This is a genomic window from Paenibacillus sp. VT-400 (assembly GCF_001029205.1).
GTDB lineage: Bacteria > Bacillota > Bacilli > Paenibacillales > Paenibacillaceae > Paenibacillus > Paenibacillus amylolyticus.
Window position 1 is genome coordinate 1,326,441 of the sequence record NZ_LELF01000067.1, and the last position, 115,343, is coordinate 1,441,783.

Here is a 115,343-nt window from a genome sequence, read left to right on the forward strand (position 1 = left end):
GTACCTGACTCAGCCTTCTATTGATGCATTGATTCCGGGTGCCAAGCGACCAGAGCAGGTCATTAACAATCTGCAAACATTAAATGTGGAATTAACTGCTGAGGAAATTGCAGTCGTGGATCAGATCTTTCGTTAATGAGTTCGGGTGAATCGGGAAATGCTAACAGGGAGTTTACGTATGAAGACAAAGTGAGGACACCACATGAACCTGAAGGCAGCCCGAGTCATCGGAATGTTCACGCTAATTATTTTGCTAGGTAGCAGTTCTGCCTATGCAAAGCCTGTACAGAAGAACCGTCAGTATTATGAGGAACGAGGAGAAATCGTGTGGGAGGTTCCCACGCAGGATAAACTCATCGCCCTTACCTTTGATGATGGACCAGATCCGATTCAGACTCCGCAGATACTGGCTTTGTTACAGCAGTATCATGCTAAAGGAACTTTTTTTGTACTTGGCAAATGGGCAGATAAATTTCCTAAACTGATTAAGCAGGAACAGCTCGAAGGGCATGAAATCGCCAACCATACGTATGCGCACACGTATGCAGTTCGATCAACACGTGCGGACAAGTACATGAAGGATATGAACGAAGCAGAAAGTTCCATTATTAAAGCTGGCGCGGAGCGTCCCCTGTTATTCAGACCACCGGGCGGCTATTACAATGACATGGTCATCCAGGCTGCCAAACAAAAAGGGTATACCATTGTACTCTGGTCTTGGCATCAGGATACACGGGACTGGGCTTCTCCAGGTGTATCGGCTATCGTTAACAAAGTGTTGAAGAACGCACGTAATGGGGATATTGTACTTTTTCACGATAAGGTGGAAGGCAAGTCGCATACGGTAGCAGCACTCAAAACGATCCTGCCGAAATTACAGCAGCAGGGGTACCAATTCGTTACGGTGTCTGAGCTGCTTGCTGTAAAGGCACGCGAAGCCGCGAAGGATGGAACTTCGCCTTCATCTATTTTGAAGCATGTGCAGCCCTGAACATGGCTAATCCAATTAGAAACCGCAGGTCTCAGATGAAGAGACCTGCGGTTTCTTTATCTTGGTCTTCATATCAACCATGGAACCATCCTTAGGAGGTTATTGCCGTGTCCCTTTTGTTTTGAAACCAAAACGTCTACAATAGATGGAGCTTTGTGTTTAAGGGTTATATAGTATACAAGATATGAATTATGACATAGAGGAGAGTGAACATAATGAATGGACAACAACGTGTAAATATTAAGCCAGGTCTGGAAGTGGACATTGTGCTGAAGCAGGATCAAGCTACAGGTAAGCTGACACGTGGCATTGTGAAGGATCTGTTAACCAAGTCACCTACACATCCACACGGAATCAAAGTACGACTGACGAGTGGTCAAGTAGGACGTGTGAAACAGGTCATTACAGGAGGCTCGAACTAACTGTGGTCCAAGGCGGGGAGATGAGTACTACCGCAGAAGTAATGGCACATCTGGCTTCAGGTAATGCACGTCAGCAGGACGCATATCATATGTTACAGAGCAGTGGATTGCTCGATATATTAGCTGACTATCACCCCTATCCAGCAGGAACGGTACCAATTGATATTGATATTCCGGGCAGTGATCTGGATCTGCTGTGTTATGCAGAGGATCTGGGTGTGTTTGAAGCCGAGATACACAATCGAATCGGAGCCGTTGCTGAGTTTCAATGTGTACGTGGTGGGGATCTTCCAGACCAACGTCCTTATGTGACTTGTAATTTGCAAGTGGGACATTGGCCTGTGGAGATTTTTGCCCAATCCGTGCCAGTTTACAGGCAGAATGCATACCTACATATGATCGTAGAGTGGAGATTGTTGCAACTGTGGGGAGACGCGGGACACCGTGAGATCCGCAGACTGAAACAGGCAGGGTGGAAGACGGAGCCTGCTTTTGCTTCTGTACTTGGATTACAGGGAGATCCATATGTGGACATGCTGCATCTGGCCAAGATGAAACGTAAAGATCTCTGGAACTGGGCGCGTTCGCGCACGTCTTTTTGAACGGTTTAGCATAACCCTTTGGTCAGATTAGAAAGATGGCTACAATTGTTGTTACCGTTAGTCCCAGCAGTACAGGCTTCAGGTTGCGTCTTGCAAGTTCAAAAGGATTGACTCCGCAGATTGCAGCAGCAGGAATCAATGCCCATGGAATCAAGGTTCCACCACCTACCCATATGGCTGCAACCTGACCTAATGCTGTCAGTACAGGTGCGGAATCTGCCGAACCTGCAAACATGGATGCAATCGAGCCAACCAGGGATATCCCCGAGAACCCCGAACCATCCATTCCGGTCACTGCTCCGGTTACCGTCATTGTAATCGCGCCCACCGTATCATTTAATGGCACCAGCCCAGCAAGTGCGACCCCGAGATCATTCACAATCCCGTGTGAACCTTCAGGAAGAGGGTTGATGAACAACTCCGTAATCGCAGCATCTCCCAGATAAAAAAATGCGGCTATGGGAATAACCGGTCCAAACACCTTGAAACCAAACTGAAATCCTTCTATTAAATAGTTGGTCGTTTCCTCTGGTCCGGCATGTCGATGGGCGGCAAGGGTGACAGCAATCAGTATAACCACAGCGGTTCCGCCAATCAGAGCTGTTGCGTCGCCGCCTTGCAATTTCAATACAAACATCAGAATCACATCAACTGCGAATAACAGAGGGATAAGCAGAGCGAATGCTTTTTGCAAACGGAGTGACATGGCTTGACGTTGAACAGGCTGATTAGTGGGTAGGGAGGTGGACACAGCCTCTGATGAAGAAGAAGGTTCCGTGCTCACGGTACCTGATGTAACGTTTGGGGAATGAACAGGCGAGCCTGATTTCATCTCTTTGCGCAGCATCCAGAAGGCTGTAAGTGTAGATACGGTGCCCATGACAATGACCAGAGGTATGCTGGCCGTCATGACGGAAGTAACCGGTATACCCGCCGCATCAGCTGTAAGTTTGGGAGCCCCCTGAATAATGTAATCTCCCGACAGTGCAATCCCATGTCCGAACAGGTTCATGGCAATAGCAGCTCCAATCGGAGGAAGACCTACACGCACGGCTACAGGAAGCAGTACTGCACCAACGAGTGCTACGGCCGGGGATGGCCAGAAAAATAGTGATACTACCATCATGATCAATCCGATACCCCAATACGCGACCTGAGGAGAACGGATAAACCGGGTGACGGGTGTTACCATGACCTCATTAATGCCTGTTCTGATCAGAACACGGCTCATCGCCACAATAATCGAGATGATAAAGATCGTACTTAGCAATTCTTTTGTTGCATAGATAAAACTGCTGAAGATCCCGGCAACTGACCCGCTTAAGGTTTCGGTTGCCAGAAGTCCAATGGTCATAATACCCGCAACACAAATGATGGTGGTGTCCCTGCGCCGGATCATAACTGCGATGATCAAGACGATAAATGCCAGATAGACATAGTGTAACGCAGTGAGTTGAATATTCATCGAACAGGCCTCCCTACATCCTGGTGACTAACCCGAGGAGTGATATATCGTATGCATGTCAAGATCGGGCGTTCGTGGAGTCCGGGGCTTGCCGCAGCATTTATTTTTAGGGAGAAGCTTCTGAGTAATAATGAAGGATTTTTTTTACAACTGGAGAATTTATTACTACATGAAGCTTGTTACTCTTGAAATTGGAGCGGATGGAAGTCACCAGAATTGATATGTGAAGGTCACGGGACCCCATAGACAGTGGCAAGCAGGGGTGATTACAATAAACATGCCATCATAAGGAAGAAAATAGAAAAAAACTATGTTGAAATAAAGTGTGTGTTCAATAAGTCTGGTTTCAGTACAGCGGACTTTTTGAACTACCTCTAAAAGGGCGGGAATCCATAATCCATGAGCTTTATCCGTTCACTTCGTTTTAAATTTATAGTGGGTCTTACATTGATCATGCTGCCATTATTCATGCTGCTTTATTACAACAACGTCTACGCCATGAAAGTTGTACGTGACAAAGTATCCCTCACCAATATGAATCATCTCGCCAAGAGTGTGGAGCAGAATGAACGTGTGTTACAGGAGACGAATCGGTATTTATATAGTCTGGGCGAGCGGGACCCGGATATTATCTCTCTGTTTTTTCTGAAATACGGCAGCGGCGATTATATCATTGCAAAGCAACGGATTATGAACAAATTCATGACAGATATCGGTTTTTATAATCTAATCGATTCTTTTTTTCTATATGATGCCGTGAATGATGATCTGCTGCTCGCCACTTCAGGCAATTATGATGTCAAAAAGTCGGTTGTGCAGGAGAGTATGCCAGTCCAGATGCAGCAATTGGAAGGGGATATCCAGAAGCCGGAATGGAGCATCGTGCGTGGCGGGACGTGGAATGCGCTGGTGAAAACGGTGCGAATCAACCAGCAGTTCTATGCAGGTGCACTTGTTGATATGAATGCACTGAATCATACACAACAATTCACTGAATCCGGAGATCGGGGAGGTGCAGTCATTGTTGGAACAGACGGTGGGGCACTCTCGGATTCCACATTGAATACTGCACAGATTCAGCTGGCTGCAGCGCATCTTCCCGGCCTGAAGAATCCGTATCAGGTGATCTCTGAAGTTGTGAACAAGGGAGAGGCACGTCAATATTTGATGTTGGGTATTGCCTCGGCCATGTCCGAGATGAATTATATCGTGCTGCTGCCTGAGGAAGACATGATGCGTAACCTCCCGTTTTTCCAGCAGATCATTCGTCTGCTTCCTATTGGTGCGGCAGTAATTCTGGTTACTGCACTGATCTTTTTGCGGCATCTGTTATTCCGCCCGATGAATGCGTTAATCCGAGGCATGAGAAGGGTGAGCCGTGGAGATCTCGATGTGAAGCTGGACCCGCCATCTTCTTCGGAGCTTGAATTTATGACACGAAGTTTCAATCAAATGACCAGTGAGATCAGGCATCTGAAGATTGATGTGTATGAGGAACAACTCCGGACGCGGGAGGCAGAGTTCAAACAACTGCAGATGCAGATCAATCCTCACTTTTACCTGAATTCACTCAATATTATTCATAGTCTGGCTTCCTTGCAAAAACATGAGTTGGTGCAGCAGATGGCTGGTCATCTGGCCGATTATTTTCGATTCAGTCTGCGTGCAGGCAAACGTGTTATTCGTCTGGATGAAGAGCTCGAGCACATTCGTCATTACTTGGAAATTCAAAAGCTGAGGTTTCCAAGCAGATTCGATTTTGAACTGGATATCGAACCGAATCTGGGACATTATGTGATTCCGCCATTAACCATTCAGCCTTTTGTGGAGAATGCCATTATTCATGGATTTCAGCGCCGGACACAAGCATTTGTCATTCGGATCGTGGCGCGCCTCGGTCAGAAGTCGTCCGGTCAGGTCGATGGGACGGTGCTTCAACTGATGATTGTGGACAATGGTGTTGGATTTGAAGAGGAATTGTTGGGGCGTCTGCAACATGGACAATACGCTGAAGACCCGAGTGGACAGCATATCGGTATATGGAACGTGGCCCATCGGCTTTTAGTGAAGTATGGTGATCAAGCCAGTTTGCAGTTTGGCAATGAGGTGGATCATGGCGCCAAAGTCATCATTGATTTACCCGCTCAGACCGAAGAGGAAGAAGGGGGAGCCTATGCGTAACCTGTTGATCGTGGATGATGAAGTGTATGCATTACAAGCAATGGTGGAAGGAGTCGATTGGCAAGCAGCAGGCATTGACCAGGTATACAGTGCTGGTGATGCCGAAGAGGCAAGAAAGATTTTAAAGGCTAATGCTATTGATATCATGATCTGTGATATCGAGATGCCTGGTGAAACAGGGCTTGACCTGCAAAGCTGGGTGTTAAAACATGATCCAGGCATACTGACCATTTTCCTGACAGGGCATGCTTTATTCGATTATGCTCAGACAGCCATTAAGCTAAGCAGCTTTGATTATGTGTTGAAGCCGGCTCCAGCGGATCAATTGATTAAGGTAGTAACCCAGGCGGTGGAGAAGATCAAGGATGGAGAGCAGCGTACCCGTACCAACGAAGTTTATGAGACCGTATACAAACGCTGGAAAACCCATAAACCGCTGCTGACGGAACGCTTCTGGAAAGATGCCATCTCTCAGCGTATCACGTTAACCGAACAACGGTTGCAAGAGCTCGCAGAACTGTATGGTGCTGAGATTGATCCGCAGGCTCGTGTGTTACCCATTGTGATCTCGGTAGAGGAATGGGTGCGTGATTTTGATTTGCGTGACGAAGAGGTATTGGAATATGCCCTTCGTAATGCAGCCAAAGAGATGCTGCTTGGCGACAAGCCCGGTGAGGTGTTTCAGGATCAAAGTGGATTAAATATTGTGCTTGCTTATGAGCAAGATGGCATCATTCCGAGTGCGAGCGAAGTGGCACAACGTTGTCAGGGGTATATTCAGGAATGTGGTACGTATTTCTATTGTCGGTTGTCCTGTTATGTTGGTGCCCCGGTTGCTGTGACTGAACTGCAAGGCATGTTAAATGAACTGATGGATATGGAGCGGCGCAATATTAAGGAGCTTGAAGAAGTATTTGTCTATGATGAGAGGGGAAGAGATCAGGAAGATCGCTTTTTGCCTATTCCATGGTTTTCGGAATTATCCATTCTTTTTGAGACAGGTAAAGTAGGGGATTTGCGAGAACGTGTGGATGAGATTTTTGAGTTGCTTGCTGCACAGGAGGGTTTGTCTCCTGAAATGCTGCATCTCTACTATCATGCCATGCTGCATGTGGTCTATCCGCTGCTTCATCAGAAAAACGTGTCAATACGCAGTCTTTATCCGGGTGAACGGGAGCCGGAAGAGAGTATGGTGACAAGGTCGTTGCCGCAGTTGAAGCAGTGGACGGCTGATCTGATTGATCGTGTTATCCCGGTGTTGTACCCGGACGATCATAGCCCCATGACTATTGTGGATCAGTTGTGCGTTTATATTGAAACTCATATTGGTGAAGAACTTATGCGAGAGGAGCTTGCAGCTTTTGCCGGATTCAATCCCGCTTATCTATCACGTCTGTTTCGGAAAGAGAAGGGGATGTCCCTATCTGAGTTTATTCTGCAGGGCAGAGTAGCCAAAGCGAAGACATTGTTGTCCCAGTCCACAGTCAAAGTGACGGATATCGCTGGCAAGGTGGGGTACTACAATTACTCGCATTTCACCAAAATGTTCAAAAAGTGCACGGGTATAACGCCACAGGAGTTTCGAAAACAGTCACGTACCGTATAGTTCAGGGCGCAGCATGCTGCGTCTTTTGTTTTTTCTGGATCTAAAGTCATAATTTGATAAGTCAACAGGTCACCACAGCAGATAGAGGTCTTACTCGCCCCGCCGTATACTTGAACCACAGGAGCCGCAACGGAGCTTCATCCTGAGGAAGAATTCAAGAGGAGTGAGGGAGAACAAGTTATGAAGACACAACCCCAGGCGGGTAAGGGAGTACGGATATCGGAAATACCGGGAGAAACAGTCCGAAAGCGCAAGTCTGTGTGGCACAATCTTGGCAAATTCAAGGTGCTGTATCTCATGTTCTTGCCAGGTGTCCTGTTTCTGCTGGTGAACAACTATATGCCGATGTTCGGCGTTCTGATCGCATTCAAAAATGTAAACTATGCTGATGGTATTTGGGGTAGCCCATGGAGTGGATGGGACAATTTTAAATATTTGTTCTCAACCAGTGATGCATGGGAAATTACCCGAAATACACTCGCGTATAACACGGTGTTTATTGCACTAAATCTCTTAGTAGGTGTCGGGCTTGCTATTCTGCTCAATGAAGTGAAGAACAAGGCAATGTCCAAGTTATATCAATCACTTATGTTATTACCGTATTTCCTGTCCATGATTGTGGTCAGTTATCTGGTACTGGCTTTCCTGGGCAAGGATTCAGGCTTCATGAACTCAACGGTCCTGCAGATGTTCGGCGGTCAGCCGATCGACTGGTATTCAGAGCCGAAGTATTGGCCGTATATTTTGCCATTGGTGAACACATGGAAGAATATTGGATATTATGCGGTCATTTATCTGGCAGCTGTCGTGGGTATCGATGAAGAATATTATGAAGCAGCTGTGCTCGATGGCGCAACCAAATGGCATCAGATACGTTTCATCACCATTCCGTTTCTCGTCCCATTAATCGTCATTATGACGTTATTGCAAATTGGTCGTATTTTCTATGCAGACTTCAGTCTGTTCTATCAGGTTCCATTGGAATCGGGAGCGCTGTTCCCTGTAACGAATGTACTGGATACCTACGTATATCGTACGTTCCTTATCGGTGGAGATATCGGGATGTCATCAGCAGCTGGTCTATACCAAGCAATCGTTGGATTTGTGCTGGTTCTTGTATCCAATACCATCGTAAGGCGAATAGATAAAGATAATGCATTATTTTGAGAGGAGGCAAGTCAGCTGTGAAATCACGTGATCCACTAGCCGTATCGAAGCGTTCCGCATCCGTTATTCATGCGATGTTTCTATTCTATGCCATTGCCTGTATCGTGCCGATCCTGCTTGTCTTCGCCATCTCATTTTCGGACGAGACAACAGTAATTGCCAATGGATATAAGCTTATTCCAGAGAAATTCAGCCTGACGGCTTATGAGTTTCTGTTCAGAGATATGGATCAGATCATTCACTCGTATGGTATATCCTTTATCGTTACCGTTGTAGGTACCATCACAAGTGTTGCGCTGACCGCATTGTATGCGTATCCGCTCTCACGGAGAGATCTGCCTTACCGGGGCTGGTTCGCCTTTTTCATCTTCTTCACAATGTTGTTCAATGGGGGTCTGGTACCTTGGTACTTGGTCTATGTCAACGTATTGGATCTGAAAAACTCCCTACTGGCACTCATTATGCCGCTACTGCTATCCCCATTCTTTGTACTGGTCATGCGTACATTTTTCGCGAACTCCATTCCGGTGTCTATTCTGGAATCGGCTCGGATTGATGGTGCGGGAGAATTGAGAACGTTTGCACGTATCGTGCTTCCGCTCTCTCTTCCCGTAATGGCAACCGTTGCGTTGTTCAGTACATTGAATTACTGGAATGACTGGTACCTTAGCATGATTTTTATATCAGATAACCGGACGATCAGCCTTCAGTACCTTATGTACCGGACGCTGCTCGATATTCAATATTTAACAACCAACTCCAACGTCTCTTCACAGATTTCGTCGCAGGGTGGATTGCTGAATCTGCCTAACAAAACTCTGCAAATGGCGATGGCTGTGGTCGGTATTGGTCCAATTGTACTGGCATATCCGTTCTTCCAGCGTTATTTCATCAAAGGTCTTACGGTTGGCGCTGTGAAGGGATAACTCTGAACCGGTTAGCGGAGTGGGCAAGGTAAATGAAGATGGACTGAAAGGGCATATACAGAAGTAGTTATCGGTTTAATTGTGAATTGGGGAATTCGGTTGTATGGTTCAACACATGACAGGAGGGGTTCAATTGGTTAGATCATTAAAGGTATGGTCACGCATGATGGCAACGGTTATGGCGCTGAGCCTGGTGCTGGCTGCTTGCTCATCAGACAAGGGTGGAACAACAACACCTTCCGCAGAAGGCGGAGGAGCAAGTGAAGGTGGGGGCAAACCCTATGAAGTGACACTGTTCTACCCAGGGACACCACAGAAGGATGTCGCTCTGGTGGAAGCCGAGATTAACAAAAAAATGGAACCAAAGATCGGAGCCACGCTTAAGATCAATGCAATTGACTGGGGACAGTGGGATAACAAGCTGAATCTCATGATTTCCTCAGGTGAAAAATCAGACATTATCTTCACAGCGGCTTGGCAGAACTACACGGTGAATGTAGCTAAAGGCGCATTCTTGCCCTTGAATGATCTGCTTGATGCACATGGTCAGGATATTAAGAAAAACCTGGACCCTGCCTTTCTGGAAGGTTCCCAGGTAGACGGCGTGAATTACGGCGTTCCTACGAATAAGGAACTTGCTGCCACACGTGGTGTGTTGGTACGTAAAGATCTGGCTGACAAGTATAAACTGGACCTGACAGCTGTAAAGACATGGGCTGATCTGGAGCCACTTCTCAAAACAATCAAGGAAAACGAGCCAGCCATCACACCATTCTATATGTCCAATACCAATGGTAACGGGCTGTTAGAGAATCTGGATTGGGATTATCTCGGTGATGCTTCCGTACCTGGAGTTATCTCCAAAACAGCAGGCGGAACAACGGTGCTGAATGAAGTGGAGACCCCAGAATTCAAAGAAGCGGCTGAACTCGCTCGCAAGTGGTATCAAGCGGGATATATCAACAGTGATGCTGCTACGTCCAATGTGTTCCCGAAAGACCAGGCGAAGGCTGGAAAAGCGTTTCTCTGGACGGATGGCATGAAGCCAGGCAAGGATAAAGAAGAAGAAGGGTATGTGGGTTTCCCACTGACTCAGATTGAGATGACACAGCCGACAATCACGACGGGTGATGCGTCTGGAGCGATGCTTGCAATCTCCCGTTCTTCCGAGCAACCGGAGAAAGCGATGCAGGTCATTAACCTGCTGCATTCCGACAAGGAAATTAACAACTTGTTGAACTTCGGAATTGAAGGTACACATTATGTGAAAAAAGACGGACAGGATAATATCATTGCTCTCCCTGATGGCGTAGATGCCAACAGTCGTACCTACAATCCAGGTGCACAATGGCAACTTGGTAACCAATTCCTGAACTTCCTCTGGGATAATGAAGATCCACAGAAATGGGAGAAGTTCAAAGAGTTTAACGCCAAAGGTGTGAAGTCGCCAGCACTGGGCTTTACATTCAACAGCCAATCTGTCAAAAATGAAATTGCTGCGGTCAACAACGTGAACAAACAGTTCAAGCCGGGTATGACATCGGGCGCAGTTGATCCAAATGAGATGATTCCGAAATATCTGGAGAAATTGAAAGCAGCGGGAATTGATAAAATTATTGCAGCCAAACAGGAACAACTCGATGCATTCTTGGCTAAGCAATAAATGATCGTCAGCCATGACAGAGAGACCTGTGTTATTACAAGCTCTTGTCAGCGGTGAAAATGGAGGACGTTTTCGGTGAACAACCGAAGACGTTCTTTTTATTGTTGTTTTTTTGATTTGGATTGTTAATCATAAATAGGAAAAATATGATATAATAAGGTGGTTGATTAGGGGGTGTTCGTGTGTCGAGAACCAGACTTGTGTTCTCAGGGGCTTTATTGCTATTTGCTATTATCTTTACATGTAACCATCATCTTGGTTTTTCTGTTGGAGATACCATGCTGTCAGCAATAGGTATATCACCGTATACTACATCTTACTTGAGTGGAGTTCATATCACACTTTTCCTCGGATTGGGGATATTCGCGTGTGGATTCTACCTTACTCGCAAAGAGATTGGAAAATCATTCCCCGGTCTTGCAAAGGGGTTATGGATCGTAGTTATCGCTATCGTTCTCAGTTATTCGTACATGACAGATAAATTCATGTATGTTGCCAAGTGGGGAGCTACAGGCATTAATGCGGTATCCTATGTACAGAATGCAAGTTCTTGTACCTTTAACGTGCTGAAAACGGGTGAGACCCGAGCAACCTGTGATCTGACACTCAAAAATTACGGCAGAGATTCCGTATCCGCCGTGTTATTGCCTGATCTCGCGCGCAGTTATAAGTTTAAGGACGATCCACTATTGGAAGCTTTGCAGTCTGTCCAATTAAGGCCCGTACATGTTGAGATTGAACGCCGAGGAACTTTTACAGGTAAGTTGGAGTTTTACGGGAAAGCGGAATCCCCTCTGTTCGTCAATGGGAAACTTATGGATATTGTGCTGGATGTAGGCGTGGATGGAGCGAATACGGTATTTGATTATGATATTCCATAGTTGATATTTTTATAGAAAAAAAGAATAATTACATAAACAGAAGTGGAATAAGGTTTGAGTTGAATAGAACGATTAAAGATATATACTGAAATTAGATAGAGAGCTGGCTAATCGCTGGCTCTTTTTGTGCGTGGAAGTTGCATTTAGTGCAGAAATATTGGTTTTATCTCCTTTCCCCTTGAATTGGTAACGCTTACGCTAGATAATGAATCGGTTTGTCTCAAAAAAATAGTTTGTCTTTAGCGCTTACATCATTACAATTAATGTCACGACAAATTAAGACAAGGTGAGATGAAAAGATGTCATATCGGACAAACCTGTTTTCCAAAATGGTCATTCTTATTCTGATTATGCTGATTCCTGTAGTGCTTTTATACTGGTACTCCAATCACAAAACAACAGCAGTTCTCAGAGATGAGTTGAATCGATCGAATAGTAACCAGCTTGAATTTTTCCAAAATCAAGTGAACACACACATCGAACTGTTATCCTCTTGGCCGAATCTGCTCATACATGATCCTGATATTGGCAGCTTCCGGCGAATCTATGCGGACAGTAACTACTTTGATCTGGATGCGATCAACCTGGTCAAACGTATTCAGAATAAGCTGAGTATTCAGGAAAGCTCATCCAATTGGGCCACGAAATTATATCTGTATTCTCCTTCGCTGGGCAGGGTGGTTTCCGAAAGGGACGCACGTTCTTACGATAAAGAAGCGCTAAGGGAAAATATCATTTCCGGCTGGGATGTACGCAAAATTCAGGATGGGGAAGATGATCGGTTCATGTTTAGCTGGATTACGGTATCTCCATACGGTATTAAAGACCCGGCTAATAATGCAGAAACGATTATTAAACTGGAGTTTGATAGTGACAACATCCGGGATATGCTCGACAAATTCAAAGACGATGGCAGGCATGACCCCTTCTATTTCCGTGAAGAATCGGGTGTTATCTATAACCGGACTTCAGATCGTTCATTAACGAATCAGTTGATGGAAGAACTGTCCATCCATAAACTTCAGGACGTTGATAATCGTACAGTAGTGATCGGGAACGAGCCATATATGGTCAACACTGTGAAATCCAGTACAACAGGCTGGTATTTGGTGGACTATATGCCGCTATCAGATATTCTGAAGCCCATTCATCAATCCAATATGCTGTTCTATTCTTCCATGATTTGTTTGTTGTTAATGAGTTTTGGTGTGGCGTATTTGTTCTATGTTCAGGTGCAGGTGCCAGTGAAACAACTCATTCGCGGGTTCCAGCGGTTGAAGCAGGAAGATTATTCTGTGAGGATTAAGCCAAAGGGCCGCAATGAATTCAGTTTCCTGTCCGAACGTTTCAACTTGATGGTGGAGCAGATCCAGCAGTTATTTGAGCACGTTTACCTGGAACAGATTCATGTACGTGAAGCTCGGTTGAAGCAGCTGCAATCGCAGATTAACCCGCACTTTTTCTATAATTGTTTCTCCTTCATTACAAGTATGGCGAAACTCAAGCGTATGGACGCTGTTGTAGCGATGTCGCATAATCTATCGCGATATTATCGGTATACAACAAGACAGGAGCGGGACGTGGTACCGTTGACAGAAGAGATTGAATTTGTCAGCTGTTATCTGGAGATCCAACGGATGCGTATGGACCGCATTCATTACAAGATTGATCTGTCTGATGAGATGTTAAGACAGGAGGTACCGCCACTCATCGTGCAACCCCTAGTGGAGAATGCGGTGATTCACGGTATCGAAGCGGACGCGGAGGCCGGAGAAATAAGAGTATCCGGGGAAAAACAGGGCGGTGTCATGGTTCTTGTGGTTGAAGATGATGGGCAAGGCATGACACAGGAGGCACGTGAGGCGCTTCTGAATAAGCTCAGGGGAACGATGGATCAGGAGATGGGCTGTGGCCTGTGGAATGTGAATCAGAGACTCCAGCTTCGATATGGGGAGCAGGCAGGGCTGGATGTAACGGAATCGGAAGTTGGTGGATTACGCGTTACGCTGTCATGGCCTGCCGAACAGGAGTTTCTTCTGGAGAATGAAGGATAAGCACTTGGAATGTGTAGCGATGGAATCCATTTGCAGAATGAACGAAATAGGGAGTGAATCATTTGATTGATATATTACTGGTAGATGATGAGACATATGTAACAGAAAGTCTGGAACTTACGATCCCCTGGGGAGAGCTTGGAGTAACGACCGTGCTACGTGCCGCATCTGGTAAAGAAGCGTTGGAGATTATGGAGGAAAATGCAGTAGATATCGTAGTTACCGATATTCGCATGCCTGGCATGTCAGGACTGGATCTCATTGCAGAGGTAAGCAAGCGCTGGTCTCATATCCGCTGTATTTTACTAACGGGTCACAGCGATTTTGATTATGCTAAAAAAGCCATTCAATTGCAGGCAGCAGATTATATCCTGAAACCCGTAAACGATGATGAGTTTATGGGATCGGTGTCGGCAGCCATTACGTCTCTTCGCGATGAGTGGGATGAATTCGATAAATATCACCGGCTTTTATACAGTCGGAAGTCTGACTATAAAATTTTACGGGAAAATCTCATGCATGATCTGCTGCTGGGACGTGAGATCACGGCGCGGGCACTTCGGGAACAACTGCAACAATATGAGATTCATATTGACCCGGAACAACCGGCTGTAATGATGCTGATTCGCCTTACAGGACGCTTCTCATCAATGGACCAGCAGTCTTTGGATCTGATGGATTTTGCGGTAGGTAATATTGCAGAGGAAGTACTCGGAGAGCAATTTAACGTGTGGTTTGGTCGCGGACCCCATGAGTGTCTGGTAATGTTTTTGCAGAATCAAGAACAGATCGAAGCTCCGCAGATGAACTTGGAGACGTTGAGAATCTCAGCTGAAACTTTCCGTGAACATGTCATTCGATATTTGCAGGGAGATCTGTCCATGGTAGTTACACCGTCATTTCCCTTTAATGAGTTGACAGCAGCTTATCGGAAAAGTCTGGGTTCGCTTGTCCTTTCAGGACCGGAAGAACACAAGATTATATATATGGACATGGATCAGGCACTCAGCAAAAGACCGGAGAATGATGCAACGCAGGCGCTCGAAGAGCTTTACAAACCACCTGTACTTCCGCAATTGCTTGAGACCAAGCAATGGGAAGCGGCAGCGCGTAAGCTGAACACGGTCTTTGACGCGGCAGAACAGGTACGATTGTCCAGAGAACATGTGTATGAGATGTATCTGTCGGTAACTAATGCATTTATGTATATCGCCCATAAACAGGGGCATCTGGTGCATGAGATTGATCATGCGGGATTCGATCTGCTCCTTGCTCATCAGTTGATTCAATCCCCCGAGAAGCTGCGGCGTTGGGCTACCGAGATGCTGGCGAAGCTTCAGGAAGAGTTGTCCGATCAGGAAGGTGTGCAGAGCCGCAGGCATGTAATCAAGCAGGTTCAGGAGCTGGTGACAAGAGATACAGGACAGGATCTGTCGGTGAAGATGATTGCGGACAAGGTATATTTACACCCCGTATATCTATCGAAAATTTACAAGGCAGAGACTGGGGAAGGTCTTGGGGACTACATGATTCGTATGCGCATGGAACGTGCTCTATATCTGCTTAAGAATAGCAACAAAAAAATATACGAGATTACGAGTGAACTTGGCTATCAAAATCCGCAATATTTCAGCAAAATGTTCAGAAAACATTATGGTATGACACCAAATGAATTTCGGGATCAGGCATAATTTCAACAACATTCCAGAATATAGGTTGGCAAAGGTGCAGAAATCTTGATTTCGTATCATAGGCTCAAAGGCCTGGTCAGCCTATAATGAAAGGGTAACCAAAACGATTTAAGGGGGAACAACATGAGAGCGCAATCAACAAAAAAGAGATTCTTGACGCTTCTCGCTACAACGCTGAGTCTAACTGTCGTTCTTGCAGGATGTTCAGGAGGCAGTGGGGGCGGAGATAGTGCAACACCAAGTACATCTGGAACCCAAAACGAATACAAAGAGAAATATGATCCGGCAGTTACTATTACTACAGCATGGGGAATCGATCCAGAGCTGAAATTTAAAAATGGCGAATCCATGGAAAATAACGTGGCAACCAAGTGGGCCAAAGATCAATTCGGGATTGAAATCAAATCGTTGTGGTCAGTAACAGACACAAATGGAGCATTTGCAACCAAGCTTCGTCTTGCGATGTCATCAGGACAGGAAATGCCTGATATTGTAAACGTAGGTGATAATCTGCTTGCTCAGGATCTGATTGATTCTGGAATGTATCAAGAAGTAGGTCCACTGTTCGATAAATATGCTTCGGACACATGGAAAAAAGCAATTGAACAAGATCCAAACGTATGGAACCAGTATAGTCGTGATGGAAAAAGAATGGGTATCCCTGTTCTGGACTATGCCTACAACAATGATTACTTGCTCTGGATTCGTCAGGATTGGCTGGATAAGCTGAACATGAAGGCGCCAAAAACCATCGACGAACTAGAAGCTGTTATGGAAGCATTCAAAAACAATAACCCTGACGGATTGGCTCCTGATAAAGTCACTCCGCTCAGCATTGGTTTCAAAACTTCCATGAATACATGGATGGGAGACCCATCTTGGATCTTCGGAGCATATGGAACATTGCCGTTCCAATGGAATCTGGGGGAAGACGGCAAGCTGGAGTATGGCTCCATCAATCCGGGTATGAAGCAAGGTCTGACCAAATTGAGCGAATGGCTCAAAAAAGGATATATCCCGCAGGAAGCAGCTCTATGGGATGAGAACAAAACAGCAGAGCCAGCAGTTGCAGGAACTGCGGGTATTATTCCAGGACCTTACTGGATGAGTGGATGGCCACTTCTCGATACAGTGAAAAATGTACCGAGTGCCGTGTGGAAACCGATTGAAATTCCTACCGGTCCTGAAGGCAAAGCGATGCGTCACGGGACACAGTTCGTTAATGGTGTTACGTTGATCAAAAAAGATATGGCGCACCCAGAAGCATTCTTTACGTATCAGAACTACCTGTTCGACAATTATGCTGACCCGGCTCCGGGTAGCCAGTATGACAACGGTCTGTTTGCAGGCTATGACTATCAATTGGATGCAGATGGGAAACAAATGCCGATTGACGAGATCGAAGGCGGATACGTGAACGTTGTACGTTATTTGCTTGTTCGTGACGGTGCTCGTATTCCAGATGCACAGATGAAAGCTCTGATGAATTTGGCCAATGGCAAAGAGCCGGAAACCAAGCTTGAAAAAGATGTTGCTGTCAACTACGGTAAAGAGACTCCAGCAGCAGCGAAAGTGTTGCTGAGCCAAGAAGAAATTTCCTTCAAGAACATGTTCACAGGTCCGACAACAAAGACGATGAAATCCAAGCTTGACTATTTGAACAAAATCGAAAATCAAGCATTTAACGAAATTATCTATGGCAAAAATCCGGTTGATGCGTTTGATACCTTTGTACAAACGTGGAAATCCGGTGGCGGTGACCAAATTACGCAAGAGGTTAACGAATGGTATGACAGTGTGAAAAAATAATTACAAGGAGCGCCCAGACGACTAACGTCTGGGCTCTTTTTTTGTTTATTAAAGCTGAGGCAAAGTGGTTGAATTTGTGCCATTTATATTGCTTTTATGTGCTGTTTGGACCCCGTAAAAGGTTGATATAATCGCATTATAAGCCACTCAGGGAGTACTTGAGTAGGAAGAAATACAGGGGGAGCAATCATGAGAACTTTGAAACGCACTTGGCCATTCCACGTTATGCTGTTGCCAGCCATTATCTTTCTGATTATCTTCAGTTATGTGCCTATGGGCGGAATCATTATGGCGTTCCAGAACTACAAGCCATGGCTTGGGATTAGCGGTTCTGAATGGGTTGGGCTGGACAACTTTAGATATTTGTTTGAACGTGAAGACAGCTTACAGGTCATCTGGAACACATTAATTATTGCTGTACTTAAACTGATTTTCAATTTATTTGTTCCATTTGTTTTTGCCATTCTTTTGAATGAGGTTCGCAAGATGGCTGTACAGCGAACGATTCAAACACTCGTATATTTACCTCACTTCTTGTCCTGGGTCATTCTGGGCGGGATTTTGATAGATCTGTTGTCAACAGGCGGCTTGGTTAACCGGGTTCTGGGAACCTTTGGACTTGGGCCATATTTCTTCCTGGGAGACAACAGTTGGTTCCGATCTACGGTCATTCTGACAGATGTGTGGAAAGAATTTGGCTATAACATGATTGTCTTTCTGGCTGCCCTTGCCGGAATTAATCCAGCGTTGTACGAAGCAGCGGAAATTGACGGAGCAGGACGCTGGAAACAGACACTGCACATTACAATCCCTTCGCTTGTGCCGATGTTGATGGTTGTAGGAACACTGGCGCTTGGTAACGTACTGAATGCCGGATTTGACCAGATATTCAACTTGTATAACCCGCTCGTATATCAAACGGGTGACATCATTGATACATTCGTATATCGTTCCGCAATGCAGAATGGTGAGATGGGCTTTGCAACCGCGATCGGATTATTCAAATCGGTTATTAGTATGATCTTGATTCTTGTATCGTACAGCTTAGCCAAAAAATACGCTGGATATCGCATATTCTAAACGAATGAACAGAGAAAGAAGGGACCACGATGTATCATAAATCATTGCCTTATCGCGTGTTTAATATAGTCAATACCTGCTTTCTGATTTTGGTCGCCATTATGTGTATCGTACCAATGATTCATGTACTGGCAGTATCCTTTAGTACAAAGGCTGCTGCCGATGCCAATCTGGTCAATCTCTGGCCCGTAGGTTTTTCACTTGAGGCTTACAAAAAAACGATGAACAATCCAATTTTCTTGAACTCGCTCTGGATTTCACTTCTACGTACAGTGATTGGTACAGCTATTACCTTGCTGATTACGTTCCTGGCGGCGTATCCGTTGTCCAAAGAGAATAGTGAATTCAAAGGCAGAACGATCTACTCCTGGATTTTTGTATTCAGTATGATTTTCAACGGGGGACTGGTGCCGTTCTACATGGTTATCCAGAAGATCGGGTTGATGGATTCCTTCTGGGTACTGGTACTCCCAGGAGCAGTTAACACATTCCTTGTCATTCTGATGCTGAACTTCTTCCGCGGTATTCCAAAAGAGCTGGAGGAAGCGGCGCTCATGGATGGAGCTAACCATTTCAGAACATTGTTCAGGATCTTCCTTCCCATTTCGATGCCGTCCATTGCAACAATTGCATTGTTCAGTATGGTGTTCCACTGGAATTCCTGGTTTGATGGATTGCTCTACATGAATAACGCTAAGGATTACCCACTTGCTACATTTATGCAAACGGTCATTATTGGACGTGATATGAGTAGCATGAGCATGAATCCAAAAGAAATGGAAGCTCTCTCTCAAACTACGGTAAGGGCAGCTCAGATTTTCATCGGAAGTGCACCAATCTTGATTGTGTATCCTTTCCTGCAACGTTTCTTTGTTAAAGGTATGACGTTGGGCTCAGTTAAAGGCTGAGCCTGTACCCCAAATTAATGGAGGTTGATACAGTGAGCAACTTGACGGAAAAGACATTCATTCTGGGAATGGATGTGTCCTTTATGGATGAAATCGAACAGCATGGCGGGAGTTATAGTGATGTGGATGGCAAGGAACAAGACTTGCTGTCCATCCTGAAGATTAATGACGCTAACGCGATACGACTTCGAATCTGGAATGATCCTGTTGGTGGATTCTGCAATCTGGAGCGGACGGTGGAGGTAGCCAAACGGATCAAGGAACAGGGATTGAAATTTTTGCTTGATTTCCATTATTCTGATCGCTGGGCTGATCCAGCCAATCAATGGAAGCCGAAAGCATGGGAGAATCTGTCCTATGAAGAGCTTCAACGTGCGGTATGCATGTATACGGCTGACGTTCTGAGAACGTTGAAGGAACACGATGCGCTTCCGGACATGGTGCAGGTGGGCAACGAGATTACACCAGGCATGTTATGGAATGAGGGACGTGTCGGTGGAGAAGAGCATGATACGGATGAACAGTGGGAGCGTTTTGCAGGCCTTGTGAAGTATGGAATTGCTGCGGTCAAATCCGTTGACGCGGATATTCAGATTATGATACATATTGATCGTGGTGGAGATAACGCCGAGAGCCGCAAGTTTTACGATCGCTTTGAAGCACTGGGTGTGGAGTTTGATATCATTGGTCTCTCGTATTACCCTTGGTGGCATGGAACACTCGATGCGTTACGTGACAATCTTCATGATCTGGCTGAGCGTTATGGCAAACCTATCAATGTAGTTGAAACCGCTTATCCCTGGACGCTGGAGCAGCCGGAAGGCATTGAATGGATTTTGAATCAGGAAGATATGTTGTTACCAGGATACCCTGCAAGTGTAGAGGGACAGACCAAATATCTGAAGGATCTATTGCAGATTATTCGCGAAGTTCCTGGTGGTTTGGGGCACGGATTCTATTATTGGGAACCTGCCTGGATACCAAGTAAAGAAGAATGGTCCGTCGGACATCCGAATAACTGGGGCAACCTCACCATGTTTGATTTTAAAGGTCGCAAGTTGGAATCGTTTACAGCACTTGCTACTGTTGAAGAATCAGATGTCGTGACATACGTGTAATCTAGCGTAATACGTATCGTCTGTGAAGTCGTTGTTATCGTTATCGTTATCGTTATCGTATATAAACTAAAAAAACAGTAATTAAAGCAAGGGAGTTGTCCTTATGACATACAAATTTCCACCTGTAAGTTCCAAAGCCCCGCACATGTTGCATGGCGCAGACTATAACCCGGAGCAATGGCTCCGCTATCCTGAAGTTCTGGAAGAAGATATTCGCTTGATGAAGCTTGCCAAGTGTAACGTGATGTCCATTGGTATCTTCTCGTGGGTATCCCTTGAGCCGGAAGAGGGTGTATACACGTTTGAATGGTTGGATCAGGTGTTGGATCGTTTTGCAGCAAACGGTATCTATGCATTCCTCGCTACACCAAGTGGTGCTAGACCTGCTTGGATGTCCGCGAAGTACCCGGAAGTGCTCCGCGTATCCGAGAAGCGTGTCCGCAATCTGCATGGTTTCCGTCACAACCATTGTTATACTTCCCCGGTATACCGTGAGAAGGTTACTGCGATTAACACAAAACTGGCAGAACGTTATTCGGATCATCCGGCTGTAATCGGCTGGCATATCTCGAACGAGTTCGGCGGAGACTGTCATTGTGATTATTGTCAGGAAGCATTCCGTGGTTGGGTTCAGAAGAAGTATAAAACACTCGATGAACTGAATCATTCGTGGTGGACCACATTCTGGAGCCATACGGTTACAGACTGGAGTCAAGTGGAATCTCCGGCTCCACACGGTGAGACACAGGTACACGCAATGAATCTGGACTGGCGCCGTTTCGTTACGGATCAGACAGCTGATTTTATCGTGCATGAAACGAAACCATTAAAAGCTCAGAATCCTGATCTGCCAGTCACAACCAACCTGATGGAATTCTATGGCGGTCTGAACTATTGGAAGTTCGCTGATATTCTGGATTTCCTCTCTTGGGACAGTTATCCGACTTGGCATGATGCAGATGACGACGCGAAACAGGCATCCCGGATCGCGATGATGCATGATATCGTTCGTTCCATCAAAGGCGGTCAGCCGTTCTTGCTGATGGAGAGTACTCCAAGTTCGACGAATTGGCAAGATGTCAGCAAACTGAAGAAACCTGGCATGCATCTGCTCTCTTCTCTCCAGGCTGTGGCACACGGCTCCGATAGTGTTCAGTACTTCCAGTGGAGAAAAAGCCGTGGGTCCAGTGAGAAACTTCATGGTGCGGTGGTAGACCACGTAGGAACGGAACACACTCGAGTGTTCCAAGATGTCACCGACGTAGGAACGGCTCTTGAAGGCATGGAAGCTATTGTAGGAACAGCGGTTCCGGCAGAAGTTGCAATCATATTTGATTGGGAAAACCGCTGGGCCGTTAATGATTCCCAGGGTCCGCGTAATATCGGTGTGAAGTATGAGCAGACGGTGGAAGAGCATTACGAAGCGTTTTGGAAAAAGGGAGTCGCTGTAGACGTAATTGATATGGATGCAGATCTGTCCAAGTATAAGTTGCTGATTGCTCCAATGCTCTATCTGGTACGTGAAGGTGTCGGGGAACGTATTGAGAAGTTTGTAGAACAAGGTGGTACGTTTGTAGCAACTTACTGGTCTGGTATTGTTAACGAAAACGATCTGTGTTTCCTGGGTGGATTCCCAGGCCCGCTGCGTAAGACACTTGGCATCTGGTCCGAGGAAATTGACGGACTGCATGATCGTGATCTGAACGGAATTATCCCTGAGAAGGGCAATGAGCTTCAGCTCAATACAGCGTATGATGCAATTGAACTGTGTGATCTGATTCATCTCGAAGGCGCGAAGTCCCTGGCTACGTACCGTTCTGACTTTTATGCCGGACGTCCGGCATTGACGGTTAACCAGTTGGGTTCAGGAAAAGCATATTATGTAGCGACACGTCTGAAAGCACCATTCTATGATGATTTCTATGCGAAGCTTATCGCTGACCTGAACATTGAGCGTGGACTTGAAACCGAGCTGCCTGCCGGAACAACGGCACATACGCGTACAGATGGTACAGCAGATTATGTGTTTGTACAGAACTACACGCCAGATGAGAAGCTGGTTAAACTAGATGGACAGTCCTATACCGATCTGCTCAGTGGTGATGCTGTGGAAGCAAGTCTCAGCTTGAAGCCATATGACATTTGTGTTCTGCGCAGACCGACTGCTCGAAAATAATATAGGTTCATCCTTACTTTATAAACGGAGTTAGGATAGACAAAGAGTGCCCTGAACGCCTGCATTGGTGTTCAGGGCATCTTTTTTAATTTTATGCATTTGGCTGTTGAACCACTTTTTCTGGACAAGATAAAGGATAAACGTGTCCGCGTAGCGAAGACAAACACGTAACATGTAACTCAAGACTTTCAGTCTGGGAGGAATGGAAATGAATCAAAGAAATCTGGATGGTAACAGCATTATTATTCGACTGGAAATGACAACTAAGGATATCAAGTTTGGCGAAGTGGCTTCGGTCATCTCGGAAGCTGGGGGAGACATCATTGCCATCGACGTGATTTCCACCAATCAGGATGTAAGCGTGCGCGACTTGACGGTCGCAGTTACAGATGCACAAGATAACAGTAAAATTATAGAAGGGGTGCGCCAGCTTAAAGGTGTATCCATTATTAATGTATCGGATCGGACGTTCCTGCTTCATCTGGGCGGTAAGATCGAAGTAACACCAAAGACCCCGATTCAAAACCGGGAAGATCTGTCACGTGTGTACACTCCGGATGTGGCTCGTGTGTGTTCAGCCATTTCAGAAGAACCCGGCAAAGCCTTCTCATTGACAATTAAACGGAATACAGTAGCCGTCGTATCTGATGGCAGTGCGGTACTTGGACTGGGCAACATTGGTCCCCGTGCAGCGATGCCTGTCATGGAAGGTAAAGCGATGTTATTCAAACAGTTTGCTGGTGTGGATGCTTTCCCAATCTGCCTGGACACACAGGATACCGAGGAAATCATACGTACTGTGAAAGCGATATCACCTGGTTTTGGCGGCATTAATCTGGAGGATATCTCGTCACCGCGTTGTTTCGAAATTGAACGTCGTCTGAATGAGGAATTGGACATTCCTGTATTTCATGATGACCAGCATGGCACAGCGGTTGTGTTATATGCCGGTCTGATCAATGCACTCAAACTGGTGGGCAAGTCCATTGAAGATGTGAAGATTGTGGTCTGTGGCATCGGTGCAGCAGGTGTAGCGTGCAGCAATATATTATTGTCAGCGGGAGCCAGCCGGCTTATAGGTGTCGATCGTGAGGGTGCGATTGTACGGACACAAACCTATGAGAATGAAGTCTGGAGTGATTATGCAGCTCGTACTAATCCCGAACTGGAGACTGGATCGCTGCGTGATGTCATTCGTGGAGCCGATGTGTTCATTGGCCTGTCCCGCGGGAATCTGTTAACTCGCGAAGATGTGCAGACCATGGCAGAAGATCCAATCGTGTTTGCAATGGCAAACCCGGTACCTGAGATTATGCCTGCCTTGGTGGAAGACATTGTGGCTGTAATGGCAACAGGACGATCCGATTATCCGAATCAGATCAACAACGTGTTATGTTTCCCGGGTATGTTCAGGGCAGTTTTGGATTGCCGAGCCACCGAAATTAATGAAGAAATGAAGCTGGCAGCCGCGCAAGCGATTGCTTCGGCCATTACCGACGAAGAGCGTACACGTTATTACATTATTCCGAGTGTGTTCAATGATAAAGTAGTCAAATCGATGCGCAGTCGCGTAATTGAAGCAGCTGTTAAGACGGGTGTAGCTCGACGTATTCCTCGTGAACAGGCCCGTGAAGGCGGGGAATCGTAAGATGTCAGAGAACCCTCTTCAACCTGGTGGGAATCTGCAAGAATTAGGGCACATGCATAATATAGATGGAATAACGGCAGGAGAGGCTGTTCTGCGCGCCGCCCGATCCTTTGTTCAAGGGGACTCATCCAAGCATAGTGATGGTCATGACTGGCCGCACATTGAACGGGTAACCGCACTTGCGGTTGAACTCGCTCACCGTATAGGTGCAGATCCATTTGTCTGCGAACTGGCTGCATTATTACATGATGTACCGGATGAGAAGCTGAATGAGAGCTTGGAAGCCGGGATGGCCAAACTGAATGACTGGCTGGATACCCAGCCTCTTGACCCGGATATACGTAATAAGGTTGTGGGTATTATTAGCACCATCTCATATGCGGGAGGACAGCGTCCTGCGGTCAGCTCGCTTGAAGCACAGGTTGTACAGGATGCGGATCGACTGGATGCATTGGGTGCGATTGGGATCGCGCGAACCTTTGCCTTTTCAGGCGCCAGAGGGCGCGAGATGTACGATCCTTCCCTTCCCCCACGGGAGCAGATGACCCGTGAGGAATATCGCAATGGGCGCAGCACAACGATAAATCACTTTTACGAGAAGTTGTTCAAGCTCAAGGATCTGATGAATACCTCCTATGGCAAGGAGCTGGCGGAACAGCGTCATGATTATATGGTGCAGTTTGTGGACCAGTTCAAAAGGGAATGGGAGGGCACGGACCGTTAGGCAGGCATAATAAGCATGAGCATTCCACAGAGGTATCATAAGTAACAGAGGCGAATCTTTAAAGTGGTGAAATCCATTTTGAAGATTTGCTTCTTTTTGGGTTAATAATGTGTATTAACATACATAAAGAAATTAATTTCACAGTGCCTCTGACTTATGACATGGCAACGGAAGACCTTACATGGTACAATAAATCGTTCTCCTGAATGAATTCAGGCAAAAAAAGAAATATGGGGTAATAATGAACATGATTATCAAATGTAAAATTTCAGGTTCGGTAAAGAGGAGGGGTCACCACCATGTCGTTTGGTGCGCGTGTACTTAAGACGGGGATCGCGGTCACGCTTGCCTTGTACCTAAGCAGCCTGTTCTTGAACCCGCAATCTCCCGTGCCTGCCGCAATCGCGGCTATATTCGCCATGCAGCCTTCCATCTATCGTTCCTGGAAATACTTCCTGGATCAATTGCAAACGACCACGCTGGGAGCTATTGTCGCCCTGGTGGGGGGCATGGTGTTGTCCAATGAGCCAATCGCCGTTGGATTAATTATTGTACTTGTCATCATGATCTGTCTTAAATTGAATATGGGTGAGACGGTTGGCCTTACACTGGTCACGGTTGTATCCATTATGGAAGCCTCGGGTGACTGGCATTTTGCACTCAATCGTTTTCTGTTGACACTGGTTGGTATTGTATCGGCGTTTCTCATCAACATTACGGTATTTCCTCCGAAACCGAAGGTTCAGTTCGTGAAGCAGATCCATAGTGTATTCAGCGGTATGTCGTTGCTTCTGCGAACTTCGATCTCGGATGAGATCAAGGAAGTTGTATTCCGGGAGGAGAAAAGTAACCTGGGCGGTTCCATTAAGTCTTTGTCCGACAAGTATAACTTGTTCGAAGAGGAACAGAAAAAGATGAAACGTTCGAAATTCAGCGAAACTCGTCAGATGGTGGTCTACAAACAAATGCTGCTGAGTTTGCAAAAAGGGTACGAGGTGCTGGATTCGGTGGAACGCCACTATTTCCAGGCACCGCGGACAACGGCCATGGATCAGTTTTTTGACTCACATCTTGAACTGGTTATCAAATTCCATGAGCATGCACTGCTCAAGTTCGAGGATAAGCTGAAACCTAATGGGGAAGAGGCCGCACAGTTTGTATTGGATAATGACCGTTTCATGGAGCAGGCGATCACCCAGTTTGATATCGACAAGGAAGGGATGTTACGATTGTCTATCGTGGCTGCTGCCATTTATGATTATGGATATCAGTTGGAACGTCTGAATCGACTTGCCGAACATGTGCATAGCGCCAGTGAAGACAAAGAATCACAGGACAAAATTTTGAATTGGCTTAAGTGGCCTTAAATTTAAGTTCAAAAAGTCTGGTTTTCAGTACCAAGAAGATGGAATGAAGATAGAAATGGAGTAGCGGAGCGTAGGAAAACTACGTGAGCAACGGACATTTCGGCTGAATTTCATATTCGATGCTGATGATGCCGTTAGGCATGATTCGTAATCAAAATTAGACTTTTTGAACAACCTCTAAGTGCGAATTGCACACCTGCTTGGCGATCATATACAATGTAGTTACAACATAGCCCGGACCATCGTGTCCGGGTTGTTTTGTCATACATAGGGCTGAAGGGCATGAATGAATATTAACGAACTGAGGGATAGAGACATGATTATAGAGGAATTGGACGCTGAACTAATGGAATGGTTGAGTGGGACAAATCTGGAGCATAAACAGCATGAAGCCATGCAACTGCTGACCGTATCTGAGGATCAATGGCCGCATCAGGCGATGATCAGTATGGGGGAAGTGATTGCGATAAATCCGCATCAGCTTAGATTGGCTTTATGGCAAGGTACACAGACCAGTATGAACATGAGCAAAACAGGCAAGGCTACCTTGATTGCGGTTCAAGGACATCGATTGCTGCATATTCGTATAGAAGTAGAACGGCTGCCTGAGATGAAGGGGGCTGTTCATCCGAGGGATCGTTTTGAAGCACAAGTGCTTCAGGTACGTGTGGATCACGCGCCATATGCGGAGATCACTTCAGGAATAACCTTTCAATTGAAGGATGAACTTGGAGCAATTACACGCTGGAAAGAGACAATTGAAGAATTACGAAAGTAGGCAGGAGTAGCTAGGTCAGTTGAGGACCCGGTGATTGGGTAATAATGAAGAAGAAAACAACAAAAAACGCCTCCGCTTGCATCGGGACGTTGTCACTGGTACAATAAAAAATGGTTTTCAGAAAATTAGAACTAATTAACATATAATTAAAATGTTTACTTTCTAATAATTATACCATTGCCTTTTCGGGCTTGTCAAATGGGATTTTGAGGACACAATCCGGGGAAAGAGGGGCTATTAACATATGAGTACAGATCAGCAATGGAATGAGGAACAACAACGGGTCAACACCGTGACCGATCAGATTGAACGCAAGATCACAACGCTGGAAGATGAAGTTGGTTCCTTCCGTGACGAAGTGGTTGGCATGAGAAAAGACTTCTGGGACGAAGTCACGATGAACTTTAGCGAAGCGGATGATGTTGGGGAGACTTCAACCAGCATGCGGCAGCAGTCACAGGTATTGTCCGATCGGGAGCGCAGCCATCTAAATACAGCAGCTGCGTTGGATAAAATGAAACGACTGCATCATTCACCGTATTTTGGGCGCATTGATTTTAAGGAAGATGGATATCCAAATGCAGAACGCATTTATCTCGGCATTGCATCGTTACTGGATGAGAAGGAAGAATCTTTTCTGGTCTACGACTGGCGTGCGCCAATCTCCAATCTGTATTATGACGGAGCACCGGGTCCAATCACGTATCATACACCCAGTGGGGAGATCAGCGGTGATATAGAGATGAAGCGACAGTTTGTCATTCGGGATGGTCGTATCCGGTTTATGTTTGACACAGGGGTCACGATTGGTGATGAGTTGTTGCAGGCCGTGCTCAGTCGAACTTCGGATGCACAGATGAAGAGTATTGTAGCGACCATTCAGAAGGAGCAAAACCGGATTATCCGTAATGACCGGACACGTATGCTCATTGTGCAAGGCGCAGCCGGCAGTGGCAAAACATCCGCGGCGCTCCAGCGTGTGGCATATCTTCTTTATAAATACCGCGAGCATCTGCAAGCGGATCAGATGGTTCTTTTTTCACCAAATCCAATGTTCAACAGTTATGTCTCCACGGTACTGCCTGAGCTTGGGGAGGAAAACATGTTGCAAACGACCTTCCAGGAGTATCTGGAGCGCCGTTTGGGTCGTGAATATCAACTGGAAGATCCGTTTATTCAGCTTGAATATGTACTTACGGGGACGGAAGATCCCGATTACGATGTTCGCATGTCCAGCATTCGCTTCAAGTCGTCCGAAACGTTCCTCAAGGTTATTACACGTTATAAGGAAAGTATGTTGTCAGGTGGCATGAAATTCAAGCCGGTTCGCTTCCAGGGCCGAGCGATTGTCACGTCAGAGGCTATGGCTGAGAAATTCTACAGCTTCGAGTCATCCGTTAAGCTGGTGAGTCGACTGGAGATGTTACGGGACTGGATGCTGAAAGAACTGTCTGCCTTTGGTAAAGGTGAACTGGATGCGCCTTGGGTTGATCAGCAGCTTGATCTGATGGAGCCGGAGGATCTGCAACGTGCGTATCAACGGTTGAAGCGCAAGCAAAAAGGAAAGACCCATACGTTTAATGACTTCGAGCAGGAAAGAGGGATTCTGGCACGTATGGTGGTCAGTGACCGACTCAAACCGTTGCGAAAATGGATTAAGTCCTTACGATTCGTTGATATAAGACAATTATATGCACATCTATTCAACGATCAGGCTCAGATGGAGCGATTGCTGGGTGACGAAGTGCTACCTGCTCAATGGGATGAAATCTGTAAGATGACTTTACGCAGATTGAAGCTTCAGGAGTTGGCATATGAAGATATTACGCCATACTTGTACTTGCGTGAGCTTATGCTTGGATTCCATATTAACTCGAATATTCGTCATGTCATTATTGATGAAGCCCAGGATTATTCCGCGTTTCAGTTGGCATTTATGAAGAGATTGTTCCCACGGGCGAAAATAACAGCACTTGGTGACTTTAATCAGGCAATCTATGCCCACTCTTCAGTACTTAGTGGAACAGGACCTTTGACTAACCTGTACGGACCAGACAACACGGAAGTCATTGAGCTGACCAGAAGTTATCGATCTACCCGGGAGATCGTGGAGTTTACACGTGGCATGGTGCCTGGTGGGGAAGAGATTATTCCATTTAACCGCAGCGGTGAGAAACCTAAAGTGATCGTTTCTTCTGATTCAGAGCGTCATATGAATGTCATCACGACAGACCTCAAGCACTTGATTAAGGAAGGGTACGAATCGGTTGCAGTTATCTGCAAAACCGCCGAAGAGAGCAGAGACGTACATGCTACATTGAGTAAGGCGCTGCCCACAGCACCGAAGTTAATCAAAAAAACGACGCTGGCTTTTGAGCAGGGTGTTCATGTCATCCCAGCGTATCTGGCCAAAGGTGTGGAATTCGATGCAGTCCTGATCTATGACGGCTCTGCGGAGCAGTATGCTCAGGAGCATGAACGCAAGTTGTTCTATACGGCTTGCACACGAGCGATGCATCTGCTGCACGTTTACTGCGTGGGCACACCAAGTCCGTTCATTACCGCCCAGTCGGAAGAACAGTATGATCTTGGCAAGGTGTCTACTGCGCAAGTGGACTGACATAACACTTCATATGCATGAGGAAGGCTTCCGTTCAATGGAACGGGAGTTTTTCTGTATATGATACATATATCGGGAAGAAGCTAGCTTAGCGAGGGAATTATACGTGATGAGGTTACAGCCATATAAGTGATCGTATTGATAAAAATACCTAACGTGAATTCGTAAGGATTGGGTCCCATGGATAAAAATGACTTGATAATTTGTATTCAAGGACAATGGATGTGATTTTTCTTTACACATGAGGTCCGGACTCATATAATCGTAACAATATATTTTTTTGGATCGTTTATTAAAGGAGGCAACAAAATGAACAAATCATCTTTTGAACGGCCATTTATGGCCGATTGTGTACCTGATCTGGTCGCTACAGCACGGGGAGATTTGCCGGCGACTTTGGTCATTCGGGGTGGTACGCTGGTAAACGTGATATCGGGTGAGATTTTGCCTGAGATGTCCATAGCTGTACAGGGAGCTCGAATCGCTTATGTCGGTAAAGATGTAAGCCACACCATCGGAGAACATACCCGGATTATTGAAGCAAACGGTAAGTATATCGCTCCTGGTCTGCTGGATGGACACTGCCATATCGAAAGTACACAGATGAAAGTAACCGAGTTTGCGAGAGCGGTATTGCCTTCAGGCACGACCGGAGGTTTCTTTGACCCACATGAGATCTCCAACGTACTTGGACTCAAAGGTCTGAGACTAATGCTGGATGAAGCGCGGACCACACCGATGGCAGCTTATATGCAGGTGGCTTCCTGTGTGCCTTCCACGCATCCAGGATTGGAGACAACAGGTGCTTATATCGGGCCTGAAGAGGTAGCTGAGGCTCTTTCCTGGGGTCCGGACATGATTGGTCTTGGTGAAGTGATGAACTTCCCTGGGGTGGTCTATGGGGATGAGACGATGATAGGTGAGATACAGGCGACCCTCCGGGCAGGTAAAGTGGCAGACGGTCATTTCACCTGGGCTGCAGATGACTGGCGTCTGCCAGCCTACGCAGCGAGTGGTGTTACAGGGGATCATGAATGTGTGACCAAGGAAGATGTGGTTGAACGTCTGCGACTCGGAATGTACGCGAAGATGCGCCAAGGTTCGGCATGGCATGATGTGGCTGAGACGATCAAAGCCTGCACTGAGCTTGGACTGGATACACGCCGGATGATGCTGGTGACCGATGACCGAAGTTCTGAATCGCTGCTCAAAGAAGGACATATGGATTTTGTTGTTCGTCTCGCAATCTCTCAAGGGGTGAAGCCGGTTACGGCTTTCCAGATGGCAACCATTAACACGGCTGAGCGCTTTGGTGTTGCGCGCGACATTGGTGCGATTATTCCGGGCAATATAGCCGATATTATTCTGCTGGACGGTCGGTTGGCGGATGTACGTGTAGGCATGACGATTGCTGCCGGGCAAGTTGTAGCGGAGAATGGGAAAATGACGGCGGTCTGGGACAGCTTCACGTACCCGGAGGAAGCGCTGAACACGGTGAAGTTAGAAGCTAATATTCAGCCAGAAGATCTGGAATTGGCTGCACCGATTGCAGAGGGAACGATTGGTGCCAAAATCATTCATGTGACAGAGAATCATGTGGATACGAAGGAAAAACACCTGCCTGTTACCGTAGAGAACGGCAAGGTTGTGGTTTCAACTTCAGGGGAAGTATGCAAAATTGCGGTATTGGAACGTCACAAACAAACCGGGAATCGAGCGGTAGCTCTTGTTGGAGGCATCGGCTTCACATCACCTGCAGCGATTGCGATGACGGTTGCTCATGATAGTCACAACCTGTTGATTATCGGTAATGATGATGCGCTAATGGCTGAAGCCGGTAATCGCGTCATTCGTATGCAGGGCGGGGTGGCCGTGGTAACGGCAGCAGGTGTAACCGAATTCCCGCTGCGGATTGCAGGTTTGATGTCAACTGAATCTTTTGAAGTCGTTGCAGCCCAATCGGCAGCAGTCAGTGAAGCTTTACAGTCCGCGGGATGTACATTGAATAATGCGTTCATGACGCTTTCGTTGCTCGCGCTGGTTGTGATTCCAGAATTACGTTTGTCCGACAAGGGTCTTGTGCGGATCTCGGCAGAAGGTATTGAACTCGTGTCCCTTTTCGATGAAGTGGTTGACAATACACCGGTAGCTCCATCGGGAAATGAATGAACGGAAATGTCGACTAGACATCATTAAATAGGGTTCCATATAAAGCCGCCTTAGGGCGGTTTTTTGGTGTATTTTGAGAGAAAACGCTTTCTAGGTCTTCTGGAGCTTGGTGTACATATGGCAATAATGACTGAAGTCATGCTGGAATAAGGATTGAATTTGAAAATAATAAATAATTGTGACTTTTGAACTATACATACAGAACTACGAATTCCCGAAATATAGTTATATGATTCTTTCGTCGTAAGTCTTAAAGATGATATTGCATATAAAAGCAATACAAATTCGTCGTACCTAATAAGTATCCATTAAATGAATATGAAACGACACAATTTCATCCAGATTTGCACGTCAGAGCTGATAACTTCAGAGGGAGTGTACAAATATGAAAAGCAAAAGGGGTTACCGTTTTATCTTATTACTGAGTTGTTTGATCCTGTGTGCGAGTACAGCCTGTTCTTCCAAAGCCATTGCGGATGGTTCGGTCGACAGTTATGCAACGATTCATGGAGAGCTTGATGTGCCGGTGAGAGCGACTTGGGTGTGGGATACCACCCAGATCCGAAGTAATCCTCAAGAGGTGTTAAATTACGCTACAGCGAACAAGATCAATACGATCTATCTGCAGATGAACCGGGATATAAAGATTCCTGAGTATAAAAGTTTTATCCGCCAGGCGAGAGCCAAGAACATTGCGGTTGACGTTATGGATGGAAGATCAGCGTGGGGATTGACGGAAAGTCGGGAACAGATTACATCTTTCCTGGACTGGATCGAGGCATATCAGGCGCAGGCGTTGCCTAATGAGAAGTTTGCTGGTATTCATCTGGATATTGAGCCACATGTGCACCCGCAATGGAAAATCAATCAAGCCAGTGTAATTACCCAGTGGCAAGGCAATGTGGAGTACATTGTTGAGCGAGCATCACGGATGAAGATGCCGGTTGCGGCTGATCTGCCTTTCTGGCTGGATAACTACAAAATTCCGGGTTCAACGATGGCGGTTAGCAGCTGGATGATCCGCAAGTTTGATTCGATCACCATTATGGCTTACCGCGATACAGCTGCTGCAATCTATAGTGTAGCGAAGGATGAACTTGCGGAAGCAGCTCTGCTTGGCAAGACGATCTCAATCGCCGTGGAAACAAAGCAAAGCAAGGAAGGTGACTTCATTACTTTTTATGAAGAGGGATCTGCTTATATGGAAGCACAATTAAAATTGGTCGAAAAAATGGCTTCAGTACATGCGTCCTTTAACGGTTTCTCCGTACATGAGTACACTTCATGGAAGACACTGAAAAAGTGAGACACTGTTAGGTTCAAAGCATAAGGCTGATAGCAGCGAGTGAGATGAGTTCTAACTGCGCCAGTGTGGCTTAGATCGTTACCTCACTCGTTCCCAGGAAAGTTGATAAAGTAGATAAAGAAGGTGTTTGCAGCTGAATAGCTGTGAGCACCTTCTTCTTTTACACCCTTTTACACCTGTACCAGGGCAGACTCCACTCCTACGTTCTCATAGAACATTTTGCGATACTGTGAAGGTGTAGTGGCTTTATGCTTTTTAAATGTAGTGATGAAGTAGCTTAGATGCTCAAAACCCACATCCATGGCGATATCAACAATTTTGTGATCCGTATTCTCAAGCTGAACGCAGGCCTGTTGAACGCGGTAATAGTTAATGTAATCAACCGGGGTTTTCTGCACCATCTGTTTGAAGAAACGGCAGAAGTGTCCTTCGCTCATATTGGCTTCATCGGCCAGTTCTTTCAGCTTTAATGGTTCAGGATAACGTTTGTGGATGTACCCGAGCACGGATTTCAGGCGCTCTACCTTGTCATGACTCCCAGTAGCCACAGTGCCTTTGAGCGGAGCAGGTCTCATATGTTCGAACATTCGGGCAAATATGAGGTACAGGTACGCTTTTGTTGACATTTCACACGTTTCGGTTCGGGTGGCATGGTCTGCAAATATACGTTTCAGGAGATCCAAAATTTCTTGTCCCCAATTCTCATCTGCCTTGATATGACTGGGGGGAATCACCGTTTTGCGTATCAGTGGACCGATGAATTTCTCTTGGACCGTATCGAAGGTACGGCTGCCAAGCAGCTCGGGATTAAATACAATGGAAGAGAATACGCAGGGCACATCGCCCTTCAGATACCCCGCATGAATCTCACCTCGATTGATGAAAATGGCTTCTCCAGCTTGAACTTCAACGGTGTTCATATCAATCTGAAAGACGGCGCAGCCCTGGGTCACCATGGTGAACTCCATCTCATCATGCCAGTGGCAATCGAGAATGCTATCCCCGTTCAGTTGTTGAATATCCGGGTACACACTGACGGGATACATGGCATTGCCGTGAATCCGGTCTTCCCGTAATCGTTCACGTTCCATATCAGATTCTCCTTTTGTATCATTATTAATGTAATCGTTTCCATAGATTGGTGATGATGTTCAAGAATCGGATGTTTATTATCAAAATAGTGATATATTTAGTCAAAATAAGAGAAGAAATTCGTTATTAATATCAATATTATTATAATATAACCAAAGGGGGAAAGAAAACATGAAATTTACTGATGGATTCTGGATGACTCGTGAAGGGTACCAGATTCAAAACCCGACTGACATTCGTGATATTGTGCAAAAAGAGAATTCTGTGACCGTATATGCGGCAACTAAATATATTCGTTCCAAAGGCGACACGTTGAACGGTACATTGCTGAAAGCAACGTACAGCTCACCAATGCCTAACGTTATTCGTGTAACTCTGAATCACCATAAAGGCGGAGTGAAAAAAGGGCCTGAATTTGAGCTTAACACACAAGAAGCCAACGTTGAGATCTCAAAAAATGAACAAGGTGCTGTTTTGAAAAGCGGCAATTTGGAAGTTCAAATCGACAAAACAAACGGTTGGGACATTAGCTTCCTGTATGGAGGAAAACGGATTACAGGTAGCGGTCAAAGAGCTGCTGGTTATATTACAGGTCCAAGCAAGGAAGCATACTTCCGCGAGCAGCTTGATCTCGGTATTGGTGAATACGTTTACGGACTCGGTGAGCGCTTCACGCCGTTTGTTAAGAATGGCCAAATCGTAGATACCTGGAATGAGGACGGCGGTACAAGCAGTGAGCAGTCATATAAAAACATTCCGTTCTATCTGTCCAATAAAGGATATGGCGTATTTGTAAACCATCCTGAACGCGTATCATACGAGATTGCATCCGAGAATGTATCCAAAGTTCAGTTCAGCGTAGAGGGCGAGACGTTGGAGTACTTCATTATCGGCGGTGACAATCCAAAGGATGTACTTGATAATTATACGAAATTAACAGGTAAACCGGCGCTTCCACCGGCATGGACTTTTGGTCTGTGGCTGACAACATCATTCACAACGGATTATGATGAAGCAACGGTTAATCATTTCGTAGATGGCATGGCTGAACGTGATCTTCCGCTGTCTGTATTCCATTTTGACTGCTTCTGGATGAAGGAATACCAATGGTCTGATTTTGTATGGGATGAAGCGATGTTCCCGGATCCGGAAGGCATGCTTGCACGTCTGAAAGAAAAGGGTCTTAAAATCTGTGCTTGGATCAATCCATATATTGCAGAAAAATCATACTTGTTCGATGAAGGTATGGAGAACGGTTATCTGGTGAAAACAGCGGATGGCAGCGTATGGCAATGGGATATGTGGCAAGCAGGTATGGCTCTGGTTGATTTCACAAATCCGGATGCTGTGAACTGGTATAAGAGCAAGCTGGAAGTCCTGCTGGATCAAGGTGTAGATTCCTTCAAGACCGACTTCGGCGAAAGAATTCCGACAGATGTTGTGTACTTCGATGGTTCTGATCCCGTTAAAATGCACAACTATTATACACAGCTCTATAACAAAGCTGTATTTGAATTGCTTGAAGAGAAGATTGGCAAAAACGAAGCTGCCCTGTTTGCACGCTCTGCAACAGCAGGTGGTCAACAGTTCCCGGTTCACTGGGGCGGTGACTGTTCTTCCACGTATGAATCCATGGCTGAATCACTTCGTGGTGGCCTCTCACTGGGGCTTTCCGGTTTCGGATTCTGGAGCCATGATATCAGTGGTTTTGAAAGCACAGCGAGCCCTGATGTCTACAAACGTTGGGTACAATTCGGACTGTTATCTTCACACAGTCGCCTGCACGGAAGCACTTCGTATCGTGTGCCTTGGCTGTTTGACGAGGAATCCGTGGACGTTGTTCGTGACTTTACCAAACTCAAAATCAGCCTGATGCCGTACCTGTACAATTCTGCGGTGGAGTCGACGGTAAAAGGTATTCCGATGATGCGCGCTATGCTGCTGGACTTCCCAGAGGACCCAACAACATACAGCCTGGATACGCAATATATGTTTGGTGATTCAATTCTGGTGGCTCCAATCTTCAATAAGGAAGGCGATGTGCGCTACTACCTGCCTGAAGGAACTTGGACGAACTATCTGACAGGAGCGAAAGTACAAGGTGGACGCTGGATCAGTGAAAACCATGACTTCAAAACACTGCCAATGATGATTAAGCCAAACAGTCTGATCGCTGTGGGTGCTGTGGATAGTAAACCGGATTACGACTTTGCAAATGATGTGTCCCTGCACTTGTTCGAACTGGCTGATGGTCAAACGGCTCAAGCTGTCGTTGTGAACCAAGCTGCTGAACAGGAGCTGACAGTTAACGTTACACGTAATGGATCAGTGCTGGATGTTCGTGCTGAAGGTGCAGGTAAACCTTGGAACATCGTGCTTCGCGGTATTGAAAGTGTATCCAGCGTTGAAGGTGGTTCCCAAGTGTCTGGTGCAAATGGTGTTGTTGTTACAGCAGCAACAGGCGCAAACGCGCTTACAATCCAACTGTAAAATGATATAGTAAAAGAAAAGGACGGTGCCGAAAGGTGCCGTCTGTTTGTCTACGATGATAGGAGATTGAATGAAATGAGTACAATGAATTCTGGTTTGCACTGCACGATATCAGCAGAGATGCTGCATCATCTGGTAGAAATTAATTTTGGAAGCGATACCAAAGTGAAGGAGTTTGGTCTCCTGCAAGGTGGACTTTTTAATACAACCTATCGGATTCACCTTGAACATACATCCTATACGGATGTGATTTTACGTTTGGCTCCAGAGCGGGGTGAGATGGCGGCTGGTTCTGCGAGTGATCCCCTATTTTCGTTTGAACGTACGATGATGGCGGCTGAACCGATTGTGTATGAATATTACCGTAACGCAGGCATTCCTGCTCCCAACATTATCGCTTGTGATGACAGCGGATCGATCATTCCAAGAACGTACATGTTTATGGAGTTTATCCCGAGTAAGCAGCTGGATCACGCATCGATTTCAGATATAAACAAAGAGCGATTGTACCATCAGCTTGGCGCCTATACCGCCATCATGCATCAGATCGAGGGTACATCGTTTGGCTGGCCGCAGGGGGATGGGACGATTAAAGGATCGGATCAATGGTCCGAGGTGCTGCACTCTTTTGCAGAAGAAACGGCACTTAAAGCGGCACAAGTCAATTATATGTCAGGTGTGGGAGAAGAGATCGTTGCTATTTTCATCAAAAATAAAGACTTATTTGATCAAGTGACCCGTCCGGTACTCGTTCATAATGACCTGTGGGAAGCAAATGTACTTGTTCATCAGGTAAATGGTGAGCTAAACATTGCGGCCATCATCGACGGAGATCGTTCCATGTTTGCCGACAGGGAGTTTGAAGCCATATTGTCGTCAGAATCAGCGGCTTTTCATGAAGGATATGATCGTCCACTGGACTCATCCGCTGAAGGACAGGCACGCAGGCTTACCTATCGAATACTGTCTTCGTATTTTAATGCCTACGTTCATGAACATCAGGTTAATCAACCTGAAGATGGTCAGAAGTATCGCCAGCGCACGCTGGATTTACTGCAGCAATGGAAGCAACTTGGACTTAACTAATTCGCAGGGGGAATGAAGGATGAAGGAGTATCATCAATACCCGATGTGGGACGCGTCACTTTCACTTGAGGAAAGGTTGGATGACCTGATTGCACGATTGACAACGGAGGAGAAGATCCGACTAATTCCTACACGCGAAGCAGCTGTACCAAGACTGGGCATTCCAGCCTACAACGTTGGGGGCGAAGCTGCCCACGGGGTTGCATGGAAAGGGGAGGCAACGGTATTTCCACAACCGCTCGGTCTATCAAGTACCTGGAATACAAGTCTCATGCGGGAGATTGGTTCAGTCATTGGCGATGAAGCGAGGGCATATCATCACCGTAATCCTGAAGTTCACGGGTTAACATTATGGGCACCAACGGTTGATCTGGAACGTGACCCACGCTGGGGCAGAACGGAAGAGGGATATGGCGAGGATCCGGTCCTCACGGGAGAAATGTCGGCGGCTCTCGTCAAAGGCATGCAGGGGAATGATCCTTTTTATCTAAAAATGGTTGCGACATTGAAACACTTTTTTGCCAATAATAATGAGAAAGATCGGCTGAATTGTTCATCCAGCATTGATCCGCGCAATCTGCGGGAATATTATTTAAAAGCATTTGAGACACCATTTGTGGAAGGTGGAGCCTTGTCCATGATGACAGCTTACAATTCCATCAATGGTACACCAGCTATTGAAAGTCCATATGTGAATGATGTGGTTAAGGGTGAGTGGGCGATGCCAGGTTTCATTGTATGTGATGGTGGAGACCTGTCACAGACTGTGAATTATCATGGTTATCATACCAGTCATGCCGAATCAGCAGCAGGTGCGTTGAAGGCAGGAGTGGATTGTCTTACAGATGAAGTTGATCTTGTTGTATCTGCTCTGGAGGAGGCTCTTGACCATAATCTGTTGGAAATAGTTGATTTGGACAGAGCCATCCGCAACATCTTTGGTGTGCGGATGCGACTTGGACAACTGGATCAGTCGGGGCAAAATCCATATGCGTCTATTCCCGAGTCGGTATTATGTGCACCGGAGCACGCCAAACTCAGTTATCGTGCCGCTGCTGAATCGATTGTTTTGCTCCAAAATGATGGATTACTTCCCTTGCAGGCAGAAGCGTTGCAGAAAATCAGTGTGATTGGGCCACTTGCGGATGTTGTCTATACCGATTGGTACAGTGGCACATTGCCTTATCGTGTATCCGTCCTAGATGGATTGCGCAATCGCCTACCTGAAGCAGACGTGACCTATGTGGATGGGAATGACCGTATTCAGCTGAAGACAACAAACGGTCAGGTTATAACCTTGGGTGTGGAAGGTACACTCGTCGCTGTACCGGAGGGCAGTGCATACACAGCCGCCGAATTTGAACATCAGGATTGGGGTTGGGGAAGTCATACGCTGAGAAGTGTAAACAATAATCGATACGTTAGTTTAACCGAGCAAGGCATATATCAGGCAAACGCACCGGAGATTGGTGGCTGGTTTGTGAAGGAAGTTGTTCGTATAGATCCTCTAACGGATGGAAGTAACACCTTGCGGACGTGGAACGGTATCCCTGTTGGACTGAGCGAATATCAGGGACAATCTGCTGTATCACCACCACGGCCACAAGGAGAAAAATCTACAGCTACAGGTATAAATCCGAATGATATTGGTGATTCTGGACACGCAAGTCAATCATCAGGCAATACCCAGAGACCTTTTGCATTCAAAATTGATATTGTGACCAGCGGAATACAACAAGCTGTAGAAGCTGCACGTAGCAGTCAGGCATCTGTCGTTGTTGTTGGCAACAGCCCATACATCAACGGCAAAGAAGAAATTGACCGCCCAAGTCTGCTGCTTCCGCCGAGTCAGGTCGAGCTTGTCAAAGCTGTGTGTGAAGCCAATCCCAATACAGTGGTTGTCATTATGGGCAGTTATCCATTTGCCTTGCAGGAGTTGAAAGGTATTGCCCGCGCAATCGTTTATATGACACATGCAGGTCAGGAATTGGGGAACGCGCTTGCAGATGTGCTGTTAGGTCATTATGCCCCTGCAGGCAGATTAAACATGACATGGTATGAAGACGAATCACAGCTTCCTGACATGATGGATTATGACATCATTCAGAATGGCATGACTTATATGTATCATGAAGGACCGGTTCAATATGCATTTGGTCATGGCCTGACGTATTCGGAATTCGAATACAAAGCGATTCGTGTAAGTCGAAGTGCTTCGGCGGAAGCCGCCACCACAGATCAATTGAAGATTGAGGTGGAGGTACACAATAAGGGTGAACGTAACAGTGATGAAGTCGTTCAGATTTATGGATATTCACATACCTCGCGTGTGAAACGCGCTCAGAAGCAACTGCTTGCTTTCCGTCGTGTTCATGTCAAAGCAGGGACGCGCGTTACGATAAGTTTCGAGGTTCCTGTTCAGAAGCTGGCGCTATGGGATGTTACCCGAGATCGATACTGCCTGGAGACAGCAACCTGGGCCATCCTGGCAGGGCGTTCTTCCACAGATATACGTCAGTCGGCTGATATTGAAATTGAAGGTGAGACGATTCCCGATCGTTCGCTGCACTTGCTTACCTTTGCCGAGAATTACGATGCTTGTGCAGGTGTTCTACTGGATGAATGTCTGGAAGGACGTTCGGCAGTTCGGGCAATCACTCCAGAGGAACCCTTATATCGAGAGGGTCAGTCGTCTTGGATCTCTTTCAACCATAATGCTGTTCAAGAAGTACAAGGATTTGAAGCCAGAGTGGCAGCTTTTGGGGAAGAGGGCAGACTGGAGATTCGTTCCGGAGGAGCGGAGGGCGAACTACTCGGTGTGTGTGAAGTTTCTGGACCTGGAGGCAGTGTGAATGGAAAAGATATCAAGTGGACAACAGTTCAGTGTACGCTCGAGGCGCCGCATAAGGTGAATGAGCTATATATTGTCTTCAAAGGTGGAGCAGCGTTACGGCACTTTAGATTGTTGTAGTTGTAGCGTGTCCTGAATAATCAACCTCCGAAACAAGCACAATAATGCTGTTGTGTGTAGAATCTGTAAAGGTGGTTGTGGTATGAACGATAAAAAGTGGGACCTCGTCGCACTTGCTTCCATCCCTTTAATTATGACCTTGGGTAATTCCATGCTAATACCGATCCTGCCACAGATTGAACGTGAGTTGAAGGTATCTGCATTTAAGGTCAGTATGCTCATTACAGTCTACGCTGTAGTTGCCATCCTGCTTATTCCTCTTGCAGGGTACTTGTCGGATCGTTTTGGCAGAAAAGCAGTTATCATTCCCAGCCTCGTTATTGCAGCCGTCGGAGGTGCTGTCGCTGGTGTGGCAGCATGGATGCTGAACGGAAACATAGCCTACTGGACCATTCTGGGTGGCAGGTTATTGCAGGGAATAGGTGCTGCTGGCGCATTTCCTATTGTTATCCCGTTGGTTGGGGACATGTTTAATGATGAGAATGAAGTAAGCAAAAGTCTGGGTATCATTGAGACCTCAAATACGTTTGGTAAAGTCATAAGTCCGATTCTGGGTGCAGCGCTGGCAGTCTGGTTCTGGTATGCGCCATTCATGGCTATTCCCATCCTTTGTGTGCTTTCGCTGGTTCTTGTTATTTTCCTGGTGAAGACTCCTAGGAAAAAAGAAAAGCCTCCCACCTTTACGGAATTTGTGGCTTCCATTCGTGACGTATTAAAAGAAAAGGGACGCTGGTTGTATGCGTTGTTTGCAATCGGCGGTATTTGCATGTTTGTCATCTTTGGTGTGTTATATTATCTATCCGAGACGCTGGAGAGCGAATTTGCCCTGAAAGGTGTACTTAAAGGACTTGTCCTTGCGATTCCGCTGGCAGCGTTATGTCTTTCTTCTTTCCTGGCAGGGAAGTGGATTGGGAAGAACAAAACGCGAATGAAATGGCTTGGCTTCACAGGACTTGCGCTTCTGACGGTATCCCTTGGCGTTATAGGTTTATTCGATAATATCTATGTTGTAGTAGGTCTTTTCACATTGGGAAGTGCCGGAATAGGTGCAACGTTACCATGTCTGGATGCATTGATTACAGAAGGCGTGGATAAAAAACAGCGGGGCACAATCACGGCTCTGTTCAGCAGCATGCGATTCATTGGGGTATCTCTCGGTCCGCCTGTCGTTTCTTTGCTGATCGGTTCTCATCATTTCCTGCTTTTTGGTGTGCTCGCTGCGTCTGGCGCAGTGGGCGGATTGCTAACCTTATTTGCAGTTAAACCGGATAAGGGAGATCAACCTACTTCAGGAAGCAAGCAGAAACAGGATGAAACATTTAATGATGTGATTGAGACGAGTAGAGGGTATGCTCCCATAGGTCGCAAGAAAAGTCCATTTTAGATAGACGGTGCTGAATGCTGCGTTCATATCCATGCTGTCTTAAGTTTAACATTCAGAGCTGTTCCAATAAAAAACGCGTTTACGCCTAAGAAAGCGGATAGATTTGCTTTCTCGGTGTAAACGCGTTTCTCGTTTCTATGAGCAGAATGACTTTAAGCAATCATTCGTGTTTGCTCTTATTCGACTGGTTAGTTTCGGTGTTGCCGGCTCCAGATTCTGAATTCTTGGATTGATCTTGAGGTGATTCCGTTGCAGTAATATGCGTATGAGCGAGCAGAGCATGAGGTTCAATGGAGAAGCTGCCGCTTCGTTTTCCCTGAATCAGATATATAAGCAAGAACAGAATCATAAACATCACGGAATATCGATACATATCGGTATAACTGGTTATGGCCGCAATGGCGCCAAGTAGAAGGGCACCGGTCGCAATACCCAGATCCAGCGAGTTCAAAAACATACCATTAGCCATACCCCGTTGAGTAGGAGATACAACTTGAATCATCCAGGTCTGCAGAGACGACTGCATGGAACCATAACCGATTCCGTAGATAAAGGCAGCAATGAACAGGAGGGACATGGAGGTTGCATACGAGAGCAGAATGAGGCCGACAGCAACGAATATTGCCCCTGGAATGAGCAGTGCTTTTGGACCTTTATTGTCATAGATCCGTCCTGCAAATGGTCTAACCAATAACACGGCGAGTGCATTGAACAAAAAGAACAGCGCAGGATTGGCCAGATTGGCTTCCTTACCATACAAAACGATGAATCCGACAAGCCCACCATAGGTGATGGATAATAGGCAATTCAGCACACTGGGCAGAATCAACTTGCGGTTGAAAGGTGTCTTCTGTTTTGGGTTGGACCCTGAAGCACTTGTTGTGGCTTGTGGCATGATGGTTGTACTGTTATCGGTTCTGACTGCTTTTTTGCGTGTCAGCGAATAACTCAGTGGATAGATCACAACAAGCACACCCGCAGTACATAACATCAGGGTTACAAAACCTGCACCCTGGAGCAGAGTAACCCCAATGATTGGCCCCATAGACATAGCCAGGCTAGTTGATAGACCAAAGTAACCCATACCTTCACCCATTCGTTTGACGGGCACAATGTCCGAGGCCATCGTTGGAAAAGCGGTACTGCTCATACCAAACCCGATACCAAACAACATTCTGAGCAACAAGAGCACAGCTATACCGGCAGCAAAATAATAGCCGAGCGTTGCCAGCAGGGCTACGGACAGGCCTATATAAATCATGGCGTTACGAAGACCCTTCTCCAGTGCTTTCGCGGAATAGAGACGGGCTGCTATGGCACTTAGTGCAAACAGACAGGTGAATAAACTTACTTCAAATGCATTGGCGTGAAATCGCTCCTGAACGTAGGACGGAAGCGGAGAGACAATCATGTGCAGTTGCAAGAACAACAAGAAGTTGCACAGCATCAGCAGTATAAAATCGGTGGTCCATAGTCTAACTTGTTGTGTAGATTGTTCTTTCATGATGATGTATTCCCCCTGAGTTGTGATTCATTACAAGTTGCGGTTAATGAGGGAAAGAGTATGTTTAAATGCTTCCATCTGGTCTTCGGATATACCTTCAGCAAGTTCTTTATTCATTTCTCTTTCAATCGGAACGAGGATATCAATTAACGCTTTGCCTTCCGTGGTGAGATATAACAGATAGGCTCTGCGATCCTGTTCGCTGGTCCGGCGTTCTACCCAGCCTTTTTTCTCAAGCAGATCAATAATCCGCGCAGTGGTGGGTTGGTCTTTGAAGACACGTGCAGCGAGCTCCTTCTGATTAACACCTTCACCGCGGTCAACATTAAAGAGAACAGAAAATTGCTCTGTCGTAATATCATAAGGTTTGAATCGTGTCGCAAGTAAAGCTACTGCTTTACGGTGTGTGAAACCCAGCATGAATCCAATAGATTGTTCCAGTGTATAGTCCATGTGATTGCTAGACCTCGCTTCCATAATAAAATGTCCCAATTAATTAGTTGTTACAACAACTATATGTCAAACAAGTATTTTTGTCAAAATGAAATATTCTCATATCGAACGTACGTGTGCGCTGTGCAATGATCCAAAAATACTGTTAGAATAGTGATGAAACCGCTTTTATAGAATCGATGTCCAGCGTGCTTGAAGAATGGAGAAAACCAATTTGCTCTAACTGATGTTGGAGATGACCAAGGAGAGCTGTGTATGCTAAAGAATATACCCGCAATAATACCTCCAGAGTTACTCAAAATCATGTCCGAAATGGGTCATGGAGACGAGTTGGTTCTGGCGGATGGCAATTTCCCCGCAGCCAGTCATGCCAAGCGACTAGTACGTTGTGATGCACTGGGAGTCGTTGAACTGCTGGATGCCATCCTGCAATTATATCCACTGGATACCTATGCTGAGCGTCCCGCTGCTGTCATGCAGGTTGTGAAAGGGGATCAGGTGATCCCGATCATATGGGAAGACTACCGCCGGTTGATTGAAGAATATGAAGGCATCACGGATGCGTTTGATCATGAAGAGCGATTTGATTTTTATAAACGCGCTTCGAATGCCTATGTGATTGTTGCAACTGGTGAGCGAGCGCAATATGCCAATCTGATTTTGAAGAAAGGTGTCATTTTCCCTGATGCTGATCCTGGTCAGGAACAGCAGAATGCTGAATCGAACTGAATAATTACGGCGACGGAGCAGTGGATGCTCTGGTCGCCTTTTTATTTTTGCCAATACGGAGTCAATATAACAAAACGTACAGAATGGGCATGGACTAGATAAGCACGATGCAATCTGGAAGCACGCATGAACGAACGTCATCTCACTGCTCAAGATACTACAAACTTTGATGCAGATGATGAATGGGGAAAAAGAAAGAACTGTTTTACAATTGAAAGAAATACAAACGAGGAGACGATGGTCTCCATACCAGAGGAGTTGAGTAAAATGCAGCACCGAATCAGACAAGCGGGTCTTCTTGATAGTAACGAAGTGGGACGTTTGTTCAATGAGTACAGGATGTTCTACAACCAAAATGCTGATATTGAGGCAGCACGTCAGTATATTAGAGAACGAGTGGAAGGCCATGAATCGGTGATTTTGGTAGCAGAAAAGCCACTCTCGAATGGCTTAATTTGTACTGGATTCGTTCAGCTATATCCCAGTTTTAGTTCGGTATCGATGGGGCCTATCTGGGTGCTTAATGATCTATATGTGCATCCGGATTATCGTCAGCAAGGCATTGCCAGGAAGCTCTTGCAAGCAGCCAAGCAATTGGCATCTGAGCGAGGAGTTCTTCGTATATCACTCTCAACTGAGTTAAGTAACAAACAAGCGCAAGCTTTATATGAATCCGAAGGATATGCACAGGATACCAAATTCATGTATTATGAACTTAATGTATAAGAGGTTGCTCAAAAAGATGGACTATATGAATGAATGGCACACTCGTGTCGTTGGCAACAAGGGAGGGGGAGTCGCAACATGATGCAGTGGATTGCCATGATCACGATGTTAATTGATCATATAGGGGCTGTCTTTTTTCCACATATTATAGAGTTGAGGATCATAGGTCGTATCGCTTTTCCAATCTATGCTTTTGCAGTGTATATCGGTTATAAACATACACGAGACGTACAAAAATACATATGGCGGCTGTTCTGGATTGCAATCATATCACAGGTGCCGTTCATGGCTGCGTTTAATCATTATTCTCTGAACGTGGTGTGGACATTGTGGTCAGCCCTGTTGGTATTATTCGTTATCGATAAATTGCCATCCAAACTACTGGGGATTCCGATTGTAATTGGAGCAGGTTGGTTCATGGAAATTAGCCAAATGGATTACGGGATGTACGGGTTATTATTGGTTCTGTTATTCCGTTATTTCCAGGGTCCTGTACTTGTCGTAGCACATGTCGTGTTAAATGCACTATATCTTCTGCTGCATAACAGCTCTGTGCAAATGTATAGTGTGCTCGCAACCGCCGGCATTGCTATTGCTCAGTATTACCAGGCGGGATTCCGTATGAAGGGGCCACGTTGGGTCTGGCGTTATTTCTATCCAGCGCATCTTGCCATCATTGCAATTATCCGATGGGTCTAAAAGAATGATCCAAAAATGCGAAGTAAAGAAGCCATCTTATCGTCAGTGAATGACGATAGATGGCTTCTCTTTGTGTGACCTTATTTATTAATTAAATGTTAATGATAAAGTGAACTTACTCCATCGCTGTAGAAGTGCCGTTATGGCGCCGGATTGCAGATGGGAAATATCCAATCTGAACGGCGTAGTCTAACATGGCGGAGATGAAGCGATCATCTGTTCTGGCACATGAGATTCCGGCAGGTTCCACATAAGCCGTTGTGACAGGGCAAGCATAGACATATGCTGAATCCTTCGCACCGTCGCCTTCAAGCTGTGCAATAGCCAACTGAAGAGCTTCCGGCTCTTTGCTGATGCTGGCATCGAACAACCAACGTGTGTAATCAGCGAAAGGTAGCGTTTCGACTTCGTAACCAGCCTGATTCACAGAACGGATCAGCTCATCATAACGGATGGGCTCCGGATTACAGATGTGGAATACACGACCGGCGGTATCCTGACGTAAGGCCAGATGAACGATAGCTTCACTTGCATAGTTTATCGGTGTGAAATCAACCATCCAGTCAGCTGCAGGAGCCTTGCCGAGCAATAACATTGCTTTAATCATACGATAAAAGGCGTTGCTATCAATATTGGACTGGAAGCGTCCAGTTTCGGAGTGGCAAGTGAGATTACCTGCACGATAGATGCTGACAGGTACACCTTCCTCTGCCGCAATCATGAGCACTTTCTCGGCTTCAAGCTTGCTGTCCGAATACAGGTTGTCCACATGCAAGTCAGCCGGGAACCGATCATATTGCAGGGAAGATTCCCATTGTCCGCTGAGTGCCAGATCTTCCGGAATACCCATCGTGGATACATGGTGGAAGGAAGCACCTGGTTTGCTACGAATCAAGTCTAGCAATGCGACCGTTCCTTCCACGTTTGTTTTGGCGAACTGATCGGCATCGCCGAAATGACGTACGTCTGCAGCGCAGTGGATGACACGGTCAATTCGATCCTGAACATAAGCCCTTTGTTCATCGGACAGACCGAGATTAAGTTGTTCGAGATCCCCTTCAATAATCTCCACGCGAGTGGAGAGTTGGTCAGTCAGTTGTTTGCCGAAATATCCTTCCAGCACGTTAGTCAAACGTTCCATTGCAGTTATTCCATTGGAAGGTCGACGAACAAGGGTGTAGATTCGTGTGCTGGAATTCAGAATTAACTGTTGCAGCACATGAGAGCCCAGATAACCAGTCGCTCCGGTCAGTAACACATGCTCAGGTTCACGAATGAGCGGATAACCCAACTGGGATGTTAGCTCCACAGGGTGTTCGGATAGTTGTGTAATCATACCTTCGGTCACCACTGAATCCGTAACTACTGCTGCACTGAGAGACAATACTTCCACACGACGAGCGAGAGCGCGGACTGTTTTCTCGGCAAAGAAGTCGGCGATTTTCAGCTGTGGATAATGTGGCTTCAGAATGACCAGTACATGAATGACCCGGAGTGAATCACCACCGATATTGAAGAAGCTGTCTTCGACACCGAAGTCATCGTGCTGAAGGATTTCTTTCCATGCGTCCAGGATAATGGATTCCGTCTCCGTCTCAGGCATGACCCGGTCAGGGCGATCTTCATGTCGTTCCACATGAGGCAGAGATATCATCGCTTTGCGATTGATTTTTCCAGTTGGTGCAATCGGCATTTCATCCAGCTGACAGATCCACTTTGGTACAAAATAAGATGGAAGTTTCTCCGTCAGTTCTGCCTTGATGTCCGAAACAGAGAGGGTACTGCCATCTTTCGATGTAAAGTAACCAACCAGCATATTTTGTCCGTCGGATTCTTTCTTCGGAATGACGGCAACGTTCTGGATCTGATCAAGCCGTGCAAAGTGATCTTCAATCTCCCCGATCTCAATCCGGTGACCGCGAATTTTTAGCTGTGAGTCACTGCGACCAACATATTCGAGCAACCCGGTATCCAGCAATTTGGCAATATCGCCAGACTTGTAGATTTTCTCACCTATCGCAAACGGGTTCTCAATGAATGCTTGCTCTGTACGTTCTGGCTGATTCAGATAACCTTTGGCCAATGCAGGGGTAGAAATATATACCTCACCAGGTACACCTGCCGGACAGAGCTGTTGTTCTTCATTTACAATGTATACTTTGTAGTTATGAATCGGTTTACCGATAGGGATGTTCACCACATGTTCGGGAACCTGCTCACTGATGCGGTGAGTAGTTGTGGCTACTGTACATTCGGTAGGTCCGTACACATTAACAATATCAATCTGGTTTCCAAATTTGCGCTGGAAGGCACGAACCTGTTCACCATATAACGCTTCTCCGGCTACAGTAATGATTCTGACTTTGGCCAGCTTGTGGAAACCTTCATCGGATAAGTAGGAAGCAAGCTGATTGAAGAAAATCGTAGGCAGTATCGTAATGATGGTTGTTCCTGTCCGTTCAATTGCACTTGCGAATTCTTCAACGGATACACGTTCTTCCGCAGACAACAGATATAATTCTGCTCCATAGAACAAGGCGCCAATGGTATCCCACACGGATGCATCAAAGCTGTATGTAGCAAACTGGGTTAATACATCACCTGGTTGAATGTCACAATCACGCTGAACCACACTGCCAAGATTGGTTACACCCCGGTGGGCAATCAGTGCTCCTTTGGGTTTACCGGTCGACCCTGACGTGTAGATAATATACGCAAGATCATCCGGTTGAATATCCAGATTGGGGTTACTTGCTGCAAATCCGGCTAAACGACCATCCACAGCGAGAATCTGACGGACCGTAGCTATACTGGAGAACAAGCTGGAAGCTTGGGCATAAGAAGCCTCCGTTGTCAGCACGAAGGAGGACGCCGTATCTTCCACGATATAACTGTTACGTTCTTGTGGATGCTCAGGGTCGATCGGAACATATGCACCACCTGCCTTCAGAATACCAAGCAGGGAGATGATCGTCTCCAGACTTCGATCCATAAAGATACTGACGAATTCACCTTTCTGCAATCCATTGGATAACAGAACACGTGCAACCTGATTAGCTCGTTCATTCAATTCCCTGTACGTATAACTTTTGGATGGCGATGTTATCGCCGGTGAATCCGGATATGCCGCTGCCGTTGCTTCGAACCAGCCATGAACCGTTTGATTCTCTGGTTCGAGAACAGAAGTATCATTCATTTCACGGTAAAGCAATCGATCTGAGGCGGAAAGAATATCTACCGTACCGATTGCTTTCTCACCGTCACGCACAAATGCGAGTAGAAGAGTCTGATAATATTCTGCATATCTCAGCACGGTAGACTCTTTTAACAGTGAACTATCATAGAACAGATCGAGGATGAGCATGTTCTGATCATCTCGAACGTTCCAGTTTAATATTTGAGGAGCTTGAGGCAACTGTACACTATTCAGCATAAAAAACGATTCAGGGTATCCACCGTTTTGCAACGTGTATTCAATCTTGAGCTGCTCTGAAACTTGATGACATAGTTGGCTGAAGGTCAATTTCCCCTGAATCTGTAATGAAAGATAGGAAGCTGCCTGATCGGGGGAAAGTATACCTATGGCAAGTTCCTGTTCAGCTGACAATCGGAATAACAAGGCTGCATAAGCTGAGAGTAGTACCGGGTACACCATCTGTTCTCCATACTTCTGTTTAAGTTCACGGCTCAGAGAAGCATGTAATGTGATTTGAGCAGACTGATAAGAGAATGATTGTTGACGTCGCCCAAAATCCAGTGGAATCTGCAGAACTGGCAAGCTAGATTCCATGGAATGGGAAGAAGATGGTTGGTTTTCAATCACTTCAGTTATTCCTCCTTGGTTCAAACCGAATGTTTGTGGATTTGAATTATTGTTTGCTTACATTGAAATGAGAGATCAATTCTTGGAGTTCCTCAGACATACTGTTAAGGCGTGTGGAGGAGTCTACCAGTGTTATCAAAGATGCTTTTTGCTCATCAACAGATGAGGAAATTTGTTCACTGCTGTTTGCTGTCTTGCTTACGCTTGAAGACAAGTCGTCCGCTGTAGCGGTCATTTCCTCCGTACCCGCAGAGATTTCTTCTGTCGCGCTTGATACTTCCTGAATCTGATTAGATACTTTTTTCGCTGCTTCTAAAATATCTTCGAACAATTGTCCTGTTTGATCGGCTACGCTGAGCCCTGTATCTACTTCTGACGTACCTTGTTCCATAGCACGTACAGCTTGTTTAATTCCAGCTTGAATCTCTTGGATCAATACGCCAACCTGGCTGGTTGCTTGTTCAGACTGCTCGGCAAGTTTGCGTACTTCACCTGCAACAACTGCAAATCCTCTTCCTTCTTCACCAACACGAGCTGCTTCAATGGAAGCATTAAGAGCAAGCAAGTTAGTCTGGCTGGAGATTCCCGAGATGATATTGAGAATATCGCCAATTTCCTGTGAACGACTCTCCAGAACCTCAATGGCAGAAGCGGTATTCTTAACCGATTCCGTAATCAGATTCATCTGTTCAGATACCTGACGGACAACACTGTTACCTTGTTGCGAACGACGTTCCATCTCATAGGCTTCATCCGCTACACTTGCCGAGCTGCTGGCAATCGTCTGGATTACGGTAGCCATCTCGGACATGGCACGTGCACTATCCCGGGTTGCCTGTTCCTGTGAACGAATGTTGGAAGTGATTTGAGTAACATTATTATTGATAGAATCTGCATTCTCACTGTTGCGCTCGGAAACTTCATATAGCTCTTTGGCAGACTGATTTACTTCTTGTGAGGTGATTTGCACTTTAACGATAGTATCGTTGATTTTGCGAACCATGGTGTTGAACTTCTCGTTAACGAGTCCCAGATCGTCTTTGCCTGTCGGAATGTTGACATTCAAATTACCCCGACTTACGTCATCAATTCCTTTGATCAAGTGACGGATAGGGGAAAGTGTGTTTTTAACTACAAGGTATTGGATAATCAGGAATAACAGCAAGAAGGCCACAAGGATGATAATTCCGTTTTTGAGCAAGGAATTTAGTCCCGCAGGTACAGCTGATGCATCTGCATCAACGGCAAAATATGAGAAAATCTTTCCGTTGCTGTCTTTGATTGGATATGCAATGGTTGTCCATGTTCCGAAATCATCGGAATAAAATGTTGTGAATGTTGGGCGATCCGTATTAAGCATTTCTTTCAGTGCATTGGCTACAACGACCGGCTGCTCATACATGTCACCAATATTTACGTTCTCACTTTGAAAAGCCTCTCTTAAATTGGTCGGCATCGCTACAAGGGAAGTTAATCTCTTGTTATCGCCACCGAGCTCAACACCGAAGATGTAGGCTTGTGCAATGTTAGGATAATATTCTTGCATCTCATCGAAATACGCTCGTAATTTCGTTTGTGTTGCTCCATCATAGCTACCTTCCGCAATAGCAGCTTGTACCTCGGTAGGATTGATATCTTCAGCCCACTTTTTGGTAATTTGTTCCACCTGTCCATGCAGCTGATCAACAAGAACTGTTTTTTGAAAGTAGTAACTGCTTGCGATAAGTGCTACCCCGATGATGATGATATTAGTAAATGAGAGTAACAAATTTTTGGAGAAAAACGACATGCTTTTCCAACTTAATGATTTCACTAAATTCCACTCCTGATCTTCTTTAAATTAAGAAACTTTAGGGTTGCTTTGGTACAGTGAACTAGATCATTCCGTGATCCCCTCCAAAGGAAATTTATGCGACCATGGTCTTGGTTTATCAGTCGCTTTCGTAGAGACTTATGTACCGTATGAACCATAGGTGTCTAATTATTAAAACACATCTATAATTAATATGTCGTATAAAATGTCGTTAAATTGAATAGTATCGTTAAATTTTTTTTAATATTTTACGTATTTATGGACATATCAGATGGTTTATAGGTATTTAGAACTGTTTATTTTAAAATTTCCCATTTTTTAGCTTCATTCTGTATTCTATAACATGGTGGGTAAAAATACATCCTTCAACAAAACAAAAATATGATGGCAGAGATGCAACAGAAGGCACGGATATACATCGGAAGCGGTTTTATCTATAATAACTACATATGCATTTCTCAAATTATGAGCAGCGGGGGTTTATAGATGAATCTTAAACAGATAGCAGCAGAGCGTGCGGCAGAATATGTTGAAGATGGAATGAAGGTTGGATTGGGTACAGGTTCAACAGCTTATTATGCCATCTGCCGGATCGGTGAGCGGGTACGTGATGGATTGAACATTCAAGCGGTTGCCACTTCAGAGGCTTCAGACAAGCTTGCCCGTGAATGGGGGATTCCCATCGTCCCATTTGACCAGATTGGACGTCTGGATCTGACCATTGATGGTGCTGATGAAGTTGATCCCGAATTTAACCTGATTAAAGGGGGGGGCGGGGCTCTTTTGCGTGAGAAAATCGTGGCGGCCAATAGTGACAAATTGATTATTGTAGCGGATGGCAGCAAAGCCGTGCAAAAGTTGGGGAAATTCCCGCTTCCAGTTGAGGTGGTTCCATTTGCTTCTGAGTGGACCTTCCAGGCGCTCGAAAAATTGGGGTGTCAACCACAGTGGCGGATGGATGGACAGCAACGTTATCTGACAGACAACGGAAACCTGATAGCAGATTGCCACTTGGAGGCGATTGATCACGCTGCGGACCTTAATGTTCAATTGAACATGTTACCAGGTGTTGTTGATAACGGACTATTTGTGGATATGGCTAGTACAGTCATTCTTGCCAATGCGGATGGAAGTATCGAAGAGCTTCATCGTTCTTAATATGGAAGAGGGTGCTTTTCATCGTATGAAAGAACTGCCAATCGTTGATGGTGAACTTGTACTCAGGTGTGTGGAGAAACAGGATCTGAAAGAACTCTATGAATTGATCTACAGTGATGACGTACCTGAATGGAAGCAATGGGATGCACCCTATTACCCACTTAAACACGAAAGTTATGAAATTTTTGAACAAGGTATGCTCAAACGTATGGACGTAGATCCAGGCGATTCCAGACCCGTATCAATCCGTATTATTGAATCCGACAGACAAATTGTGGGTACAATCAGCTATTACATAGAAGATGAGTTATCCATGTGGCTGGAAATGGGGATTGTAATATACAGATCTGTCCAGTGGGGACGCGGGGTTGGCACACGCTCACTTGTCATGTGGTCAAGTCATTTGTTCGAACAGATGCCTTTGGTTCGGGTTGGATTGACTACTTGGTCTGGTAATGAACGTATGATGCGTGCGGCTGTGAAAGCCGGATTACAGGTGGAGGGGCGAATGCGGAAGTGTCGTATCGTTCGCGGGCAGTACTATGATTCAATTCGTATGGGGATGCTCCGTGAGGAGTGGGAGCAGAAGCTTGCCCCTCATACGAGCCGAAATGTAAACAACTGATGGAGGATTATTGAAATGCTGAACACGGAGGACAACCGGGAACTGTCTTTACAATTATTCGTGGTTCTTGTTCGGGCCTACAATTCTGTGACCTCACGTTCCAATCGGGACATCCAGAGTCACGGACTGAATACGACAGAATTTGGTGTGCTTGATTTGTTATATCATAAGGGACCGCAGGCATTGCAAAAGATTGGTGAAAAGGTCTTAATGTCCAGTGGTAATATTACGTACGTTGTAGATAAGTTGCAAAATAAAAATCTGCTGTTTCGTCGACCATCCAAGGAAGATCGGCGTGTCATTTACGCTGAGTTAACCGAAGAAGGAAGAGAATTGTTCACACAGATATTTCCTCAACACCATCAGGTCATCATTGATGCTTTGGAAGGACTTGACCCTTCCGAGAAAGTGGATGCGATTAAGATGTTGAAGAAGCTGGGACTGGCGGCAGAAGGGAAAACTGACTTGCGTTCATAACGCAGGTCAGTTTTTTTTGTGGATCTCGAAAAGTACAGGTATATACTGGCTGACTGACTTGCAAGGCCCTCCATAATATAGGAAGATTGTTCTATACATTCATGGTGTGTAAAACATGATCATCGAAAGTTCATGTATAATGGAACAGAACGATTAAGAGCGGAATGGATGGATTGGATCAAGTAGAAGAACCTATCCCGATTGCAAGTTAACTAACATCGATCTCATTCTGGATTAGTCACGAATGAAGATTGAGTGTGATGCGGGTATGAGGAGGGTGGCATCTATGAGTCATCAAGAAGCAGGAGAACGTTTGCTCCAGGAATCTGCGAACTTAGCTGATAAAATAACGGAGAAACAGTATCTCAGACAGCCCGATTTACTTGACCGATTTGGCGAGAATGGAAAAATGCGAACCAAACAGGATTCGGAGTATAGCTTGAACTATTTGGCAGAAAGTGCGCTCGTACAGAGTCCAGGTCTGTTTACTCATTATATTGCCTGGCTGAAAGTTTTACTTGAGGGTTATAAGGTATCACCAGAAGACCTGGTGATTAATCTCAATCTGATCAAAGAGACATTGGAAGAAGAATTTGAGCATCCGTCAAAGGCGCTTCTGCTCGAGTATCTGGAGATGGGAATATATAGAACAACACATATGGAGTCACAGGCGGGTTACATCAACGAATCCATGCCATATGGAGATGCCGCGCAATCGTACTTACAGTGTTTGCTTGAGAATAAACGGAAAGAAGCCTTTGAGATCATTGAAGCCCAGTTAGAAGCCGGGGTGACGATTCGTGATATTTATCGATATATCTTTCAGCCTGCCCAATATGAAATTGGACGATTGTGGCAATGCCATCGTATTAGTGTGGGGCAGGAACACTTTTGTACGGCAGCGACCCAGTCATTCATATCACGTCTTTATTCTCGCTGGCTGATTCATACGGGTCAGGATAAAAAACTAGTGGCTACTTGTGTAGGCAGTGAACAACATGAGATCGGACTGCGTATGCTCACAGATGTGTTCGAGATGGAAGGTTGGGATACGCACTATCTGGGAGCCAATGTTCCCAATGGAAGTGTAATAGAGGCTATAGAGCGGCATCAGGGCGATGTTGTTGCGATTTCAGTTACGATGACGTATCACCTTCATCTGGCCAAAGAGTTGATTCATCTGATCCGTCATCATCCGGCAACGGCACATGTGAAGATTATGGTTGGGGGATATCCCTTTAATATTGATCAGGAGTTGTGGAAAACGATAGGAGCTGACGGTTATGCTCCAGGAGCCGATGAAGCGGTAGTGGTTGCAGAACAATTACTGGCTCAGCCAGCTACTTGTAATCAGCTTGATATGGTTAGGGATTAAGAGAGGGATGATGTGATGTCTAATGAGGGCGGAGAGATACAGAGGCTACGCAGAACGATTGAGCAGTTATCGGATCAGATGATCCGGAGTAAAGAGCAAGAGGAACGGACACTTACGGAATTCTCGGATATGAATAATGAACTGGTGACACTCCAACGTCTGCTTGCAAAGAACAATAACAGTCTTGAAGCTGCACGTCAGCAAGCAGTAGATGCAGGTGATTCGAAAATCGCATTTATTGCAGGCATCAGTCATGATTTTCGTACGCCATTGAATGGCATATTGGGGATGGCTGAGATGCTGAAGCTGTCTCCATTGTCTGAAGAACAGGAGAATTCCGTTTCCGTTATACAGGATGCTGCCAAACTGCTACTTAAGCTGATTCAGGATCTTCTGGATCTGTCCAAACTTGAGGCGGGTCAGATGCGACTTGAACTGGGAGAAGTGGATCTGCAAGAGACGATAAACTATATTGTTCGTTTGCTCGAACCCCAAGTCAGAAAGAACGGAAATCAGTTATCGATAGACTGTGACCCCAGAATCTCTACCCTTCTTGAAGGGGATTCAACGAGGATTACACAGATACTGATCAATCTAATTCAGAATGCGAACAAATTCACATCAGAAGGTACAGTGCGGATACGAGTCGCCCTTATGAAAGATGATGAGATTACACAAATGATCCGATTTGAAGTCGAAGACACGGGCATTGGTATCTCGGAAGAAGATCAGAACCAGTTATTTCAACCCTACGTGCAGACTGAACGAGGACGCTCAAGTGAGTATGGAGGAACGGGCCTTGGATTATCGATCTGCAAGTCGCTCGTTACACTGATGGAAGGTCAGATTGGAGTAGACAGTCAGGAGGGTGAAGGATCAACATTCTGGTTCGAACTTACACTTGGTAAGAAAGACGGTAACCAGTCTGTTGCTTCCGCTCAAGAGCATCAGGGGCAGGATATGGATGATGAAGCTCCTCCTGTATCTGTATTGCTGGCCGATGATAATGTCATCAACCGGCAGCTGGTTATGTTGCAGCTCAAAAAACTGGGAATAAACCAAGTGGATGCTGTAGTGAATGGGGAAGAGGCAATAGCTGGTTTTCTCAGCAAAAAATACAGTTTGATTCTCATGGATTATATGATGCCAGTGATGGACGGTTTGGAGGCAACACGCAAAATCCGCTCGATAGAAATGGATGAAATGCGCCATACCACACCAATCATTGCAATGACAGGTAATGTCATGCAGGGAGAGAAAGACAAGTGTATGGAAGCCGGGATGAATGACTTTATTGGCAAACCCTTCACGCTGGAAATTTTGAGTAAGATGATCGAGAAGTGGCAGCAATCCTCCGAACCGACCGAGGTACTAAATATGAGCATCGTACATGAGATTGCGGAATTAAACACCGATGGCGATCGTACACTCCTTGGTATGTTGTTGGACATGTATCGTACCGATACACCTGGCAAAATTGAGGCGCTGCGCAGACATATTGTGTCCGGTGACCATGTTGCTGCAACCGAGGTAGCCCATGATCTGAAATCAGGGAGTTTGAGCCTGGGGATTCGTTATTTATCAACTTTGTTTGCTCAGATAGAGCAGTTCGCGAAGGAAGGTCAATCACGGAAAGCAGAACCTTTGCTGGATGCTTTGTTACCCGCCTATCAAGCAGCATGTGCAGCACTGCAACGAGTAAGTAAAGATTGAATATATCTTAATAAGGAAAGAGGGTAGGGCTCGTTCATGTTATTCTACGTACTTGCAGTACTGGTACTGATCGTTCTTGCACTTCTGTGGACAGGAGGGCTTTATTTTTTCAAAACGGCCATTCGCCGTACGCCAAAAACGTTTTTGGTAGATAATCCAAATCTGATGCCTGAACCGGACAATGAAATCATTAGCAGTGCTTCTGACCTGAAGTGGCTGGATGCTCAGCCTACAGAAGAGATATCTCTTCAATCACATGATGGATTAAAACTGTATGGTACATGGCTCGGTTCCAATAAAGGGTCGAATCAGACGGTTATTCTGGCACATGGTTATTCGGGGAGAGGCAGAGAAATGGCTGGATTCGCCCGGTTTTATGCGGAAAAGCATGGTTATAACGTACTCATGCCAGATGATCGAGGTCATGGACAGAGTGAAGGTGATATCATTGGTTTTGGTTGGTTAGATCGGAAGGATTATGTCCAGTGGACCAACTGGGTGCTTGAAAAAGTGGGTACACAAGGGGAAATCATATTGCACGGCATATCCATGGGAGGAGCAACCGTACTGATGACAGGTGGTGAAGTTCTGCCGATTCAGGTTAAAGCGATTGTATCTGATTGTGCGTATACATCCGTGGAAGAAGAACTGACGTTCCAGTTGAAGCAATTATACAAGCTACCTGCATTTCCGTTTATACCTGTCACAAGTCTGATCTCCCGGTGGAAAGCAGGGTATTCCTTTAGAGAGGCTTCGGCTCTCAAGCAGCTTGCCAAAGTTAACGTTCCCGTGTTATTCATCCACGGAGAGGCTGATACGTTTGTACCAACGGAAATGGTGTACAGGTTGTATGAAGCCTGCCCAACCGAAAAGGAATTGCTGACCGTCCCCCGTGCGGGTCATGGCACAGCGTTTCAAGTCGATCGCACCGGATATGAGGCGGCACTGGAATCCTTTATGAAGAAAAATCTGTCGCCTGCTTTTAATTGATTTTTTTGTGACAATCTGGGTATTAAGTAGAAGATGCAAATCATTTACTAAACGATGGGGGTATCTTGATGGGAAACGAACAATTTGAGGCTGCGCGAAAAGCAGAGGCAGGTTATCATTCCAATTTCTATCAGAATAATGAATTATTCGCCTCTGGTACCTGGATGTCGAGGCCCATGCCCATGGTGATGGATATGCTGGAACGTCTACTTGCTCACAAGGAGGAGTTGCGTGTCCTCGATCTGGGATGCGGAGTCGGAAGGCATACGATACCGATTGCACAGCGCCTTGCAAAAACGAACAGTGAAGTCATCGGTGTGGATTTACTGGATGAGGCAGTAGATGGACTTCGCAAGTATGCGAAAGAATATCAGGTTGATCATATCGTACAGGCAGTGAAAGCAGATGTTGAACATTATGCTGTGGAGCCAAACTATTTTGATTATATCGCTGCTTGTTCTTGTCTGGAACATGTCTCAAATAAACAAGCCTTTATGGAAGCGATAGACCGGTTACAGGCCGGAACTCGTACAGGGGGCATTCATTGTATTACGATGAGCACCAATGTGGAGGAGAAAGAAATCAATACAGGAAAGGAGATTGAACCATTAATTGAGCTGAACCTGCCCACAGCCGAGGCGATTGCTATACTGGAGGATGCCTACAAAGGCTGGAATATTCTGCTTCAGGAACATGTTACACAGACGATTGAAGAGGAAAAGTATGATGAACCGACACAATTTCGTTGTGAACTGCTTCGTTTCGCTGTGCAAAAGCAATAAATTCTCTGCCGGGACCTGACAAAGGACCCGGCACTCTTAATGTGTGGTCTGAAGGGAGATGGTTAAGGATGAATACATATGTAATAGGGATGGATGGAGGAGGGAGCCACACGCGTGTGGCTGTCGCAGATCAGAACGGGAAGATTGTATCCTATGTGCAAAAGAATGGTTGCAACCGTTATCACGATACCAATGCTGAGCAAAATGTGCTGGAGGGTATCGGAGCTGAATCGGCACACGACTTGAACTTTTAGAGGCTAACGACTACAATACGATAACGGAAACAAGCAAGGTATAGGAGGAATCAAGGTGTTAATTAATCTGAAATCACGCATACAGGAGCCGGAAGTACAGGAGCTGTTGTCCTACTCGGTCTTTCCTGATCCGGATCACTTGAACCGTACGTTGCAACAATATGTAGAGAAAGACGAATTGCAAATGGGCGGTTACGAAGATGAGGGACAATTGATCGGTCTGATTGGATATGAGAAGACAGGAACAAGTGAGGTTACCATTCATCATATCTCGGTTTTGCCTGAAAACCGCTTTAAAAATTATGGACGTGGTATGATCTCACAACTGTTGGCAACATACAATCCCGATAGACTGATCGCTGAGACCGAGTTGGAAGCCGTCGAGTTTTATCGGAATACGGGGTTTGTGGTATATAGTCTGGGTGAATTATACCCAGGTGTGGAGCGATTCCGTTGTGTGCTTGAAAAAGAGGAAGATACAGACGAAGAGTAGCACAGAGGCATTTTATTACTTTAAGAAATATATGGATTATAATCAGTACAGGATGTTGGATTTGGCAATGAGCTGAGTCGGACGTCCTGTTTTTTTTGTCGTTTTCATCAGAAAAGCAGGAAAAAAGTATTGCTTTGTAAGATTGTTTCATTATAGAATAGTTTCACAGAAGAATAGTTCGTTAAGTGAACTATATAGATTCGGGAAAGGAGAATGAAGAATGAGTACACCGGATGCAAAAAGTTTGGTGAACCGCTATTTGGATGCTTCCTTTATGGTCAATAAGCGGTTTGATACGCGGATACGTGAACAAGTGGGGCAGACCATAACGACCGATCAGTTCTGCGCACTTCGTCTGATTGAAGAGAAACCTTTCTGCACGCCCTCTGATCTTGCAGAGCTTCTGTGTATAGGTAAGAGCAGCATTACCGCTTTGGTCAACAAGCTGGTGGATCGCGATCTGGTCCATCGGGCCGGGGATGAACGTGACCGCCGCGTTGTATATCTGACACTGACGGATACCGGACGACAGGTATACAGGGAAACAGAACAGGAAATACAGCAGATTCTGGAGCCGTATCTGGTTCATTTTAAACCGGAAGAAGTCCAAATTTTCATTGAATCTTTTGAGAAGCTTGCAGCTTTGCTATCGCATGAAGGAGGACGGGAGAACGAATGAGAACGATACTAAAAGCAAGATGGTGGTTAATGGGGCTATGGGTTGTTGTAGCTGCCGTGTTGATGTTTACCGCCCCTAACATGAGTGAACTGATTCGGGAAAAGGGACAGTTTTCGGTTCCGGAAGGGTACTCTTCCACCCAGGCAGCAGCGATTCTGAATGAAGCTGCAGCACAAAAAGGAGAACAACAGGGGAGCCAGATCGCCCTTGTATTCTATAATCCCGATGGGCTGGGCACCACGGGGAAACAAGAGGCAGAGAAGGCAGTTAAGCAATTGGAGGCCGACAAGGAGAAGCTCGGCATTCTGTCCATTCTGGAACCTTTCTCTCAGCCTGAACTGTCCGAGAAGATGATCTCAGCTGACGGAAAAACGATTCTAACATCGCTATCCATTGATCAGGGAGATCGTACGGTCAAGGAAATGCGGGAAGACCTGAATGAAGCATTGAAGTCCGTCAATGTGGAGCACTACATAACCGGTAAAGGTCTGATTGATGAGGACACCATTGAAAGTTCCCAAGAGGGGCTTAAGAAATCGGAATATATTACAGTTGTCTTTATTTTACTCATTCTGTTCCTGGTCTTCCGTTCGTTTGTAGCTCCTTTTGTACCGCTGCTGACGGTGGGGATCAGTTACATTGTATCGCAACAGATTGTTGCATTCCTGGTGGATGGGATGGACTTCCCGATATCCACGTTTACACAGATCTTTATGGTCGCCGTCATGTTTGGGATTGGTACGGATTACTGCATCCTGCTGATCAGTCGGTTCAAGGAAGAACTGGCTCATCATGAGAATACGTGGGATGCCATCATTGCTACCTATCGTACTGCCGGTAAAACGGTACTCTTCTCAGCACTAGCTGTGCTGGTTGGATTCATTGCGATTGGCTTTGCCCAGTTTATGTTGTACCGTTCTGCGGTTGCCGTAGCTGTAGGTATTGCAGTGATGATGCTTGCCTTGGTGACTATCGTACCATTCTTTATGGCGGTGTTAGGCAAGAAATTATTCTGGCCGTCTAAGGGTTCACTTGAACATGCGGAGAGCAAGATCTATGGTGCAGCTGGTCGCTTTTCACTTAAACGTCCATGGGCTGCGCTGCTCATCGTTGCAGCTGTCTGTGTGCCTCTTCTGGCAACCTACGATGGCAAACTGTCGTTCAACAGTCTCGATGAGATTGGCGAGAAATATGATTCAGTAAAAGCATTTAACATTATCTCTGACAGCTTCGGTCCGGGTGAATCACTGCCGGGTCAGATCGTCATCCAGAACGATGAAGCGATGGATAATGCAAAGTATATGGCCGTTGCCGAGAAAATTAGCCGGGAAGTAGAGAAAGTAGCCGGAGTCTCTGGTGTCCGTAGTATGACACGACCTACGGGTGATGAGATTAAAGATTTTGAAGTTACACAGCAAGTGGGAACATTATCGGATGGACTGGGTGAAGGCAAGACGGGTCTGGACAAAATCCGTGATGGCCTGAGTGAAGCCAGCAGTCAGCTAAGTAAAAATGAACCACAGTTAAAAGAAGCTGCTGATGGAGCAGGTGAACTTACCAAAGGAACCTCCCAGTTGCAATCGGGTATCACGCAACTCAGTGAGGGACTTGGGCAGATTGAAAAAGGCATTCGAGATGGTTCCGCAGGTGCGGGTGATCTGAAAGCCGGACTTCAGCAAGCCAAAACGAGTGCAGATCAACTTGCACAGGCGAACAATCAGTTGCTTGAAGCCTATCGTCAGGCGGGAGCAGGGGTCGCTGCGCTGGGGGATGGAACCCGCGAACTGGAACAACAGCTGAACGGGGTTTCAACAGCTCTAACCAGTCTGTCCGAATCCTTCACAGCACTTGAAGAGCGTTATCCTGAATTGCAGCAAGATGCTGATTACCAACGTATCAAAGGTACGATTGGTGAAACAGGTTCTGGCACAGCGCAGCTTGCTCAAGGTTTGGGTCAGATTAAGAGCAAGCTGGGAGAAGCCGCCGCTGGAATTAATCAGGCCAATGAAGGGTTTGCCTCCGCAGCAGCCGGACAAAAGGCGCTTGCCGATGGCCTGGGCCAGATTGTAACGGGAATCGGTCAGTTGCAATCCGGTCTCAAACAGGCTGCGGATGGTCAAGGTAAAGTGATTAGCGAAATTCCTTCCATTCAGGATGGACTTGGTCAGCTTCAGGGTGGTCAGGAGAAGATTCAGCAAGGCTTCTCGGATCTGAGTGGTCAGCTGACACAACTGACAGATGGACTGAACCAGAGTGTCGATGGTATTAAACAGGTATCCGGGGGACTGGATTCAGCGCAGGACTACCTGACGCAATTGCAAAATTCACCAGATTCCGATCTGGCAGGTTGGTACGTTCCTGATGAAGCACTGAACAGCAAAGACTTCACACAGGTATTTGATACGTATCTGTCTGAAGATCGGAAAACGATGACGATTGATGTTATTTTCGCCGAAAATCCATACGGAACAGAAGCCATTGATCGTGTTCCTGACATTGAGGCGGCAGTACATCGCGCGGTACAAGGCAGTACGCTTGAAAAAGCAGATATCGCCATAGGTGGCGTTACCAGCACGTTTGCAGATTTGCAGGAGATCTCGAATAATGACTATACACGTACTGTAATGCTGATGCTGGCAGGCACATTTATTATTCTGGTCGTACTGCTTCGCTCGGTCATTATGCCATTGTATCTGATTGTTTCCTTATTACTGGCTTATTTCACATCGATGGCGTTAACCGAAGTGATCTTTGTTAATATCCTCGGATTCGCAGGCATTAGCTGGGTTACTCCGTTCTTCGGATTTGTTATGCTGATTGCACTTGGTGTGGATTATAGCATCTTCCTGATGGACCGTTTCAATGAGAACAAAGGTATGAAAGTACAGGATGCGATGTTGTACGCGATGAAAAACATGGGCACCGTTATTCTATCTGCCGCAGTCATTCTGAGCGGTACATTTGCTGCGATGTATCCATCCGGTGTTCTCTCGATGATGCAGATTGCCACAGTAGTCCTTAGCGGACTGATCTTGTACTCTCTGCTGTTCCTGCCATTCTTCGTCCCAGTGATGGTGAAGATGTTTGGCCGGGCCAACTGGTGGCCGTTCCCGAACAAGGAACAATCAGATTCCGTTGATTCGGATCGGACCATAGGCATGTAATGCATTGCAATGAATCAGGCTCTGCCGCGTTATGCGGCAGGGCTTTTTTCTTTTTTTTACCTCTACAGAAGAAGAAATATGGTTTTATGCAAAAAGAAGGGTGCATGCCTAAGGACACCATCCCGCGCCTTGTCTTGCCACTCATCATAAGATATAGAGCAGTTCATTATGGTTCAGAGAAATCACAGCAGAGAGGGGCGACGGGATGGTATATCGATATGTGGCTATAGGAGATTCATTAACGGTAGGTACAGGAGCGTTGCTGGGCACCGGCTTTGTTCCTTTATATCGGCGAATGGCAGAAATGAATGTTCGTACGTTTGTATCCATGGAAAATATGGGCGTGAATGGACTGACGTCGGGGGAAATGTTGCAGATGATCTCTTCGCATCCCCGAGTGCGGCAATCGCTCCGTGAAGCGGATATCATTACCATATCCATTGGCGGGAATGATCTGATTCGTACGTTTAAAGCAAGTAATGGCATTCCAAATGCCAGCAAAATGACACAGGTGCTCGGAGAAACCCGCAGTAATGTATCCCAGATCATGCGGCACATTCGGCAGTTAAAGGGCAACCATGAGTATATGGTCCGATCCATCGGATTGTACAACCCGTATCCACAAGCGACGGAAGCTGCGTACTGGGTGCGCCAATATAATTCGTTTCTGAATGGAGCGGGATCAGGCAACTATGCGTGTGCTCAGGTGTATGACAGGTTTGAAGGTCGTGAACGTGAACTGTTGTTCTGGGACAGAGTGCATCCCAATGCAAGAGGGTATCGTGTCATTGCGGAGCAGCTTAATCGGACGGGATATTATCCGTTCTCTTGATCACTTTGGAACAGAACTAGACCAAGCGATGGACTTCCTTTAAGATAAATAAAAGACAGTTCCATTTTGTGAGATAAAGGGGTTAATTTTTGGTGCAAAACATCGATTCTGGTTCCCTCCATCCTTCAGAGCAGCAGCGTATATCCGAAGTGTTGGCCTTATATGGTTTTACATCGGATTGGAAAGGCGAGCGGGGAAAGGGTGGGATGAATAATTCTACTTACATGCTCCATGTAGACGGGACTAATTACGTCATGAGACAATATGAAACACATAATGATCCGATGAAAATCACCTTTGAACACGAGGTGCTGGCAGCCCTCCAACGTTCGAACTTTAAGCTTGATACACCTTCACTTGTAAGGCGGTTATCTGGTGAGAGAGGTACGTTCCTTCCTGTAAAAGATACCCTGACAGGTCATACCAAAATTGTGACTCTGTTTCATTATAGGGAAGGCGTCAATCCCATCTGGCATACACCAGATCAATTGATAGGGCTCGGTAAAGCGGCGGGGGCCCTGTCTTCTGTTATGGCTACCCGGGATATACCACTTGAACCTGTGTATCCACCATATTATCGAATTCAGGATGCGTATCCGCTCTGTTCACCAGAACGATTATTACAGTTATGCACATCCCCGCCAGAGCAATTGGCCTCATGTGCAAATGAGTTGAAGCAACTGAGAGAGGCGCTGCCAGATCTGTTTGAAGCCCTGCGGGGTATGGAACATCTGCCGCATCAATTGGTTCATGGGGACGTGAATGCCTCGAATGTATTGGTAGATCAGCAGGATGGTGAAATCTGTGCCATTTTGGATTTTGAATTTGCGACATGGGATTTGCGGGTAATGGAGCTGGCTGTTCCGATGTCTGACCTCCTTACCATGGACAAGAGTGAAGATTGGATGTGGCAGGCACAGGAGGGACTGATCAGGGGATTTCGGGAACAGGTCAGCCTGAAACCGGAAGAATTGCTGGCTATACCTCGATTGATTTTGCTGCGTAGTCTGGATGTGGTCATGCATTTCATCAGTCGGATGTTCGAGGGTACAGATGACCCGGAAGTGGCTGTGGAGCAGATTGTGAAACTCAAACAGCGGATTGACTGGATGCATCTCCATGAAGAACGACTGCGTGAGATATTGGTGTATTAATATCGTTATTAAGAATAAAGTGCACTGGTTCTGCTCATACGAGGGCAGAGATCAGTGCACTTTTATTGGTTAGAAAAGTGATATATGAAGATTACAGCGTATAGCGAATGACATTACAATCCACGTTTGCGGAACCAACTGCGGACAGCCCAGCGGCGCTCCTGGCGTTTTTTGTATTTGGGCAACGAACGATACACGTTCAAGGATTGCTCGTAAGCCTGTTTTGCATCAGCATTGCGCCCAAGGGAACGGTGAACCGAACCGAGCAGATAATAAGCTTCACTGGAAGAGGAATGAATCTCCTGAAACTGATGCACATAATCCAGCGCTTTGTCCTCATGCGTATCTTTGAAGGCTCCAGCAAGGGTTAGGTACGGGCGTCCGTACTTGACTCTGGGGTTGATCTCGAGGGCTTGCAAAATATGACGTTCGCCTTTTTCGATGTTGCCCAAATGAAGCTCAGTTGTCCCTAATGCCTCCCAGTACTCAGCTGATTGTTCGTATGGGCGCTCCAGTTCAAGCAATAAGGCATGTGCCTCGCTGTAACGCTTGCGCTCAATTAACAGGCGAGCCAGTTCCAGCTTGGAAGAAACTTCATTGGGACTCATCGCAAGCTGTTGCCGAAGCCGTGAGATGTTACGCATACGTTTGAGAGGTTTCGTGAAGCTTGGGAACACCCCAACGTAACGACGATCCAGGAAATACAGTATAACGAGTAAAATGAGGATGGCAATGAACGGATTACCTACAATCCGCCATAGAAGGCCAAAGATAAGAAATTTAATAAGCACAGGTTCAACTCCATTTATGATGTAATCGCGTTTCGTACACTTAAAATATATTTCGACTGATCCAGCGGGTTAACTCCTCTGCGTTTGCAAGTATGATTCACATCCGCAGGACAATCTTGGTATCCGGCAAACGAAGTCGTAAGCACTCCGCGGCCGCTTGTCTCGGAACGCAGTTTCACCGGATAATCCATTGAGGTGGCAAGAGGCATAACTCCTTCAATAATACAACGTCCGCTACCAATGACGGGGGCTTCGAAGGTTGCCCGCATATGTACCAGATCACTAAGGGCCTTACCGCCGTATTCCTCCGGGACCGTCAGCCGGAACTGAAGAAGGGGTTCCAGCAACGTGGTACCTGTTCTCGCCAATCCATCCATGATTCCCATAGGCGTGGCTACAACAAAATCCAGCGGATGTGTATGCCAGACATGATGTTCCCCTTCCACCAGCGTGATGCGCAGATCGGTTACTTCCCAACCGAGCATACCTTGAGACAAGGCTTCCGGAATTCGTCGTTCAACTTCATTCTGATAACGTAACAGCAGATCTTCTGTCCTTACGGTTGAGGCATAGATCAGACCGCTTCCGCGAGGCAAAGGTTCAATCTTGAAGCGAAGGATGGCCCAGCAGGGCTTAGGCATCGTATAAGCGATGTAACCTTCTCCGGCTGTACGTGGTGTCTCCTTATAGATGACGGATGGCGGATCAAACACGACATCCAATCCAAAACGACTCAGCAACAGGCTGGATAAAATCTCAAGCTGAATGGTTCCCATGACCTTGAGATGCAGTTCTCGTTCCTCCGGCAACCATTGCAGGTCGAGTAAGGGGTCTTCATCCGTCAATTCTTGCAATGCTGCGACAAGATCGGGGTAACGTGCCGGGTCCTTGCCATGTACTTGTACGGTCAGCAAAGGCACAGCCATCTGTGGCAGAGGAGGTACACCTTCAGGATTGCCGATAATGTCACCCACATGTGTGTCACTCAGTCCATACAGCGCAGCAATCTGCCCCGCGTGAACGGCACCGGTATCCGCCCATTTCCGTCCATCCATACGGCGAATCTGCGTCACTTTCTCTTCAAGCTCCCGCGTCGAATTATGGATGGTATCCCGATTGTGTAAGCTGCCACCATACATACGGACGTATGCCGTGCGGCCCATCGTACGGTCACGTTCAATTTTGAACACAACACCGGATACGGGAGAGTCCACTGGTTGTGCAGGTGGAGGCAGAAATGCAAGGACCGTGTCCAGCAATCCCGTGACGCCAATTCCTTTGCCGGAAGCCCCATAACACACAGGGAACATCTCACCCTGATGCACATACCGCAGGAATGCTTCATTCAGATCCCTTTGTGATAACGGAGTCTCCTGGATGTAGGCTTCCATGACCTTTTCGTCCAGCTCGGCAAGTATCTCGACCAGACCTGGAATGGAAGGTGTGCCATCTGACAGAGAATCTTGATTCGGGTTCCATAGCGAGTCGATGCCATGAAATGAATCTTCGTGGAACTGATACGTTTGGATTTCGCATGCGAAAGGGGACAGGGTGGAACGAATCTGCTCCATTACCGCTGGGGCAGACGCACCAATCCGATCCATTTTATTAATATAAATGATGGTTGGGATGCGAAGTGAACGAAGGGCATGCCAGATGGCTTCACTCTGGGACTGAATGCCTTCTACTGCCGACAGAATGAGAATAGCTCCATCCATTACCCGTAGCGTTCGCTCTACTTCGGAGCTAAAATCAATGTGACCAGGCGTATCAATGAGGTCAATGATGGTGTTCTTCCAGATCAGAGAGGTCATGGCTGCCTGAACGGATATGCCACGTTCTTTCTCAATGTCCAGGGAGTCTGTGGCTGTTGTTCCGTCATCTACACGTCCCGGACTGCGGACGACACCACTCTCAAATAACATATGCTCGGTGGTGGTTGTTTTCCCCGCATCCACATGGGCGAAGATACCAATATTCCTGCGATTCAATTCGTTTAACATGGAATGCTAAGCTCCTCTGACAACGGAATGCAATGTTTCCGACAAGTAATAATCCAGATTATCATACCACATCTTCCATATGGAAGAATATGTGGATATATATGATTAGGCCCAGGCACCTATGTTCCAGTCTGGTTCTATTTTAACGAGAACTGTTCATGGTTCTGCGGTATGCTGCGGGTGTTGTGCCGGTTAATTTTTTGAATTGACGGTAAAAGTGGGGCAGGCTGTCGAACCCGCAAGCATCGGCAACGGCTGCCATCGTCTCATCACCTTGCACCAGATGCTCTTTCGCCATAATGACCCTTCGTGCTAATGCGTAATCCGTTAGAGTCATTCCCGTGTATCGTTTGAAGGCACGACTGAAATGGGCAGGGGATACAGAGGCGTACTGCGCCAGTTCAGGGAGGGAAAGGCCATTCCGAAGGTTCTCGTCAATATGAGAGATCGTAGAAGAGAGCCATGAGGGACCCGGAGCGGATTTACCCGGATTCGCAGGTCCAGCAGCTTCCAGACGTTCCAGAAAAATGAGCAACAGTTGCAGCCTTAACAGGGCCGCATGTGCGCTTAGATGATGACCGAGCTGGAATTCGGTCTGAATATCATCAATGAGGGCGGCCACCTGTAATTGCTCCTCTGTGTTCAAATGCCTCTTATACACACGTTGTTTACGACAACGTTCAAACAGGCTTAGCAAGGAAGAAGCAGCGCCTCCGGCGGTCGATGCCAGTAAGCCCGGGCTGAAGAACAATGCGGAAGATGTGACAGGATTGCCTGCATCCGGCAAAGCTCGATGAACCGTGCTGCCCGGTATAATGAACAGATCTCCTTCCTGCATATTCTCAAGTCCCGTATCAATAAAGATGCTTCCCTGACCCCGATATACATAGATAATTTCATGCCAGTCGTGAAGGTGATCTGGCAATTCGTTCTGAGGGGATTTGGTATCGCTGTACACCAGGCGGAAGGGAATACCGGATTCTGCTTGAATAGTCGTACGAACAGGTGAACGTTCCATAAAGACTCCTTTCCAGACGATCGTCTTCAACGAGATGTTATACCTGGTCATGAGAGAGTATATTTACCGCAATATAAGCAATTTAATTTCCTTTTATTGATGATACAATGAATTTAAAGCGTTTACAATAAAAGGGTGCAGAGCCTTCGAGCTGCATTCCGACAGTACAAATAATCGATGAGGTGAGTGTCCATGTCGGCAAGCACGAAACGGCCAAGGTTGAAGCTGAATTTACTGGGGAGCGATGGTCAGCGCAAGTGCAAGGAGATTATGGAACGTCCCGTGAAGGTTTTGCAGATTGGAGAAGGTAATTTCTTGCGGGGATTTGCAGACTGGATGCTTCATGAGAGTGCCAGACAAGGCAAATTCCATGGAAGTGTAGCTGTTACCCAACCACGACCGGGAGGCAAAGCCAAGCTGGAGCAGATTCGTGATCAGGATGGATTATATACGATGATTACGCGAGGGCTGTCTCAAGGGAAGCCGGTTGAGCGGACAGAGTTGATCTCCATTTTCTCACAGTGTATTAATCCGTATGAGGAATGGGATGCCTTTCTGAACTTGGCAGAACTGCCTTCACTTGAGTTCGTTATTTCCAATACAACCGAATCAGGATTGAAATATACGTATGCGGACTATATCGAGGGTGAACCCGTCCAATCATTTCCGGGGAAATTAACGGTTTTCCTGCATCAGCGATATTTGAAATTTGATGGTGATCCATCCAGAGGTTTGATTCATCTGCCATGCGAGCTGCTTGAAGGCAATGGTGATGTGCTGCGCAGTTGTGTCCTCCGTCATAGTGAGGATTATGGGTATTCGGATGGCTTCCGTTCATGGATCGAGAACCATAATCACTTCCTGAACAATCTGGTAGATCGAATCGTAACAGGTGCGCCGACCCAGGAGGAAGCCGATTCCATGACGAATCGCTGGGGGTATGAGGACCAGTTGATTAATACGGCAGAGCCATATCATTTCTGGGCCATTCAGGGTGATGAATCATTGGACAAAAAACTTCCTCTCAAGCAGGCAGGTCTCAATGTACATTGGGTGAAAGATCTGAAGCCTTTTCAGGTACGCAAAGTTCGTATTTTGAATGGGGCGCATACCTTAATGTCATCACTAGGCATTCTGCAAGGCAAGCAGCATGTGAGAGAAACGATGGAAGATCCACATTTTGGCACATGGATCAGGGAAGCTGTGCATCAGGAGATCGTCCCTGCTCTGGATATGCCCGATCATCAGCTGGACCAGTATGCAGAAGAAGTGTTCGAACGGTTCCTTAACCCGTATATTGATCACAAATTGCAAGATATTGCTTTGAATACGATCGGAAAATTCAAGGTGCGTGTGCTGCCAACACTTTTGTCTTACGAGCAAAATCAGGGAAGTTGGCCAGAACGTTTAATTCAAGGGTTTGCTGGATTATTGTGTCTCTATCGTCCGGTAAATACGCCAGAAGGTTACAAGGCACAACGACTGAATGGAGAGGACATTCTGCTGCGGGATGACCCGGATGTCCTGGCTGCTTTGGCTGCACACTGGGACGGTTATGACACGCTTAACAGGGATCAGAACCAACTGGATAACCGGGTAGCGGCTGTGTTGTCAGATACCCTGATCTGGGGCGAAAATCTGGATGCAAGAGAAGGGCTGCGTGCAGCACTTGTTCGTGAAATCGGATTGTTGGAAGGTGAAGGGAAATGAACACAACAAGTACAATCAATGACTGGATTGCCATTCAACCACAGGATGATGTCATTATAGCGCTTCGGGATTATGCCAAAGGAGAATGCATTACCCTGCCAGACGGTGTTTCTTTTACCTTGCTGGATGACGTGCCCAAAGGGCATAAGATTGCTGTGCATACGCTGGCACCGGGTGATGATGTGATGAAGTATGGTTTCTCCATCGGGATTGCCCAAGAGCAGATTGAGCAGGGAAGCTGGATTCATAGTCACAACCTGAAGACGGGTCTGCACGGATTGCTTGAATATGAGTATCAACCGGGCGCGCAGGTTCAGACGGACATGCCTCCGGAACATCTGCGCTCATTCGATGGATATTTGCGCCCCAATGGTGAAGCAGGTATTCGTAATGAGATCTGGATTGTGAATACGGTTGGATGTATCAATAAAGTGTGTGAAGCTTTGGCACGTATGGGTCAGTCCCAGTTTGGAAGCCGGGTAGATGGTGTATTTCACTTTCCGCATCCATTCGGGTGTTCACAACTTGGCGATGATCTGAAGTATACACAACAGTTGCTGGCCTCCTTGGTGGAGCATCCGAATGCAGGAGGCGTGCTCGTCATCGGTCTGGGCTGTGAGAACAATCAGGTCGATGAATTCCGTGAGTGTATTGCTCCGGAATACCGAGGCAAAGTACGGTTTCTCAAAGCACAGGAAACGGATGACGAGCTTGAGGAAGGGCTTCGACTGATGGAAGAACTTGTTGAGATCGTTGAACATGAACAACGGCAGCCGCTTCCGCTCAGTAAACTCAAAATTGGTTTGAAGTGTGGCGGTTCCGATGGTTTATCCGGCATTACAGCTAATCCGCTGGTCGGTGCAGTTGCTGATATGTTGGTTGCTGCCGGGGGTACGGCTATTCTGACGGAAGTTCCGGAGATGTTTGGTGCGGAGACGATCTTAATGAACCGTGCTGCCAATGAGCAGGTATTTCACGATTTGGTGGACCTCGTGAACGGCTTCAAGCAATATTTTGTGAACCATGGCCAGAACATCTATGAGAATCCTTCACCTGGGAATAAGGCTGGTGGCATCACAACGCTGGAGGAAAAGTCACTTGGATGTACGCAAAAGGGAGGACGTTCTTCCGTAGTTGACGTTCTACGCTATGGCAAACGTGTAACTCAAACCGGTCTGAACATTGTAGAAGCACCGGGTAATGACCTGGTATCTGTAACGGCACTGTCTGCGGCGGGTGCACATATTGTGCTCTTCACAACAGGGCGGGGGACTCCATTCGGAGGTCCGGTACCTACCGTCAAGATTGCGACCCAATCCGATCTGGCTAATCGCAAAAAACACTGGATTGATTTCAACGCAGGCCAGTTGTTGGAGGGGCAGACGATGGATGAGGTCAAAGTACAGCTGTTCGGCCAGCTGATTGATATTGCTTCAGGACGGTCACATACACTCAGTGAGCAACATGGATTCCGGGAGATTGCCATATTCAAGGATGGCGTGATTCTATAAATTCATTCTGGCTGGATGTTGTTAATCGTCTAGGTTGCATTATAGGGTGAACCACAGCCAATTCCGGTTGAAATTTGCACTACAACCGGGATTGGCTTTATTTAGATTGCACGGATGCCAAGTGCTTTGAAGATGCTTGATAATGCGGCGGGTGAAGCATGTTGCTGTAGTTGCGCAGCCAACAGTTCACGTGCCTCTTCTACGCTGCCTTCGAATGGCTTAATGCCATGACGCTGTATCCAGTGATCTGCGGTCTCATATGCGGAGCTGTTCCATGCGACTTTGCCTTCGGCGAGTCCCTCTTTTTCTTTGGTTCCACTGATCACAATGGCTGCACAGCCCTGAAGGTCCAGAAGTCCACGGTCAAATGTTTTTTTGTCCTCTTTTGCCCCGAAACCAGCTTGTGCTCGCAAGGCACGTCCATCTATGCCTTCCTGTTCTGCAACTAACGCATGGAGTTTGAACGCTTCACGGGAGAGCAGACCCGCTTCATACTGTTCCTTGATGGTTTTGGAGTCGGCAAGCAGTCGGTGTACCCAAGGGAAGTACTCAGATGAGACAAGAAGCGCTTTCTTTTTGACAAACTTTCCATAAGCAGCAATGCCCTCTTCAGCCAGACGTGAACGCCATAACCAGGGATCGAGTTCATCATCCTTGTGCCAATGTTCTTTGGGGGTTAGCGATGACAGCGAAGGATAATCGGCAAATAGTGGTGCCAGAGGCAGCAGCCCTATAGACTGGATACGCTGTACTGCTTGTTCGTACGTTATAACGGCTTCATAAGTCATGATATCAGTAGGCTCCTTTTTGTGTTTAGTCAAGCTACGACTTGGTTGAAGCAAGGTATCTCCGGCTCACTTCCTCGGCATGCTGACGAATCTCACTGCGAAGTTGGAGAGGTTCAATCACTTCGGCTTCACGTCCTAATCGGTAAAAGAATCGTACGGCCCAGTCCCATTCCCCTGGTGGACAAAGGAATGATAATTCCCAGAGATCCGGGGCAATTTCAGTCATCTTTTCACCAATATGCTCGTCCTGTTCAGCTTCAATCATTCCCCGATAACTCAGTTGTACCTTAACCAGGGTTGGCGGCTGTTCTGGAGGGATCGGCTTACTCTGCTGTTGCTCTGCCTGTTCATTAAGCATCTGTGCATCCTGTGGTTCGATCGCTTTGACTTCGATAATTCGGTCAACCCGGAACAGACGTTGTTCAACATGTTCGAGGGAATATGCTTCACAGTACCAGAAGCCAGAGGAAGCATATACCCGTGTGGGACAGATATGCAACCAACGCTGACGTGATGCGGAGCGATACAGCACACTAAGCCACCCGTGTTCGGGTATACATGCCAGCAGTGCGTCCAGATGAGGAAGAATGTAATTGCGGTCTGGAATATGATGATGCAGTTGTTTGAGCATGGGATCAATTCGCGACATAATATCATCCGGAATGATAGCCTTAACTTTGTTCATCAGGGTCCAGCGTTTCTCATGAAAGGGTGTGTCGGCGTAGCGACTTAGACCTTCAAGAGCGAATAAGAGCGTCGCTGCTTCTACCGGGTCCAGCTGTAATGGGGGTAATACGTAACCCTCCATAAGACTGAAACCGCCTCCCGGACCGGAAATGGCAATAATGGGCACATTCATCTCGGAGAGGGATTGAATATCCCGAAGAATCGTGCGACGGGAAACCTCAAATTTCTCACCTAATGAGTGTGCCGTTTCGTGACCATGCTGTAATGCCATTACAATGGCAGCAAGCCGATTTGTTCTGTTCATGTCAGCCACTCCGTTTCGATCTGCGCCGCCGGAAAGTGATGTCGTAGTTATATTTCTATTGTAACAACGAATAAGTGACATCATGAGTGTCACCAATATTTCAACTGTTCATTATTTTATAATGGATCAGCATCAGGATTCACAAGCATGTTCCGGCAGGCTTTGTTAAAATGTGTTTCTCGTCCAATTCGCTTTGCATACTGATATTTCCTTCTATCAAAAAGACCACAGATCATGCCAAAAACCCGTATCCGGTGTAGACGGATACGGGAAGTAGCAGCTTTTGGCTTACAGAAGACGATAAAGGTCTGAAATCTATACCAATATCCTCGCTGAAGACAATAACAAGTATAAATGGAATGAATATGTGACACTTTGTATCGCGGGTATTTCTATCACATTATATTATTCCGAATGATTCCAATTAAGCGAAATCGCTTATTTCATTTCGAGCAATTGCACTCCACGGGCTTCAATCTCAACACTTCCCGAAAGCTCACGATTGGTGAGCAGATCATGTGCCTTAGTTGTTCCCAGATCATAGGATTGTGTGGTTGCGTTATGGTTCATGACAAACAGGTAGGGTCTGCCGTCTTTGGTTCGTGCGCTTACTTCAACACCTTCTGGTGTCTCAAGCAAGGATTCTACGTTCTTGGCTGCTGCAAGCTGTCCCAGCAAACCATCCAGGAAGCGCTCATCCGGGTCGGATGCAACGTACCAGGCTTCACCTTGACCAAAGGTATTACGTGTCACAACAGGCATGCCTTTATAAAAGTCGTCTCCATACTCCGCGATGACTTCGGCTCCTTCACTGTGCAGCAGGTCACACAGCATGCCGCAGCCATACTCTCCTTGAAGATCACCGTAGGTTTCTTTGAGGACAATGCGGTTCTTTTGCTCAGGCAGCAGGGCATCAATCTCTTCCACCCAGATTCCGAGCAGTTTACGGAGTTCTCCCGGATATCCACCTGTAGTCACGAGGTCGTTCTCGTTGACAATGCCGCTGAAGAAGGTCGTCAGGAATGTTCCACCTGCTTCAACAAACTTCTCCAATTTGGCGGTAAACCCTGGTTTAACCATGTAAAGAACAGGGGCAAGGACAATGTCGTATTTGCTCAAATCCGTATCCACACTGACGATATCTACCTGTATGTTACGACGGAAGAAGGTTGCGTAGTATTTATGGATCTGATCCACATAGTTCAGGGCAACCGTTGGTCCGCTTGATTTTTCGATGGCCCACCAGTTATCCCAGTCGAACACAATCGCTACTTTGGATTCAACAGATGCATCCAGCGTGGTATCTCCAAGGATCTGCAATTCCTTGCCCAGCTCAGCGACTTCGCGGAATACACGTGTATTCTCATGCCCAGCATGCTCAATAACTGCACCATGATACTTCTCACAGGCACCGATGGAGCGGCGAAGCTGGAAGAACATGATGGTATCAGCCCCGTGCGCAACAGATTGATAACTCCACAGACGCATGACACCTGGACGTTTCAGTGAGTTATATGGCTGCCAGTTCTGCTGACTTGGTGTTTGCTCCATCAACATGAACGGTTGACCATCCTTCAGTCCGCGCATAAGGTCATGAGCCATTGCCGTGAAGCTGACAGGAGTGGCGAGACCAGGATAACTGTCCCAGGAGACGATATCCAAATATTTTGCCCATTTGAAATAGTCTAATTGCTTGAAGAATCCCATCAGATTGGTAGTAACAACGGAGTCCGGAATATGTTTTTTGATTGCATTGTATTCCAATAGATAACAATCCAGCATGCTGTCGGAGTTGAAGCGAGAGTAGTCCAGCGAGATTCCCTGGAACGTTGAATTGTTGTTACCCCAATGTTCGCTCAGGTTACTTGGTAATACAATCTCGTCCCAATCGTAGAAGGTATGCCCCCAGAAATTCGTATTCCATGCTTTGTTGACCTGTTCCAGAGTCTGATAGCGTTCTTTCAGATACACGCGGAACGCTTTCTCACAGTTGTCACAGTAGCACTCACCGCCATATTCGTTGGAGATGTGCCATACGAGAACCGCGGGGTGATCCTTGTATCGTTCGGCCAGTTTATCCGCAATCTTCTCAGCGTATTTGCGATAGGTCGGGCTGTTGGGACAGGAATTATGGCGCCCACCGAATTTGCGTTTGCGTCCATCGGCATCTACACGAAGCACGTCTGGATATTTCTTTGCCATCCAGGCTGGATGGGCAGCAGTGCTTGTTGCAAGGCATATATAGACACCGTTTTCATGTAAACGATTAATCAGTTGGTCGAGTTCTTCAAAACGGTATGTAACTTCATCAGGCTGAATCAGTGCCCATGAAAATACGTTGATTGTGGCAATATCAATGCCTGCCAATTGGAACATCCGCAGGTCTTCAAGGTGGGTTTCGTGATCCCACTGTTCCGGGTTGTAATCGCCCCCGTAGAACATTTTGGGCAGTTTGTTACTAATCAATGTGTTCACCTCTTGTATAAGAATAATCCTATACTATATGATACATATGACTTTTAAAATATAATAAAAGTAATGACTCATATAAGAATACGGAAGTGTATTTCAGCGTATACCCAAGGAGGCATCCCATGTTTATCTCCCCCCGACATCAACGATATTTCATGACATCACGTGATCAGCCGTTGCCCCTTTATATTGAGAGCCTGGGTTATAACGGCAATCAGGAGAAGGTGTCCAGACCTGTCGGGTATCCCTGTTACCATTGGCTTCAGACAGTAAAGGGATCCGGAGAATTCAAGTTTGCCGGGTCCACGGTCGTACTGGGGGAAGCATCAGGTATTTTGCTTCCGCCGAATGAACCGCATGAATATGTGCGTGCCCAAGGAGAGTGGGAGACATTTTACATAACATTTGGTGGTTCCCAGTGTCCGGCAATCTTGGAGTCACTTAGTCTGGGTGAAGCAGCGTTGCATCAGTGGGAACAGAGCAGTCCGTTCAATGATTACGGCCAGGAAGTGCTGGATTCGATCAGAAGTGATCAGGATTTGTCGGGACTCGAGGCGTCAGCGGATATATATCGATTTCTGATTTTGCTCAAAAAACATGGCATGACCGGCAATCGCTCTTCGATCTCTCATGCCGTGGAGAGACTCGCTCCGCTCATTGCATTCATGGAACAGCATTATGCGAATCCCGAGATTGGTCTCGAACATATGGCTGACGTCACGGGGATCTCATCCAGACATCTGAACACCTTGTTCAAGCAGTCCTTTGGCATGACAGCCTACAGTTATTTCATTTTGCTGCGCATTCGCAAAGCCAAGGAAATCATGACCGGGGATACCGCCCTGACGATTAGGGAGACTGCAGTTAGGGTAGGGTTTCGAGATGCAAGCCATTTTGTAGCAACTTTTCGCAGGATTGAGGGGGTAACTCCTGAACAGTTCCGTAATTTGTACTAACATGTACCCAAATGATCAAAAAGTGATGCCAGGAAGGTATTGATGCGTTAGGGTCATTACCGTTATGATGGTATCGATTCCTGAGATTCGAAAACGTTTAAACGGACCCATGTATCCGTTCTACTTGGAGAGGATGATTGAAGATGACAACAACTATACCCTTATGGGATCATGCTGCACCTTTTGCAGCCCAGGGCAATGAAGACGAAATGCCACATTTGATTCCATTTATTCAGCCCGGTTCCGAGAGCGCTGTCATTGTATGTCCAGGGGGCGGCTATGGATTTTTGGCTGATCATGAAGGTGCTCCAATAGCCGAATTGTTGAACCGTGCAGGTATAAGTGCATTTGTCCTGAATTATCGGGTGGCGCCTCACCAGCATCCTGCACCTATAACAGATGGTCAGCGTGCCATACGTTATGTTCGTGCTCATGCTGAGCAGTACGGCATTAACCCTGCCAAGATTGCAGTACTTGGTTTCTCCGCAGGCGGACATCTCACAGCAACACTGGGAACGCTGTATGACGAGGGACAACCGGATCATGAGGACCTCATTGAACGCCAGAGTTCACGCCCGGACCGAGTTATTCTCTGTTATCCGGTCATTACGATGGAGTCCTATGGACATGCTGGTTCCCGTGAGAATTTGCTTGGTTCTGACGCGTCTGCCGAGCAGATCAAGGCTTTCAGTGCGGAGCAACAGGTAAGAGCGGATGCTCCTGAAGCGTTCATCTGGCATACCAGCGATGACCAGGCAGTGCCTGTAGAGAATAGCTTGCGTTACGCACTTGCATTGGGTGCGCATGGCATTCCCTATGATTTGCACGTTTTTGAGAAAGGGTCACATGGACTTGGATTGGCTGAGGACAACCACGCGGTTCGGGTATGGTCAGATCTGTGTCTCACATGGCTCAAGAATCAAGGCTGGTAATCACTGATTGGATAACAACTTAACGGTCTGATTAATCAATTATTCTTATATTAGCGCCTTGGAGCGAAGGAGAAAATAACGATGAAATTGCAAAAAAATGACAAGCTTCTGTTTATCGGTGATTCGATTACAGATTGTGGTCGGGAACATCCTGTAGGCGAAGGTAGCTCCGGTCTGGGACATGGTTACGTAGCGCAAGTCTATGCCCTCTTGCGGTCCATCTATCCGGAATTGATGTTGCGTGTCCAGAATGTGGGTAATGGTGGAAATACGATTCGTGATCTGAAACAGCGCTGGGATCGTGATGTGCTGGACCTTAAACCGGATTGGCTGACGATCATGATTGGCATTAATGATGTATGGCGTCAGTTCGACAACCCATTGTCAACAGACTCACATGTGTTTCTTGAAGAATACGAATCCACATTGCGTGAACTGGTGGCTTCGGTTCGTCCCAACCTGAAAGGTCTGGTGCTAATGACGCCTTATTATCTTGAGGCCAACCCGGAAGACCCGATGCGGGCAACGATGGATATCTACGGAGAAGCGGTACGCAGGGTAGCGAGTGAGTATGATGCGGTGTATGTGGATACACAGGCTGCATTTGCTCCATTTTGGGATCATTTCTATACGTCTGTGCTGACTTATGACCGGGTACATCCGGATGCAACGGGCCATATGGTATTGTCCAAAGCATTCTTGGATGCCATCGGATTCGAATGGTCAGGCGGCGTCAAATCTGAATAAGGACGTGAGGGCATGAGCGACGTAACTGTAGCAGTACAAACCCCGGCATTACTGGGGGAAGGTCCAAGCTGGGATGCGGAGAACAATCGATTATTGTGGGTAGATATTGAAAGCTTCAAGGTGCATGTGTATGATCCGGCTACAGGGCAGGATCAGGCTTATGATGTCGGTGAACATGTCGGGGCTGTTGTTCCCTATCGTGGTGACGAAGTTGTGGTTGCTTTACGCAGTGGATTCCATACGTATCACTTGCTTACGGGTGAGCTGCAGGCTATTGAAGACCCTGAACAAGATAAGGATACCAATCGTTTTAATGATGGAAAATGTGATGCGAAGGGCCGCTTCTGGGCAGGCACGATGAGCATGAATAATGAGAGCAAAGCCGGATCATTGTATTGTTTGGAGCAAGGGCAACCCGTTCGCACAATGGTACAAGGTGTGTCTACATCCAACGGTCTGGGCTGGAGTCCGGATCGGCAGACCATGTATTACATTGATACCCCGACACGTTCTATTGACCGGTTTGATTTTGATCTGACGGCAGGTACGATACAAAATCGGACAAGTATCATTCACATACCGGAGGAATTCGGTTTTCCGGATGGGATGACGGTTGATGGTGAGGGCATGCTGTGGGTTGCGCACTGGGGCGGAGGAAGAGTCACTCGTTGGAACCCGCATACATCAGAGCTGTTGCAACAGATCGAGGTGCCGGCAGATCAGGTAACATCCTGCTGTTTTGGTGGACCGGATCTCGAAGAGTTATACATTACAACAGCACGTATAGGGATTAAGGAAGAACGTTTGAAAGAGACACCGGATACGGGCTCACTTTTTGTCATCAGACCGGGCGTTAAAGGGCAGGAGACTCACGCTTATGGTAGCCAGCAATAAACATGTGCCAATTATGTAGTGAACCTTAGTGAACCTCTGCCTGGGTTGCCAGGTAAGAAACGATTCCATTTTTTACTTATATATAATGTCGAAAGGTGCTGTTCTAACAGCATCTTTTTTTGTTGTATAAACCAGTTTAAACACTGAAAATATTTTACAAAAATCGGAATTTCGACAGAGGGGTTTGGAGATTGCCAGCGAATGTTATTTATTGAAAGTATTATCCAGATAACCGCGAATCAAGAACAATTATGTAAGCGCTTAACAACATGACTGGAAGGGGGTGAGGCTTCTTGTATCAAGGGATGCATTGATTCGTCTGGCACGCCATCATCAGCACGATGAGACAGCGGGGATAGACCGAAATGCAGTAACGAAGTAGAAGAGGAGGATAAGTTGATATGAGAACGTTTATGGGGAAATTGCGAATGATGAGCCTGACGGTTGCTGTAGTAACCGCCTCGCTGGGAGGACTTGCTGGAACAACAGCGGCGGCACCAAGTGAAGCCTATGAGTGGAAAAATGTGGTGACGGGTGCAGGAGGCGGGTTTGTACCGGGCATTATTTTCAACGAGTCGGAAAAGGATCTGATCTATGCCCGTACAGATATCGGGGGAGCCTATCGCTGGAATGCGGCAGACGAGAGGTGGATACCCTTAACGGATTTTGTCGGCTGGGATGACTGGAACAAGAATGGTGTGGACGCACTGGCTACGGACCCGGTTGATCCCGATCGGGTGTATATGGCAGTTGGGACGTATACGAATTCGTGGGACCAAAATAATGGCTCCATCTTGCGCTCTACGGACCGGGGAGATACATGGCAAACCACAACACTTCCGTTCAAAGTGGGCGGCAACATGCCGGGACGTTCAATGGGAGAACGCCTGACCGTGGACCCAAATGATAACAGTATTCTGTATTTCGGTGCACGAAGTGGTCTTGGGTTATGGAAAAGTACCGATTACGGTGTGACCTGGAACGAAGTCACAAGCTTCCCGAATCCGGGAAATTATGTGCAAGACCCTTCGAATGAATATACCAGTGACATCGTAGGTCTGGCATGGATTACATTTGACAAAACAACAGGTTCAGCAGGGCAAGCAACCCAGACAATCTATGTGGGTGTTGCGGATAAAGATCAAAGCGTATATCGCAGCACAAATGGCGGCCTGACCTGGTCAGCTGTTGCTGGTCAACCTACAGGTTATATCCCACATCATGGTGTGTTTGATTCAGACGGAAGCCTCTATATTACGTACAGCGATGGTGTTGGACCCTATGATGGGGCAAAAGGTGACGTGTGGAAACTGAATACGTCGACAGGTGTCTGGACCAACATCAGCCCTGTTCCAAGCAGCAGCACGGATAATTATTTTGGATATGGCGGATTGGCTGTTGATGCACAGAATCCCGGTACATTGATGGTTGCGACATTAAATTCCTGGTGGCCGGATGCCACCTTGTTCCGCAGTACAGATGGCGGAGCGACGTGGACACGCATATGGGAATTTGAAGGATATCCGAACCGGAAGTTACGTTATACACAGGATATTTCGGCAGCGCCATGGCTCACATTTGGGACCAATCCTGCCCCACCGGAAACAACCCCAAAACTGGGCTGGATGATCGGTGATCTGGAGATTGATCCGTTTGATTCGGATCGCATGATGTATGGAACAGGTGCTACGATCTATGGAACGAAGAACCTGACAGACTGGGATGATGATGAAAAAATCAATATTTCAGTGATGGCGAAGGGGGTTGAGGAGATTGCCGTGCTGGATCTGGTCAGCCCGCCAAGTGGTGCACATTTGATAAGCGGATTGGGAGATGTCTCCGGATTCCGTCATAACAATCTGGACCAGGCTCCAGCTACCATATTTACGAGCCCGAACTATCCTTCCACAGAAAGTCTGGATTTTGCAGAGTTAAGTCCAAATACGATGGTTCGCGTAGGTAAAGCAGATTATGCTGCTGATCCAAATGCAAAATCCATGGGTTTGTCCAGTGACGGAGGTACTACGTGGTATAAGGCTAATGCAGAACCTGCCGGCACAACCGGAGGGGGGACCGTAGCCATCTCTGCGAATGGTAACCGACTCGTATGGAGCACATCAGATAAAGGCGTACATTATTCGACTGGCGGCAATTCATGGACGGCAAGCACGGGCATACCTGCACAGGCAAAAGTGATTTCGGATCGTGTCAATCCAAACAAATTTTATGGATTTGCAGCGGGTAAAATCTATGTGAGTGTGAATGGTGGTGCTACTTTCACGGCAACATCTGCGACCGGACTTCCGATGGAAGGAAATGCCGATCTGGATGCCGTTCCAGGTGTTGAAGGTGAAATCTGGTTTGCAGGTGGTAGTGAGGAAGAAGGTCCTTATGGATTATGGCATTCCACGGATTCAGGCGCGACATTCACGAAGCTTGCCAATGTAGAGGAAGCAGACAGTATCGGATTTGGTAAAGCGGCCCCTGGGCAGAGTGTTGTTGCGTTATACACGGTTGCACAGATCGATGGAACACGTGGATTCTTCCGCTCCGATGACGGTGGTGCCAATTGGGTTCGTATCAATGATGATCAGCATCAGTATGCTCGTGTAACTACAATTACGGGTGATCCGCGTTTGTATGGAAGAGTATATCTCGGAACAAATGGCCGCGGAATTTTGTATGCTGACCGTGTTGGAGGTAACAATGGCGGAGGTACTCCAGTGACCAACTCTGCGATTACACCGGTTACAGCCGAATTTGATCGCAAAGCAGGCAATCAGATTAATATTCCAGTCACGTTAACACTTAACGGCAATACACTTGCATCCATTCGCAACGGGAATGCAACGCTGGTTTCAGGTACAGATTACACGTTGACAGGCAATGAGGTCGTATTAAGTAAAAACTACTTGGCTTCACTTCCCAATGGCGCAGTGACGCTAACCTTTCAATTCAGCGCAGGTGCTCCTGCGACCTTGAATCTGCTCATTAAAGACACGACAGCTGCACCTGTTGGAACCATACGCATTGAGATGTTTAACAGTAACACTTCAGCGACGGGCAGCTCGATTAGTCCCAAATTCAAACTGACAAACACAGGTACTACAGCCTTGAATCTGTCTGATGTGAAGATCAGATACTATTACACGATAAACGGCGAACAGCCTCAGAACTTCTTCGCTGACTGGGCGACTGCTGGCAGTGCGAATGTAACAGGCACGTTCAGTGCACTCAATCCGGTTCGGACAGGTGCTGACCACGTGCTTGAGATTGGATTCATAGCTTCCGCTGGAACTCTGAATGCAGGACAAAGCACAGAAATCCATACGCGCATCTCCAAGAACAATTGGACCAACTATACGCAAACGGATGATTATTCTTTTGCAGGTAGTCAGACTTCCTATACGGACTGGTCCAAAGTCACTGGTTATATCGCGGGAAGTCTCCAATGGGGAATTGAACCATAAGTGAGTGATTTAACGAAATGAAGGATTGAAATAGGGGGCCTGATTCGCCAGATGATCAAATGGCGAGTCGGGGCTTCTTATTTTGTCGAAATATAGTGTAAACTATAGATAGTTACCATTGCTTAAAGGATCGTTTTAGGATATAAAAAGAAGTACAATTAATTTAGAATTAATGTAACCGCTAACACTGGAAAGTGTTTATAACCGATATATAATAGTTGGTATAGCCTGTACAGATATAGAGGAAAGATTAGACAAGGGGGTCGCGATCATGAACCGGTTGTGCAAGGTGCTGATTGTTGACGATGAGTTTCTGGTAAGACAGGGCATAAAGCACCATATGAACTGGGAAGCGGAAGGATTTATCATTGTGGGTGAAGCTTCCAACGGTGAAGAAGGATTACAGCAGGTGAACCTGTTAAAACCGGATATTGTGATCACCGACATTGTCATGCCTGTCATGGATGGGGAAACGTTTGTCCGTACACTAAAAGCCAGTAATCCGCAGATTGAAGTTATTGTACTTAGCAGCTTCAGTGAATTCGAGTATGTACGTTCAACGCTTCAGCACGGGGCAGCCGATTATATACTGAAACCCAAGCTGGATACAAATGAATTATTGCAAGTCCTTCAACGCACAGCGGGTAAAATTCCGGAGCTACAGTTCGAGCCGTCGCACGATGGCTGGAGACTTGGACAACTGATGGAGAAGATGCTGTCCGGATTTACATTGGATGAAGATAGCGAAATGCCGATCATTCGAGATACCTTTCCGTATGAATCCTTTCGCTTGCTGGTGTATAAACCCGTGGGTGCTGGAGGGAATCCACTGAAGATGGATCAGGAACAGATTGAATCCAAGCTCCGCAGTGATCTGCCTGAAGTAGAATGTGCAATGGTTCCCGCAGAGGGTACATTACCTGTGATGCTTCTTAATGTCGATCCTGCGAGAGATGAATGGATGCTTGAACGGATCAGACAGTTGGCCAGTGAAAATGCAGCAGGAGAAGACAGTCCTGGTTGGGTGCTTAGTGAAAGCTTTACTTCATTTGAACAGATGGGTGTTGTTTACCGGGAACATCTGATTAAGCTGATTGAATATCGCTTCTATTATAAGAATCGACCAATCCTGGTGTATGGTGAACTGCCTCCAATGCATCCCGCAGGTTACCAGTTTAATGTGAATATGTTTTTGCAGCATGTGAAGCGTAACCGGGTCGAAGCGGCAAGGGAGTATTTACAGGATCATGCAAAAACACTTGGACGGGATTATATTGCCGACGTGTTTGAGATCAAATCATTTCTCGGTAACTTGATCTTTAACGTGACCATTACCCTCGCGGATATGGATGTTCAGTCTGCCGGGCTGGAAGAGAGCAAATATACGTATTTTAAAAATGTGGACGGCGCTTCGAGTCTAGACGAAGTCATGACTGTGCTTGACCAATTCATGACGGAAGTTCAGGAGTGTACCGTTGGTGCGGGTGGAAAACGAAGTGATCCCAACATGAAGATGCTGCTGGATTACATGCATGATCACTTTGATCAGCCGCTCGGGCTTGCTGAAGTAGCCAAGCACTTTCATTTTAATCCATCGTATTTATCCAGTTATTTCTCATCTCACAAAAAAGAAGGATTTAATGAATACTTAAATAAAATTCGGATTGAAAAAGCCGAGGAATTGCTCCGATCCGATGATGTAACGATCTCTGAGATTAGCAGTATGGTAGGCTATTCCGATCATAGTTACTTTTGCAAAGTATTCAAAAAATTCACCGGATTATCACCAAGCCGATACCGGCGCAAATTCTGGGCATAAAGTCAGAAGGATAAGATCATGAAGAAATGGATGAACCAATTATCTCGTCTCGGATTGTTTCCCAAGTTGTTTCTGGTTATGGTGGTCAGTATTGTCCTCGTTTCTGTACTCATCTTATGGACGACCATTCACATGTCAACCAATCTGTTTACTGAGACGTTCAGTATCACCAACTCCAAGGTGCTTAATCAGATCAAAACAAATTTTGAATCCTTTAATGAGGCCATTGCTGCCGTATCGAATAATGTGACGCAGAGTGGATCGATCCGAGGATTCCTGTCCGAAGGAGATGCCGATTCCCTCACGATGGCCAAATCCTTCTATAATATGAGGGAAACGATGGATCGAATTCAATCCATCACAGAATCCTACGAAGTCGGGATAACAATTATCGGAATTAATGGACGGAGCTATTCCACGAATCGTGCTCACCTTCAGTTGTCCGTGGATGAATTGAAGCAGGAGCCAATTACGATGGAAGCCGCTGAGACGCCGAGTCGTCTTATCTTTGATGTTTACCAAAACGAGGCAACGCTTGGGAGTCAGCAGATGATCTCTGCGACGAAAGCGTTGACGGACCGAACACGCAGCCGGATATACGGTACGCTTTATGTCACGATGAGAGAAGACATATTCCGGCAATTTTACAGCAGTTTTACAAGTCGTGGCAATGATGTGGTCATTATGAATGAAAAAGGTGAGATTGTATCATCGAATCGTGAAGACTGGATCGGAACAACTCAGCTGGATTTGCTATCGTATGCCCGGGATATGAACAACAACTCTCCGAGAAGTATTAATGCTCGTGTGATGGATCAGGATAGCGTTGTGTTATCCGAGTATTTACCGTTCTATCGGTTTTATATTGTCAATGTAGTGGATAAGGATCTGGCGATGGGTCAACTTATCGACATGAAGACGGTTGCCCTGATCTGTGCTGCTATCGTTGTGGGGGCACTCATCCTTGTGTTTCTCATCACCAGCCAGATTACCAAGTCACTGCGCAGACTTGTGAAGCAGATGTCCAACATTACGAAAAGTGATCTGGACAACTACATTCCGGTGAGCGGAAGCTACGAGAGCAGGCAGCTTGGTCATGCTTACAATTACATGCTTGATGAACTGCATGATTATGTGGATCAGTTAGTACAGACACAGCATGAACAACGTAACGCAGAGCTTGCGGCATTACAGAGTCAGATTAATCCTCACTTCTTGTACAATACACTTGCATCTGTCAAAGTTCTGGTGCAACAAGGCAACAAAGACAGGGCTGCGGAGACCATTAATGCATTAATTGGATTGTTGCAAAATACGATCAGTGATGTGAGTCAGACGGTTACAGTGGAACAAGAAGTCGAGAATTTGAAAAATTATGTCTTCATTAATCACGTCAGATATGGTGGCCGGATTAAAGCAGCTTTCTACGTGGCTCCGGATTGTACACACTATCATGTACCCAAACTGGTGATCCAGCCGTTTATTGAGAATGCATTTTTCCATGGATTCATCAAGAAAGAAACGGGTACGATTCATGTCATGGTTTCCAGAGCGGGAGAATCTCTCATCTGTGAGATTATGGACAATGGGGATGGAATTGAAGGGCTTGTCATGGGAGAAACGTTGCCCAATCCAAAGAACAATCGTCAACTATTCAGTGGGATCGGTATTCGCAATGTACATGACCGTATTGAGTTATTATATGGATCACCTTATGGGGTCACCATTATGAGTACGGTTGGGGAAGGAACGAGAGTCACCGTTACACTACCTTTGATCACGAGTTGAGTTGTAACCTAATCCAACTGAATACACACGAAATTGAGATCCCTCGCTTCTGTTTTCTACAGAGTCGGGGGATTTTCACGTGTCGAAGGTAAAGCGGGTGAAATCATTTTTGTACTATTTCAAGATCAAGAAATTACAAAATCAAAAGAAATTACAAAAAACCAAATTTAATGCAAGCGGTTTCTGTAAAGGTTTTCATTGTGGCAATAAGATGACAAATCCGTACAAAATTATTACTAACGAATGGAGATATGGGAATGATAAGATGAATACATCGAAAGCAACCGCTTTCAGAAAACGTAAACAAATTACACACAAAGAGGTCGAAGGGGAGTTGAATGTTTTGAAAAAAATGTGGGTATTGATGCTCGTTACAGTACTGCTGTTGTCCGCATGTTCATCCGGTGGCGGAGGTAAATCCGCTAGTGGTGGTGACGAAAAAACAAACGAAATTACGGTCTGGGCTTGGGACAAAGCTTTTAACGTAGCTGCAATGGAAACAGCAAAAGAAGCATATCAAAAAGCAAATCCTGATGTGAAAATTAACATCATTGAATACGCTCAAGCTGATATCATTCAGAAACTGAACACAGGTCTTAACTCCGGAACTGCCAGTGGTCTTCCAAACGTAGTTCTGATTGAAGACTATCGTTCACAAAGCTTCCTGAATGCATATCCTGATGCGTTCAAAGATCTGTCTTCCAGTATCACGGCTTCCGATTTTGCAGATTACAAACTCGGACCAACAGCGTTTGATGGCAAACAATACGGAGTACCATTTGACTCCGGCGTTGCTGGTTTGTACTACAGAACAGATCTGCTGGAGCAAGCTGGCTACAAAGCAGCTGACCTGCAAGACATCACTTGGGATGACTACATCCAAATTGGTAAAGACGTAAAAGCTAAAACAGGTAAAGAGCTTCTTTCTCTTGACCCGAATGACCTTGGTTTGATTCGTATGATGATCCAAACTGCAGGTAAATGGTATTCCGCAGAAGATGGTAAAACACCTGACATTGCTAATAATGCTGCTCTGAAAGAAGCGTTTATTACTTACAAAGCAATGATGGATGCCAACATTGTTAAATTGCACTCTGACTGGAGTCAATTCGTTGCCAACGCCAATAACGGTAGCGTAGCAACAATTCCTACAGGTAACTGGTTCTCGCCATCTGTACGTCAAGAAGCTTCCCAATCCGGTAAATGGGCTGTAGCTCCAATACCGAAAATGGCTGGTCAAGCAAACTCTGTTCACGCATCCAACTTGGGTGGTAGCTCTTGGTATGTTATGAACAACGTTCCTGGTGCAGATCAAGCAGCTGATTTTGTAGCAAAAACATTTGGTTCTGACAAACAATTGTATCAAGATCTGTTGAACAACATCGGCGCAATTGGTACGTACAAACCAGCAGTTGATGGTGACGCGTATGCCAAAGCAGACGAGTACTTCGGCGGACAAAAAATCTTCACAGACTTTGCAAATTGGACGAAAGAAATTCCAAGCGTAAACTATGGTATCAACACATATGCCATTGAAGATATTCTGGTAGTAGAAATGCAAGCATTCCTGAACGGTAAATCAATCGATGACGTTCTGGCTGATGCACAAAAACAAGCTGAAGCACAATTAAACTAAGATACCCAAGGTAACTTATAGAACCCTAGGAAACATCGGAGCCGTCTCCCATGTCCGGCGCAAGTCGAACCGGATATGGCGAGAGGCTCCGTGGGTTCTACCCATGTTCCATGGAGAGAGAGGAGCCATACTGTGAAAGCCATGAATACAGGAGACAGTCTCCAAAAGAAAAATAATTTGACTGGATGGGCTTTTGTTTTGCTGGCTGTTGTCGGGATTGTTGCATTTTACTTCTACCCGATGATCCAAGCGCTGCTCTTATCGTTCAAGTCTGGTGTAGGAGCCAATCTTGAATTTTCGGGCCTTTCTAACTACAAAAGATTGTTAGTTGATACAACGTTCCGTACAGCATTATCGAATACATTTATCTACTTGATTATTCAAGTGCCTGTAATGATTATTCTTGGTTTGTTTATTTCCGTATTGCTGAATGACAGCACACTACGTTTCCGGAGTTTCTTCCGTACAGCGATTTTCTTGCCTTGTGTAACTTCATTGGTAGCGTACTCTGTTGTATTCAAATATTTGTTTGCACCAGATGGAATGGTGAATCAATTCCTTATGGGCTTGCACATTATTGGCGATCCAATTCAATGGATCACAGACCCGTTCTGGGCTAAAATTACGATCATAATCGCCGTTACTTGGCGTTGGACCGGATATAACATGATTTTCTATCTGTCATCCCTGCAAAACATCGATCAATCGATCTATGAAGCTGCAAGAATTGACGGAGCGAATGCTTTTACACAATTCTTCAAAATCACTGTACCTTTGCTTAAACCGATTATCCTTTTCACGTCCATCACATCAACGATTGGTACATTGCAAATCTTCGATGAGATCATGAATATTACCAAAGGTGGTCCAGGTAATGCGACCATGTCGATTTCACAATACATCTACAACCTTTCGTTCAAATATTCACCGGACTTCGGTTATGCAGCAACAGTGTCGTATTCCATCGTAATCTTGATTATTGTATTGTCCATCATCCAGTTTAAAGTGGCAGGTGATAATAAAAATGGCTAAAGCTAAAGCAAAACGGATTTTCACGTATGTGTTCCTATCCATCGTCGCCTTTGTATCCATTTTCCCTTTCTTCTGGATGCTGGTCAGTTCAACGAATGCATCAGTCGATGTCACCAAGGGTAGACTGCTGCCCGGTTCAGCTTTCATTGATAACTTCAACAAACTGATTGATTCGACAAATCTGGTACAGGCTCTCGGAAACTCGGCGATTATCTCTGTAGTCTCCACTCTCTTGGCACTGTTTATTGGTTCCATGGCAGGTTATGGTTTCGAGGTATATCGCACGAAGTCTCGTGACATTGTGTTTAATATCCTGTTGTTATCCATGATGATCCCGTTTGCAGCGATCATGGTACCACTGTATCGTATGTTTGCAACAATCTCGGGAGTTGCACCGGTTATCGGAATCAACACGATGGCAGCAGTGATCCTGCCAACCATCGCAACAGCGTTCCTGATCTTTTTCTTCCGTCAGAACACCAAAATGTTCCCGAAAGATTTGCTGGAAGCTGGACGTATTGATGGTTTGAGTGAACTCGGCATCTTCTTGAAGATCTATATGCCAACCATGAAAACAACATATGCAGCGGCAGCAATCATTACATTCATGAGTAGCTGGAACAACTATCTGTGGCCACTCATTGTATTGCAAACACCTGACCAACAAACGATTCCACTGTTGATCTCAAACCTGGGTGCTGGTTATTCTCCGGATTACGGAGTAATCATGACAGCAATCGTGATTGCAACACTGCCTACAGCAATCGTTTTCTTCATCATGCAGAAACATTTTGTTGCAGGTATGGTAGGTTCCGTGAAGTAATGAAAACAGCATAATCCGTGTAAATGACGGATGCAGGAAAGAAGAGAGGGCGCTGTTATGGCGTACCTCTGTCTTTTTTGTTTATGTAAAGCAAAAGGAAATCCAGCGTAAACCTTGAATAAGTCAAACTATAACGTTTTAAAGGGAGAGAGAGCCGATGAAAGCTACAAAGGCAGATATCAACTGGTTGGGGGACGTAAGTGTATTTGAGGTGAACCGTCTTCATGCCTATTCCGATCACCGTTATTACCAAACAATGGATGAAGCTGTAGGTTCAGGCGCGATGTCCATGCGTTATGATCTGAATGGTACGTGGAAATTCAACTATGCGATTCGTCCAGACAGCCGTTCTGAGTTTTTCTATACATCCGATTTTTCCAGTGAAGGCTGGGATGATATTGAAGTCCCGGGGCATATCCAACTTCAAGGATACGGACAGATTCAATATGTAAATACACAATATCCTTGGGATGGCCTGAACGAAATTCGTCCGCCGGCATTACCACAGGATAAAAATCCAGTTGGAAGTTACATTCGCACATTCCACCTGCCGACAGGTTGGGAGTCGAATCCGGTATATATTTCTTTCCAAGGTGTAGAGTCTGCATTCTATGTATGGCTTAATGGACAATTCGTAGGATACGGGGAAGACAGCTTCACGCCATCTGATTTTGACCTGACGCCATTCCTTCAGGACGGAGAGAACAAACTCGCAGTGGAGGTGTATCAACGCAGCACAGGCAGTTGGCTGGAAGATCAGGATTTCTGGCGTTTCTCCGGCATTTTCAGAGATGTGTATCTGTATACCGTCCCAACTGCACACGTTCGTGATGTTCATGTTCGCACAGATCTGGACAAGTCCTATACGAACGGTACGTTGCAACTAGATTTGAAACTGGAAGGAAAAGCGGTTGCTGGAGCGCGAGTAGAGGCTGAACTTCGTGATCGTGAAGGCAATACCGTTAAGACGTTTGAATCCAAGGTTAACGATGGACAAGTAAGTCTTCGTGAAGATATCGGTACAGTAAATCTGTGGAGCGCAGAGATTCCATACTTGTACCGCCTTTATATTCGTGTATATGATGCTGCGGGTACACTGGTTGAGGTAGTTCCTCAAGCCGTTGGTTTCCGTACATTCGAAATGATTGATAAAGTGATGCACATCAACGGTAAACGTATCGTATTCAAAGGTGTGAATCGTCATGAGTTCAACCCGCGTCGTGGACGTGCGGTTACGAAGGAAGACATGCTGTGGGATGTTCGTACCATCAAACAGAATAATATGAATGCTGTACGTACGTCACACTATCCAAACCAAAGTCTGTGGTATGAGCTGTGTGATGAATATGGATTGTATGTTATTGATGAGATGAACCTGGAGACACACGGATCTTGGCAGAAACTTGGTGCCGTTGAGCCTTCATGGGTTATTCCAGGTGACAAACCGGAATGGCATGATATCGTTATGGACCGTGCTGTATCCATGGTGGAGCGTGACAAAAACCATCCGTCCATTCTGATCTGGTCTTGTGGTAATGAATCACATGGTGGTGAAGTCATCTACAAAGTATCCCAATACTTCAAATCGGCTGATCCAACACGTCTGGTACATTACGAAGGTGTATTCCATGATCGCCGTTTCGATGAAACAAGTGATATGGAGACTCGCATGTATGCCAAACCGGCGGACATTGAGGAATTCCTGAATGCAAACCCGACGAAACCTTATATTAGCTGTGAGTACATGCATGCCATGGGTAACTCTATTGGCGGTATGCACAAATATACGGAGTTGGAAGACAAATATCCGATGTATCAAGGTGGATTCATCTGGGATTACATCGACCAATCCATTTATAAAAAAGATCGTTACGGCAAAGAATTCCTCGCTTATGGCGGAGATTTTGGTGATCGTCCATCAGACTATTCGTTCTGTGGTAACGGGATCGTCCATGCTGACCGTAAAGTAACTGCGAAAATGCAGGAGGTCAAATTCCTTTACCAGAACATCAAGCTGTTCCCGGATCGTGAAGGTGTTAAAATCGTGAACGGTAATCTGTTCGCAGATACATCTGCGCTGGAACTGGTATACAGCCTGGAGCGCGAGGGACATGAAGTGCTGCGTGGAACATTGGAAGTCAACGTGGATGCCCAAAGCGAGACTGTAGTGAAACTTCCGCTTGGTGCAGAAGCTCTGGCGGGCGGCGAGTACGCTGTGAACACTGCATTTGTGTTAAAAGAAGCTACACTATGGGCTGACAAAGGCGAGGAAGTAGCATTTGGACAGTTTATTTTCACACAGGATCAGGTAAATGATGCAGTTGAAGTCGACTTGAATCTTGTAAGTGATGTACAAGTTATCGAAGGTGACGTTAACATCGGTGTTCGTGCTGGCAAGACACATGCGCTGTTCTCCAAACAGTTTGGGACACTGGTTTCCCTGAAATTGTCCGGTCGCGAGACGATTGCTGTACCACCTGCACCGCTCTTCTGGCGTGCAATGACGGATAATGACAAAGGTATGGCGATGGGCTTCGAACTGGGCGCCTGGTATGCAGCGAGCCTGATGCCACGTTCTGTAGAGTGGAAAGCGGAACAGAAACCGGATCAATACCGGATCGAGTTCACGTACAAGCTCAACATTTCGGAGGATGTACAAGTGAAAGTGGTATATACCGTTCATGCAGATGGAAGTGTACGTGTGCATAATACGTACAAAGGTACAGCCGGATTGCCTAACCTGCCAATCCATGCATTATCCTTCAGAACATCACCTGACTTCGAAAACGTGGAATGGCTTGCGATGGGACCCGAAGAAAATTATGCAGACCGCGCATTTGGCGCACGTCTCGGTATCCACGGCAGCAAGGTAGCTGATACTGTAGCTCCATATCTTGTACCACAGGAATCAGGCAACCGTACTGGCGTGCGTTGGGCCAAATTGACGGACAATGCAGGACGTGGCTTCAAAATCGAAGCTTCTGGAGCTCCGGTTGAGCTGAATGTCTCACCATATACGGCATTTGAGCTGGAGAACGCACAACATGCGTACGAATTGCCACCTGTGCACTATACGGTCGTGACTGTAGCAGGTAAACAAATGGGTGTTGGCGGTGATGATAGCTGGGGTGCTCCGGTTCATCCGGAATACCTGATCCCTTCGGACGGCGAACTGACATTTGAATTTGTCATTCGTGCACTGTAAGTAAAAGGATCATACAGAATAAAGAATGTATTCTATAAAGAACAGAGGTCTTCGCTATCGGAGGCCTCTGTTTTGTTATGTCAACGAACAGCTTGAGGGCATTGTATGAAACCGTTCTCTCTCCAACCTCGTAATGTACGAGACAGGAAACATAAGAGGGGGGTTCAAGATGAGTAAAAAAGCAAAGACAGGTATATGGGTGACGGTGTTAGTCTTCTTGGGCATCATAGTTGGATGTTTTATATGGTACTTCAATACCGCTTCAGGTGAACGTGCACTCAAAACGATGAGGTCCAATAACTCGGGCGGCCTGGAGAGGGTTGTTAAAGTGTACAGCAATAATGGTGAATTGATTCAGACCTATGATGGCAAAATTGACGTGGAAGATACGGAATACGGCAATAAAGTATTATTTGATCTCAATGGGAAACGTGTTGTGATCTATAATGCAACGATTGTTGTTGAAGAGAAGTAAAGCAAAATTAAGGAAAAGATATAAGGGTCGGGTGAGATTTTTATGGTGGATATGTACCTCATAATCCTAGTTGCTATCTTGGGAATGATCCTGTTCTATAGCTTGATCGCTTATTTCTTGATTCGTTTCATTTCGAAAAAAGCATTCAAGCTGACGTTAACCAAATATGAAATGATGGAGATTATGACTTGGCTCGCCGTGTTGTTTATTACCTTCATGATGATTAAGAATGGTTCGATGAATCTTCTCTTGCCGGTTGTTTTACTTATCATTCCATTGATCAATTTGCGACTTTCCAATCGGAAACATAGAGAGCTGAACTCGTAAGCTCTTGCTACGTTGGGGTAAGGCACAAGAAGGATGAACATAGGAAAGGTTGACGGAGATTACATCACTAGTCAACCTTTTCTAGTTGTATGATTATGAATGGTGAAAATGAACGGGAGGATTTCAATAATGATCTTCGGAAAATCAACGGATACTTCAGGTTTAACGCAAGTTGCCAATCTTTCGGATGAGTTGCAGTCTGTTTTTGATCAAGCAGAAAGCAAATATCAAATAGTTGATATTGAACTATTCTTTGTCTTCAGGTGTCTTCCTGAAGAATACGATAGAAGATCCACCGTTAGGCATGTGAAGAAGGAGAATGTCATCTATTTTGATCTGGTGGTCAGCGAGGATCGTTATAAGACATTAAGCAAAAGCAAACAACGGTATGTCTTAAGCCATGAGTTTTATGCTTTTTTGAGTGAAAAGATCCAGAAATACAATATTGAACATTTAAAAGTGAATGAGTTTATTGCAGATATGGGCATGTGGCTGAGGGAGATTGGATGGTTGCAGACCGAAGAGGAAGCCGAAATAAGTGAATTTGAAGAAAAGTATAACTAGCAAAATAAATTAAAACATAAGCAACAAAAAGAAGCCCTCTTTCGAGAGCTTCTTTTTCATGGGAGAGGAGAAACCGGACGAAGAGCTTATGGGGAAACGTAAGTCTTCTCCGCGGTTGTCTACGACACTTGTGATGTCGATAATTATAGAATCGCCCGATTGTTTCCTTTTTATACATATGCGTCAACAATTCGTCAACAATTTTCCAAGGGAAATGAAGACTGCACATTTTTCAAACTGAACCCGAGTGTGGTACGATAGTCGTATCAATAAACTTACATAGAGAAAAGGTGACTCGTCAAGTGAGAGTGGTATCTGGGAGTGCAAAAGGCAGGCCGCTGAAGGCTGTTCCTGGCACGGGTACGCGGCCAACCACCGACAAGGTGAAGGAAGCGTTATTTAGCATGGTTGGTCCTTATTTTGAGGGCGGCACAGCATTGGATCTGTTTGCAGGCAGTGGAGGTCTCGGTATTGAGGCGCTGAGCCGCGGCATGGACAAGGCTGTTTTTGTTGATTTGGAATCGAAAAGTATTGAAGTCATCCGCATGAATCTGAAGGCAACCAAGCTGGAAGACCAGGCGGCCGTATATCGTAATGATGCAGGTCGAGCATTGAAGGCACTCGCCAAGCGAGGCACAACGTTTGATCTGGTGTTTCTCGACCCGCCATATCGCATGAAGAACGGGCACGAGTTGATGTTAACCATGCACGAACTGGAACTTCTGGAACCCGAAGCAACCATCGTGCTTGAATATGAATCCAAACATGATTACCCTGAGCAATTCGGCCCGTTTGAACAAACGCGCAAGGCTTTGTATGGGGAGACGGCAGTATCCATCTATTATTATGCGCCTGAAGCAGTTGAAGATGGAGAATCCATTACACCGGAAGAGGAGGCTCCTCATGACTGAAATGATACATCGACAGGAACGGATCGCCGTATATCCTGGAAGTTTTGATCCCGTAACGATGGGGCATCTGGATATTATCGCCAGAGCGTCGAAGCAATTTGATCGCGTCATTGTGGCTGTGTTGAACAATATGAGCAAAAATCCGCTGTTTACGGTGGAGGAACGCAAGGAACTGATTACGGAAGTAACCCGCCATCTACCGAATGTCGAAGTGGACAGTTTCCGCGATCTGACAGCCAATTACGTCCGGCAAAAGGAAGCTCAGGTCATCGTTCGTGGTATACGCTCGGTAACTGATTTTGAATACGAGTTGCAATTGGCGTCGACCAATAGCAAGTTGAACCCGGATGCGGAAACCATATTTATGATGACAAATCCGAAGTATTCCTATTTAAGTTCCAGCATCGTCAAAGAAATCGCTCATTATCATGGAGATGTTACAGATCTTGTCTCACCTGAAGTGGAAGCTGCGCTCCGTCAGAAAATCAGCGAGAAAACCGGCGGTTAAACCAGAAGGTAAGACCTGATAGACTAATCATGACTGCAAGAAGTAACGCAAGTCCCATGCATGCAGCAGGGAAGATGCTCCAAATGGTGTTGATCGTGTATGTGTTACCTGGACTATGTATGAGTAGCCAACCAAATGGTGTCGAGAGGTCTTGCTCTGCATTCGTCTGTAATGTGGTCCAGACTTCTGTGCTATAACGGCTGAACGGCATCCATAGGAACAGACTGATGAAAAAGGCGATTAATCCATGAGTCAGACGAACTCCGGCAAAGTACAACATCGATTTGCTGCCCGGACCAGTTGTTTTCAAGACAGCAGAGACTTGCAGATGGGAGCATAAACCACCCCATCCCAGAACGGCTGCAAGTAGAGACATGAGCAGCATGGGTGTTAATGAAGTCTGGCTCAAATGATAGGTGCCGAGGTGAAGCTCGAAGAAGGCTGGCCACAGCGCAGCAGAGGACCCAGGAGTTAGATAAAGGGAGACCAACCGGATAAATACGGCAAAACCGATCATGTATCCCCCAGTCATCATTAAGGTCTGCACAGCTTGGGATACGGTGTCACCGAGCAGTTTGCCAAATCCTCTTCCATCACGAATATGTGCTTCCCTCGCTGCAATCATCATATCAGACCATATACTGCGTCGTTTGTTCGTAGCATGGTGGGGGGCAGATGAGCGACTTGTGAAACTTGCAGGACTTGCAGGCTGAGAATCAAGAGAGTTCTTATCTGCTTGTAAGGCTGTCGAGCCAACCCTATCTTTCTGTTTACCCGGTGCTGGCAGGAGACGCGTGGCAAGAATGGCAGCAATCCAGCCGCTGATCCAGTGGACCACGAGTAGAAAATATCCGGCCGCTGGCTGGTGGAGAAAAGCAGCACCAACGACCAGTATGATCATCATTGGATTGGCAAAATGAGATGCCGCCGCAAGGACAACCGCCTGCTTGGCGGTAATTTGTCTATCCTGAAATAAACGGGATACCGCATCTGCTCCCGCGGGGAATCCGCCGCACATGCCAACGGCAATTGCCAGACCTGCATTGCCTGGGAGTCTAAACCAGCGTTGCATTAACGGTCCAAGCAAGGCGCCGATCGCGTGGGTGAAGCCAAACGCAGTGAGCATTTGGGATAACATGAGGAACGGGAGCATGGCAGGGAAGATGATTTTCCACCATATATCCAGACCTTGAATAGAGGCGTCAAACGCTTCTTTTGGGGAAGCAACTACCGCAATGACCAACATTAAAGCGCCGGTACTTAGAATTATCGTTCGTAAAGGGCCAGAATCTCTAACCTCGCTCTGTAATGTCATCGTTTCACCTCATATCAGATAACGCCGATTTGGCATCTGAATCGTTATGGACGGCCGAATGACGCCCGAAGGGCGGTTCGGCCTTGACCGGACAGGCTATTGTATACAGCGGCCTATCCGGCCTGTACCATTGTATGCACAAGGACCAGAGTGTTAGACTTGAAAAAAATGATCAAACAAGATGGAATTACGATCGCTGATTAGTGTAGAGTTCAGTTTATATAGAGATACAAAGAACGGAGGCTCATGCGATGAATCGGATTCGGAAATCTGGCGGATTCAGAGCTTCGATCTTTGTGATCGTGGTGGCTCTGGTCGTCTATGTTGCCGTGTACATGCCAACGCCGTATATCATATATATGCCTGGCAGTGCAGATGAAGTAAAACCAATGGTAACCGTTAAGGGCGGAGACCAGGAAGAACACGGTGTGTTCATGATGACAACCGTGTCGGCAACATATGCCAATGTGTTTTTGCTAGGAACCTCTCTGTTCAATAAAAATGCTCAAGTGGATAAAAAGGAAGACCGACTGCGCGGCAAAAGCGAAGCGGAATACTCTGCCGAACAGGTGTGGTTCATGAGTGACTCACAATCCTCCGCAATGGAGGCTGCATATGAGCAGGCTGGTGTGACTTACTCTATTGTACCTGAACATATCTTTGTATTTGGACTGTCTGAAGATCCAAAACCGGAAGGAGACATTGCTCCGGGAGATATCATTCTGGGAGTGAACGGAACAGCTACGCCGGATAATACGGTGCTTTCTGCCGAGTTAAAAGATAAAAAGGTCGGAGATACGGTTGAAATGCAACTGGAACGTGGTGGAGAGACGATTAGCCGGGACGTGAAACTGATTCAGGTAAAAGACAATAAAACAGGTGAAATCCGCCCGGGACTCGGAGTAATGATTGGTACGGTTCAGAAGGTGAAAGCTGAAGAGCCGGACAAACAGATCTCCTTCACCGACACTCAGGTTGGTGGTCCGTCTGCCGGCTTGATGTTTACGTTGGAGATCTATAACCAGTTAACACCTGGAGATCTGACCAAGGGACATCGAATTGCGGGTACAGGTACCATTACCAAGGACGGTGTGGTGGGTGCCATTGGTGGTGTAGTACACAAGATTGTAGCCGCTGATCGAAAAGAAGCGGAGATCTTCTTTGTACCGAAGGATAACTATAAGGAAGCAGCAGCCAAGGCTGAACAGATCGGCACCAAAATGAAACTTGTGCCTGTGAGCACGGTGGATGATGCGCTGGCTTATTTGAAAACCTTGTCCGTAAAATCATAGGATTTTAAACGGGCGGGAAGAGATCGAGCCAACGTTGAACCGGATGGATAAAGAACGGATAAAATCGGAATAATTGATTACAGTGGAATGAAGTGTGATCAAGAGATTTGAGAAGATCAATAGACTCACTAGACCCAAAGTGGTAGAGATACCCAAAAGAACTAAGAGAAAAAGAATTAAGAGAACAAGAATTAAGAGAACAAGAGAAGTGAATAAGGAAATCCCCTTGTTGCGAGGTGCCCTGAGCGGCGTGCAGCAAGGGGATTTTTTAATTGTATAGTTGAGTAACGAATAATGGATATCAATGATCTGTTTGATGATGGTACAAAGAGCTTCTTAGAGATGAAGCCTTATGGTCAAAAGCGGATTACAGTCTCACAGGCGACTCATAGTAGTCACTGAACATCTTGCGTGTGTCCTTATGCTCGCAAGCGAGCCCATACGCAACCTGAGCTTGTATATCCAGTTCAAGTTGATTGTGTGTGAACGTCGACGGTTTCAGCACAACAGGAAGCGATGCGGTTTTCTTCATTTGTTTAAGCAGGCTCTGCCCTTGAGCATTAAATCCGAGGACTCGGAGATATCCGGGTCCGGCAGCCAATTGCTCTGGTGAACACTCGGCTTTGGTGTGATTCAGGAGCAGGTGTGCGAGCATACGCTGGAGCTTGGTGCGTGTGTATCGTTTGGTCTTCAGTGCATTCAGGAGTGCTTCGACTGAAGGCTCCGGGAGCTGAGCGAGTGCACGGCTCAGCCGGTATTCCAGGCCTTCCGTGACTTCGGCGATGCGTTCCAGCTCGGAGGCACGGCGGGTGGCCGCGAGGTGCAACAGCGGCTGTGCAAAGCGCTCCCAGTGTATGGGAGCGCGCCCCTCTTGCCATTCGCGATGCAGAATGGCAAGGGTTGCCGCCGGCACGTATGGCGCGGCGGCATCGGGTCCGTCCGCCATCAGCAGGCGGCGGACGGCTGTGGCACTGGCGATCGCCCCCGGCCCGGGCGTCGCCTCATGATATGCGGCACCGGTACGCGCCGCCGTAAAGGGCTGGATCGCGCTGCCAAGTCGTTGCAGCGCGATCAGGTAGTGCAGCCCAAGCGAATTGTTGGGCTGCTCCAGCAGTGCAGCGGCGTCGTGAGCATCGACGCCGCCAGGCGCCAGCGCCGCCGCCGCGCCTGCGTACGCGGCGGGGTAGCTGGCGCCTTCCCGCAGGCGGCGCGCGATGTCCTCGCGCATCCCTGCGGGCTCCACAGCCAGCACGCGCGCAATGCGCTGCAGGCTGTCCAGGTCGCCGGACTCGCTGCCAAAGCAGAGCGAGTCCACAACGCCGGTGCGGTGCAGCAGCGATACCGCACCGAAGGCAAACCACTCGGCCGGTTGGACCGCGTACGCAACCGGCAGTTCAAGCACGAGATCCGCGCCTGCGTGCAGCGCCATCTCGGTGCGCGCCCTTTTACCCACGATGGCGGGTTCGCCACGCTGGAGAAAAGGGCCGCTCATGACCGCAACAACGGCGTCTGCGCCGCTTAGCCGCCGAGCTTCTTGCAAATGATAGACATGCCCATTGTGCAAGGGGTTATATTCAACAATGACGCCTACGGCTTTCATGATTAGACGTACTCCTTTCGATTGGATAACCGAGTATGTATAACATCCATTCCATCATAGGGGATGTCATGTATTAGATCAAATCATGCACCAATTTAGACAAGAAAAAGGCACAATTCCAACATCAGCAGATGTCAGACTGTGCCTGCAAATCTATTGTATATTACAGATTTTCGATAATCGGAGAACGGCTTCTTCAACTTAATAAATCAGCACGCTTTAGACACTTTCCGGCGTGGGAGATAGACTTGCTTTGGGCCCAAAAAATTCATAATGAATGTTGTCCGCTGCAACACCAAGCGCCTGAAGTTCCGTATACACTGCCCGCATGAACGAAACCGGTCCGCACAGATAATAAGTGGAATCCAGTTCATCGATCACTTGGCGAAGCGCATCCATATAACCTTCCTTATGAAAATATTCATTTTCACGATCAGCATCCTCGAGTTGAGTATAACAATAATAAGCTTTAACGCCCTGATTACGTTTGGCCACACTGTTCACATGATCACGGAACGCGTGCGATTGACCATTGGGACTTGCATGCAAAAATGTAATGGTACGATTTTCATTCAAGTTAACCAGCGTATTTAACATACTGATCATGGGCGTTAGACCGACACCACCACTCAGGAGAACAACAGGTCGTTTATCGTCTGCATTCAGCGTGAAGTCCCCAGCAGGAGCGGATAGCTCCACCAGACTGCCTTCTTCAATGTGATCGTGGAGATACGTGGATATAACTCCGTCAGGGCGCTCTAATACACCTCGCTCACGTTTAACGGAAATGCGATAGTAGGGTTTACCGGGGGTATCTGAAAGGCTATACTGACGAATCTGGGTAAATGACTGTGCCTCTGGTTTGATTTTGATACTGATGTATTGTCCTGGTTCATAACTGGCAATGGGCTGACCATCGTCTGGAACGAGGTAAAAGGACGTGATGATTTCACTTTCCTGCACTTTCTTGGCAACCTTGAAGGTACGAAATCCTTCCCAGCCACCCGTCTGGTTTTCCGCTTCTGTATACATGTCCTGTTCGATCCCGATAAAGGCATTTGCAATGACATTGTAGGCTTCGCCCCACGCCGTGATAATTTCATCCGTTGCCGCGTCTCCAAGTACATCTTTGATGGCTTGAAGCAGATAGGTGCCGACAATCGCATATTGCTCGGGAACGATACCCAGGCTGCGATGTTTATGTGCAACTTGCCGGACGGCAGGCAGGATGGAGGACAGATTATCGATATGCAGGGCAGCGGTGTATACCATATTGGCGAGGGCGGCTTGCTGTCGTCCCTGTTTCTGATTTGCATGATTGAAAATATTCAGTAGTTCCGGATGAGCTGTGAACATCGTTTCATAGAAATGGCGTGTGATCGCTTCGCCGTGGACTTCAAGTACGGGTACTGTAGATTTAATCACTCTAATTGTGTGCTCGCTTAACATACATTTTCCCTCCCGATATAATATGAAATAGTTGGATAATAAATCGGTCATGAAACTGATCGTGCTTCGGTTTATAGCAAGTATAGATAGGGAGCAAGCGGGTCTGTGTGACATAGATCACACCAAACGTTAACGAAATGTGACCGCTATTTGCAAGGAACTACAACTAAAATGACGACTTGTGATTTATCTTAAAGTGAGTCTATAATAGACCAGATGGAGTAAACGGTTCTGGGCCATTGGTTTTAAAATAGGGTGTAAAGTTAAAAGTGTTGACAAACGTCTTGAAAAATCGGTATAATGATTTTTGTTTGTTAAGTCAATTTCATAATACTTTTAACGAAGATTCGTCAGAATACATACAGTCAGGATTTATTGCTTTACAAAAGCAGGCTTGACCTGTATAACTGTCGTGATACGTTTGATACGAATTATGAAATTGGTTTCGTTTGGAGTGATGGAAATGTTAATGCCATTTCGCAAAGTGGCTACCAGTGATGGTCCCCTGAAGTTTAACGAACAGTGGGAGATCAAGGAACTGGTTTCTAACCGACAAGATATCACAGCCGTTACCCCGCTGACTGCGGACTTATCTGCAGAATTCAGAGAAGGTGACGTTGTGGATGTTCATGGCAAGCTGACTGTAGGAGTGGACATGTTGTGCTCCCGTTGTCTTAAGCCAATCAATGAACATTTTCATATTGATTTTCATGAGCAATTCAAGCAGGGAAAACAGCCAAAGGAATTACACGAAGACGATGATACGCTCTATGTGGATGGAGATAGCGTTGATCTGAAGGGTTATGCCGAGGAAGCTTTTCTGCTGGATCTTCCGTTTATACCGCTATGTAGCGATACATGCAAAGGGTTATGCCCCAAGTGTGGCCATGAGCTGAACGAAGGTGACTGCGGTTGTGATAACGAGGTTATTGATCCGCGGCTTGCAGGGCTCAAGGATTTTTTTAAATGAGCATGATTGAAAATCGAACATTTTAAGACTACCTGCAAAGGTTGATTTTGATAAGGAGGTGGGAATAATGGCAGTACCTCAACGGAGAACGTCCAAGACGCGTCGCGACAAACGTCGCACTCACTTTAAATTGGCTGTACCGGGCATGGTGAAATGTGAACAATGTGGCGAACTTAAACTTAGTCACCACGTGTGCAAAGTGTGCGGAACGTACAAAGCAAGAGAGATCATCTCTCAATAATAGTTGGACATTAAGTAGCACTTCATTTCGATGAGGTGCTACTTTTTTTGGATTAGAGAGAGTGTAGGTAGAGTGAGCTAACAAGCATGAAATCCTTGCACCAGAAGGGTGAATTGTTTTTGTTAGGCCAGTCTTTCTTTTTGACACGCGATGAGATATACTATAGTTTAGTACCAGGTTCTAAGATTTGACGTTACATATAGATGAACCATAATCCGTTTGAGAACGACCCTGGTGACCAGGGATGCAACTATAGAAGCAACACGAAAGAATGGTTGAACTGGCCGGACGGGACGGTTCCGTAAACGATACAGCGGGGGGTGTCAGGCATCGAACGTGTACCGAAGAGACAGAGGCAACAGCAGTTAACCAGAATGATAGAAGAGAACCCGTTTGTGACGGATCAGGAACTTACACGCCAATTGAAGGTGAGTATTCAGACGATTCGTCTTGACAGGCTGGAACTTGGAATACCCGAACTTCGGGAGCGGATGAAACTGATGGCAGAGCTCTCGTATGATCAGGTACGCTCGTTGCCCTTGCATGAGATTATCGGTGATATTGTGGATCTGCAACTGGATAAGAGCGGGATTTCCCTGTTTGAGATTAAGGAAGAACACGTGTTTTCCAGAACAGGGATTGCACGCGGACACTATGTCTTTGCACAGGCCAACTCCTTGGCTGTAGCGATTATTAATGACGAGATCGCGTTGACTGCATCAGCAGACATTCGCTTTGTCCGTTCGGTTCATTTGGGAGAGAAATGTATTGCAAAGGCTTATGTGAGATCGATTCCGGGTCAAAAGGGCAAAGCCAAAGTGGAAGTATTCACTTATGTAGGTGAAGAAATGGTGTTTCAAGGCAACTTTGTAATCTACCATTCAGGTGGAGAAGACAGCGGAGAAGGAGGTCATTTGGAATGAAAATCGTCATTGATGCCATGGGAGGCGACAATGCACCTGCATCAACGGTAGAAGGTGCGATTGCCGCAGCCACGGAATGGGCGGATACACAGATCGTCCTGATCGGCGATGAAGCCAAGCTGGAACCTCTTTTGAGTCAGTCAGGTGTTAGACCTGCCAATCTTACGGTCCGGCATGCTTCCGAAGTTATTGGTTCGGATGATGAACCCGTCAAAGCAGTGCGTCGCAAAAAGGATGCCTCCATGGTGGTCGCAGGCCGCATGCTGAAAGAGGGCGAAGCGGACGCGATGATCTCGGCGGGCAATACTGGAGCGCTCATGACAGCGGGTTTGCTTGTTGTAGGTCGCATGGCAGGCATTGAACGTCCGGCGCTTGCGCCTATGATTCCAACGATTGATGATGTAGGTGTGCTTGCGCTGGATCTAGGAGCGAATATGGATGCCAAACCGGAGCACCTTGCACAATATGGCTTGATGGGCAGTTTGTATCGGCAAAAAGTACAGGGCATTGAGTCCCCACGAGTGGGCTTGCTCAATGTAGGAACAGAGCCAGGCAAAGGAAATGAGTTGACCAAACATGCATACCCTTTACTGGAACAACTCCCAATTCGTTTTGTCGGTAATGTTGAGGCACGTGATGTGCTGACTGGTGCTTGTGATGTGCTTGTATGTGACGGTTTTGCAGGGAATATCCTGCTGAAGTCGCTGGAAGGCACAGCAGGTGCCATTTTCGCCTTGCTTAAGGAACAATTTTCATCTTCTCTCAAAAGTAAACTGGCTGCAGCTGTACTAATGCCTGAGCTGCGTGGGTTGAAACGAAAGCTGGATTATACGGAGCATGGCGGAGCGCCACTCCTCGGTTTGAGCAGACTGGTTGTGAAAAGTCATGGATCTGCTGATGGCAATGCCATCAAAAATGCTGTGCGCCAAGCTCGGATTGCAGTGCAGAATCAGCTGGTAGAGAGCATATCTAAGGAAATTAGCGGGAAGTGAGTGACGATATGAATAATTTGCGCCCAGTAGGGATTATTGGTACAGGGAAATATGTGCCTGAGAAAATTTTGACAAATAGCGATCTGGAGAAAATGGTCGATACCAATGACGAGTGGATCGTCAGTCGTACAGGAATCAAAGAGCGTCACATCGCTGCACCCGATCAGGCAACTTCTGATCTGGCATATGAAGCGGCTATTAAAGCCCTTGAATCTGCAGGCATGACAGGCAGTGATCTTGATCTGATTATTGTTGCAACCATTACTCCGGATTCTTCGTTCCCATCGACAGCCTGCATCTTGCAGGACAAATTGGGTGCAAAAGGTGCCGCGGCATTTGATCTGTCGGCTGCTTGTTCCGGATTTGTATACGGTTTGGCTAGTGCTACGAGCTTCATCCAAAGCGGTATGTACAACAATGCACTTGTGATTGGTGCGGACTGCTTGTCTCGTATTACGGATTATACAGACCGTAACACTTGTGTCCTCTTTGGTGATGGAGCAGGGGCGGTAGTCGTTGGTGAAGTTCCGGAAGGTCGCGGATTCAAAGCGTTCGATCTCGGTGCCGAAGGTGCTGGCGGTAGTCTTCTTCAGATGGAAGGCGGCGGTTCCCGTCTGCCTGCTACTGCAGAGACCGTTGAAAATAAAAAGCATTACATCAACATGAACGGTCGTGAAGTGTTTAAGTTTGCGGTACGTGTCATGGGGACGGCTACCATTGAGGTATTACGCAAGGCTGGTATGGAGCGTACGGATGTGGATCTGTTTGTTCCTCACCAAGCGAATATTCGGATTATTCAATCTGCGATGCAACGACTTGAACTTCCTGAAGAAAAGGTTGTAGTCAACGTGGATAAGTATGCAAACACATCGGCTGCTTCCATACCGCTTGCTCTGGTAGAAGCAGCGGAGGAAGGTCGCATGAAAGCCGGAGATACCGTTCTGATGGTTGGATTCGGTGGCGGTTTGACATGGGGTGCATCGGTACTCGTTTGGTAAAATAGACATCTGGGAGATGAATGAGATGGGTAAAATAGCATTTGTATTTCCCGGACAGGGATCACAGGCTGTAGGCATGGCCAAGGACGCGTATGAGTCCGTGCCAGCGGCAACCGAAATTTTTCGCACAGCAGATGAAACATTGGGTTTCTCGCTGAGCAACCTTGTATTTGAAGGACCGGAGACCGAGTTGAAACAGACATCAAATACACAACCGGCTCTGTTGACAGCAAGTATTGCCTTGCTGGAAGCTTTCAAAGAAAAAGGAATTCAGCCTGACTATACGGCTGGACACAGTCTGGGAGAATACAGTGCACTGGTGGCAGCGGGCGTTCTTTCGTTTGCAGACGCAGTGAGCACTGTGCGGGCACGTGGTCAGTATATGGAACAGGCAGTACCGGGTGGACAAGGAGCGATGGCTGCTGTGTTGGGTGCGGATCGGGAAGCGCTGGGGGTGCTTTGCCGTGACGTATCTGAAAGTGGTCATGCGGTTGAACTTGCCAACATTAATTGTCCGGGACAAATCGTCATTTCTGGTGTGAAGGAAGGCGTAGCTGCTGTCGCGGAACGAGTGAAAGAAGCAGGCGGTAAACGCGCCATTGCATTGGAAGTAAGTGGTCCGTTCCACTCTTCATTGATGGAGGGTGCAGCTGAGAAGCTGGCAGAGAAACTGAAAACCGTTACGTTCTCACCGGCAGCGGTCCCTGTAGTCGCTAATGTGACTGCAAGACCTGCAGAGGATGGACAGGTTCAGGATTTGTTGACAGCTCAGGTCTATTCTCCTGTATTATGGGAAGACAGTGTGACATGGCTTATTGAGCAAGGCGTGGATACGTTCATCGAGATTGGATCTGGCAGTGTATTGACCGGTTTGATTAAAAAAACAGATAAAACCGTAAAACTGTACAATGTGAACAGTCTTGAAACGCTCGAAGCAACGGCAATTGCGTTGAAGTGATTAGCAGGGATTAGATTTGGGGAAAGGAGGAATGATTATGTCTAAACCATTAGAAGGTAAAAATGCACTCGTTACCGGGGCATCGCGGGGCATTGGGCGCAGTATTGCACTGGCACTTGCAGAAGCTGGAGCGAACGTAGCCGTGAATTATGCGGGTAGCCAAGCGGCAGCTGAGGAAGTAGCGGAAGCGATTCGTGCCAAAGGAGTCAAGGCGATTACACTTCAAGCCAATGTTGGCCTGATGGATGAAGCTGAACAAATGGTCAAAGCTACACTCGAAGCATGGGGCAACGTTGATATTCTGGTGAACAATGCCGGAATTACCCGTGATAATCTGATCATGCGTATGAAAGAGGAAGAATTCGATCAGGTTATTGAAACCAATCTCAAAGGTGTGTTTAACTGCCTTAAGGCGGTTACACGTCCAATGATGAAACAACGGTCGGGAAGAATTATCAATATCTCCTCGGTTGTAGGTGTGCTCGGTAATGCTGGACAAGCGAACTATGTTGCTGCCAAGGCAGGTGTCATTGGCCTGACAAAGGCATCTGCTCGTGAACTGGCTTCTCGTGGAATCACAGTTAACTGTGTTGCACCAGGTTTCATTGAGACAGATATGACAAAAGAGTTGTCCCAGGAGCTGGTGGACGGTATGCTAAGTGGTATTCCGTTGTCCCGTTTGGGTCAGCCGGATGAAATTGCCGGTGTAGTCACTTTCCTGGCTTCACAGGCTTCATCTTACATGACAGGGCAGACGCTGCATGTCGATGGTGGCATGTACATGTAATTCTTCCCGGACTTGAACAATAGTCGGGGAACAGGCGCTGGACGATCCGAAATGCCGGAAAAAGGCCGGGTTCCCCGGCCGGGAGCCGCATATGTCTTCTATGGCATTTTGCCTGCGATTCTCGTATAATACCAAAGAAGGAGGTGAACCGGATGTCCGATGTATTGGAGCGTGTAAAACGCATCGTCGTCGACCGCTTGGGCGCAGACGAAGCTGAAGTTACACTTGAAGCATCTTTCAAAGAAGATTTGGGTGCTGATTCTTTGGATGTAGTGGAATTGGTCATGGAATTGGAAGATGAATTTGATTTGGAAATCTCTGATGAAGATGCAGAAAAAATCACGACCGTAGGTGAAGTTGTAAACTACATACAATCTCATACCTAAAGTCATTTTTAGTCCCGCACATGTTTTCGAACAGGCGGGACTTCTCATCATTCATTGGTTTTTCTCATTCCGCAAGCAGCTCTACTCAAACAGGCCTATCTTTGTTGAGTAGATGTCTGTTTGCGGATATTCCCACAAAATACTTGCGTAATGCAGTCGATATAGAGGTGACTCGGTTTGAAACAAAGAGTAGTAATTACCGGAATGGGCGTAATGACATCGCTCGGAAAAGATTTGGAAACGTTCTGGGGCAGTTTAATGGCAGGAAAGTCCGGAATTTCTCAGATTGAGGCGTTTGATGTTAGTGAATACACGACACAGATTGCAGCCGAGATCAAGGATTTCAACCCGGAAGAATATATGGATCGCAAGGATGCTCGCAAAATGGACCGTTTTGTACAGTTCGCTGTGGCAGCCGGCTTCAAAGCCGTTGAAGACAGTGGTCTGAAAATTAACGAGAATATTGATGCAGAGCGTTTCGGTGTATCCATCGGATCAGGTATTGGTGGATTGGGTACGTGGGAGGACCAACATAATGCATTATTGCAAAAAGGTCCAAAACGGGTAAGCCCATTCTTTATTCCCATGATGATCTCCAACATGGCTTCAGGCCAAATGTCTATTTCCCTTGGTGCCAAAGGTCCTAACATTAACGTTGTTACCGCTTGTGCAACAGGTACACACTCCATCGGAGATTCCTTCAAGCTGATTGCCAATGGTGATGCAGATGCCATGATCTGTGGTGGTGCGGAAGCAACAATCAGACCAACGGGTCTTGCAGGGTTCTGTGCGATGCGCGCAATGTCTACACGTAATGATGATCCTGCGAAGTCAAGCCGTCCTTTTGATACAGAACGTGATGGTTTTGTTATGGGCGAAGGCGCTGGTGTTATGATTCTGGAATCCCTAGAGCATGCTCAAAAACGTGGTGCACGCATTTATGGTGAAGTGATCGGTTACGGTCTGACAGGTGATGCACATCACATGACAGAACCAGATCCGGACGGAGCAGCACGTTGCATGAAGATGGCACTTCGTAATGCGGGCATTGAGCCTGAAGAAGTGGACTACATTAATGCACACGGAACTTCGACGCCTGTAGGCGACAGATCCGAAACGCTTGCGATCAAAAAGGCGTTTGGTGATCATGCGTACAAGCTCGCTGTGAGTTCCACTAAATCCATGACGGGCCACATGCTTGGTGCTGCTGGTGGTGTAGAAGCGGTTATCTGTGGATTGTCACTGACACATCAGACACTGGCTCCAACGATCAATCTGGAAAATCAGGACCCGGAATGTGATCTGGATTATGTACCAAATGTTCCACGTCAAACCAAAGTTAATATTGCCATGTCCAATTCATTTGGATTCGGCGGTCACAATGCCACCATTATTCTCAAAAAATTTGAAGCATAAGGGGCTAGTTCGTTTGAGTGAAGATCTGAAGCAGTTACAACATAAACTTCAAATCAAATTTGACAACAGGCAGCTTTTAAAACAAGCGTTTACCCATGCTTCTTATGTAAACGAACACCGGTTCAGTCAGCATCAGGACAATGAGCGTCTGGAGTTTCTGGGCGATGCCGTGCTGGAACTGACTGTATCGGAGTACTTGTATCATTTGTATCCTAACCGTCCGGAAGGTGAATTAACTAAGCTGCGGGCATCCATTGTCTGTGAGCCTTCCCTCGTCAAATTTGCTGAAGCGTTGGGTTTTGGGCAGTATGTACTTCTTGGTAAAGGTGAGGAACTAACTGGAGGACGGACACGGCCGGCTCTGCTGGCAGATGTGTTTGAATCTTTCATTGGTGCATTGTATCTGGATCAGGGGCTTGCGCCTGTTCGGACATTTCTTGATCAGCATGTCTTCCCATTAATCGTATTGGGCAGCAAGCTGCAAATGAGTGATTACAAAACGGAACTGCAGGAACTTACTCAGCATCACAATATGGGAGCTTTGGAATACCGTATCGTTGAGGAACGGGGACCTGCCCATGAACGTGAGTTTGTCTCGGAGGTCCATATGGGTCAAGAAAGGCTTGGCAGAGGTACAGGACGTTCCAAAAAGGAAGCGGAACAACAGGCTGCATCTGCAGCACTTGATCGACTGAAGCTTCCGGAAGCCGGAGCTTAACCGATAGCGCATAGACAAACGAAGAGCAAAGAGCAGCCCGCGGGTCCGCCCCGGCGGAAGTAATCGGCCGGACTGCTTTTTGCTCTTTTTTTTGTAAAGAGGTTCAGGGGGAGTTAGCCTGATCGTTAACTAAATAAGTGAACTTTATTTTGGTTCAATTTATTTAGGCGCTGGAATGCATTACTTGAAATTTGCAAGAGGAGGTGACGAGAAACCCTATGTTTTTAAAACGGATTGAATTGGGTGGATTCAAGTCATTCGCCGACAAAACGGAGATGGAGTTCGTTCGTGGCATTACGGCTGTTGTAGGTCCGAACGGAAGTGGAAAGAGTAATATATCGGACGGAATCCGCTGGGTTCTGGGGGAACAAAGTGCCAAGTCGCTGCGTGGTGGCAAGATGGAAGATATCATCTTTGCAGGTAGTGACGCACGGAAAGCCGTTAATTTCGGTGAGGTGTCGCTAACACTTGATAACGAGGATCACGCACTTGCTTTGGATTTCGGTGAGGTGACGGTGACTCGTCGTGTACATCGCAGCGGAGATAGTGAATATTTTATCAACAAGCAATCTTGTCGTTTGAAGGATATCACGGAGTTGTTTATGGATACCGGCATCGGTAAGGAAGCCTACTCGATTATTGGACAGGGGCGAATCGAAGAGATTCTGAGTACCCGTTCAGAGGATCGCAGAGGTATCTTTGAAGAAGCTTCAGGTATCGTTAAATATAAATCCCGCAAGCGGGATGCGACGCGCAAACTGGATGAGACAGAGCAAAATTTGCTGCGTATTCATGATCTGGTGACTGAACTGGAAGATCAGATTGGACCGCTAAAGGAACAATCGGAGAAAGCGATCCACTATAAGGAACTTCGTTCTCAGCTCAAATCGCAGGAAATTTCCATGTATGTGTACCAGATCGAACAGATTCATGCGTCCTGGAGTAAGGCGAACGAGCGCCTGCAATCGCTAAAACAGGAAGAGGTTGGACTGGCGGCGATTGTCTCTACGCATGATGCCAAGCTGGAAAATGATCGGAATGCGCTGCGTATCCTGGAAACAGAGACAGAGCAACTGCAAGCCGCTTTGTTGCAATTCAGTGAAGCGACAGAGAAAAGTGAAGGGCTTGGAGAATTGCTCAAGGAGCGCTCCCACCATCTGCAAACAAATCAGGAGCAGCTCAAAGTAACGCTTGCCGCCAGTGAAGAGAGACATCGCGAACGGGAAACCGAGCTGCTTGCACTGCGTGAGAAGTTTGGCAAACTTGAGCATGAACTGAATGATGTGAGAAATCAGTTGTCCCAGGAAGAAGCCAAACTCATCGGTGTTACAGGTGGCATTAGTCAACAGCAAGAGGAAAGCCTCAAAGGAAATTTGCTGGAACTGATGAATCAGATGGCTCAGACACGAAATGAAATTCGTTATGTGGATCAGCAGAAAGAAACGCTGGAGCGCAGAATGAATCGCGCGGCTGAGGAATCGGGCAAATGGGAAGATCAAAAAGAGACACTGGAAAGTCGCAAAGCGGACATTGAGAAAAAAGTTGTTCGTTTGGGCAAAGAAATCAGTGATCTGCGTGGTGGATATATTACGGAAAGTGAACGACTCCAGTCGCTGCAGAAGCTGCTCGAAGAAAGTCGGGGTACGGTCCGTAAATGGGAACAGAAGCGTGAAGCTCAAGTTTCCCGCCGCGATACGATGAAAGAGATGCAGGATGATTTTGACGGATTCATGCTGGGTGTCAAGGAGGTCCTCAAGGCTTCACGTAAAGGTACGCTGAGCGGTGTTCATGGAGCTGTGGCTGAACTTGTCAAAGTTCCCGAGAAGATCGAACTTGCGGTAGAAACAGCAATGGGAGCATCCTTGCAGCACGTGGTCATGGAAAATGAATCAGTTTCCAGACAGGCAATTGCTTTTCTGAAGCAACGCCAGTTGGGGCGTGCAACGTTCCTGCCTTTGGATGTCATTCGTCCTCGTGCCATTGGAGCGGCTGAACGTTCCATGATCGAAGGTATGGAGGGTTTTGTGGGGATCGGTGCTGATCTTGTACAATTCGAATCCAAATATGCTTCAATCATTGGCAGCTTGCTCGGTAATGTTATTATTGCCGAAACGTTGGAAGTCGCTAATAAAATTGCGGCTCGCTGTCAGTATCGTTTCCGGGTTGTGACGCTTGAAGGTGACGTGGTCAATGCGGGTGGTTCCATGACAGGTGGTAGCCAGCATAAGAAAAATGTGAGTCTGCTCAGCCGGAAACGGCAGCTGGACCAACTCGACCAGGATATTTTGGATACGGAAAATCAAATCGTGAAACTGCATCGCAGTGTGGATGATGTAAAAGTTCAACTGGAGCAGTGTCAGGACAAACTGGATGAACTTCGTCAGTCCGGTGATGATACCCGAAATGCAGAACAGCAGGCTTCGATGGAAATGAAACAGGTAGAGCATGAACTTCGCCATGTGCTTGAACAGGTTGCCGTTGCCGGGCAGGAGAAGAGCGGATTTACCGAAGAGATCAAAGAGCTGGATACGGCTCGCATCGTCGCTGTGAAGAAGCTGGAGCAGCTTGAAGAGGAAGAAAAAGTGACTCATCGTGCCATTCATGCAGCTGAGTTTGCTCGGAAAGCCAATGAATCGGCGAAGGAAGAATTGCAGAGCCAACTCACCGAATTGAAAGTGCGCGAAGGCAAGCTTGATCAGGAGCGATTCTCCAATGGGGAACAATTGCGACGTTTGGAGCGGGAAGTGGAGTCGCTGGTGAAAGATCTTCGTCAGAATCGCACGTTGCTGGCTTCGATGGAAGCAGATCTCAAGAAAACACAGACCGAGAGTGTTAAGCAGATTGAAGATCTGAACCAGTACAAACTGAAAAAAGCGGAAGCTTCCCAGGAGCTGGACTTCAAACGTGCTGCCCGAAGTGAGTTGTCGAAAAAGCTTGAGCTTGCAGAGAGCGAAACGAAGGAACAGCGCACGCAGTTAAAAGCTGTGGAAGAGCAGATGCGACAGACGGAAATTTCCGTGAACCGGCTGGATGTTGAACTGGAAAATATACTGCGAAAGCTGACGGATGAATACGAACTGGGCTATGAACTGGCCAAAGAGCGTTATCCTGTGCCGGAAGACGTGGAGCATACACAGGCAGAGGTACAGAAGCTGAAGCGCAGTATATCCGCCCTGGGTGATGTGAACCTGGGAGCGATTGAGGAGTTCCAGCGAGTCAATGAGCGATACGAGTTCCTGAGTGAACAGAAGAATGACCTGGTGGAAGCTAAAACAACGTTGTATCAGGTTATTCGGGAAATGGAAGACGAGATGGCGAAGCGATTCAAGATTACGTTTGATGCCATCCGCCGTGAGTTCGGTACCGTGTTTAGCAAGCTGTTTGGCGGGGGACGTGCTGACCTTGTTCTGATGGACCCGGAGCGCTTGCTTGAAACGGGAATAGATATCGTGGCTCAGCCACCAGGCAAGAAACTGCAAAACCTGCAACTGTTATCCGGTGGGGAGCGGGCTTTGACGGCGATGGCTTTATTATTTGCTATTCTGCATGTCAAACCTGTACCATTCTGCGTGCTGGATGAAGTAGAGGCAGCATTGGACGAAGCTAACGTGGTACGTTTTGCCCAGTACTTGCGTGAATTCTCCGAACAGACACAGTTTATCGTTGTTACCCATCGTAAAGGTACGATGGAAGAGGCAGATGTGCTGTACGGTGTTACAATGGAAGAGGGCGGAGTATCCAAGCTCGTTTCGGTTAAACTGGAAGATGAGGAAGCAGTAATTGCCTGATCTGGTCCAAACCTGCGAGAAAAACGAACTCATTGTAATCATTGAAAATCATTCAGATTGAGCATTTTTGCAAAACCGCTTAGATTATGTACACGATGGAGGGGCTTTATGAGTTTTTTTAAAAAGCTTAGAGACAGCATTGCAAGCAAAACGGAGTCGGTCACCAAACAGTTCAAGGATGGATTGGAAAAGACACGTAAAGGGTTAGTGGAAAAAGTGTCGGATCTCGTAATCCGCCGCAAAAAAATCGATGAAGAGTTCTATGAAGAACTGGAAGAGATTTTGATCGGAGCGGACGTTGGTGTGAATACAGTCATGAAT

The 115,343-nt window shown here is 46.5% G+C and carries 90 protein-coding genes (2 of these 90 cut by a window edge); 75 read left to right on the forward strand and 15 right to left on the reverse strand.

The genetic code is table 11. The annotated features are described in order from the left end of the window. The 4 genes from EL84_RS16730 to EL84_RS16745 all read left to right on the forward strand — a co-directional run. On the forward strand, nucleotides 1-136 hold the 3' portion of the coding sequence (locus EL84_RS16730; protein ID WP_047842413.1) for an aldo/keto reductase. 803 nt of this gene lie to the left of the window's left edge; only the last 136 of its 939 coding nucleotides appear in the window; its start codon lies off the left edge, out of view; its stop codon occupies nucleotides 134-136. A gap of 66 nt (nucleotides 137-202) precedes the next feature. Continuing rightward, entirely contained in the window at nucleotides 203-991 is a 789-nt protein-coding gene (locus tag EL84_RS16735) for a polysaccharide deacetylase family protein (RefSeq protein WP_051449686.1), read from the forward strand. 215 nt (nucleotides 992-1,206) lie between these two features. Beyond that, entirely contained in the window at nucleotides 1,207-1,413 is a 207-nt protein-coding gene (locus tag EL84_RS16740; protein WP_026081155.1) for a YwbE family protein, read from the forward strand. Nucleotides 1,414-1,433: 20 nt separating this feature from the next. Beyond that, a complete protein-coding gene (locus tag EL84_RS16745; protein WP_047844237.1) occupies nucleotides 1,434-2,015 on the forward strand; it encodes a DUF4269 domain-containing protein in 582 nt (193 codons plus the stop codon). A gap of 22 nt (nucleotides 2,016-2,037) precedes the next feature. Here the strand turns inward: EL84_RS16745 and EL84_RS16750 are convergent, their stop codons facing one another. Beyond that, the gene (locus EL84_RS16750) at nucleotides 2,038-3,480 is read right to left on the reverse strand and encodes a membrane protein (protein WP_047842414.1); all 1,443 of its coding nucleotides are present in this window, start codon (nucleotides 3,478-3,480) and stop codon (nucleotides 2,038-2,040) included. Nucleotides 3,481-3,879: 399 nt separating this feature from the next. Here EL84_RS16750 and EL84_RS16755 point away from each other — a divergent pair, with 399 nt between their 5' ends. The 20 genes from EL84_RS16755 (at nucleotide 3,880) to EL84_RS16850 (ending at nucleotide 33,352) form a co-directional block, all read left to right on the forward strand. Next, nucleotides 3,880-5,661: a sensor histidine kinase gene (locus tag EL84_RS16755; protein ID WP_047842415.1), complete on the forward strand. Its 1,782-nt coding sequence runs from the start codon at nucleotides 3,880-3,882 to the stop codon at nucleotides 5,659-5,661. Next, entirely contained in the window at nucleotides 5,654-7,267 is a 1,614-nt protein-coding gene (locus EL84_RS16760) for a helix-turn-helix domain-containing protein (RefSeq protein ID WP_047842416.1), read from the forward strand. The genes EL84_RS16755 and EL84_RS16760 overlap by 8 nt, the downstream gene beginning before the upstream one ends. Before the next feature lie 180 nt (nucleotides 7,268-7,447). Then, nucleotides 7,448-8,434, forward strand: coding sequence for an ABC transporter permease (locus EL84_RS16765; protein ID WP_036670214.1), 987 nt, complete (start codon nucleotides 7,448-7,450; stop codon nucleotides 8,432-8,434). A gap of 17 nt (nucleotides 8,435-8,451) precedes the next feature. Further along, on the forward strand, nucleotides 8,452-9,360 hold the full coding sequence (locus tag EL84_RS16770; protein WP_017689303.1) for a carbohydrate ABC transporter permease: 909 nt from the start codon (nucleotides 8,452-8,454) through the stop codon (nucleotides 9,358-9,360). A gap of 133 nt (nucleotides 9,361-9,493) precedes the next feature. Next, complete coding sequence (locus EL84_RS16775) at nucleotides 9,494-11,023, forward strand: ABC transporter substrate-binding protein (protein WP_053061516.1); 1,530 nt, start codon at nucleotides 9,494-9,496, stop codon at nucleotides 11,021-11,023. Between the two features lie 182 nt (nucleotides 11,024-11,205). After that, nucleotides 11,206-11,904, forward strand: coding sequence for a hypothetical protein (locus EL84_RS16780; protein ID WP_047842417.1), 699 nt, complete (start codon nucleotides 11,206-11,208; stop codon nucleotides 11,902-11,904). 299 nt (nucleotides 11,905-12,203) lie between these two features. Next, nucleotides 12,204-13,958 (forward strand): sensor histidine kinase, encoded by a 1,755-nt coding sequence (locus EL84_RS16785; RefSeq protein WP_047842418.1) that lies wholly within the window; start codon nucleotides 12,204-12,206, stop codon nucleotides 13,956-13,958. Between the two features lie 62 nt (nucleotides 13,959-14,020). After that, nucleotides 14,021-15,649, forward strand: a complete 1,629-nt coding sequence (locus EL84_RS16790; protein WP_047842419.1) for a response regulator — start codon at nucleotides 14,021-14,023, stop codon at nucleotides 15,647-15,649. A 123-nt stretch (nucleotides 15,650-15,772) separates the two neighbouring features. Next, nucleotides 15,773-17,458: an extracellular solute-binding protein gene (locus EL84_RS16795; RefSeq protein ID WP_047842420.1), complete on the forward strand. Its 1,686-nt coding sequence runs from the start codon at nucleotides 15,773-15,775 to the stop codon at nucleotides 17,456-17,458. Nucleotides 17,459-17,647: 189 nt separating this feature from the next. Further along, entirely contained in the window at nucleotides 17,648-18,538 is an 891-nt protein-coding gene (locus EL84_RS16800) for an ABC transporter permease (RefSeq protein ID WP_017689297.1), read from the forward strand. A 29-nt stretch (nucleotides 18,539-18,567) separates the two neighbouring features. Further along, nucleotides 18,568-19,446, forward strand: coding sequence for a carbohydrate ABC transporter permease (locus tag EL84_RS16805; protein ID WP_036670224.1), 879 nt, complete (start codon nucleotides 18,568-18,570; stop codon nucleotides 19,444-19,446). Nucleotides 19,447-19,478: 32 nt separating this feature from the next. Then, nucleotides 19,479-20,564, forward strand: a complete 1,086-nt coding sequence (locus tag EL84_RS16810) for an arabinogalactan endo-beta-1,4-galactanase (RefSeq protein ID WP_082219046.1) — start codon at nucleotides 19,479-19,481, stop codon at nucleotides 20,562-20,564. A gap of 103 nt (nucleotides 20,565-20,667) precedes the next feature. Then, nucleotides 20,668-22,740, forward strand: coding sequence for a beta-galactosidase (locus EL84_RS16815; RefSeq protein ID WP_036670227.1), 2,073 nt, complete (start codon nucleotides 20,668-20,670; stop codon nucleotides 22,738-22,740). 208 nt (nucleotides 22,741-22,948) lie between these two features. Further along, nucleotides 22,949-24,388: an NAD-dependent malic enzyme gene (locus tag EL84_RS16820; protein WP_036670229.1), complete on the forward strand. Its 1,440-nt coding sequence runs from the start codon at nucleotides 22,949-22,951 to the stop codon at nucleotides 24,386-24,388. A 1-nt stretch (nucleotide 24,389) separates the two neighbouring features. Then, nucleotides 24,390-25,112, forward strand: a complete 723-nt coding sequence (locus EL84_RS16825; protein WP_082219047.1) for an HD domain-containing protein — start codon at nucleotides 24,390-24,392, stop codon at nucleotides 25,110-25,112. Nucleotides 25,113-25,411: 299 nt separating this feature from the next. Beyond that, nucleotides 25,412-26,479: an FUSC family protein gene (locus EL84_RS16830; protein WP_017689291.1), complete on the forward strand. Its 1,068-nt coding sequence runs from the start codon at nucleotides 25,412-25,414 to the stop codon at nucleotides 26,477-26,479. Nucleotides 26,480-26,795: 316 nt separating this feature from the next. Further along, the gene (locus EL84_RS16835; protein WP_047844240.1) at nucleotides 26,796-27,257 is read left to right on the forward strand and encodes a hypothetical protein; all 462 of its coding nucleotides are present in this window, start codon (nucleotides 26,796-26,798) and stop codon (nucleotides 27,255-27,257) included. A 244-nt stretch (nucleotides 27,258-27,501) separates the two neighbouring features. After that, entirely contained in the window at nucleotides 27,502-29,877 is a 2,376-nt protein-coding gene (helD, locus tag EL84_RS16840; RefSeq protein ID WP_047842422.1) for an RNA polymerase recycling motor HelD, read from the forward strand. Nucleotides 29,878-30,186: 309 nt separating this feature from the next. Beyond that, on the forward strand, nucleotides 30,187-32,046 hold the full coding sequence (locus tag EL84_RS16845; RefSeq protein WP_047842423.1) for an adenine deaminase: 1,860 nt from the start codon (nucleotides 30,187-30,189) through the stop codon (nucleotides 32,044-32,046). Nucleotides 32,047-32,431: 385 nt separating this feature from the next. Continuing rightward, nucleotides 32,432-33,352 carry a hypothetical protein gene (locus EL84_RS16850; RefSeq protein WP_053061517.1) on the forward strand — a complete coding sequence of 307 codons (921 nt, stop codon included), beginning with the start codon at nucleotides 32,432-32,434 and terminating at the stop codon, nucleotides 33,350-33,352. 170 nt (nucleotides 33,353-33,522) lie between these two features. Here EL84_RS16850 and EL84_RS16855 read toward each other — a convergent pair whose 3' ends face one another. After that, the gene (locus EL84_RS16855) at nucleotides 33,523-34,443 is read right to left on the reverse strand and encodes an AraC family transcriptional regulator (protein ID WP_047842424.1); all 921 of its coding nucleotides are present in this window, start codon (nucleotides 34,441-34,443) and stop codon (nucleotides 33,523-33,525) included. Nucleotides 34,444-34,615: 172 nt separating this feature from the next. Here EL84_RS16855 and yicI point away from each other — a divergent pair, with 172 nt between their 5' ends. From yicI to EL84_RS16875, 4 genes are all read left to right on the forward strand, one after another. Continuing rightward, nucleotides 34,616-36,934 (forward strand): alpha-xylosidase, encoded by a 2,319-nt coding sequence (yicI, locus tag EL84_RS16860; protein ID WP_047842425.1) that lies wholly within the window; start codon nucleotides 34,616-34,618, stop codon nucleotides 36,932-36,934. A 75-nt stretch (nucleotides 36,935-37,009) separates the two neighbouring features. Then, nucleotides 37,010-38,020, forward strand: coding sequence for a phosphotransferase family protein (locus EL84_RS16865; protein WP_047842426.1), 1,011 nt, complete (start codon nucleotides 37,010-37,012; stop codon nucleotides 38,018-38,020). A 19-nt stretch (nucleotides 38,021-38,039) separates the two neighbouring features. Further along, on the forward strand, nucleotides 38,040-40,991 hold the full coding sequence (locus EL84_RS16870) for a glycoside hydrolase family 3 C-terminal domain-containing protein (RefSeq protein ID WP_047842427.1): 2,952 nt from the start codon (nucleotides 38,040-38,042) through the stop codon (nucleotides 40,989-40,991). A gap of 82 nt (nucleotides 40,992-41,073) precedes the next feature. Further along, nucleotides 41,074-42,375: an MFS transporter gene (locus EL84_RS16875; RefSeq protein WP_047842428.1), complete on the forward strand. Its 1,302-nt coding sequence runs from the start codon at nucleotides 41,074-41,076 to the stop codon at nucleotides 42,373-42,375. A gap of 160 nt (nucleotides 42,376-42,535) precedes the next feature. Here EL84_RS16875 and EL84_RS16880 read toward each other — a convergent pair whose 3' ends face one another. Both EL84_RS16880 and EL84_RS16885 read right to left on the reverse strand, forming a co-directional pair. Then, complete coding sequence (locus EL84_RS16880) at nucleotides 42,536-43,879, reverse strand: MFS transporter (RefSeq protein ID WP_047842429.1); 1,344 nt, start codon at nucleotides 43,877-43,879, stop codon at nucleotides 42,536-42,538. Between the two features lie 30 nt (nucleotides 43,880-43,909). Next, nucleotides 43,910-44,356: a MarR family winged helix-turn-helix transcriptional regulator gene (locus EL84_RS16885; RefSeq protein WP_235431540.1), complete on the reverse strand. Its 447-nt coding sequence runs from the start codon at nucleotides 44,354-44,356 to the stop codon at nucleotides 43,910-43,912. Between the two features lie 231 nt (nucleotides 44,357-44,587). Here EL84_RS16885 and EL84_RS16890 point away from each other — a divergent pair, with 231 nt between their 5' ends. The 3 genes from EL84_RS16890 to EL84_RS16900 all read left to right on the forward strand — a co-directional run bounded on the left by EL84_RS16890 (nucleotide 44,588) and on the right by EL84_RS16900 (nucleotide 46,486). Continuing rightward, complete coding sequence (locus EL84_RS16890) at nucleotides 44,588-45,061, forward strand: RbsD/FucU family protein (protein ID WP_036609525.1); 474 nt, start codon at nucleotides 44,588-44,590, stop codon at nucleotides 45,059-45,061. 126 nt (nucleotides 45,062-45,187) lie between these two features. After that, nucleotides 45,188-45,787 (forward strand): GNAT family N-acetyltransferase, encoded by a 600-nt coding sequence (locus tag EL84_RS16895; protein WP_235431541.1) that lies wholly within the window; start codon nucleotides 45,188-45,190, stop codon nucleotides 45,785-45,787. A gap of 78 nt (nucleotides 45,788-45,865) precedes the next feature. Then, a complete protein-coding gene (locus EL84_RS16900; RefSeq protein ID WP_235431542.1) occupies nucleotides 45,866-46,486 on the forward strand; it encodes a TraX family protein in 621 nt (206 codons plus the stop codon). Between the two features lie 115 nt (nucleotides 46,487-46,601). On the opposite strand, the gene EL84_RS16905 is transcribed toward EL84_RS16900, so the two are convergent. Together EL84_RS16905 and EL84_RS16910 are read right to left on the reverse strand one after the other, a co-directional pair. After that, nucleotides 46,602-50,276 (reverse strand): non-ribosomal peptide synthetase, encoded by a 3,675-nt coding sequence (locus EL84_RS16905; RefSeq protein WP_047844244.1) that lies wholly within the window; start codon nucleotides 50,274-50,276, stop codon nucleotides 46,602-46,604. 79 nt (nucleotides 50,277-50,355) lie between these two features. Further along, entirely contained in the window at nucleotides 50,356-52,098 is a 1,743-nt protein-coding gene (locus EL84_RS16910; protein ID WP_047844245.1) for a methyl-accepting chemotaxis protein, read from the reverse strand. 510 nt (nucleotides 52,099-52,608) lie between these two features. On the opposite strand from EL84_RS16910, the gene rpiA reads away from it, so the two are divergent. The 13 genes from rpiA (at nucleotide 52,609) to EL84_RS16975 (ending at nucleotide 65,818) form a co-directional block, all read left to right on the forward strand. Beyond that, a complete protein-coding gene (gene rpiA, locus EL84_RS16915) occupies nucleotides 52,609-53,280 on the forward strand; it encodes a ribose-5-phosphate isomerase RpiA (protein WP_047842431.1) in 672 nt (223 codons plus the stop codon). Nucleotides 53,281-53,305: 25 nt separating this feature from the next. Beyond that, nucleotides 53,306-53,905: a GNAT family N-acetyltransferase gene (locus EL84_RS16920; protein WP_047844246.1), complete on the forward strand. Its 600-nt coding sequence runs from the start codon at nucleotides 53,306-53,308 to the stop codon at nucleotides 53,903-53,905. Nucleotides 53,906-53,920: 15 nt separating this feature from the next. Further along, complete coding sequence (locus EL84_RS16925; RefSeq protein WP_017689273.1) at nucleotides 53,921-54,382, forward strand: MarR family winged helix-turn-helix transcriptional regulator; 462 nt, start codon at nucleotides 53,921-53,923, stop codon at nucleotides 54,380-54,382. Between the two features lie 286 nt (nucleotides 54,383-54,668). Next, nucleotides 54,669-55,757 (forward strand): cobalamin-dependent protein, encoded by a 1,089-nt coding sequence (locus tag EL84_RS16930; protein ID WP_047842432.1) that lies wholly within the window; start codon nucleotides 54,669-54,671, stop codon nucleotides 55,755-55,757. Nucleotides 55,758-55,772: 15 nt separating this feature from the next. Then, nucleotides 55,773-57,470, forward strand: coding sequence for an ATP-binding protein (locus EL84_RS16935; protein ID WP_047842433.1), 1,698 nt, complete (start codon nucleotides 55,773-55,775; stop codon nucleotides 57,468-57,470). 36 nt (nucleotides 57,471-57,506) lie between these two features. Beyond that, nucleotides 57,507-58,460: an alpha/beta hydrolase gene (locus tag EL84_RS16940; protein WP_047842434.1), complete on the forward strand. Its 954-nt coding sequence runs from the start codon at nucleotides 57,507-57,509 to the stop codon at nucleotides 58,458-58,460. Nucleotides 58,461-58,528: 68 nt separating this feature from the next. Further along, entirely contained in the window at nucleotides 58,529-59,242 is a 714-nt protein-coding gene (locus EL84_RS16945) for a class I SAM-dependent methyltransferase (RefSeq protein WP_047842435.1), read from the forward strand. Nucleotides 59,243-59,310: 68 nt separating this feature from the next. Continuing rightward, the gene (locus tag EL84_RS16950; protein WP_036670270.1) at nucleotides 59,311-59,496 is read left to right on the forward strand and encodes a hypothetical protein; all 186 of its coding nucleotides are present in this window, start codon (nucleotides 59,311-59,313) and stop codon (nucleotides 59,494-59,496) included. A gap of 55 nt (nucleotides 59,497-59,551) precedes the next feature. Then, on the forward strand, nucleotides 59,552-59,989 hold the full coding sequence (locus EL84_RS16955) for a GNAT family N-acetyltransferase (RefSeq protein WP_047842436.1): 438 nt from the start codon (nucleotides 59,552-59,554) through the stop codon (nucleotides 59,987-59,989). A 220-nt stretch (nucleotides 59,990-60,209) separates the two neighbouring features. Further along, nucleotides 60,210-60,668: a MarR family winged helix-turn-helix transcriptional regulator gene (locus EL84_RS16960; RefSeq protein WP_047842437.1), complete on the forward strand. Its 459-nt coding sequence runs from the start codon at nucleotides 60,210-60,212 to the stop codon at nucleotides 60,666-60,668. Beyond that, nucleotides 60,665-63,832, forward strand: a complete 3,168-nt coding sequence (locus tag EL84_RS16965; RefSeq protein ID WP_047842438.1) for an MMPL family transporter — start codon at nucleotides 60,665-60,667, stop codon at nucleotides 63,830-63,832. Before EL84_RS16960 ends, EL84_RS16965 begins: the two co-directional genes overlap by 4 nt. 205 nt (nucleotides 63,833-64,037) lie before the next feature. Beyond that, entirely contained in the window at nucleotides 64,038-64,664 is a 627-nt protein-coding gene (locus tag EL84_RS16970; protein ID WP_017689264.1) for a GDSL-type esterase/lipase family protein, read from the forward strand. Nucleotides 64,665-64,756: 92 nt separating this feature from the next. Continuing rightward, nucleotides 64,757-65,818 carry a phosphotransferase gene (locus EL84_RS16975; RefSeq protein ID WP_053061518.1) on the forward strand — a complete coding sequence of 354 codons (1,062 nt, stop codon included), beginning with the start codon at nucleotides 64,757-64,759 and terminating at the stop codon, nucleotides 65,816-65,818. 113 nt (nucleotides 65,819-65,931) lie between these two features. Here the strand turns inward: EL84_RS16975 and EL84_RS16980 are convergent, their stop codons facing one another. The 3 genes from EL84_RS16980 to EL84_RS16990 all read right to left on the reverse strand — a co-directional run bounded on the left by EL84_RS16980 (nucleotide 65,932) and on the right by EL84_RS16990 (nucleotide 69,630). Further along, nucleotides 65,932-66,609 carry a tetratricopeptide repeat protein gene (locus EL84_RS16980; protein WP_026081149.1) on the reverse strand — a complete coding sequence of 226 codons (678 nt, stop codon included), beginning with the start codon at nucleotides 66,607-66,609 and terminating at the stop codon, nucleotides 65,932-65,934. 14 nt (nucleotides 66,610-66,623) lie between these two features. Then, a complete protein-coding gene (locus tag EL84_RS16985; protein WP_036609508.1) occupies nucleotides 66,624-68,612 on the reverse strand; it encodes an elongation factor G in 1,989 nt (662 codons plus the stop codon). Nucleotides 68,613-68,754: 142 nt separating this feature from the next. After that, nucleotides 68,755-69,630 carry an AraC family transcriptional regulator gene (locus tag EL84_RS16990; RefSeq protein ID WP_036609506.1) on the reverse strand — a complete coding sequence of 292 codons (876 nt, stop codon included), beginning with the start codon at nucleotides 69,628-69,630 and terminating at the stop codon, nucleotides 68,755-68,757. Nucleotides 69,631-69,822: 192 nt separating this feature from the next. Between EL84_RS16990 and EL84_RS16995 the strand changes: the two genes are divergently transcribed. Together EL84_RS16995 and EL84_RS17000 are read left to right on the forward strand one after the other, a co-directional pair. Next, complete coding sequence (locus tag EL84_RS16995) at nucleotides 69,823-71,340, forward strand: tagaturonate reductase (RefSeq protein ID WP_047842439.1); 1,518 nt, start codon at nucleotides 69,823-69,825, stop codon at nucleotides 71,338-71,340. Continuing rightward, on the forward strand, nucleotides 71,337-72,851 hold the full coding sequence (locus EL84_RS17000; RefSeq protein WP_200904533.1) for a UxaA family hydrolase: 1,515 nt from the start codon (nucleotides 71,337-71,339) through the stop codon (nucleotides 72,849-72,851). Before EL84_RS16995 ends, EL84_RS17000 begins: the two co-directional genes overlap by 4 nt. 101 nt (nucleotides 72,852-72,952) lie before the next feature. Here EL84_RS17000 and EL84_RS17005 read toward each other — a convergent pair whose 3' ends face one another. From EL84_RS17005 to EL84_RS17015, 3 genes are all read right to left on the reverse strand, one after another. Next, nucleotides 72,953-73,639, reverse strand: coding sequence for a hypothetical protein (locus tag EL84_RS17005; protein WP_047842440.1), 687 nt, complete (start codon nucleotides 73,637-73,639; stop codon nucleotides 72,953-72,955). Between the two features lie 34 nt (nucleotides 73,640-73,673). Next, a complete protein-coding gene (locus EL84_RS17010; protein ID WP_047842441.1) occupies nucleotides 73,674-74,630 on the reverse strand; it encodes a helix-turn-helix transcriptional regulator in 957 nt (318 codons plus the stop codon). A gap of 438 nt (nucleotides 74,631-75,068) precedes the next feature. Beyond that, nucleotides 75,069-77,096: a beta-galactosidase gene (locus tag EL84_RS17015; protein WP_047842442.1), complete on the reverse strand. Its 2,028-nt coding sequence runs from the start codon at nucleotides 77,094-77,096 to the stop codon at nucleotides 75,069-75,071. A gap of 128 nt (nucleotides 77,097-77,224) precedes the next feature. Between EL84_RS17015 and EL84_RS17020 the strand changes: the two genes are divergently transcribed. The 16 genes from EL84_RS17020 to coaD all read left to right on the forward strand — a co-directional run bounded on the left by EL84_RS17020 (nucleotide 77,225) and on the right by coaD (nucleotide 97,189). Further along, nucleotides 77,225-78,058, forward strand: a complete 834-nt coding sequence (locus tag EL84_RS17020) for an AraC family transcriptional regulator (RefSeq protein ID WP_047842443.1) — start codon at nucleotides 77,225-77,227, stop codon at nucleotides 78,056-78,058. 143 nt (nucleotides 78,059-78,201) lie between these two features. Continuing rightward, complete coding sequence (locus tag EL84_RS17025) at nucleotides 78,202-78,990, forward strand: alpha/beta hydrolase (protein WP_047842444.1); 789 nt, start codon at nucleotides 78,202-78,204, stop codon at nucleotides 78,988-78,990. An 81-nt stretch (nucleotides 78,991-79,071) separates the two neighbouring features. Beyond that, a complete protein-coding gene (locus tag EL84_RS17030) occupies nucleotides 79,072-79,737 on the forward strand; it encodes an SGNH/GDSL hydrolase family protein (protein WP_047842445.1) in 666 nt (221 codons plus the stop codon). A 12-nt stretch (nucleotides 79,738-79,749) separates the two neighbouring features. Beyond that, nucleotides 79,750-80,631: an SMP-30/gluconolactonase/LRE family protein gene (locus EL84_RS17035; protein WP_047842446.1), complete on the forward strand. Its 882-nt coding sequence runs from the start codon at nucleotides 79,750-79,752 to the stop codon at nucleotides 80,629-80,631. Nucleotides 80,632-81,032: 401 nt separating this feature from the next. Further along, on the forward strand, nucleotides 81,033-84,101 hold the full coding sequence (locus EL84_RS17040) for a X2-like carbohydrate binding domain-containing protein (RefSeq protein ID WP_047842447.1): 3,069 nt from the start codon (nucleotides 81,033-81,035) through the stop codon (nucleotides 84,099-84,101). Between the two features lie 271 nt (nucleotides 84,102-84,372). Continuing rightward, complete coding sequence (locus EL84_RS17045) at nucleotides 84,373-85,920, forward strand: response regulator transcription factor (RefSeq protein ID WP_047842448.1); 1,548 nt, start codon at nucleotides 84,373-84,375, stop codon at nucleotides 85,918-85,920. 18 nt (nucleotides 85,921-85,938) lie between these two features. Further along, nucleotides 85,939-87,708, forward strand: a complete 1,770-nt coding sequence (locus EL84_RS17050; protein WP_036670305.1) for a sensor histidine kinase — start codon at nucleotides 85,939-85,941, stop codon at nucleotides 87,706-87,708. 352 nt (nucleotides 87,709-88,060) lie between these two features. Next, entirely contained in the window at nucleotides 88,061-89,344 is a 1,284-nt protein-coding gene (locus EL84_RS17055; protein WP_235193818.1) for an extracellular solute-binding protein, read from the forward strand. 141 nt (nucleotides 89,345-89,485) lie between these two features. After that, nucleotides 89,486-90,376: a carbohydrate ABC transporter permease gene (locus EL84_RS17060; protein ID WP_036610887.1), complete on the forward strand. Its 891-nt coding sequence runs from the start codon at nucleotides 89,486-89,488 to the stop codon at nucleotides 90,374-90,376. Then, nucleotides 90,369-91,199, forward strand: a complete 831-nt coding sequence (locus EL84_RS17065) for a carbohydrate ABC transporter permease (protein WP_036609483.1) — start codon at nucleotides 90,369-90,371, stop codon at nucleotides 91,197-91,199. Before EL84_RS17060 ends, EL84_RS17065 begins: the two co-directional genes overlap by 8 nt. Nucleotides 91,200-91,356: 157 nt before the next feature. Next, nucleotides 91,357-94,404, forward strand: a complete 3,048-nt coding sequence (locus EL84_RS17070; protein ID WP_047842449.1) for a glycoside hydrolase family 2 TIM barrel-domain containing protein — start codon at nucleotides 91,357-91,359, stop codon at nucleotides 94,402-94,404. A 169-nt stretch (nucleotides 94,405-94,573) separates the two neighbouring features. Further along, nucleotides 94,574-94,879, forward strand: a complete 306-nt coding sequence (locus EL84_RS17075) for a hypothetical protein (protein ID WP_017689244.1) — start codon at nucleotides 94,574-94,576, stop codon at nucleotides 94,877-94,879. A 42-nt stretch (nucleotides 94,880-94,921) separates the two neighbouring features. Beyond that, on the forward strand, nucleotides 94,922-95,206 hold the full coding sequence (locus EL84_RS17080; protein ID WP_047842450.1) for a hypothetical protein: 285 nt from the start codon (nucleotides 94,922-94,924) through the stop codon (nucleotides 95,204-95,206). Between the two features lie 129 nt (nucleotides 95,207-95,335). Continuing rightward, nucleotides 95,336-95,770 (forward strand): hypothetical protein, encoded by a 435-nt coding sequence (locus tag EL84_RS17085; protein WP_047842451.1) that lies wholly within the window; start codon nucleotides 95,336-95,338, stop codon nucleotides 95,768-95,770. Between the two features lie 302 nt (nucleotides 95,771-96,072). Then, nucleotides 96,073-96,681, forward strand: a complete 609-nt coding sequence (gene rsmD, locus EL84_RS17090) for a 16S rRNA (guanine(966)-N(2))-methyltransferase RsmD (RefSeq protein ID WP_036609474.1) — start codon at nucleotides 96,073-96,075, stop codon at nucleotides 96,679-96,681. Between the two features lies 1 nt (nucleotide 96,682). Further along, nucleotides 96,683-97,189 carry a pantetheine-phosphate adenylyltransferase gene (gene coaD / locus EL84_RS17095; RefSeq protein WP_085981453.1) on the forward strand — a complete coding sequence of 169 codons (507 nt, stop codon included), beginning with the start codon at nucleotides 96,683-96,685 and terminating at the stop codon, nucleotides 97,187-97,189. On the opposite strand, the gene EL84_RS17100 is transcribed toward coaD, so the two are convergent. Then, nucleotides 97,167-98,504, reverse strand: coding sequence for a nucleoside recognition domain-containing protein (locus tag EL84_RS17100; protein WP_047842452.1), 1,338 nt, complete (start codon nucleotides 98,502-98,504; stop codon nucleotides 97,167-97,169). The two genes, coaD and EL84_RS17100, sit on opposite strands and share 23 nt — an antisense overlap. A gap of 251 nt (nucleotides 98,505-98,755) precedes the next feature. On the opposite strand from EL84_RS17100, the gene EL84_RS17105 reads away from it, so the two are divergent. After that, on the forward strand, nucleotides 98,756-99,796 hold the full coding sequence (locus EL84_RS17105) for a SepM family pheromone-processing serine protease (RefSeq protein WP_047842453.1): 1,041 nt from the start codon (nucleotides 98,756-98,758) through the stop codon (nucleotides 99,794-99,796). A gap of 367 nt (nucleotides 99,797-100,163) precedes the next feature. On the opposite strand, the gene EL84_RS17110 is transcribed toward EL84_RS17105, so the two are convergent. Further along, entirely contained in the window at nucleotides 100,164-101,396 is a 1,233-nt protein-coding gene (locus EL84_RS17110; RefSeq protein ID WP_047842454.1) for a nucleotidyltransferase, read from the reverse strand. A gap of 219 nt (nucleotides 101,397-101,615) precedes the next feature. Then, the gene (hmpA, locus tag EL84_RS17115; RefSeq protein WP_047842455.1) at nucleotides 101,616-102,845 is read right to left on the reverse strand and encodes an NO-inducible flavohemoprotein; all 1,230 of its coding nucleotides are present in this window, start codon (nucleotides 102,843-102,845) and stop codon (nucleotides 101,616-101,618) included. A gap of 463 nt (nucleotides 102,846-103,308) precedes the next feature. Between hmpA and EL84_RS17120 the strand changes: the two genes are divergently transcribed. The 12 genes from EL84_RS17120 to ftsY form a co-directional block, all read left to right on the forward strand. Next, nucleotides 103,309-103,815 (forward strand): YceD family protein, encoded by a 507-nt coding sequence (locus tag EL84_RS17120; protein ID WP_047842456.1) that lies wholly within the window; start codon nucleotides 103,309-103,311, stop codon nucleotides 103,813-103,815. Between the two features lie 67 nt (nucleotides 103,816-103,882). After that, nucleotides 103,883-104,056: a 50S ribosomal protein L32 gene (gene rpmF / locus EL84_RS17125; protein ID WP_017689233.1), complete on the forward strand. Its 174-nt coding sequence runs from the start codon at nucleotides 103,883-103,885 to the stop codon at nucleotides 104,054-104,056. A gap of 374 nt (nucleotides 104,057-104,430) precedes the next feature. Continuing rightward, complete coding sequence (gene fapR / locus EL84_RS17130) at nucleotides 104,431-104,979, forward strand: transcription factor FapR (protein WP_047842457.1); 549 nt, start codon at nucleotides 104,431-104,433, stop codon at nucleotides 104,977-104,979. Next, nucleotides 104,976-105,971, forward strand: coding sequence for a phosphate acyltransferase PlsX (gene plsX, locus EL84_RS17135; protein ID WP_047842458.1), 996 nt, complete (start codon nucleotides 104,976-104,978; stop codon nucleotides 105,969-105,971). Before fapR ends, plsX begins: the two co-directional genes overlap by 4 nt. 8 nt (nucleotides 105,972-105,979) lie before the next feature. Continuing rightward, nucleotides 105,980-106,969 carry a beta-ketoacyl-ACP synthase III gene (locus tag EL84_RS17140; protein ID WP_036610885.1) on the forward strand — a complete coding sequence of 330 codons (990 nt, stop codon included), beginning with the start codon at nucleotides 105,980-105,982 and terminating at the stop codon, nucleotides 106,967-106,969. A 25-nt stretch (nucleotides 106,970-106,994) separates the two neighbouring features. Next, nucleotides 106,995-107,927: an ACP S-malonyltransferase gene (fabD, locus tag EL84_RS17145; protein ID WP_047842459.1), complete on the forward strand. Its 933-nt coding sequence runs from the start codon at nucleotides 106,995-106,997 to the stop codon at nucleotides 107,925-107,927. A 37-nt stretch (nucleotides 107,928-107,964) separates the two neighbouring features. Continuing rightward, entirely contained in the window at nucleotides 107,965-108,714 is a 750-nt protein-coding gene (gene fabG / locus EL84_RS17150; RefSeq protein ID WP_017689228.1) for a 3-oxoacyl-[acyl-carrier-protein] reductase, read from the forward strand. A gap of 152 nt (nucleotides 108,715-108,866) precedes the next feature. Then, nucleotides 108,867-109,100 carry an acyl carrier protein gene (acpP, locus tag EL84_RS17155; protein ID WP_024630176.1) on the forward strand — a complete coding sequence of 78 codons (234 nt, stop codon included), beginning with the start codon at nucleotides 108,867-108,869 and terminating at the stop codon, nucleotides 109,098-109,100. A 177-nt stretch (nucleotides 109,101-109,277) separates the two neighbouring features. Further along, nucleotides 109,278-110,516, forward strand: coding sequence for a beta-ketoacyl-ACP synthase II (gene fabF, locus EL84_RS17160; protein ID WP_036609459.1), 1,239 nt, complete (start codon nucleotides 109,278-109,280; stop codon nucleotides 110,514-110,516). Nucleotides 110,517-110,529: 13 nt separating this feature from the next. Further along, nucleotides 110,530-111,234, forward strand: coding sequence for a ribonuclease III (gene rnc / locus EL84_RS17165; protein WP_036670338.1), 705 nt, complete (start codon nucleotides 110,530-110,532; stop codon nucleotides 111,232-111,234). Nucleotides 111,235-111,452: 218 nt separating this feature from the next. Next, nucleotides 111,453-115,022: a chromosome segregation protein SMC gene (smc, locus tag EL84_RS17170; protein WP_047842460.1), complete on the forward strand. Its 3,570-nt coding sequence runs from the start codon at nucleotides 111,453-111,455 to the stop codon at nucleotides 115,020-115,022. 108 nt (nucleotides 115,023-115,130) lie between these two features. Continuing rightward, on the forward strand, nucleotides 115,131-115,343 hold the beginning of the coding sequence (gene ftsY, locus EL84_RS17175; RefSeq protein WP_036609455.1) for a signal recognition particle-docking protein FtsY. 801 nt of this gene lie beyond the right edge of the window; the window shows 213 of its 1,014 coding nt (coding positions 1-213); it begins with the start codon at nucleotides 115,131-115,133; its stop codon lies beyond the right edge, outside the window.

What these genes read in the sequence shown, in the direction of transcription:
- EL84_RS16835 (WP_047844240.1), top strand. Translation starts at nt 26,796, where the DNA reads ATGATTATAGAGGAATTGGACGCTGAACTAATGGAATGGTTGAGTGGG.
- EL84_RS16795 (WP_047842420.1), top strand. Translation starts at nt 15,773, where the DNA reads ATGAGAGCGCAATCAACAAAAAAGAGATTCTTGACGCTTCTCGCTACA.
- EL84_RS16735 (WP_051449686.1), top strand. Translation starts at nt 203, where the DNA reads ATGAACCTGAAGGCAGCCCGAGTCATCGGAATGTTCACGCTAATTATT.
- EL84_RS16800 (WP_017689297.1), top strand. Translation starts at nt 17,648, where the DNA reads ATGAGAACTTTGAAACGCACTTGGCCATTCCACGTTATGCTGTTGCCA.
- EL84_RS16830 (WP_017689291.1), top strand. Translation starts at nt 25,412, where the DNA reads ATGTCGTTTGGTGCGCGTGTACTTAAGACGGGGATCGCGGTCACGCTT.
- fabD (WP_047842459.1), top strand. Translation starts at nt 106,995, where the DNA reads ATGGGTAAAATAGCATTTGTATTTCCCGGACAGGGATCACAGGCTGTA.
- EL84_RS16745 (WP_047844237.1), top strand. Translation starts at nt 1,434, where the DNA reads ATGAGTACTACCGCAGAAGTAATGGCACATCTGGCTTCAGGTAATGCA.
- EL84_RS16785 (WP_047842418.1), top strand. Translation starts at nt 12,204, where the DNA reads ATGTCATATCGGACAAACCTGTTTTCCAAAATGGTCATTCTTATTCTG.
- EL84_RS17040 (WP_047842447.1), top strand. Translation starts at nt 81,033, where the DNA reads ATGAGAACGTTTATGGGGAAATTGCGAATGATGAGCCTGACGGTTGCT.
- EL84_RS17105 (WP_047842453.1), top strand. Translation starts at nt 98,756, where the DNA reads ATGAATCGGATTCGGAAATCTGGCGGATTCAGAGCTTCGATCTTTGTG.
- EL84_RS17100 (WP_047842452.1), bottom strand. Translation starts at nt 98,504, where the DNA reads ATGACATTACAGAGCGAGGTTAGAGATTCTGGCCCTTTACGAACGATA.
- EL84_RS16940 (WP_047842434.1), top strand. Translation starts at nt 57,507, where the DNA reads ATGTTATTCTACGTACTTGCAGTACTGGTACTGATCGTTCTTGCACTT.
- EL84_RS16880 (WP_047842429.1), bottom strand. Translation starts at nt 43,879, where the DNA reads ATGAAAGAACAATCTACACAACAAGTTAGACTATGGACCACCGATTTT.
- EL84_RS17045 (WP_047842448.1), top strand. Translation starts at nt 84,373, where the DNA reads ATGAACCGGTTGTGCAAGGTGCTGATTGTTGACGATGAGTTTCTGGTA.
- EL84_RS16750 (WP_047842414.1), bottom strand. Translation starts at nt 3,480, where the DNA reads ATGAATATTCAACTCACTGCGTTACACTATGTCTATCTGGCATTTATC.
- EL84_RS16990 (WP_036609506.1), bottom strand. Translation starts at nt 69,630, where the DNA reads ATGGAACGTTCACCTGTTCGTACGACTATTCAAGCAGAATCCGGTATT.
- EL84_RS16995 (WP_047842439.1), top strand. Translation starts at nt 69,823, where the DNA reads ATGTCGGCAAGCACGAAACGGCCAAGGTTGAAGCTGAATTTACTGGGG.
- EL84_RS17035 (WP_047842446.1), top strand. Translation starts at nt 79,750, where the DNA reads ATGAGCGACGTAACTGTAGCAGTACAAACCCCGGCATTACTGGGGGAA.
- EL84_RS16905 (WP_047844244.1), bottom strand. Translation starts at nt 50,276, where the DNA reads ATGGAATCTAGCTTGCCAGTTCTGCAGATTCCACTGGATTTTGGGCGA.
- EL84_RS16875 (WP_047842428.1), top strand. Translation starts at nt 41,074, where the DNA reads ATGAACGATAAAAAGTGGGACCTCGTCGCACTTGCTTCCATCCCTTTA.
- EL84_RS17005 (WP_047842440.1), bottom strand. Translation starts at nt 73,639, where the DNA reads ATGACTTATGAAGCCGTTATAACGTACGAACAAGCAGTACAGCGTATC.
- coaD (WP_085981453.1), top strand. Translation starts at nt 96,683, where the DNA reads ATGATACATCGACAGGAACGGATCGCCGTATATCCTGGAAGTTTTGAT.
- EL84_RS16740 (WP_026081155.1), top strand. Translation starts at nt 1,207, where the DNA reads ATGAATGGACAACAACGTGTAAATATTAAGCCAGGTCTGGAAGTGGAC.
- EL84_RS17085 (WP_047842451.1), top strand. Translation starts at nt 95,336, where the DNA reads ATGATCTTCGGAAAATCAACGGATACTTCAGGTTTAACGCAAGTTGCC.
- EL84_RS16970 (WP_017689264.1), top strand. Translation starts at nt 64,038, where the DNA reads ATGGTATATCGATATGTGGCTATAGGAGATTCATTAACGGTAGGTACA.
- EL84_RS16820 (WP_036670229.1), top strand. Translation starts at nt 22,949, where the DNA reads ATGAATCAAAGAAATCTGGATGGTAACAGCATTATTATTCGACTGGAA.
- EL84_RS17070 (WP_047842449.1), top strand. Translation starts at nt 91,357, where the DNA reads ATGAAAGCTACAAAGGCAGATATCAACTGGTTGGGGGACGTAAGTGTA.
- fapR (WP_047842457.1), top strand. Translation starts at nt 104,431, where the DNA reads ATGATAGAAGAGAACCCGTTTGTGACGGATCAGGAACTTACACGCCAA.
- EL84_RS17050 (WP_036670305.1), top strand. Translation starts at nt 85,939, where the DNA reads ATGAAGAAATGGATGAACCAATTATCTCGTCTCGGATTGTTTCCCAAG.
- EL84_RS16825 (WP_082219047.1), top strand. Translation starts at nt 24,390, where the DNA reads ATGTCAGAGAACCCTCTTCAACCTGGTGGGAATCTGCAAGAATTAGGG.
- rpiA (WP_047842431.1), top strand. Translation starts at nt 52,609, where the DNA reads ATGAATCTTAAACAGATAGCAGCAGAGCGTGCGGCAGAATATGTTGAA.
- EL84_RS16890 (WP_036609525.1), top strand. Translation starts at nt 44,588, where the DNA reads ATGCTAAAGAATATACCCGCAATAATACCTCCAGAGTTACTCAAAATC.
- EL84_RS17010 (WP_047842441.1), bottom strand. Translation starts at nt 74,630, where the DNA reads ATGAACAGAACAAATCGGCTTGCTGCCATTGTAATGGCATTACAGCAT.
- EL84_RS17060 (WP_036610887.1), top strand. Translation starts at nt 89,486, where the DNA reads ATGAATACAGGAGACAGTCTCCAAAAGAAAAATAATTTGACTGGATGG.
- EL84_RS17080 (WP_047842450.1), top strand. Translation starts at nt 94,922, where the DNA reads ATGGTGGATATGTACCTCATAATCCTAGTTGCTATCTTGGGAATGATC.
- hmpA (WP_047842455.1), bottom strand. Translation starts at nt 102,845, where the DNA reads ATGTTAAGCGAGCACACAATTAGAGTGATTAAATCTACAGTACCCGTA.
- EL84_RS16755 (WP_047842415.1), top strand. Translation starts at nt 3,880, where the DNA reads ATGAGCTTTATCCGTTCACTTCGTTTTAAATTTATAGTGGGTCTTACA.
- EL84_RS17020 (WP_047842443.1), top strand. Translation starts at nt 77,225, where the DNA reads ATGTTTATCTCCCCCCGACATCAACGATATTTCATGACATCACGTGAT.
- EL84_RS17065 (WP_036609483.1), top strand. Translation starts at nt 90,369, where the DNA reads ATGGCTAAAGCTAAAGCAAAACGGATTTTCACGTATGTGTTCCTATCC.
- EL84_RS16815 (WP_036670227.1), top strand. Translation starts at nt 20,668, where the DNA reads ATGACATACAAATTTCCACCTGTAAGTTCCAAAGCCCCGCACATGTTG.
- EL84_RS16845 (WP_047842423.1), top strand. Translation starts at nt 30,187, where the DNA reads ATGAACAAATCATCTTTTGAACGGCCATTTATGGCCGATTGTGTACCT.
- EL84_RS16985 (WP_036609508.1), bottom strand. Translation starts at nt 68,612, where the DNA reads ATGTTAAACGAATTGAATCGCAGGAATATTGGTATCTTCGCCCATGTG.
- EL84_RS16950 (WP_036670270.1), top strand. Translation starts at nt 59,311, where the DNA reads ATGAATACATATGTAATAGGGATGGATGGAGGAGGGAGCCACACGCGT.
- yicI (WP_047842425.1), top strand. Translation starts at nt 34,616, where the DNA reads ATGAAATTTACTGATGGATTCTGGATGACTCGTGAAGGGTACCAGATT.
- EL84_RS16870 (WP_047842427.1), top strand. Translation starts at nt 38,040, where the DNA reads ATGAAGGAGTATCATCAATACCCGATGTGGGACGCGTCACTTTCACTT.
- EL84_RS16895 (WP_235431541.1), top strand. Translation starts at nt 45,188, where the DNA reads ATGAACGAACGTCATCTCACTGCTCAAGATACTACAAACTTTGATGCA.
- EL84_RS16910 (WP_047844245.1), bottom strand. Translation starts at nt 52,098, where the DNA reads ATGTCGTTTTTCTCCAAAAATTTGTTACTCTCATTTACTAATATCATC.
- EL84_RS17075 (WP_017689244.1), top strand. Translation starts at nt 94,574, where the DNA reads ATGAGTAAAAAAGCAAAGACAGGTATATGGGTGACGGTGTTAGTCTTC.
- EL84_RS16965 (WP_047842438.1), top strand. Translation starts at nt 60,665, where the DNA reads ATGAGAACGATACTAAAAGCAAGATGGTGGTTAATGGGGCTATGGGTT.
- EL84_RS17120 (WP_047842456.1), top strand. Translation starts at nt 103,309, where the DNA reads ATGTTAATGCCATTTCGCAAAGTGGCTACCAGTGATGGTCCCCTGAAG.
- EL84_RS16945 (WP_047842435.1), top strand. Translation starts at nt 58,529, where the DNA reads ATGGGAAACGAACAATTTGAGGCTGCGCGAAAAGCAGAGGCAGGTTAT.
- rpmF (WP_017689233.1), top strand. Translation starts at nt 103,883, where the DNA reads ATGGCAGTACCTCAACGGAGAACGTCCAAGACGCGTCGCGACAAACGT.
- acpP (WP_024630176.1), top strand. Translation starts at nt 108,867, where the DNA reads ATGTCCGATGTATTGGAGCGTGTAAAACGCATCGTCGTCGACCGCTTG.
- fabG (WP_017689228.1), top strand. Translation starts at nt 107,965, where the DNA reads ATGTCTAAACCATTAGAAGGTAAAAATGCACTCGTTACCGGGGCATCG.
- EL84_RS16920 (WP_047844246.1), top strand. Translation starts at nt 53,306, where the DNA reads ATGAAAGAACTGCCAATCGTTGATGGTGAACTTGTACTCAGGTGTGTG.
- EL84_RS17030 (WP_047842445.1), top strand. Translation starts at nt 79,072, where the DNA reads ATGAAATTGCAAAAAAATGACAAGCTTCTGTTTATCGGTGATTCGATT.
- EL84_RS16765 (WP_036670214.1), top strand. Translation starts at nt 7,448, where the DNA reads ATGAAGACACAACCCCAGGCGGGTAAGGGAGTACGGATATCGGAAATA.
- EL84_RS16935 (WP_047842433.1), top strand. Translation starts at nt 55,773, where the DNA reads ATGTCTAATGAGGGCGGAGAGATACAGAGGCTACGCAGAACGATTGAG.
- EL84_RS16925 (WP_017689273.1), top strand. Translation starts at nt 53,921, where the DNA reads ATGCTGAACACGGAGGACAACCGGGAACTGTCTTTACAATTATTCGTG.
- EL84_RS16850 (WP_053061517.1), top strand. Translation starts at nt 32,432, where the DNA reads ATGAAAAGCAAAAGGGGTTACCGTTTTATCTTATTACTGAGTTGTTTG.
- EL84_RS16960 (WP_047842437.1), top strand. Translation starts at nt 60,210, where the DNA reads ATGAGTACACCGGATGCAAAAAGTTTGGTGAACCGCTATTTGGATGCT.
- EL84_RS16855 (WP_047842424.1), bottom strand. Translation starts at nt 34,443, where the DNA reads ATGGAACGTGAACGATTACGGGAAGACCGGATTCACGGCAATGCCATG.
- EL84_RS16805 (WP_036670224.1), top strand. Translation starts at nt 18,568, where the DNA reads ATGTATCATAAATCATTGCCTTATCGCGTGTTTAATATAGTCAATACC.
- helD (WP_047842422.1), top strand. Translation starts at nt 27,502, where the DNA reads ATGAGTACAGATCAGCAATGGAATGAGGAACAACAACGGGTCAACACC.
- EL84_RS16760 (WP_047842416.1), top strand. Translation starts at nt 5,654, where the DNA reads ATGCGTAACCTGTTGATCGTGGATGATGAAGTGTATGCATTACAAGCA.
- EL84_RS17110 (WP_047842454.1), bottom strand. Translation starts at nt 101,396, where the DNA reads ATGAAAGCCGTAGGCGTCATTGTTGAATATAACCCCTTGCACAATGGG.
- EL84_RS16885 (WP_235431540.1), bottom strand. Translation starts at nt 44,356, where the DNA reads ATGGAAGCGAGGTCTAGCAATCACATGGACTATACACTGGAACAATCT.
- EL84_RS16930 (WP_047842432.1), top strand. Translation starts at nt 54,669, where the DNA reads ATGAGTCATCAAGAAGCAGGAGAACGTTTGCTCCAGGAATCTGCGAAC.
- plsX (WP_047842458.1), top strand. Translation starts at nt 104,976, where the DNA reads ATGAAAATCGTCATTGATGCCATGGGAGGCGACAATGCACCTGCATCA.
- EL84_RS16900 (WP_235431542.1), top strand. Translation starts at nt 45,866, where the DNA reads ATGATGCAGTGGATTGCCATGATCACGATGTTAATTGATCATATAGGG.
- EL84_RS17025 (WP_047842444.1), top strand. Translation starts at nt 78,202, where the DNA reads ATGACAACAACTATACCCTTATGGGATCATGCTGCACCTTTTGCAGCC.
- EL84_RS17055 (WP_235193818.1), top strand. Translation starts at nt 88,061, where the DNA reads ATGTGGGTATTGATGCTCGTTACAGTACTGCTGTTGTCCGCATGTTCA.
- EL84_RS17140 (WP_036610885.1), top strand. Translation starts at nt 105,980, where the DNA reads ATGAATAATTTGCGCCCAGTAGGGATTATTGGTACAGGGAAATATGTG.
- EL84_RS17000 (WP_200904533.1), top strand. Translation starts at nt 71,337, where the DNA reads ATGAACACAACAAGTACAATCAATGACTGGATTGCCATTCAACCACAG.
- EL84_RS16865 (WP_047842426.1), top strand. Translation starts at nt 37,010, where the DNA reads ATGAGTACAATGAATTCTGGTTTGCACTGCACGATATCAGCAGAGATG.
- smc (WP_047842460.1), top strand. Translation starts at nt 111,453, where the DNA reads ATGTTTTTAAAACGGATTGAATTGGGTGGATTCAAGTCATTCGCCGAC.